The 114,016-nt window shown below is 72.6% G+C and carries 93 protein-coding genes and 2 pseudogenes (1 of these 95 running past the window's edge); 49 read left to right on the top strand and 46 right to left on the bottom strand.

Annotation, left to right across the window (positions count from 1 at the left end; all coding sequences use genetic code 11):
* Positions 1-1,253: 1,253 nt before the first annotated feature.
* Both ACGF4C_RS18070 and ACGF4C_RS18075 read right to left on the bottom strand, forming a co-directional pair.
* Entirely contained in the window at positions 1,254-2,741 is a 1,488-nt protein-coding gene (locus tag ACGF4C_RS18070) for a HEPN domain-containing protein (protein WP_393567517.1), read from the bottom strand.
* A 460-nt stretch (positions 2,742-3,201) separates the two neighbouring features.
* Positions 3,202-3,624 (bottom strand): YjbQ family protein, encoded by a 423-nt coding sequence (locus ACGF4C_RS18075; RefSeq protein WP_393567325.1) that lies wholly within the window; start codon positions 3,622-3,624, stop codon positions 3,202-3,204.
* 167 nt (positions 3,625-3,791) lie between these two features.
* On the opposite strand from ACGF4C_RS18075, the pseudogene ACGF4C_RS18080 reads away from it, so the two are divergent.
* Both ACGF4C_RS18080 and ACGF4C_RS18085 read left to right on the top strand, forming a co-directional pair.
* Positions 3,792-4,433, top strand: a pseudogene (locus ACGF4C_RS18080) (LLM class flavin-dependent oxidoreductase); the annotation flags it as partial.
* 90 nt (positions 4,434-4,523) lie between these two features.
* Positions 4,524-5,684, top strand: a complete 1,161-nt coding sequence (locus ACGF4C_RS18085; RefSeq protein WP_393567327.1) for an NAD(P)-binding domain-containing protein — start codon at positions 4,524-4,526, stop codon at positions 5,682-5,684.
* On the opposite strand, the gene ACGF4C_RS18090 is transcribed toward ACGF4C_RS18085, so the two are convergent.
* Positions 5,639-6,943 (bottom strand): MFS transporter, encoded by a 1,305-nt coding sequence (locus tag ACGF4C_RS18090; protein ID WP_393567329.1) that lies wholly within the window; start codon positions 6,941-6,943, stop codon positions 5,639-5,641. The genes ACGF4C_RS18085 and ACGF4C_RS18090 overlap by 46 nt on opposite strands.
* A gap of 121 nt (positions 6,944-7,064) precedes the next feature.
* Between ACGF4C_RS18090 and ACGF4C_RS18095 the strand changes: the two genes are divergently transcribed.
* The 5 genes from ACGF4C_RS18095 to ACGF4C_RS18115 all read left to right on the top strand — a co-directional run bounded on the left by ACGF4C_RS18095 (position 7,065) and on the right by ACGF4C_RS18115 (position 12,458).
* Positions 7,065-7,856, top strand: a complete 792-nt coding sequence (locus tag ACGF4C_RS18095; RefSeq protein WP_393567331.1) for a (Fe-S)-binding protein — start codon at positions 7,065-7,067, stop codon at positions 7,854-7,856.
* The gene (locus ACGF4C_RS18100) at positions 7,853-9,355 is read left to right on the top strand and encodes a lactate utilization protein B (protein WP_393567332.1); all 1,503 of its coding nucleotides are present in this window, start codon (positions 7,853-7,855) and stop codon (positions 9,353-9,355) included. The genes ACGF4C_RS18095 and ACGF4C_RS18100 overlap by 4 nt, the downstream gene beginning before the upstream one ends.
* Positions 9,352-10,038, top strand: coding sequence for a lactate utilization protein C (locus ACGF4C_RS18105; protein ID WP_393567334.1), 687 nt, complete (start codon positions 9,352-9,354; stop codon positions 10,036-10,038). The genes ACGF4C_RS18100 and ACGF4C_RS18105 overlap by 4 nt, the downstream gene beginning before the upstream one ends.
* A 137-nt stretch (positions 10,039-10,175) precedes the next feature.
* Positions 10,176-11,579 (top strand): hypothetical protein, encoded by a 1,404-nt coding sequence (locus tag ACGF4C_RS18110; protein ID WP_393567336.1) that lies wholly within the window; start codon positions 10,176-10,178, stop codon positions 11,577-11,579.
* 81 nt (positions 11,580-11,660) lie between these two features.
* Positions 11,661-12,458 carry a hypothetical protein gene (locus ACGF4C_RS18115; RefSeq protein ID WP_393567338.1) on the top strand — a complete coding sequence of 266 codons (798 nt, stop codon included), beginning with the start codon at positions 11,661-11,663 and terminating at the stop codon, positions 12,456-12,458.
* Here the strand turns inward: ACGF4C_RS18115 and ACGF4C_RS18120 are convergent.
* Together ACGF4C_RS18120 and ACGF4C_RS18125 are read right to left on the bottom strand one after the other, a co-directional pair.
* Positions 12,352-12,942, bottom strand: coding sequence for an NUDIX hydrolase (locus ACGF4C_RS18120; protein ID WP_362138250.1), 591 nt, complete (start codon positions 12,940-12,942; stop codon positions 12,352-12,354). The two genes, ACGF4C_RS18115 and ACGF4C_RS18120, sit on opposite strands and share 107 nt — an antisense overlap.
* A 212-nt stretch (positions 12,943-13,154) precedes the next feature.
* Positions 13,155-13,424 carry a hypothetical protein gene (locus tag ACGF4C_RS18125; protein WP_393567340.1) on the bottom strand — a complete coding sequence of 90 codons (270 nt, stop codon included), beginning with the start codon at positions 13,422-13,424 and terminating at the stop codon, positions 13,155-13,157.
* A 244-nt stretch (positions 13,425-13,668) separates the two neighbouring features.
* On the opposite strand from ACGF4C_RS18125, the gene ACGF4C_RS18130 reads away from it, so the two are divergent.
* Positions 13,669-14,871, top strand: a complete 1,203-nt coding sequence (locus tag ACGF4C_RS18130) for an SGNH/GDSL hydrolase family protein (RefSeq protein ID WP_393567342.1) — start codon at positions 13,669-13,671, stop codon at positions 14,869-14,871.
* Between the two features lie 75 nt (positions 14,872-14,946).
* Here the strand turns inward: ACGF4C_RS18130 and ACGF4C_RS18135 are convergent, their stop codons facing one another.
* The gene (locus ACGF4C_RS18135) at positions 14,947-16,779 is read right to left on the bottom strand and encodes an ABC transporter ATP-binding protein (protein WP_393567344.1); all 1,833 of its coding nucleotides are present in this window, start codon (positions 16,777-16,779) and stop codon (positions 14,947-14,949) included.
* A 96-nt stretch (positions 16,780-16,875) separates the two neighbouring features.
* On the opposite strand from ACGF4C_RS18135, the gene ACGF4C_RS18140 reads away from it, so the two are divergent.
* Both ACGF4C_RS18140 and ACGF4C_RS18145 read left to right on the top strand, forming a co-directional pair.
* Complete coding sequence (locus ACGF4C_RS18140; RefSeq protein WP_362138258.1) at positions 16,876-17,331, top strand: MarR family transcriptional regulator; 456 nt, start codon at positions 16,876-16,878, stop codon at positions 17,329-17,331.
* 33 nt (positions 17,332-17,364) lie between these two features.
* Entirely contained in the window at positions 17,365-20,295 is a 2,931-nt protein-coding gene (locus ACGF4C_RS18145) for an FAD-binding and (Fe-S)-binding domain-containing protein (RefSeq protein ID WP_393567347.1), read from the top strand.
* Between the two features lie 5 nt (positions 20,296-20,300).
* On the opposite strand, the gene ACGF4C_RS18150 is transcribed toward ACGF4C_RS18145, so the two are convergent.
* The gene (locus tag ACGF4C_RS18150) at positions 20,301-21,671 is read right to left on the bottom strand and encodes an alpha-amylase family protein (protein ID WP_393567349.1); all 1,371 of its coding nucleotides are present in this window, start codon (positions 21,669-21,671) and stop codon (positions 20,301-20,303) included.
* Positions 21,672-21,957: 286 nt separating this feature from the next.
* Here ACGF4C_RS18150 and ACGF4C_RS18155 point away from each other — a divergent pair, with 286 nt between their 5' ends.
* Complete coding sequence (locus tag ACGF4C_RS18155) at positions 21,958-23,409, top strand: Gfo/Idh/MocA family protein (RefSeq protein WP_393567351.1); 1,452 nt, start codon at positions 21,958-21,960, stop codon at positions 23,407-23,409.
* A 53-nt stretch (positions 23,410-23,462) separates the two neighbouring features.
* Here ACGF4C_RS18155 and ACGF4C_RS18160 read toward each other — a convergent pair whose 3' ends face one another.
* Both ACGF4C_RS18160 and ACGF4C_RS18165 read right to left on the bottom strand, forming a co-directional pair.
* The gene (locus ACGF4C_RS18160; RefSeq protein WP_393567352.1) at positions 23,463-24,884 is read right to left on the bottom strand and encodes a cation:dicarboxylate symporter family transporter; all 1,422 of its coding nucleotides are present in this window, start codon (positions 24,882-24,884) and stop codon (positions 23,463-23,465) included.
* Between the two features lie 337 nt (positions 24,885-25,221).
* Positions 25,222-25,965, bottom strand: a complete 744-nt coding sequence (locus ACGF4C_RS18165; RefSeq protein WP_393567353.1) for a hypothetical protein — start codon at positions 25,963-25,965, stop codon at positions 25,222-25,224.
* A gap of 445 nt (positions 25,966-26,410) precedes the next feature.
* Between ACGF4C_RS18165 and ACGF4C_RS18170 the strand changes: the two genes are divergently transcribed.
* Positions 26,411-28,810, top strand: a complete 2,400-nt coding sequence (locus tag ACGF4C_RS18170) for an ABC transporter transmembrane domain-containing protein (protein ID WP_393567355.1) — start codon at positions 26,411-26,413, stop codon at positions 28,808-28,810.
* 29 nt (positions 28,811-28,839) lie between these two features.
* Entirely contained in the window at positions 28,840-30,621 is a 1,782-nt protein-coding gene (locus ACGF4C_RS18175; RefSeq protein ID WP_393567357.1) for an ABC transporter ATP-binding protein, read from the top strand.
* 432 nt (positions 30,622-31,053) lie between these two features.
* Here the strand turns inward: ACGF4C_RS18175 and ACGF4C_RS18180 are convergent, their stop codons facing one another.
* Positions 31,054-31,845, bottom strand: coding sequence for a metal-dependent hydrolase (locus ACGF4C_RS18180; protein ID WP_030810261.1), 792 nt, complete (start codon positions 31,843-31,845; stop codon positions 31,054-31,056).
* Positions 31,846-32,593: 748 nt separating this feature from the next.
* Here ACGF4C_RS18180 and ACGF4C_RS18185 point away from each other — a divergent pair.
* On the top strand, positions 32,594-35,107 hold the full coding sequence (locus tag ACGF4C_RS18185; protein WP_201808643.1) for an RNA helicase: 2,514 nt from the start codon (positions 32,594-32,596) through the stop codon (positions 35,105-35,107).
* A 52-nt stretch (positions 35,108-35,159) separates the two neighbouring features.
* Positions 35,160-36,029: pseudogene (locus tag ACGF4C_RS18190) on the top strand (acyl-CoA thioesterase).
* Here the strand turns inward: ACGF4C_RS18190 and ACGF4C_RS18195 are convergent.
* Together ACGF4C_RS18195 and ACGF4C_RS18200 are read right to left on the bottom strand one after the other, a co-directional pair.
* On the bottom strand, positions 35,960-36,856 hold the full coding sequence (locus ACGF4C_RS18195; protein WP_393567359.1) for a DUF6397 family protein: 897 nt from the start codon (positions 36,854-36,856) through the stop codon (positions 35,960-35,962). The pseudogene ACGF4C_RS18190 and the gene ACGF4C_RS18195 overlap by 70 nt on opposite strands.
* Positions 36,857-36,944: 88 nt before the next feature.
* Complete coding sequence (locus ACGF4C_RS18200) at positions 36,945-37,352, bottom strand: roadblock/LC7 domain-containing protein (RefSeq protein WP_030810273.1); 408 nt, start codon at positions 37,350-37,352, stop codon at positions 36,945-36,947.
* 167 nt (positions 37,353-37,519) lie between these two features.
* Between ACGF4C_RS18200 and ACGF4C_RS18205 the strand changes: the two genes are divergently transcribed.
* Positions 37,520-37,948: a PPOX class F420-dependent oxidoreductase gene (locus ACGF4C_RS18205; RefSeq protein WP_393567360.1), complete on the top strand. Its 429-nt coding sequence runs from the start codon at positions 37,520-37,522 to the stop codon at positions 37,946-37,948.
* Positions 37,949-37,999: 51 nt separating this feature from the next.
* Here ACGF4C_RS18205 and ACGF4C_RS18210 read toward each other — a convergent pair whose 3' ends face one another.
* Positions 38,000-38,614: an ATP/GTP-binding protein gene (locus ACGF4C_RS18210; RefSeq protein ID WP_362138282.1), complete on the bottom strand. Its 615-nt coding sequence runs from the start codon at positions 38,612-38,614 to the stop codon at positions 38,000-38,002.
* 248 nt (positions 38,615-38,862) lie between these two features.
* On the opposite strand from ACGF4C_RS18210, the gene ACGF4C_RS18215 reads away from it, so the two are divergent.
* Both ACGF4C_RS18215 and ACGF4C_RS18220 read left to right on the top strand, forming a co-directional pair.
* Positions 38,863-40,350 (top strand): purine-cytosine permease family protein, encoded by a 1,488-nt coding sequence (locus ACGF4C_RS18215; protein ID WP_393567363.1) that lies wholly within the window; start codon positions 38,863-38,865, stop codon positions 40,348-40,350.
* Complete coding sequence (locus ACGF4C_RS18220; RefSeq protein ID WP_393567365.1) at positions 40,347-40,958, top strand: class I SAM-dependent methyltransferase; 612 nt, start codon at positions 40,347-40,349, stop codon at positions 40,956-40,958. Before ACGF4C_RS18215 ends, ACGF4C_RS18220 begins: the two co-directional genes overlap by 4 nt.
* A gap of 28 nt (positions 40,959-40,986) precedes the next feature.
* Here the strand turns inward: ACGF4C_RS18220 and ACGF4C_RS18225 are convergent, their stop codons facing one another.
* The gene (locus ACGF4C_RS18225) at positions 40,987-41,883 is read right to left on the bottom strand and encodes an oxygenase MpaB family protein (protein ID WP_393567366.1); all 897 of its coding nucleotides are present in this window, start codon (positions 41,881-41,883) and stop codon (positions 40,987-40,989) included.
* 209 nt (positions 41,884-42,092) lie between these two features.
* On the opposite strand from ACGF4C_RS18225, the gene ACGF4C_RS18230 reads away from it, so the two are divergent.
* Positions 42,093-42,875, top strand: coding sequence for a hypothetical protein (locus tag ACGF4C_RS18230; RefSeq protein WP_393567368.1), 783 nt, complete (start codon positions 42,093-42,095; stop codon positions 42,873-42,875).
* A 125-nt stretch (positions 42,876-43,000) separates the two neighbouring features.
* On the opposite strand, the gene ACGF4C_RS18235 is transcribed toward ACGF4C_RS18230, so the two are convergent.
* On the bottom strand, positions 43,001-43,183 hold the full coding sequence (locus ACGF4C_RS18235; RefSeq protein WP_201808635.1) for a hypothetical protein: 183 nt from the start codon (positions 43,181-43,183) through the stop codon (positions 43,001-43,003).
* A 198-nt stretch (positions 43,184-43,381) separates the two neighbouring features.
* On the opposite strand from ACGF4C_RS18235, the gene ACGF4C_RS18240 reads away from it, so the two are divergent.
* The 4 genes from ACGF4C_RS18240 (at position 43,382) to mmuM (ending at position 51,998) form a co-directional block, all read left to right on the top strand.
* The gene (locus ACGF4C_RS18240; protein ID WP_393567370.1) at positions 43,382-46,333 is read left to right on the top strand and encodes an SNF2-related protein; all 2,952 of its coding nucleotides are present in this window, start codon (positions 43,382-43,384) and stop codon (positions 46,331-46,333) included.
* Positions 46,330-47,754 carry an SWF or SNF family helicase gene (locus ACGF4C_RS18245; protein WP_393567371.1) on the top strand — a complete coding sequence of 475 codons (1,425 nt, stop codon included), beginning with the start codon at positions 46,330-46,332 and terminating at the stop codon, positions 47,752-47,754. Before ACGF4C_RS18240 ends, ACGF4C_RS18245 begins: the two co-directional genes overlap by 4 nt.
* 191 nt (positions 47,755-47,945) lie before the next feature.
* Positions 47,946-50,963, top strand: a complete 3,018-nt coding sequence (locus tag ACGF4C_RS18250; RefSeq protein WP_393567373.1) for a glycoside hydrolase family 2 TIM barrel-domain containing protein — start codon at positions 47,946-47,948, stop codon at positions 50,961-50,963.
* Positions 50,964-51,077: 114 nt separating this feature from the next.
* A complete protein-coding gene (gene mmuM, locus ACGF4C_RS18255; protein ID WP_393567374.1) occupies positions 51,078-51,998 on the top strand; it encodes a homocysteine S-methyltransferase in 921 nt (306 codons plus the stop codon).
* Between the two features lie 21 nt (positions 51,999-52,019).
* Here the strand turns inward: mmuM and ACGF4C_RS18260 are convergent, their stop codons facing one another.
* On the bottom strand, positions 52,020-52,829 hold the full coding sequence (locus ACGF4C_RS18260) for a septum formation family protein (protein WP_393567376.1): 810 nt from the start codon (positions 52,827-52,829) through the stop codon (positions 52,020-52,022).
* Positions 52,830-52,964: 135 nt separating this feature from the next.
* On the opposite strand from ACGF4C_RS18260, the gene ACGF4C_RS18265 reads away from it, so the two are divergent.
* Entirely contained in the window at positions 52,965-53,930 is a 966-nt protein-coding gene (locus ACGF4C_RS18265; protein ID WP_393567378.1) for an acetylxylan esterase, read from the top strand.
* Positions 53,931-53,954: 24 nt separating this feature from the next.
* Here the strand turns inward: ACGF4C_RS18265 and xylA are convergent, their stop codons facing one another.
* Positions 53,955-55,118 (bottom strand): xylose isomerase, encoded by a 1,164-nt coding sequence (gene xylA, locus ACGF4C_RS18270; protein ID WP_393567380.1) that lies wholly within the window; start codon positions 55,116-55,118, stop codon positions 53,955-53,957.
* 153 nt (positions 55,119-55,271) lie between these two features.
* On the opposite strand from xylA, the gene xylB reads away from it, so the two are divergent.
* The 6 genes from xylB to ACGF4C_RS18300 all read left to right on the top strand — a co-directional run bounded on the left by xylB (position 55,272) and on the right by ACGF4C_RS18300 (position 63,540).
* Positions 55,272-56,702, top strand: a complete 1,431-nt coding sequence (gene xylB, locus ACGF4C_RS18275; protein ID WP_393567382.1) for a xylulokinase — start codon at positions 55,272-55,274, stop codon at positions 56,700-56,702.
* 188 nt (positions 56,703-56,890) lie between these two features.
* Positions 56,891-58,153, top strand: a complete 1,263-nt coding sequence (locus ACGF4C_RS18280) for an ROK family protein (protein WP_393567384.1) — start codon at positions 56,891-56,893, stop codon at positions 58,151-58,153.
* A 182-nt stretch (positions 58,154-58,335) separates the two neighbouring features.
* Positions 58,336-59,745, top strand: coding sequence for a family 2B encapsulin nanocompartment shell protein (locus ACGF4C_RS18285; RefSeq protein ID WP_393567386.1), 1,410 nt, complete (start codon positions 58,336-58,338; stop codon positions 59,743-59,745).
* A gap of 106 nt (positions 59,746-59,851) precedes the next feature.
* Positions 59,852-61,267: a family 2B encapsulin nanocompartment shell protein gene (locus tag ACGF4C_RS18290; protein WP_393567388.1), complete on the top strand. Its 1,416-nt coding sequence runs from the start codon at positions 59,852-59,854 to the stop codon at positions 61,265-61,267.
* Positions 61,268-61,507: 240 nt separating this feature from the next.
* Complete coding sequence (locus tag ACGF4C_RS18295; protein ID WP_393567390.1) at positions 61,508-62,149, top strand: N-acetylmuramoyl-L-alanine amidase; 642 nt, start codon at positions 61,508-61,510, stop codon at positions 62,147-62,149.
* Positions 62,150-62,298: 149 nt separating this feature from the next.
* A complete protein-coding gene (locus tag ACGF4C_RS18300; RefSeq protein ID WP_393567392.1) occupies positions 62,299-63,540 on the top strand; it encodes a phosphodiester glycosidase family protein in 1,242 nt (413 codons plus the stop codon).
* Between the two features lie 10 nt (positions 63,541-63,550).
* Here the strand turns inward: ACGF4C_RS18300 and ACGF4C_RS18305 are convergent, their stop codons facing one another.
* From ACGF4C_RS18305 to ACGF4C_RS18320, 4 genes are all read right to left on the bottom strand, one after another.
* Complete coding sequence (locus ACGF4C_RS18305) at positions 63,551-63,691, bottom strand: hypothetical protein (RefSeq protein WP_393567394.1); 141 nt, start codon at positions 63,689-63,691, stop codon at positions 63,551-63,553.
* A gap of 118 nt (positions 63,692-63,809) precedes the next feature.
* A complete protein-coding gene (locus ACGF4C_RS18310; protein ID WP_393567396.1) occupies positions 63,810-64,181 on the bottom strand; it encodes a hypothetical protein in 372 nt (123 codons plus the stop codon).
* 189 nt (positions 64,182-64,370) lie between these two features.
* On the bottom strand, positions 64,371-65,552 hold the full coding sequence (locus tag ACGF4C_RS18315) for a nitrate/nitrite transporter (protein ID WP_393567398.1): 1,182 nt from the start codon (positions 65,550-65,552) through the stop codon (positions 64,371-64,373).
* Positions 65,549-65,743: a hypothetical protein gene (locus ACGF4C_RS18320; protein WP_030412106.1), complete on the bottom strand. Its 195-nt coding sequence runs from the start codon at positions 65,741-65,743 to the stop codon at positions 65,549-65,551. The genes ACGF4C_RS18315 and ACGF4C_RS18320 overlap by 4 nt, the downstream gene beginning before the upstream one ends.
* 238 nt (positions 65,744-65,981) lie before the next feature.
* On the opposite strand from ACGF4C_RS18320, the gene ACGF4C_RS18325 reads away from it, so the two are divergent.
* Both ACGF4C_RS18325 and lysX read left to right on the top strand, forming a co-directional pair.
* Positions 65,982-66,671, top strand: coding sequence for an Ig-like domain-containing protein (locus ACGF4C_RS18325; protein WP_393567400.1), 690 nt, complete (start codon positions 65,982-65,984; stop codon positions 66,669-66,671).
* 4 nt (positions 66,672-66,675) lie between these two features.
* Positions 66,676-69,993 (top strand): bifunctional lysylphosphatidylglycerol synthetase/lysine--tRNA ligase LysX, encoded by a 3,318-nt coding sequence (gene lysX / locus ACGF4C_RS18330; protein ID WP_393567402.1) that lies wholly within the window; start codon positions 66,676-66,678, stop codon positions 69,991-69,993.
* A gap of 79 nt (positions 69,994-70,072) precedes the next feature.
* Here the strand turns inward: lysX and ACGF4C_RS18335 are convergent, their stop codons facing one another.
* The 5 genes from ACGF4C_RS18335 to ACGF4C_RS18355 all read right to left on the bottom strand — a co-directional run bounded on the left by ACGF4C_RS18335 (position 70,073) and on the right by ACGF4C_RS18355 (position 76,232).
* Positions 70,073-71,116, bottom strand: a complete 1,044-nt coding sequence (locus ACGF4C_RS18335) for a 2-hydroxyacid dehydrogenase (RefSeq protein ID WP_393567403.1) — start codon at positions 71,114-71,116, stop codon at positions 70,073-70,075.
* A 69-nt stretch (positions 71,117-71,185) separates the two neighbouring features.
* Positions 71,186-71,812: a histidine phosphatase family protein gene (locus tag ACGF4C_RS18340; protein ID WP_393567404.1), complete on the bottom strand. Its 627-nt coding sequence runs from the start codon at positions 71,810-71,812 to the stop codon at positions 71,186-71,188.
* Positions 71,809-73,338, bottom strand: a complete 1,530-nt coding sequence (locus tag ACGF4C_RS18345; protein WP_393567406.1) for an FGGY-family carbohydrate kinase — start codon at positions 73,336-73,338, stop codon at positions 71,809-71,811. Before ACGF4C_RS18345 ends, ACGF4C_RS18340 begins: the two co-directional genes overlap by 4 nt.
* Positions 73,331-74,914 carry an FGGY family carbohydrate kinase gene (locus ACGF4C_RS18350; RefSeq protein ID WP_393567407.1) on the bottom strand — a complete coding sequence of 528 codons (1,584 nt, stop codon included), beginning with the start codon at positions 74,912-74,914 and terminating at the stop codon, positions 73,331-73,333. Before ACGF4C_RS18350 ends, ACGF4C_RS18345 begins: the two co-directional genes overlap by 8 nt.
* 13 nt (positions 74,915-74,927) lie before the next feature.
* On the bottom strand, positions 74,928-76,232 hold the full coding sequence (locus ACGF4C_RS18355) for an MFS transporter (protein WP_393567408.1): 1,305 nt from the start codon (positions 76,230-76,232) through the stop codon (positions 74,928-74,930).
* Positions 76,233-76,499: 267 nt separating this feature from the next.
* Between ACGF4C_RS18355 and ACGF4C_RS18360 the strand changes: the two genes are divergently transcribed.
* The gene (locus ACGF4C_RS18360; RefSeq protein WP_393567410.1) at positions 76,500-77,282 is read left to right on the top strand and encodes a DeoR/GlpR family DNA-binding transcription regulator; all 783 of its coding nucleotides are present in this window, start codon (positions 76,500-76,502) and stop codon (positions 77,280-77,282) included.
* A 41-nt stretch (positions 77,283-77,323) separates the two neighbouring features.
* Here ACGF4C_RS18360 and ACGF4C_RS18365 read toward each other — a convergent pair whose 3' ends face one another.
* From ACGF4C_RS18365 to ACGF4C_RS18400, 8 genes are all read right to left on the bottom strand, one after another.
* The gene (locus tag ACGF4C_RS18365; RefSeq protein WP_393567412.1) at positions 77,324-78,505 is read right to left on the bottom strand and encodes an acyl-CoA dehydrogenase family protein; all 1,182 of its coding nucleotides are present in this window, start codon (positions 78,503-78,505) and stop codon (positions 77,324-77,326) included.
* Positions 78,502-79,470 (bottom strand): 3-hydroxyacyl-CoA dehydrogenase NAD-binding domain-containing protein, encoded by a 969-nt coding sequence (locus ACGF4C_RS18370; protein ID WP_393567414.1) that lies wholly within the window; start codon positions 79,468-79,470, stop codon positions 78,502-78,504. The genes ACGF4C_RS18365 and ACGF4C_RS18370 overlap by 4 nt, the downstream gene beginning before the upstream one ends.
* A 65-nt stretch (positions 79,471-79,535) precedes the next feature.
* Positions 79,536-80,273: an acetoacetate decarboxylase gene (locus ACGF4C_RS18375; protein ID WP_393567416.1), complete on the bottom strand. Its 738-nt coding sequence runs from the start codon at positions 80,271-80,273 to the stop codon at positions 79,536-79,538.
* Between the two features lie 37 nt (positions 80,274-80,310).
* Positions 80,311-81,096 carry a crotonase/enoyl-CoA hydratase family protein gene (locus tag ACGF4C_RS18380; protein WP_393567417.1) on the bottom strand — a complete coding sequence of 262 codons (786 nt, stop codon included), beginning with the start codon at positions 81,094-81,096 and terminating at the stop codon, positions 80,311-80,313.
* Positions 81,097-81,211: 115 nt separating this feature from the next.
* Entirely contained in the window at positions 81,212-82,381 is a 1,170-nt protein-coding gene (locus ACGF4C_RS18385; protein ID WP_393567420.1) for a CaiB/BaiF CoA transferase family protein, read from the bottom strand.
* Between the two features lie 167 nt (positions 82,382-82,548).
* On the bottom strand, positions 82,549-83,454 hold the full coding sequence (locus ACGF4C_RS18390; protein WP_393567519.1) for a LysR family transcriptional regulator: 906 nt from the start codon (positions 83,452-83,454) through the stop codon (positions 82,549-82,551).
* An 80-nt stretch (positions 83,455-83,534) separates the two neighbouring features.
* Complete coding sequence (locus ACGF4C_RS18395; RefSeq protein ID WP_393567520.1) at positions 83,535-84,014, bottom strand: acyl-CoA thioesterase; 480 nt, start codon at positions 84,012-84,014, stop codon at positions 83,535-83,537.
* A 172-nt stretch (positions 84,015-84,186) separates the two neighbouring features.
* Entirely contained in the window at positions 84,187-85,416 is a 1,230-nt protein-coding gene (locus ACGF4C_RS18400; RefSeq protein ID WP_393567421.1) for a S1 family peptidase, read from the bottom strand.
* 102 nt (positions 85,417-85,518) lie between these two features.
* On the opposite strand from ACGF4C_RS18400, the gene ACGF4C_RS18405 reads away from it, so the two are divergent.
* Complete coding sequence (locus ACGF4C_RS18405) at positions 85,519-86,163, top strand: cell wall hydrolase (RefSeq protein WP_393567423.1); 645 nt, start codon at positions 85,519-85,521, stop codon at positions 86,161-86,163.
* Between the two features lie 20 nt (positions 86,164-86,183).
* On the opposite strand, the gene ACGF4C_RS18410 is transcribed toward ACGF4C_RS18405, so the two are convergent.
* Positions 86,184-87,554, bottom strand: coding sequence for a hypothetical protein (locus tag ACGF4C_RS18410; protein ID WP_393567425.1), 1,371 nt, complete (start codon positions 87,552-87,554; stop codon positions 86,184-86,186).
* 308 nt (positions 87,555-87,862) lie between these two features.
* On the opposite strand from ACGF4C_RS18410, the gene ACGF4C_RS18415 reads away from it, so the two are divergent.
* Entirely contained in the window at positions 87,863-88,474 is a 612-nt protein-coding gene (locus ACGF4C_RS18415) for a hypothetical protein (protein ID WP_393567427.1), read from the top strand.
* 151 nt (positions 88,475-88,625) lie between these two features.
* On the opposite strand, the gene ACGF4C_RS18420 is transcribed toward ACGF4C_RS18415, so the two are convergent.
* From ACGF4C_RS18420 to ACGF4C_RS18430, 3 genes are read right to left on the bottom strand one after another with little or no spacing between them, the layout of a single operon-like run.
* Positions 88,626-89,786 (bottom strand): acyl-CoA dehydrogenase family protein, encoded by a 1,161-nt coding sequence (locus ACGF4C_RS18420; protein ID WP_393567429.1) that lies wholly within the window; start codon positions 89,784-89,786, stop codon positions 88,626-88,628.
* A complete protein-coding gene (locus tag ACGF4C_RS18425; RefSeq protein ID WP_393567431.1) occupies positions 89,783-91,000 on the bottom strand; it encodes an acyl-CoA dehydrogenase family protein in 1,218 nt (405 codons plus the stop codon). Before ACGF4C_RS18425 ends, ACGF4C_RS18420 begins: the two co-directional genes overlap by 4 nt.
* Positions 90,997-91,995: an NADPH:quinone oxidoreductase family protein gene (locus tag ACGF4C_RS18430; RefSeq protein ID WP_393567433.1), complete on the bottom strand. Its 999-nt coding sequence runs from the start codon at positions 91,993-91,995 to the stop codon at positions 90,997-90,999. The genes ACGF4C_RS18425 and ACGF4C_RS18430 overlap by 4 nt, the downstream gene beginning before the upstream one ends.
* Before the next feature lie 212 nt (positions 91,996-92,207).
* Here ACGF4C_RS18430 and ACGF4C_RS18435 point away from each other — a divergent pair, with 212 nt between their 5' ends.
* From ACGF4C_RS18435 to ACGF4C_RS18460, 6 genes are all read left to right on the top strand, one after another.
* Positions 92,208-93,089, top strand: a complete 882-nt coding sequence (locus tag ACGF4C_RS18435; RefSeq protein ID WP_393567522.1) for a helix-turn-helix transcriptional regulator — start codon at positions 92,208-92,210, stop codon at positions 93,087-93,089.
* 320 nt (positions 93,090-93,409) lie between these two features.
* A complete protein-coding gene (locus ACGF4C_RS18440) occupies positions 93,410-93,622 on the top strand; it encodes a hypothetical protein (protein WP_393567435.1) in 213 nt (70 codons plus the stop codon).
* A gap of 176 nt (positions 93,623-93,798) precedes the next feature.
* The gene (locus ACGF4C_RS18445) at positions 93,799-94,380 is read left to right on the top strand and encodes a hypothetical protein (RefSeq protein ID WP_393567437.1); all 582 of its coding nucleotides are present in this window, start codon (positions 93,799-93,801) and stop codon (positions 94,378-94,380) included.
* 413 nt (positions 94,381-94,793) lie between these two features.
* Positions 94,794-94,964: a hypothetical protein gene (locus ACGF4C_RS18450; RefSeq protein WP_393567439.1), complete on the top strand. Its 171-nt coding sequence runs from the start codon at positions 94,794-94,796 to the stop codon at positions 94,962-94,964.
* A 21-nt stretch (positions 94,965-94,985) separates the two neighbouring features.
* Positions 94,986-95,159, top strand: coding sequence for a hypothetical protein (locus ACGF4C_RS18455; RefSeq protein ID WP_393567441.1), 174 nt, complete (start codon positions 94,986-94,988; stop codon positions 95,157-95,159).
* An 854-nt stretch (positions 95,160-96,013) separates the two neighbouring features.
* Positions 96,014-96,418 (top strand): hypothetical protein, encoded by a 405-nt coding sequence (locus tag ACGF4C_RS18460; protein ID WP_393567443.1) that lies wholly within the window; start codon positions 96,014-96,016, stop codon positions 96,416-96,418.
* Between the two features lie 1,036 nt (positions 96,419-97,454).
* On the opposite strand, the gene ACGF4C_RS18465 is transcribed toward ACGF4C_RS18460, so the two are convergent.
* From ACGF4C_RS18465 to ACGF4C_RS18485, 5 genes are all read right to left on the bottom strand, one after another.
* Positions 97,455-98,084 (bottom strand): hypothetical protein, encoded by a 630-nt coding sequence (locus ACGF4C_RS18465; RefSeq protein WP_393567445.1) that lies wholly within the window; start codon positions 98,082-98,084, stop codon positions 97,455-97,457.
* Between the two features lie 634 nt (positions 98,085-98,718).
* Positions 98,719-98,934 carry a hypothetical protein gene (locus ACGF4C_RS18470; RefSeq protein ID WP_393567447.1) on the bottom strand — a complete coding sequence of 72 codons (216 nt, stop codon included), beginning with the start codon at positions 98,932-98,934 and terminating at the stop codon, positions 98,719-98,721.
* A complete protein-coding gene (locus tag ACGF4C_RS18475) occupies positions 98,931-99,242 on the bottom strand; it encodes a hypothetical protein (protein ID WP_393567449.1) in 312 nt (103 codons plus the stop codon). Before ACGF4C_RS18475 ends, ACGF4C_RS18470 begins: the two co-directional genes overlap by 4 nt.
* 183 nt (positions 99,243-99,425) lie before the next feature.
* A complete protein-coding gene (locus ACGF4C_RS18480) occupies positions 99,426-99,776 on the bottom strand; it encodes a hypothetical protein (RefSeq protein ID WP_393567523.1) in 351 nt (116 codons plus the stop codon).
* A gap of 90 nt (positions 99,777-99,866) precedes the next feature.
* Positions 99,867-100,547, bottom strand: a complete 681-nt coding sequence (locus ACGF4C_RS18485) for a winged helix-turn-helix transcriptional regulator (protein ID WP_393567451.1) — start codon at positions 100,545-100,547, stop codon at positions 99,867-99,869.
* 118 nt (positions 100,548-100,665) lie between these two features.
* Here ACGF4C_RS18485 and ACGF4C_RS18490 point away from each other — a divergent pair, with 118 nt between their 5' ends.
* The 7 genes from ACGF4C_RS18490 to ACGF4C_RS18520 all read left to right on the top strand — a co-directional run bounded on the left by ACGF4C_RS18490 (position 100,666) and on the right by ACGF4C_RS18520 (position 108,649).
* Positions 100,666-101,877, top strand: coding sequence for a pyridoxal phosphate-dependent aminotransferase (locus ACGF4C_RS18490; protein WP_393567453.1), 1,212 nt, complete (start codon positions 100,666-100,668; stop codon positions 101,875-101,877).
* A 305-nt stretch (positions 101,878-102,182) separates the two neighbouring features.
* Complete coding sequence (gene egtA / locus ACGF4C_RS18495) at positions 102,183-103,463, top strand: ergothioneine biosynthesis glutamate--cysteine ligase EgtA (RefSeq protein ID WP_393567455.1); 1,281 nt, start codon at positions 102,183-102,185, stop codon at positions 103,461-103,463.
* Complete coding sequence (egtB, locus tag ACGF4C_RS18500; protein ID WP_393567457.1) at positions 103,460-104,779, top strand: ergothioneine biosynthesis protein EgtB; 1,320 nt, start codon at positions 103,460-103,462, stop codon at positions 104,777-104,779. The genes egtA and egtB overlap by 4 nt, the downstream gene beginning before the upstream one ends.
* Positions 104,780-104,816: 37 nt before the next feature.
* Positions 104,817-105,572, top strand: a complete 756-nt coding sequence (gene egtC / locus ACGF4C_RS18505; RefSeq protein WP_393567459.1) for an ergothioneine biosynthesis protein EgtC — start codon at positions 104,817-104,819, stop codon at positions 105,570-105,572.
* Complete coding sequence (egtD, locus tag ACGF4C_RS18510) at positions 105,569-106,531, top strand: L-histidine N(alpha)-methyltransferase (protein ID WP_393567460.1); 963 nt, start codon at positions 105,569-105,571, stop codon at positions 106,529-106,531. The genes egtC and egtD overlap by 4 nt, the downstream gene beginning before the upstream one ends.
* Before the next feature lie 141 nt (positions 106,532-106,672).
* Complete coding sequence (locus ACGF4C_RS18515; RefSeq protein ID WP_393567461.1) at positions 106,673-107,614, top strand: phosphatidylinositol-specific phospholipase C; 942 nt, start codon at positions 106,673-106,675, stop codon at positions 107,612-107,614.
* A 36-nt stretch (positions 107,615-107,650) separates the two neighbouring features.
* Positions 107,651-108,649: a trypsin-like serine peptidase gene (locus ACGF4C_RS18520; protein WP_393567463.1), complete on the top strand. Its 999-nt coding sequence runs from the start codon at positions 107,651-107,653 to the stop codon at positions 108,647-108,649.
* Here the strand turns inward: ACGF4C_RS18520 and ACGF4C_RS18525 are convergent.
* A complete protein-coding gene (locus ACGF4C_RS18525) occupies positions 108,621-109,655 on the bottom strand; it encodes a phosphatidylinositol-specific phospholipase C domain-containing protein (protein WP_393567464.1) in 1,035 nt (344 codons plus the stop codon). The genes ACGF4C_RS18520 and ACGF4C_RS18525 overlap by 29 nt on opposite strands.
* Positions 109,656-109,829: 174 nt before the next feature.
* Here ACGF4C_RS18525 and ACGF4C_RS18530 point away from each other — a divergent pair, with 174 nt between their 5' ends.
* Entirely contained in the window at positions 109,830-110,348 is a 519-nt protein-coding gene (locus ACGF4C_RS18530) for a DUF2165 domain-containing protein (protein WP_030412134.1), read from the top strand.
* A gap of 34 nt (positions 110,349-110,382) precedes the next feature.
* Here ACGF4C_RS18530 and ACGF4C_RS18535 read toward each other — a convergent pair whose 3' ends face one another.
* A complete protein-coding gene (locus tag ACGF4C_RS18535; protein ID WP_393567466.1) occupies positions 110,383-111,552 on the bottom strand; it encodes an FAD-dependent monooxygenase in 1,170 nt (389 codons plus the stop codon).
* Positions 111,553-111,701: 149 nt separating this feature from the next.
* Positions 111,702-114,016, bottom strand: the 3' portion of a protein-coding gene (locus ACGF4C_RS18540) for a cytochrome P450 (protein WP_393567467.1). 874 nt of this gene lie beyond the right edge of the window; only the last 2,315 of its 3,189 coding nucleotides appear in the window; its start codon lies off the right edge, out of view — the gene reads right to left on this strand; the stop codon is at positions 111,702-111,704.

Below are 114,016 nucleotides of genomic sequence, written 5' to 3' on the forward strand. Positions count from 1 at the left end.
CGCGACCGTGTGGCGCGTGGTGCGGGCGTCTGGTTCGCCCCCGCGTTCGTGGGTGACGGCTTTGGCTGGGGCGGTTGCTTGGCGGTGGGTCGGGTGGCGACGGGCGGTGCCGTGGTCGCGGATGCGGGAACCGCAGAGTGGGAGACGGCGACGTCCGATGCCGATGCCGACGGCTTCGCGGCGTGCGACGGACGAGCCGGCTCTCCCGCGGTCCGGCTTGGTGCTGGCTCCCCGGTGGCGGACGTGGCGGCGGGCGTGGGCGACGCCTGCGACTCCGTGTGCCTTCCGTGTGTCGGACCAGTGGGCAACAGTTCCCCCGACAGGCCTGTCGCGACGACGCCGACCAGTACGACCCCACCCGCGACGCCGAGGGCCATCTTGGTCTTGCCGCCCTTGCGGCGCCGTGCCCGGCGCGGGCCCCTGCCGCGGCGGCGCGTCGCCGACGACCGGTGGGAGGCGTACGCCTCGTTGCCGTCACCGGGACCGGCAGCCGCAGCCGCAGCCGCATCCGCGTCAAGGCCGGTGGCCGTGCCGGGGGCGAAGTCTCCGTCGGCCAGGCCGGGTCCGTTGGGTTCGCCGCCCCGTTCGGGAAGGGGCCCTGTCTCGTACGACTCCGGGGGCTCGTACGCCTGCGTCTGCTCGTAGGTGTGCGGGGCCTCGAGGCCCCCGTCGTACCGGTACGTTCCCGTGTGCTCGTAGACCGGCGGCTCGGGCATCAGCGGGACGCCGCTCCGGTAGAGGGGGTGCGGCCGTGATGAGGGGTAGCCGGTGGCTACGCCACCGTGGGCATGGCCGCACGCCGGGCACGACTCCGCCTTCCCATCGAGATAGGTCCCGCATCCAACGCAGTAGTCCATGCGGTTGTCCGTTTCCTCCGGTCGCCGCCCCCCAGATGGCGGCACCCTACTGACGCGGCGATGACCGGCCCACCCCGCCCCCTCGCCAGGTCCGAGGTATACCGATGCGCCCCTGGTGCGGCACTACGCCCTGCCGACCTCCGGCTTGCCCGGTTGGTCGACAGGGAACACGCGTCCCTTCGTGGCGGCGGGCCGGTCGATCGAAGAGGGGACGCCGGCCGGTCCCAGGCGCACAGCCCCCTTCGGCATCGCCAGATCAAGCGCAGCGTTCCCGAACAATTCCGGAACAAGAAAACAGCAGTCAGGAGAATCGTCAGAGGCCGGCCGAATGGGCGGAAAGCCAGTCAGCGTGCCGGTCGCGGATCCAGTCCCGATTCCCGTTCTCAACCATCCGACTTAGGAGTCCGCCTCGGACGTACTCAGCCAGTCCCGTGCACTCCCGGCCGTAGCGCGCAACTGCGGGTGGTCACGCACGACCTCTCGTTGGCGTTCGGCCGGCAGCCCAAGTTCGTTCAGCAGATTCAGAATAACCACCGCAGTGGTGACGTCCACAATGGCGATCAGCTCCTCGAGCTTGTGGTGGGGGGTTCGCCCCTCGTGGGCCAGGTCGTTGCGCGCTCGGGTCGTGCGCCTGGCCCACCGGTCCACGTCTGGCACGAGCGCGGACAGCGCCTCCTGGTCGGGGCGGGCCGCGAGTGCGTACAACCGATCCCGAAGTGTCGGGTCATTGCGTAGGAAGCCGCGGATTCGCTCCCTGTGCTCCTCGGGCACCTGAGCCAGCATCGCTTCGCGCATCGGTTTGAAGACCTCCGACGGGATCGGCGGTTCGTCGATGTCAAAGCCACGGTGCAGCACCTCAGCCGCTCCCACCGCCGTCAGGAGATTGTTCTCGACGTACCGTGCCGGCGCGTACCGAAGCCCCAGAACCATGTTTGTCGCGGACTGCAGCCGCTCGTGCATATCGCACCAGCGGGGGATGATCTCCTCGAAGGGCAGAGCCTCGCAGGTGAAGAACACACGATGAGGAGCGGCTGCCTTCGCATCGTGCTTCCCGACCACAGAGGGCGAGTGGAGCACGTCGACATTCCGCTCCGGCCGCAGCCCGCCGGACTCCGACACGGCGTCGTCCGGGGCCAGTTTCAGGCGTACCCAGATCATGCCTGCAGCACGGTGAGTGGCAAGGGCGATCAGGTCTTGTATCAACCGGGCACAGCCCATCGCATCACGCAATGAGGACGCCTCGCGCCGGGTGATCCGTATGTACGCGGTATCCCGCATGCGACCAACGGTTCCGCCCCGACGCCGATCGAAGAACGGCAGCGTGTGGCGGTGCGCGAGCACGAACTCCGTCCCGTCGACTTCGACCGACTGCACCTCCACGGGCTTGACGGAGATGGTGCCACTCCCATCAGGACGCCCGCTGGAGGTACCCAAGAACCCTTCGAACACTGACGATGCCGCCCAATGCCCGAGGTCCTCCACCGACACCTCTGTCGTGGAGAACGCCGCCTCGTCTTCACTGCCGATGTGCGCCCCGATGAGTGCCGTCGTTGCCGCGACGTTCTGTTTGTCGGGGGTCTTCACCCGCGCACCGAAGGTCCGCCGGCCGTCGACAGGAAAGCAGCCGAAGAGGCTGATCTCGCGCTGATCGGCGGCGCCATGGATCACATCCCACGTTCGACGGCCCTCATGGACCATCAGCACACCGGGAGCAGGCGTCGTCGTGACCCGGTCCTCGAACGCGCCGATCAAAGAGAGCGTCAAGCCGCATTCGGGCTCGTAGCGGAGCACGCCTGGCACCCGGTGCCCAGGGTCTTCCGGCAGCCACCACAAGCCCGCCCACTCGCCCGACGCGTCGAGATTCAGCGGCTCACTGCCCATCATGTTCACCTTTCCCGTCGTACGGAGCGTTCGCGGGTTCTCGCACGGCACTCTTCCGAATTATTCCGGCGTTGTGTCGCGGGGAAGAAATCAACCGGGGCCGGCGACAAGGCGCGGCTCCGGGCGCTGAGGGAACCGCTCCGGGGCTGATGGAGGCTTTGATGCGCCCCGGTTCACATGGAGTCAAGTTGCTGGATTCCAGGCGGTCGAGGGGGTTGGTTGTCCACAATTCGAACTCGAGGGGTGTGCGCATGCCGCCCGGACGTCTGCCACACCGTCCGGCTGACCCTGACGGGGGCGGAGCGGCGGCTGTGGTGTGCGGACCGGGCGACGGTACGTGCCGCGGCAGCTTGGCGCGGGCGTCCAGCACCTCGATGCCGATCAGGACGCCGTCCGCGTCGAAATTGACCGGCGCGTGAGAAGAGTCGGCGGCCGCACCCACGGGAAGTCTCGGGCGCCCCGGTCACCCCAGGAAGCTCAGCCGGACCTGGCGGTTGGCATTGTCCTTGTTGGTGTCGACCAGGCAGACGGACTGCCAGGTGCCGAGGGCCATGCGGCCGGCGATGACCGGCAGGGTGGCGTGTGGCGGGACCAGGGCCGGCAGGACGTGGTCCCGGCCGTGGCCGGGGCTGCCGTGGCGGTGGCGCCAGCGGTCGTCGGCGGGGAGCAGGTCGTGCAGGGCGGCGAGGAGGTCCTCGTCGCTGCCGGCTCCGGTCTCGAGTACGGCGATGCCGGCCGTCGCGTGCGGGACGAAGACATTGAGCAGGCCGTCACGGCCGTCCGCGGCGTCCCGGAGGAAGGCGGCACAGTCGGCGGTGAGGTCGGCGACGGTCTCCGTCGAGCCGGTGGTGATGTCCAGGATGCGGCTGGTGAATGCAGAGCTCATGCGTTCATCTTCGTACGGGACGGACGTCCCGGTCGCCCTCGTCGCCCTCGTCGCCCTCGTCGCCCCGGTCGCCCCGGTCGCCCTGGTCCGCAAGGTGGCGGGCGCGGGTGGCAATGTTGTGTCAATGCCGCGGAAACAAAGGTCCACGACCCGAGATGGCGTTTGACTTCTTCGGCGGGTCGTCGGCGGCCGCGGGGCCGGTCGCCGCACGGAACGTCGACGTCCATCTCACCTGGGGCGAGCCGCCCGCGCAGGTGAAGGAGAAGATCGACTGGGTACGGGGGCTCGCGGAAGGGGACGGGCGCACGGTCCGGTTCGGCATCCGGTTGCACACCGCCTCGCGGGACTCCTCCAAGGAGGCGTGGGCGACCGCCGACCGTCTGCTGGACGACCTCGATCCGGCGACCGTCGCGGCCGCCCAACAGGCCCTCCGCAGGAGCGAGTCGGTGGGCCAGCAGCGGATGCTGGCACTGCACGGCGGCTCCCGCGACAAGCTGGAGATCGCGCCCAATCTGGGGGCGGGGGTCGGTCTGGTACGGGGCGGTGCGGGGACCGCGCTGGTCGGCAGCCACGCCGAGGTGGCGGACCGGATCGAGGAGTACCACGCACCGGGCATCGAGCACTTCGTACTCTCCGGCTATCCGCACCTTGAGGAGGCGTACTGGTTCGGCGAGGGCGTCCGTCCGGAACTGGCCGCCCGCGGTCTGCTGCCTGCCGTGCGCTCCCCGCTGGGCGCCGTACCGGCAGCGAACGGCCGGCCGGCCTCGGCACCGGGCGGGGCACCCCTGCTGATCGCGGGCGGACGCTGAGGGCCGGCGCGCCAGGCACGGGGCCGGGATCCGGGCCCCCTGGGACAGCCGGCCGGGAAGAGAACGCCCCCTCCCCCAGTTAGTAGAAACATGAACTACACCGGAGCGGCCACGGCCGGCGCCCTCGACACCACCACCGCCGTCGAGACGGACGTCGTCGTGATCGGCGGTGGCCAGGCCGGCCTGGCCGCCGCCTTCCATCTGCAGCGGGTGGGCTACCGGCCCGAGCACGACTTCGTCGTCCTGGACCACTCCCCCCGCCCCGGGGGTGCCTGGCAGTTCCGGTGGCCGTCGCTGACGTACGGCAAGGTGCACGGGATGCATGCGCTGCCCGGGATGGAGCTGAGCGGCGCCGATCCGGGGCGGCCGTCCTCCGAGGTGATCGGCGCGTACTTCGAGAGCTACGAGCAGAGCTTCGGGCTGCAGGTACACCGCCCGGTGAGCGTCCTGGCGGTCCGCGAGGGCGCGGGCGGGCGGCTGCTGGTCGAGTCGTCGGAGGGGCGGTACGCGGCCCGGGCGCTGATCAATGCGACCGGTACCTGGGACCGGCCGTTCTGGCCGCGCTTCCCCGGGCAGGAGACGTTCGGCGGCCGGCAGCTGCACAGTTCCCGGTACGAGGGGCCGGAACAGTTCCGTGGCGCGCGGGTCGTGGTGGTGGGCGGCGGGACCTCGGCCGTGCAGCAGCTGCTGGAGATCGCGCCGGTCGCGGCCGCCACGACCTGGGTGACGCGGCGGCCGCCGGTCTTCCGCGAGGGCCCGTTCGGCGAGGAGGAGGGCCGGGCGGCGGTGGCACTCGTCGAGGAGCGGGTCCGGCAGGGCCTGCCGCCGCAGAGCGTGGTGAGCGTGACCGGGCTGCCGATGACGGACGCGATCCGGCAGGCCCGGGAGAGCGGCGTACTGGAGCGGCTGCCGCTGTTCGAACGGATCACGCCGACCGGTGTGGTGTGGGCGGACGGCCGCCGGGTGGCGGCGGACGTGATCCTCTACGCGACCGGTTTCCGCGCGGCCATCGACCACCTCGCCCCGCTGAAGCTGCGCGAGCCGGGCGGCGGCATACGGATGGACGGCACCCGCACGCTGCGCGACCCCCGGGTCCACCTCGTCGGCTACGGCCCCTCCGCCAGCACCATCGGCGCCAACCGCGCAGGCCGTGCGGCCGTACGCGACATCCGCCGACTACTGGCCCCGGCGCCCGGCCCCGCGCCCTACCGCTCCAGCCTCCCCCGCGAGGTTTCCGGAAGCGTGAGGTAGACGACGAACGAGACCAGGCAGAGCGCGGACACGTACCAGGGGAAGAGACCCGCGTGACCGGCCTGCTTGAACCAGGTGCCGACGTACGGGGCAGTGCCGCCGAAGAGTGCGACGGTCAGGGAGTACGGGAAGCCGATGCCGGCGGCACGCACCCGCGCGGGGAAGACCTCGGCGTTCACGGCCGCGGCGATCGCGGTGTAGCCGGTGAGCAGCACCATGCCGGCGCACTGCACCAGCAGCAGGGAGACGAACGCGTCGGTGACCAGGTGGAGCAGCGGCACCGCGAGGACCGCGAAGCCCAGGGAGAAACCGAGCAGCAGCGGTTTGCGGCCGATGCGGTCCGAGAGCAGGCCGCCGAGCGGCTGGAGCAGGGCGAAGAAGGCGAGCGACAAGGTGCCGACGATGAGTGAATCGCCCTTGTCGAAGCCCGCGTTGACCTGGGCGTAGGTGGGGAGGTAGGTCGTCCAGGTGTAGTAGGCGATGGTGCCGCCGGCGGTGATGCCGCAGATCAGCAGGGACTGGCGGGGGTGGCGGCGGAGCGCCTCGAAGAGGCCGGGGCGGTCGGCGGCCTGCTGTTCGGCGCTGCGGGTCTCCTCGGCGCCGCGGCGGATCCACAGGCCCAGCAGGCTCAGCAGCGCACCCCCGAGGAAGGCCACCCGCCAGCCCCACTGGCCCATCTGCCGTTCGGTGAGCAGACCGGCGAGGAGTGCCGCCGTACCGGAGGCCAGGAGCTGGCCGAGGGTCGTGGAGACGTACTGGAAGCTGGAGAACAGGCCGCGGCGGCCGGGGCCGGCGGACTCGACGAGGAAGGTCGTGGAGGCCGCGAATTCGCCGCCGACCGACAGGCCCTGGACCAGACGGGCGAGGACCAGCACGACCGGTGCTAGGAGGCCGGTGGCCGCGTAGGTGGGGGTGAGGGCGACGAGCAGGCTGCCGCCGCCCATGAGCAGGATGGTCACGGTCAGTGCGGTGCGCCGGCCGCGGCGGTCGGCGACCACGCCCATCAGCAGGCCGCCCACCGGCCGCATGAAGAAACCGACCGCGAAGACGGCGAAGGTGGAGAGCAGCGGTACCAGGGAGTTGCCGGCGCCCTTGGGGAAGACCTGGTCGGCGAAGTAGACGGCCAGGAAGGAGTACGCGTACCAGTCGTACCACTCGACGGCGTTGCCTATGGAGGCGGCGGCCAGTTGGCGCAGCCGGGACGCCGGGCGGCCGCCTCCCGGCGCCCGGTCCGCGGTCAGGGTTTCGGCGTGCGACATGGTCCTCCGCTCCGGTTCTTCTCCTCGGCCGGCCGCTGGGGCAGGATGAGCCGACAGGTGATCATGTACCGCGGAAGCGGATGGCCGCCAGAGGCCGGAGCGGCCGAAAGGAGATGGCAACGTGCGTGTAGCACTGTTCGTCACCTGTATCAACGATCTGCTGCAGCCGCGGACGGGCCGGGCGGTGGTGACGTTGCTGGAACGGCTGGGGGTGGAGGTCGGCTTCCCCGAGGAGCAGAGCTGCTGCGGACAGCCGCAGTTCAACACCGGCTACCGGCATGCGACCGAGCCGCTCGTACGGCGCTTCCACCGGGCGTTCCGGGAGTACGACTACGTGGTCACGCCGTCCGGTTCGTGTGCGGCGATGGTGCGGGACAACTACCCGCGGATCGGGGCGAAGGCGGCCGCCGAGGGGCGCGGCCGGGAACTCGCGGAGGCCGCGGCGCTGGCGGTGCCGAAGACGTACGAGCTGACGGAGTTCCTGGTGGACGTGTTGAAGGTGGAGGACGTCGGCGCGTACTACCCGCATGTGGTGACGTATCACCCCACCTGTCACGGGCTGCGGATGCTGGGGCTGGGCGATCGTCCGTTGCGGCTGCTGCGGCACGTGAAGGGGCTGGAGCTGCGGGAGCTGCCGGGTGCCGAGGAGTGCTGCGGTTTCGGCGGCACGTTCGCGGTGAAGAACCCGGCGGTTTCGGCGGCGATGGGGGCCGACAAGGTGCGGCATGTGCTCGGCACCGGCGCGGAGGCGGTCTGCACGGTCGACAACTCGTGTCTGCTGCACATCGGCGGCATGCTGACGCGGCAGGGCGCGGCGGTCCGGCCGGTGCACATCGCGGAGATCCTGGCCGGTACGGAGGAGAGCGCCGGTACCGGGGACAGTGGGCGTACGGCGGAAGGCGGCGGGCGATGAGCGGGACGTACCTGGGCATGCCGGCCTTTCCGCGGGCCGCGGCCGTCTCCACGCGGGACGGGCAGTTGCGCGCGAACCTCACGCACGCCACGCACACCATCCGTGACAAGCGGGCCAGGGCCGTGGCGGAGCTGGACGACTGGGCGCAGTTGCGGGCCGCGGGGGCCGCGGTGAAGGACCGGACGCTGCGGCATCTCGACCGCTATCTGGAGCAGTTGGAGGCGGCGGTCGTCGCGGCGGGCGGCCGGGTGCACTGGGCGGCCGATGCGGCGGAGGCCAATCGGATCGTCACGGAGCTGGTGCGGGCGACCGGTGAGCGGGAGGTCGTCAAGGTCAAGTCGATGGCGACGCAGGAGATCGGGCTCAACGAGGCGTTGGAGCAGGCCGGGATCCGGGCGTACGAGACGGATCTGGCGGAGTTGATCGTGCAGCTCGGGGCGGATCTGCCGTCGCACATCCTGGTGCCGGCGATCCATCGCAACCGTGCGGAGATCCGTGACATCTTCCGGCGGGAGATGGGGCGTTGGGGCCGTCCGGCGCCGGAGGGGCTGTCCGATGAGCCCGTGGAGCTGGCGGAGGCGGCGCGGCTGCATCTGCGGGAGAAGTTCCTGACCGCGAAGGTCGGGATCTCCGGGGCGAACTTCATGGTGGCCGAGACCGGCACGCTGGTGGTGGTCGAGTCGGAGGGCAACGGGCGGATGTGTCTGACCCTGCCGGAGACCCTGATCTCGGTCGTGGGCATCGAGAAGGTGGTGCCGACCTGGCAGGACCTGGAGATCTTCCTGCAGTTGCTGCCGCGCTCGTCCACCGCGGAGCGGATGAATCCGTACACCTCGACGTGGACGGGGACGGTGGACGGGGACGGGCCGCGGACGTTCCATCTGGTGCTGCTGGACAACGGGCGGACGGACACGCTGGCCGATCCGGTCGGGCGTCAGGCGCTGCGCTGTATCCGTTGTTCGGCGTGTCTCAATGTGTGCCCGGTGTACGAGCGCGCCGGCGGGCACGCCTACGGGTCGCCGTATCCGGGTCCGATCGGTGCCATCCTCACTCCTCAACTGCGCGGTCTCACCGGCCCCTTGGAGGAGTCGCTGCCGTACGCGTCGTCGCTGTGCGGGGCGTGTTACGAGGTGTGTCCGGTCGCCATCGACATCCCGGAGGTGCTGGTGCACCTGCGCGAGCGGGTGGTGGAGGGCGGTCCGGGCGTCCGGGGCGGGGCCCGGGTGGTACTGAAACCGGCCAAAGGACATGCCGCGGAGCGGGCGGCGATGCGGGCGGCGGCCTGGGCGTTCGATCACCCGGGGGTGCTGCGCCGCGGGATGCGGCTGGCGGCGCGGACGCGGGGGCTGCATCCGCGGCGGTTGCCGGGGCCGGGGCGGGCGTGGTCGCAGGCCCGTGATCTTCCGCCGGTGCCGCCGGAGTCGTTCCGTGACTGGTGGCGGCGTACGCGTGGCGGGTCGTCCGGGCAGCCGTCCGGTGGAGAGGGAGACGCCGAGTGAGCAGCAGGGATGTGGTGTTGGCGCGGGTGCGGCGGGCGCTTGCGGAGGTACCGCGGGAGGGCGCGCCGGGTGGTGCCAGGGCCGGTGAGCCGCCGTTGGTGCGGGACTACCGGCGGGTGCACGGGTCCCGTACGGCGGCGGAGACGGTGGATCTGCTGGCCGAGAACCTGGCGGATTACCGGGCGTTGGTGCACCGCAGCGATCTTGGCGGACTGCCGGCGCTGATCGGCCGGCTGGTGGCGGAGCGGGGGGCGCGGCGGGTGGTGGTGCCCCGGGGGCTGAATCCGGGGTGGCTGGCCGAGGTGGGGGCGGAGGTGGTCGAGGACCGTGCGGAGCAGACGGCGCGGGAACTGGACGCGGTGGACAGTGTGGTGACGGGGTGCGCTTTGGCGATCGCCGAGACCGGCACGCTCGTCCTGGATGCCGGGCCTGACCAGGGAAGACGGCGGATCACGTTGGTGCCCGATCACCATGTCTGCGTGGTCCGGGTGCCCGGGCAGGTGGTCGGGTCGGTGCCCGAGGCGCTGCCGCGGCTGGCCCCGGGGCGTCCGCTGACGTGGATTTCCGGGCCTTCGGCCACCAGTGACATCGAGTTGGACCGGGTGGAGGGCGTGCACGGTCCGCGGACGCTGGAGGTGGTCCTGGTGGAGGCGGCCGGGGACGGTGTCGCGGGCGGGGGCTGAGGGGCGGGTCCGGCGGGTGGCCGGAGGGCGACTGCGACAGGTGTGCGACCCCGTTGTCAGTGGGGATTCCTACACTGATCGGGATGTCTTTCGCACGCTCGGTGCGGGGGCCGGCGCCCGGGGGGAGGGAGCGGACCATGCTGCGTCAGGAGGTCGGCGCACGGCGTTCCGGCGTGGCCGGGGGCGGCGGGCCGGCGCCGGTTCCGGGCCCGCCGCCTTCGTCCGCCGGGCCGCCGTCGGCTCCGTCCCGGTTGCTGACCTGGCTGGCGCGGCTGGGGGTGCCGGCGGCGGCCTTCGCGGTGTTCCAGACCTTGGTGGGGCTCCTGCCGCAGGGTCTGGCCGGTGAGGCGGCGCGGTACTGCCTGGCGGCGACGGCGGGGGTGGGTGTGGGGGCGGTGGTGTGGCTGTCGGCGGCGCTGGTGCGGGCCCGGGCCGCGGCTGCGGCGGGTGGTGGGGTGCCGGCGCCGGGGCCGGTGGCGTCGCCGGCGGGTTCGCTGCCGGAGTTGATGGACGGTGCGTACGAGGCGTTGCGGCGCGGGCTGTCGGTGATCGAGGTGCCCGGGCACGGGCCGTTGACGGGCTGGCCGCATTCCCTGGCGGAGAGCGAACCGCCGGTGCATCCGACGGCGTTCGGCACGGCGTACGGGCTGCATCTGCTGCTGGACATCGCGCCGTACGACGGGCGGATACGCGCGGGTGAGGTGGCCGAGACGTTGTGGCGGCTGCGGCTTCCGGGGGGTGGCTGGGCGGCGCGTTCGCAGGGCAGCGGGGCGCGTCCGGAGGTCACCGCGGTGGTGCTGGGGGCGCTGGCCCGGGCGGGTGCGGATCCCCGGCTGCTGGAGGCCGAGATCCATTCGTGCGAGGCGCTGCTGGATCCGGATCACGATGCCTTCGGTCTGGCGAACACCTACGTGGTGACGAATGTGCTGCGGGGGCTGTTACGGGCGGCGCCGGGTTCGGCATCGCTGGGCGGGCTGCGGGCGGTGCTGGTCAACGGCGCCACGGGCGATCCGGGGCGGGGTCATCACCGGTGCTGGGGTGCGGCGTTGGCGACGGGCCGGGGCAATCCGGCGCCGTCGGCGGTGCACACGGCGCGGGCGGTGGTGACGCTGGACCGGGCCGCGCGGGTGCTGGGTGAGGATGCCCGGCAGCGTGCGGTGCGGGAGGAGGGGCTGCGCTGGTTGCTGGCGGGGGCGGCGCTGCCGGGGGCGGGCGCGGGCGATCTGGCGAACTGCCAGGAGGAGGTGCGGCGGCCGGGGCAGGACGATCCGTTGCATCAGGAGCTGTTGTCCGTGCGGCATTTCGGGGCGGCGTGGGTGGCGCGGGCGCTGATGACGGACGGGGCGCGGCAGATCGCTGCGGAGGGGGTGGGGCTGCCGGTGTGGGAGGCCCAGCTGGCCGCCGCGGTGGCGCGGGTGCGGGCCGTGCAGCGGGGCGGGGTGTGGCGTTGGGACGACGGACCGATGGGCAATCCGGTGTGGATGGCGTATCAGGGGCTGTCGGTGCTGCGGCGGTATGCGCTGATGTCCTACCGGCCATGAGGCCGGTGCCGGGTGGGGCGCGGTGTGGAGTGCGGGATGTGGTGCGCCGGCGGACGGGCCGACGCCGGTGAGGTGCGGGGTGTGTGCCGACGGGTGGTGCCGGTGCGGCGCAGCGGGCTGCCGGGCGGTGCCGGTGGACGGGAGGCGGAGATGCAGGTCGAGGAGGTTCGGCGGCTGCTGATGGACCGGTTGGGCGGTGGGCCGCGGCCGCCGTCGCCCGAGTCGGCGCGTGCGGTGGTGGCCGAGCTGGCGCGGCCGGAGGTTCTGGGTCCGCTGGTGCGCCGATTATCCGCCGGTGCGGTGGACCTTGCGGAGTGCACGCGGCTGTCGTACCGGCATGTGCTGGGCTTCGACAAGCTGGTGTTGTTGTCCGGTGCGCCGCGGTTCATGTTGCGGGTCCATTTCTGGCCCGGCCCGATGGGCGCGGAACCGGAGGACATCCACAATCACCGTTGTGCGATCGCGTCGGCGGTGGTGCGGGGCCGGGTGCGGATGGAGTGTTACGAGCCGGCGGCGGAGGGGGTCCCGGCGGTGGTGTACCGGGAGACGATCGACGGGCCGGGCGGGGCCTGGCGGTTGCGGCGGGTCGGGGAGGCCCGGCTCCGGCTGGTGTGTGCAGAGCGGTACGGGGCGGGTCGGAGTTACGGGCTGGACGCCCGTACGCTGCACCGGGTGGTGAGCGAGGAGCCGACGGTGACGCTGTTCCTGGAGACCGCCCCGCAGCGCTCGGTGACCGATGTGTACGTCAGGGTGCCCGGCCGGGCCGGCGGGGTCAGCGGCGGCCGCGCCGGGCGGGCCGGTCCGCCGCCCAAGACTCCCCTCGCACCGGCCGCGTATCTTGCCGAACTCGACGCGCTGGCACGCTCTTTGGGCTGGTGAAGGGGGTGGGGGCGAGGCCCTGGTAGCCGTAGCGGGCGGTCATGGTGCGCAGTCCGGAGGCGTCCAGCCGGCCGCCGAAGACCTGGCGGATGACGCCGAGGTTGTAGGCGTCGACGCCCGCGTCGGCGAGTTCGGCGGGCCGGGCCCAGCGGTGTTCCTGGTCGGGGCTGGGCAGGACGACGTCGAGGGTCAGCGGCCGGACGAGGAAGTTCTCCTGGTGGTTGCGCACCCGTCGGCCCTGGTAGTCGCTGAGGAAGCTGGCGGATCCGGTGTGGGCGACGATGGCACCGAGGAGCCCGGTTTCTTCCTTGAGCTCCCTCAGAGCGCCGGCTTCGGGGGTCTCCCCCGCTTCCAGCTTGCCGCAGGGGACGCCCCATGCGCCGGGCAGGAAGCGCTCGCGGTAGCTGCGGCGGACGATCAGCACGCGGCCGTTGTGCACCACCACCGCCGCGGCGAGACGGGGGTGGGCTGCTGTCTGGTTCATCGCACTTCTCGCTTTCCGAGAGGACGGGCGGCCCGGACTTCTCGTCAACGAGAGGACGGGCGGCAGGCCCGTGGCGGACGTCCACCGTACCGGCCGGTGCTGCGGGCCGGACCGGGCGCGGCGGCGTGGCGAGCGGTGAACTGGCGTGCGGAGGGCTTGTATTGGCGGCGCACGTGAGGCGGGCCCTGCCGTCGCGAGGCCGGGCCGGACGCTCAGTGCGGCTGCTCGGCCTGCTCGGACCGGGGCAGCAGGCTGCCCCTCCAGCGCTCTTCGCCGTCCCGGGCCGGGGTGCCGCGCAGCCCGAAGGCGTTCTCCGCGAGCGCCAGGACGCTGTGCGGCGGCGCCGGCTGCCCGGGACGGAGACCGAGTGGACGCATGAACTCATCGAACCGCCGGGGGTCCAGGCCGGTCGGGCCGATCGGCTCAAGGGTGTGGAAGTCGACGATGATGTCGCCCTCCACCGCGCACTTGAACCAGTGCATCGGCTTCTCCGTGCGGCCGACCCACCTCTCCCTCGGGTACCCGTGGACCGGCGGCGAAACTCCCGAAACGCCGCACCTCCCGGCCGCCTTGAAGCCGGGGCGCCGGACGCTGCGGCCGCAGGCTGACCCTGGCATGCGTAGGCATGCGGTTCGTACGCAGACCAGAGGGCTGGGTGGGCTGCGCGGCCGCCAGCAGACTCGCTGTCATCGCCACCGGGTGATCGACAGAGAGAGGCGACGGACCATGGAGCAGATCGTGGACGGCAACAGCAACGGCAACGGCAACCCACCGTATTGGCAGGCAGGTTGGGCGGCGTCCGTGCAGCGTCCCAGTGAAGGGTTCCACGAGAACTGGGCGCTGGAGGGGTTCGCGGAGCAGACGGTGCGCCAGGTGGTGCGGGTCACCGGTTCCGGTACGGCGGCGCGGATCGTGCTGTCGAACCGGTACGGGACCGGGCCGCTGGAGGTGGCCGGCGCGTCCCTGGCCCGTACCGGGGAGGGTGCCGGGGTGCAGGAGGGGACGGTGCGGCGGCTCACGTTCGGCGGGGCGGCGGGGGTCCGGATCCCGGCGGGCGGGGAGGTGCGCAGTGATGCCGTCGAGGTGGCGGTGGCGCCCTTCGAGTCGCTCACGGTGTCGCTGTACTTCGCCCGGCCGACGGGTCCCGCGACCTTCCACGCCCAGGCGTACGCCACGGCGTACCGCGCGGCCGGGGACCGGCTGACGGCCACGGACCCGGCGGTGTTCGGGGAGACGACGGTGTCGTGGTACTTCCTCGCGGCGGTGGAGCTGGCGGACGGCGGGCCGGCGCGGCGGGACACCGTGGTGGTCTTCGGGGACTCGATCACCGACGGTTTCGGTTCGACGATCGACGGCAACGGGCGCTATGCGGACGCGCTGGCCGAACGGCTCGCGGGGAAGGGCGCGGTGCGGCCGGTGCTCAATCAGGGCATCGGCGGGAATCTGCTGCTGAGCGATTCGGCGTGGTTCGGGGAGCGGGCGGTGGGGCGCTTCCGGCGGGACGTGCTGGACCGGCCGGGGGTGGCTTCCGTGGTGGTGCTGGTGGGGCTGAACGACATCGGGTTCAGCGAGGTCGACCTGCCGACGTACAAGCCGGCCCCGGACCGGTCCGCGGACGAGCTGATCGCGGGTTACCGCGAGTTGATCGCGGCGGCGCGGGCGGCGGGGGTGCGGATCGTCGGGGGGACGATCATGCCGTTCAAGGGGGCGGAGTACCACACGCCGGGCGCGGAGGCGAAGCGGCGGAAGGTGAACGACTGGATACGGGCCTCGGGCGAGTTCGACACGGTCGCGGACTTCGCGGCGGCGCTGGCGGACCCCGGTGATCCGGAGGCGCTGGCGGCGCACTTCGACAGCGGTGACCACAAGCATCCCGGTGACGAGGGGTACCGGGCGATGGCCGAGGCGGTGGATCTCGCAGCCCTGTGACGGGCGGCCGGGGAAGGGCAGGAGTGGGGGCGGCGGCCGCCCCGACCGGTCAACCGGCCGCCGCCACCCCGGATGTTACCCATGAGTCATTTGCTCGGCCATGATCTGCTCGCCGGGCGGAGTGAGGTGTGCGTCACGCCGGACGAGCGCCGCGTACCGGCCGTCGGCGGCGAGCAGTTCGTCATGGGTGCCGCGTTCGGCGATCCGGCCGGCGTCCAGGACGACGATCTGGTCGGCGTCGCGGACCGTGGAGAGGCGGTGCGCGATGGTGAGGGTGGTGCGGCCCGCGGACAGTTCGTCGATGGCCTGCTGGACGGCGTGTTCGGTGCGGGTGTCCAGGGCACTGGTCGCCTCGTCGAGGACGAGCACCGGCGGGTCGCGCAGGATGGTGCGGGCGATGGCCAGGCGCTGCTTCTCGCCGCCGGAGAAGCGGTAGCCGCGCTCACCGACGAGGGTGTCGTAGCCGTCGGGGAGGGCGGCGATGTGGTCGTGGATCTGGGCGGCCTTGGCGGCGCGGTGGATCTCGTCGTCGGTGGCGTCGGGCTTGGCGAAGCGCAGGTTGTCGGCGACCGAGGCGTGGAAGAGGTAGGTCTCCTGGGAGACCACGCCGACGGCCCGGGCGAGGGTGTCGAAGTCCAGGTCGCGGACGTCGGTGCCGTCGAGGGTGACCCGGCCTTCGGTGACGTCGTAGAGGCGGGGGACGAGGTAGCTGAGGGTGCTCTTGCCGCTGCCGGTGGGGCCGACGACGGCGAGGCTGCCGCCGGCGGGGACGGTCAGGTCGATGCCGTCGAGGGTGGGCGCGGCGTCGGGGTCGTAGCGGAACCGCACGTTCTCGAACCGGATCTCGCCGCGCGGGGCCGGGATGCGGACCGGGGCGGCGGGTTCGGTGATGGCGACCGGCAGGTCGAGGTATTCGAAGATGCGCTGGAAGAGCGCGAGTGAGGTCTGCATCTGGACGCCGGTGGACAGCAGGGAGACGGTCGGGCGCAGCAGGCCCTGCTGGAGGGAGACGAAGGCGACCAGGGTGCCTATGGAGAAGACCGGTCCGCCCAGTTGGAGGACGAGGCCGGCGGCCCAGTAGATGAGGGCGGGCATGGCGGCCATGACGATGCCGATGGTGGCCATCCGCCAGCGGCCGGCCATGTTGGCGCGGACCTCCAGGTCGACCAGGCGCTCGGATTCGCCGGCGAAGTTCTTCGTGAGGGAGTCGGCGCGGCCCATGGTGCGGCCGAGCAGGATGCCGCTGACCGAGAGGGATTCGGTGACCATCGCGGACATCGCGGCCATCTGCTTCTGCCGCTGGGTGGTGATCTTCTTGCGTTCGTTGCCGACCCGGCGGCTGATCCAGACGAAGAGCGGGAGCAGCAGGAGGGAGACGACGGTCAGCCGCCAGTCGAGGGCGAGCATGGCGCAGACGGTGGCGATGACCGAGGTGAGGTTGGAGACCAGGGAGGTGGCGGTGGAGGTGACCGTGGCCTGCATGCCGCCGATGTCGTTGGCGATCCGGGACTGGACCTCGCCGGTGCGGGTGCGGGTGAAGAACGCCAGGGGCATCCGCTGGAGCTTGGCGTAGACGGCGGTGCGCAGGTCATGCATGACGCGCTGGCCGACGGTGGTGGACAGCAGGGTCTGCAGGACGCCGAAGACGCTGGTGGTGACGGCGGTGGCAATCATGCCGAGGGCGAGCAGGGTGAGCAGTCCGGTGCGGCGGCCGGGGATGGCGACGTCGAGGACCGCGCGCAGGAGGAACGGCGAGGCCACGGAGACCAGGGAGGAGGCGCCGACGAGCAGCCCGACCAGGGCGAGCCGGCCGCGGTAGGGGCGGAAGAGGGTGAGGATCCGCCGGAGCTGGACCGGTGTGTCAGGGTCCTTGGGGGGCGGGGTCCATTGGGGTTCGTCGCGGTGCATGGGCTCCTACGAGGGGTACGGGACAGCGGGACTTCACTGAGCCTAGCTCATTGTTACCTATACTCACAATGAACCAGGTCCTGATACTCTCGGGGCATGCCCTCCCCTGAGCCGACGGTCAGCAGCAACCTCGCCGAACAACTGGTGCGGCTGACCCGCCGGATGCACCGCGCGCAGAAGCGCCACCTGGCGCACCTGGACATCGCCTTCACCCCCGCGCAGTCCCGGGTGCTGCGGATCGTGGACCACTACCGCGACACCCCGCCGCGGATGGCGGACCTCGCCCAGCGGCTGGAGGTCGTCCCGCGCGCGGTGACGACCCTGGTGGACGCCCTGGAGGCGAACGGCGCGGTCCGCCGGGTACCGGATCCGGCCAACCGGCGCGTGGTGCGGATCGAGCTGACCGACACCGGCCGGTCCACGCTGCGCGCGTTGCGCAGCGCGCGCCGGGCCGCCGCGGAGGAGATCCTGGCTCCGCTGACCGCCGATCAGCGCGAGGTGCTCGGGGGTCTGCTGTCCACCCTGGTCGACGGGCCGGGTGACCCACACTGACCTGACGCCCCCTCACCCGGAGGAGTGCCCGCCATGCCCTTGCTGGAGCCGAAGCCCGGGGCCCTGCGGCCCACCGCCGGCGGCCGGCCGGCACCCGACCGGGTGGCCGACCACCTGGCGCCCGGCACCCCCGAGCCGCTGCGCGGTGACCTCATCGCGCTGCTCGGCCCGGAGAAGGTCCTGCACACCGTCTCCGACTTGGTGCGCTACGCCTCCGACGCCAGCCCGTACCGCTTCGTCCCGCAGGTCGTGGTGGTGGCCGAGGACATCGACGACATCTCGGCGGTCTTCTCCTACGCCCACGGCAAGGGCCGGAAAGTGGTCTTCCGGGCCGCCGGCACCTCCCTCAACGGCCAGGCGCAGGGCGAGGACATCCTCGTCGACGTGCGGCGGCACTGGACCGGGATCGAGGTGCTCGACGGCGGCGCCCGGGCCCGGATCCGGCCGGGGACGACCGTGCTGCGCGCCAACGCGGCCCTGGCCCGGTACGGCCGGCTGCTCGGCCCCGACCCGGCCAGCGCGATCGCCTGCACCCTGGGCGGGGTGGTCGCCAACAACGCCTCCGGCATGACGGCCGGCACCACCCGTAACTCCTACCGGACGCTGGCGTCGGCCACCGTCGTCCTGCCGTCCGGCACGATCGTGGACACCGCGGAACCGGACGCCGACGCGGAGCTGGCGCGGGCCGAACCGGCACTGTGCGCGGGCCTGTTGGCGCTCAAGGCGGAGATCGAGGCGGATACCGCGCTGGTGGCCCGGATCCGCGCCAAGTACGCGATCAAGAACACCAACGGCTACCGCCTGGACGCCTTCCTCGACGGTGCCACGCCGGTGGCGATCCTGCGCGGGCTGATGGTCGGCTCCGAGGGCACCCTGGGCTTCCTCGCCGAGACGGTCTTCGACACCCTGCCGCTGGACCGGCACACCGCCGGCGCGCTGCTGTTCTTCCGTACGCTCGGCGCCGCGGCCGCGGCCGTACCGCACTTCACCGCGGCCGGGGCGCGGGCGGTGGAGCTGATGGACGGCAACACCCTGCGGGCGTCGGTGCGGGTGGCCGGGGTGCCGGCGGACTGGGCGGCGCTGCCCAAGGAGACCACGGCGCTGCTGGTCGAGTTCCGGGCGCCCGAGGAGGCCGCGCTGCGGGGGTACGAGGAGGCCGCGGCCCGGGTGCTGGCCGGGCTGGAACCGGTCGCGCCGGTCGCCTCGGTCACCAACGCCTTCACCCGGGACCCGCACGTCCTCGGCGGCTACTGGAAGGCCCGCAAGGCGTTCGTCACCGCGGTGGGCGGCTCCCGGCCCGCCGGGACGACGCTGATCACCGAGGACTTCGCGGTGCCGCCGGCCCGGCTGGCCGAGGCGTGTGCGGCGCTGCTGGAGCTCCAGGCCCGGCACGGCTTCGACGCCGCCGTCGCCGGCCACGCCGCCCACGGCAATCTGCACTTCCTGCTCGCCTTCGACGCGGCCGAGCCGGACGACGTGGCGCGCTACGCGGCGTTCATGGCGGACTTCTGCCGGCTGACCGTCGAGCGCTTCGACGGCTCGCTGAAGGCCGAGCACGCCACCGGCCGCAACATCGCCCCGTTCCTGGAGCTCGAATGGGGGCCGCGGGCCACGGAGTTGATGTGGCGGATCAAGGACCTCTGCGATCCGGCCGGCATCCTGGCCCCGCGCGTCCTGCTCGACCGCGACCCGCGGGCACATCTGCGGGGCCTGAAGACCATCCCGCGCATCGAGGCGCTCGCCGACCCGTGCATCGAATGCGGCTTCTGCGAACCGACCTGCCCCAGCAAGGACCTCACCACCACGCCCCGGCAACGGATCGTGCTGCGCCGCGAGATGCTCCGCCAGCCGGCCGGATCGCCGGTCACCGGCGCGCTGCTGGACTCCTACGGCTACGACGCGGTGGACACCTGCGCCGGCGACTCGACCTGCATGCTCGACTGCCCGGTGGGCATCGACACCGGCCGGCTGATGAAGGACTTCCGGCACCGGCGCCACTCCCCGCGCGAGGAGCGGCTCGCCGAGCGGACCGCCCGGCGGTTCGGGGCGGTCGAGCGGGCGGCACGGCTGGCGGTGGCGGCCGCCGACCGGATCGGCGACCGGCCGGCCGCCGCGCTGACCCGGGCCGCCCGCCGGGCCGTCCGCCCCGACCTGGTGCCCGAGTGGCTGCCGCGGATCCCCGGCCCGGCGGCCCGCCGGCTGCCGGCGACCCGGCGGGCCGGCGCGGCCGCGGTCTACTACCCGGCCTGTGTGAACCGGATCTTCGGGGAGCCCGCGGGGCACCGGGGGCCGTCACTGCCCGAGGCGGTGGTGGCGGTGTCCGGGCGGGCCGGCCGGCCGGTGTGGATCCCCCGCGACGTGCCCGGGACGTGCTGCGCCACGATCTGGCACTCCAAGGGCTACGAGCGCGGCACGGCGGTGATGGCCAACCGCATCGTCGAGGCGGCCTGGGGCTGGACCGCCGGCGGGCTGCTGCCCCTGGTGGTGGACGCGTCCTCGTGCACGCTGGGCCTGGTCCGGGAGGTCGTGCCGTATCTGACGCCGGAGAACCGCGCGCTGCACGCCGAGCTCACCGTCGTCGACTCGGTCGTCTGGGCCGCCGAGGAGCTGCTGCCGCGCCTGACGGTCCGGCGGGCGGCCGGTTCCGCGGTGCTCCATCCCACCTGTGCCATGCGGCACTTGGGGGACGAGGCGCAGCTGCGGCGGGTCGCCGAGGCGTGTGCGCGGGAGGTGGTGGTGCCGGACGACGCGGGGTGCTGCGCGTTCGCCGGGGACCGCGGGATGCTGCACCCGGAACTGACCGGCGCGGCCACCGCGAAGGAGGCGGCGGAGGTCACCGCGCGCCCCTTCGACCTGCATCTGTCGGCGAACCGGATGTGCGAGATCGGGATGGAGCTGGCCACGGAGGGCCGAGGCTGGTGCTCGGCCCTCCTGGCGCTGGAGCGGGCGACCCGGCCGGACTGACCGGGTCAGCCGCCGACGTGCAATGCCACCGCGCTCCTGGCGGGCACGGTGACCTGCGCCTTGCCGTCGTCGCCGACGGTGACCGTGTGCCCGTCGCAGGAGGACGGCGCGGCGTGCACCACGTCGCAGTACGTCCCGGCGGGCAGGGAGGTCGCGAACGTCCGGGTCAGGGCGGCGTCCCCGTTGTTGAGGGCGACGAAGCCCTTGCCGCTACGGGCGAAGGCGAGGGCGCTGCCGCCGTTGTCCCACCAGTCGGTCAGCCCGGCCGTGCCCACCGCGTTGCGGAAACCGACCATGCCGGTGATCTCCCGCTTGGCGTGCTCGTCGGTCCAGCCGGTGGCGCCGCTGGGCGGTCCGGCGTCCTTGTCGGTCCACTCGTAGCCGGAGTAGACGTTCGGTGAGCCGTAGGGCGAGGCGAGCATGAAGACGTTGGCGAGGGTGTGGGCGGCGCCGTCCTTGTAGGTGAGCGTGGAGCCGTTGCGTTCGGTGTCCCAGTTGTCGACGAAGGTGCGGGCCTTGTCGCTGCCGAGCTTGCCGTCCGCGACGGACTTCAGCTGGGCGATGTTGCCGCTCTGGAAGGCGCTCTTGAGGTGGGCGCCGTAGCGGAATTCGTCGACGTCGCCGATGCCGGTGTACTCGTCGGGCTGCACCGCCTCGCCGGCGCCGTAGATGACCTCCTGCACCCAGAAGCCGGGGTCCTTCATCTTGGCCTTGACGGCGGCCAGGTCGGTGGCGGAGATGTGTTTGGCGGCGTCGATCCGGAAGCCGTCCACGCCCAGCGACCGCAGGTCGTCGAGGTACTTGGCGATGGTGCTGCGGACGTAGTCGCTGCCGGTGTCGAGGTCGGCGAGGCCGACCAGTTCGCAGGTCTGGACGTCGTCGCGGTTGGTGTAGTCCGAGATGCTCCTGCGGCAGCCGTGGAAGTCCCAGTCCTGGTAGAAGCCGGGGTAGTTGTACTTGCTGTACCGGGTGCCGCCGGTGCCGGTGCCGGATCCGGCGGCCATGTGGTTGACGACCGCGTCGGCGATGACCTTGACACCCGCGGCGTGGCAGGCGCTGACCATCGAGGCGAAGGCGTCGCGGTCGCCCAGCCGGCCGGCGATCTTGTAGCTGACGGGCTGGTATGAGGTCCACCACTGCCCGCCCTGGATGTGCTCCGAGGCCGGGGAGACCTCGACGAAGCCGTAGCCGGCCGGGCCGAGTTGGTCGGTGCAGGCCTTGGCGACGTCCACGTACTTCCGCTCGAAGAGCGTGGCGGTGACGGTCTTCTGCCCGGGCGGGGTGGCCTGGGAGGGCCAGGGCGCGACGGTGGCCAGGCCGACCGCGGCCACTATTCCGGCGAGCGTCCCGCCCAGCACACGGGAACGTTGCTGCATCTTGTGGCTCCTTCGTCATGGGGCACGGCCGTGCCGTACCGCGCCCGCTGGAGCAGCCACGCGCCAGGCCGCCATGGGGGGTTGTCCGATACCGGAGCCTGCCGTTCATGTCATTAACACGTCAAGGCTTTCTGCAAGACTTTTCAACGTGTTGCGAAAGATGCTGGCTGCGGCTTCCGCAACTTTGCGGCGCCACTCGGCCCTCTTGTGCCTCCGGCTGTCGGCCGACAAGGTCCTGACCGAGGTTCACGTATGCCCCGGCGCACCACCGATCCCTGGAGGACCGATGAACGAGGCACGATCGCAGAACCACGACCACGACCACACCCACAGCCATGATGAGGCCGGGCCGAGCCGCCGTTCCGTCCTGTGGACCGCCGGTGCGGCGGGCGCGGGACTGGGGCTGGGCGGGCTGACGGTACCTCAGGCCGCGGCGGCCACGCCCGGGACGGCCGGTGCCGCGTACGACGCCGACACAACGCCAACGGCCAAGGGCAGAACCATGATCGGGGTGCCGTTCGAGCGGCGCTCCACCGTCCGCGTCGGCATCATCGGCCTCGGCAATCGCGGCGGCAGCATGATCGACCTGTTCCTGGCGATGCCCGGCGCACAGGTGGTCGCCCTGTGCGACCCGGTGAAGGAGAAGACCGCCCGGGCCGCCAAGAAGGTCACCACCGCGGGACAGCCCGCACCCGCCGTCTACACCAACGGTGACCATGACTTCGAGCAGCTCTGCAAGCGCGGGGACGTCGACTTCGTCTATGTGGCCACGCCCTGGGACTGGCACTTCGAGATGGCGAAGACGGCGATGCTGAGCGGCAAGCACGTCGGCGTGGAGTGCCCGATCGCGCTCCGCCTGGAACAGTTGTGGGAACTCGTCGACCTCTCCGAACGCACCCGCAGACACTGCATGCAGCTGGAGAACTGCTGCTACGGCAAGAACGAGATGCGGGTGCTGCGGATGGCGCACGCCGGGCTGTTCGGCGAGCTGCTGCACGGCGCGGGGGCGTACATCCACGATCTGCGCGGCCTGATGTTCGACCCCAAGTACTACGAGGGCCCCTGGCGCCGGCTCTGGCACACCCGGTTGCGCGGCGACCTCTACCCCAACCACGGCTTCGGCCCGGTCGCCAACTACATGGACCTCAACCGCGGTGACCGCGCGGTGCGCATCTCCAGCATGGGCTCCCCGGCCCGCGGGCTCGCCGCGTACCGCAAGGAGCACATGCCGGCGGACGACCCCAGCTGGAAGGAGTCGTACATCGAAAGCGACCGGACGGTCAGCCTCGTGCAGACCGCCAAGGGACGGGTGATCCGGCTGGAGCACGACGTTTCCACCCCGCACCCGTACAGCAGGATCAACAGTCTCGGCGGCACCAAGGGCCTCTTCGAGGACTACCCGGAGCGGATCTATCTGGAGCCGGACCAGAACAACGACGAGTGGGGCGACTTCGGCAAGTACGCGCAGTGGGACCACTGGCTCTGGAAGGAGCACGCCAACCCGCCCGGCGGCCACGGCGGTATGGACTACATGCTGGTCTTCCGGCTCATCCAGTGCATGCGGCTGGGTCTGGTGCCGGACTTCGACGTCTACGACGCGGCGACCTGGACGGCGCCGGTGCCGCTGAGCGACCGCTCCATCAAGGCGAACGGCGCGCCGCAGGAGATCCCGGACTTCACCCGCGGACTGTGGAAGAAGGCCCGGCCGGGGATGGACTCGGAAAAGCCGGAGGAGTAGGGCGGGTTGACGTACGGGCCCGGCGGAGCTGGTGTCCGCCGGGCCTGTCAGGCTCAGGTGTCGTGCGTGCCGGGCGCGGTTTCGGCAGGCCGGGGCTGGGTGGCGTCGGCGGACTGGGTGGGCCCGGCCGTATCGGCGGGCTGGGTGGGCCGGGCCGTTCCGGTGGGCTGAGCAGGCCGGGCGGGCTGCTCGCCGTTCAGGACCCGCTTGGCCGTCACGCGGTCCAGTGCGCCCTCCCAGCGGGAGACCGCGAACACCGCGACGCAGTTGCCGAGGAGATTCGTCGCCACCCGCATCGAGTCCATGATCCGGTCGACGCCGAGCAGCAGGGCGACCGCGGCGGCCGGGATGACGCCCAGCGCGGAGGCGGTCGCGGACAGCGCGAGGAACGCCGAACCGGGTACGCCCGCCATGCCCTTGCTGGTCAGCAGGAGCACCAGCACCACGGTGATCTGCTGCCCCAGCGACAGGTCGACGCCGATGGCCTGGGCGATGAAGAGGGTGCCGATGGAGAGGTAGATCGAGGCACCGTCGAGGTTGAACGAGTAGCCGGTCGGCAGCACCAGGCCCACCGCGTCGTCCCGGCAGCCCGCGGCCCGCAGCTTCTGCATCATCCGCGGCATCACGGTCTCACTGGACCCGGTGCCCAGCGCCAGCAGCAGTTCCTCGCGGGTGTAGCGGACGAACTTCCAGAGACTGAGCCCGGTGACGGCCTTCAGCGCCAGGCCCAGGCACACGAGGAAGGCCAGTGCGACGCCGTAGCAGACCGCGATCAGCTTGCCGTAGGTGGACATCGCGCCCAGTCCGTACTCGCCGACGAGGTGGGCGGTGGCGCCCAGGACCGCGAGCGGGGCGAGCCTCATGATGTAGCCGACGATGGTGAACACGACCTCCTGGGCCTGTTCGATCAGCGGCAGCAGCTGCGGCACCTTCTGCCGGCCGAGGTGCAGCAACGCGGCGCCCACCAGGCAGGCCAGCACCAGGACCTGGAGCAGCGAGTTCTCGGCGAACGCGCCGACCGCGCTGTTGGGGAGCGATTCCAGCACGAACTGGGCGGCGGACGGGAGATGTCCGCCGCCCGTCCTGGCGTCCACCGCGCCCTTGTCCAGGGACGCGGGGTCGACGTGCATCCCGGCGCCGGGCGCGAAGACGTTGCCGGCCAGCAGCCCGACGACGAGGGCGATGCTGGTGGCCACCTCGAACCAGATCAGGGCCTTGACGCCGATGCGGCCGAAGGCCCTGAGGTCGCCCGCCTTGGTGATGCCGGCGACGACGACGCAGAAGACCAGCGGCGCGATCACCGCCTTGATCAGCCGGACGAAGCCGTCCCCGAGCGGCTGGAGCGCCGATCCGGCCTGCGGCCACAGCCGCCCGACGACGACACCGAGGACGAGGGCGACGAGTACCTGCACGAACAGGCTGGTGCGCAGCAGACGGCCTGCGCGCCGGACGAAAGGTGCGGTGGCGTGCGGCACGGGCACTCCTCCATGGACGGATTTTGTTATGCGGAAGTGGACTTCCGCGGTCCGTCACTATGGTCGCTTGGTGTTCCCCACGAAAGAGCTCGCTGTAACTTCCGGGCAAATCTTGGAGCTTGATCCAAGGCGGAACGCACGGCCCGTACGCAATTGGTCGGGAGCGATGGCGGCACCCCCTTCCTCCGGAGGTGCCGCACTCATCCCGTTACGGCTCGTCCGCGTTACGGCTCACCCTCGTTACGGCTCGTCCCCGTAACTACTTGGGGTCGTGAGGGCTGGGCCTTAAGAGCTTGGGGCCGATACGGGACGGGGTCTCTTCCCCGACGGGCGGCTCTCAGGCCGCCAGATGCGCCGCGTCCCCCATGACCACCACGGGCTGCCGCGCCGGGTCGAGGGTGCGCAGCAGCGTCTGCATCGCGGACTTCGAGACGCTCACGCAGGCGGAGGTGCCGCTGCCGTGGTCGAGGTGCAGCCAGACTCCGCCGCCCTTGGACTGCCCCTGGGGACGGGTCGGGTCCAGCGGTGAGGCGCCCTTCACCCGGTTGTAGTTGATCGCGATGACGTAATCGAAGTCATGGCGGGTGTTCTTGGACCAGTACGACGGCGGGGTGAAGGCGGTGGAGTGGGTGTAGGGCAGCTTGGCACCCGGGTCCGCGAGCACCCCGCCCGCATCGGTCAGCGTGAACACCCCGACGGGGCTGCGTTTGTCGTCCTCGTGGTGGTCCGTCGTCCAGCCGCGCCGGCCGTTGTGCGCCGGCCAGCTGCCTTTGCGGTTCCAGCCCTTGGGGCCCTTCTCGTACAGGACGACGGTGGCATCGGCGGAGTCCGCCGCCTTGCCGTAGACCGCCACGACCTGACGGGAGCCGGCGGGGATGCGGGACCGGAGGGTGGTGCCGATGCCGGGGATGTTCTTGAGGTGGGTGGTGGCCGACGCGCCACGTGCCGGGCCGCCGGGGCGCTCCCCCTTGCCCGCCCCGTCGTCCTTGCCGTCCTGACCGCCCCCGCCACAGCCGGCCAGAAGGACCAGTCCCGCCGCGGCCACCGCCGCCCTCCGCATCACACCGCCCGCACGTCGCATGCCCCCATGGTCGCACCATGCGACTGACGTCCGTTCAGCGCCCGCCGCATCGGCGAGCCGTGCCGGACGATTGTCCTGAACGCGCGGGCGCAGCGGAAAAATCGATTGAAATCAGCCCACTCCCCGGGCCAGTCTTCCAGGACCTCCGCCGGCAACGGGACGGGCAACGCGACCGGTGCGAGGGGAATTTCGCCTGCCGGAAAGGGGCCGGGCGCGGGACCGGAGACGGCGCGCCACCCCCTCCTCGACACCCCACCACGACTTCCGCGACTTCCACCACACCACTCGACCACCACTTCCCCGACGTCCGCTACTTCTGCTACTTCCACGGCCACTCGGCCACCACTTTCCCGACTTCCGCGGCTTCCAGGGCCAGCGGACCAGTGGGCCACTCAGCCACTCAGCCACTCAGCCACTCAGCCACGACTACTTCGCCTGGGGCATCATGCAGATCCGCGACCTTCCGCATCCCGACCCCGGTGTCCCCGACGTCCGTACGGGCGGCAGCTTCCTCCGCTGGCTCTACAGACAGCAGCTGGGCGGCCAGTTGAAGGCCCTCGCCTGGGGCCTGGTGAACTTCGGCGCCATCGCCTCCTTCCCGCTACCGGTGGGCATGGCCGTACAGGCCGCGGTCGACCGCGACGGCAGCCGGCTGGCACTGTCCGGCGGGCTGATCCTGGTGCTCGGTGCGCTGATCGCGCTGGGCGGCACGATGCTGCACCGCGCCGCGGTCACCAACTGGATCACCGCCGTCGCCCGGATGCAGCAGCTGCTCGCCCGCAAGACCACGGAGCTGGGTTCGGCCATGACCCGGCAGGTGGCGGCCGGTGAGATCGTCGCCGTCAGCACCGGTGACCTGGAGAAGATCGGCTGGTTCGTCGAGACGATCTCCCGGTTCGGCGCGGCCGCGGTCACCGCGGTCGCGGTCGCGGCCGCCCTGGTCGTCCGGGAGCCGCACCTCGGCATCCTGGTGGCGCTCGGCGTCCCCGTCCTGGCGCTGGCCGTACTGCCGTTGCTGCCGCCCGCCGCCCGGCGGGCCGACGCCCAGCGCGAGATGGCCGGCCGGGCCACCGAACTCGCCTCCGACACCGTCGCCGGCCTGCGCGTCCTGCGCGGCATCGGCGGCGAGGAGCTCTTCCTCGGCCGCTACCGCGCCGCCTCCCAGGAGGTCCGCCGGGCCGCCGTCCGCAGCGCCCGGATGTGGTCGCTGATCGCGGCCGTCCAGGTCGTGCTGCCGGGCCTGCTGCTGATCGCGGTGGTCTGGTACGGCACCCGGCTCGCCCTCGACGGCACGGTCGCGGTCGGCGAACTCGTCATGATCTACAGCGCGGTCACGTTCCTGTTGCTGCCGCTCCGGCACTTCGAGGAGATCGCCCAGGCGCTGTCCTTCGCCCGGCCGTCGGCCCGGCGCACCGCCCGCGTCCTGGCCCAGCACCGGCCGGCCGGCGGCCGGGACGGGGACAACAACCAGGCCCTGACCGGCGGTGATCTGCACGACCCGGTCAGCGGCCTGACCGCACCGGCCGGCCGGCTGACCGCAGTGGTCTGCGGCGACCCGGACACGGCCGGCCGACTGGCGGAACGGCTGGGCGGTCATGCCCATGGGGGCCGGGCGGTCTGTACGGCTCCGTCGGTAACTGCGGGCCAGGCGCAGGGTGCCAACCGTCCGAGCCCTGCGGACCACACGGCCCCCGCCGGCCATGCGGCCCCCGCCGGCGATGCGGCCTGGGCGGCCCCTACCGACCACGTGGACCGTGCGGACGCGGCCCCTGCGCAGGGCGACGGGCCCCACGACGTGGATGGTGGAGACGGCGCGCGTGGTGGAGACGGCGTGCGGGGCGTAGAGGGCCCGCGCGGCGTAGAGGGCCCGCGCGGCGTAGAGGGCGTGCGCGGCGGCGGCGTTGGCGGAGGCGGCGGAGAGGGCGCGTCCCGCCGGGCAAGTGGCGGTGTGGGGCAGGGCCTGCCGTCGGTCACCCTGGGCGGCATTCCACTGGACGACCTGCCGCGGGGCGCCGCCCGCAGGGCCGTGCTCGTACAGGACAAGGACCCGATGCTGCTGTCCGGCACCCTCGGTGAGCTGCTCGACGTGCCGTCCTCCGGGCGGCTGGCCGCCGATGAGGCACTCACCGCCGCCCAGTGCGGCGATGTGCTGACCGCCTTGGCACAGGCCTCGCTCGACGACTCCGGGGACCCGATGCGCACTCACATCACCGAGCGCGGCCGGTCACTCTCCGGCGGCCAACGGCAGCGGCTGGCGCTGGCCAGGTCGCTGGTCACCGACCCGGAGGTACTGGTGCTCGACGAGCCGACCAGCGCCGTGGACGCGCACACCGAGGCCCGGATCGCCGACGGCCTGCGGGAAGTACGGACCGGTCGTACGACGGTCGTGCTGACCTCCAGCCCGCTGCTCCTGGACCGCGCCGACCAGGTCGCGTTCCTCCACGAGGGCAAGGTCATCGCCGAGGCTCCCCACCGCGAACTGCTGCACAGCCACCCCGCCTACCGCGCCATCGTCACCCGGGAGGCAGAACCCGAAGCCGCTCGGGAGACGGAAGCCGAGGCCGCTCGGGCGACGGGTCCCAAACTCGTTCGGGAGACGGAAGCCGAGGCAGCTCGGGAACCGGAGTCCGAAGCCGCTCGGGAGACGGGTCCCGAACCCGTTCGGGAGACGGAAGCCGAGGCAGCTCGGGAACCGGAGTCCGAAGCCGCTCGGGAGACGGAAGCCGAGGCCGCTCGGGGCCCGGGAGGTCAAGTAGCGCCGCATACGAACCTGGCCCCAGAAGAAGCCCGGGACGAGAACCCCGAGCGGGTGCTGACGACCGCTCAGGTCGACGAGACCGCATGATCGAGATCGATCGAGATCGAGGAGACCCCATGATCGGCCTGGCGCCGCCGGAGCACGATCCGGACGCCCCGCAGACGCTCACCACCCTGCCCGTGGGCTCCCCGGCGACGGTACGGAGCTATGTCGCCGAGCTGATCCGTCGGCACGGCCGGGAGTTCACCGTGCTGGTCGCCGTCAACGCCGCGGCGGTGATCGCCTCGATGGCCGGTCCGTACCTGCTGGGCGGGGTCGTCGAGAAGCTCTCCGCGGGCGATCGGCAGCTCCAACTCGGCCGTACCATCGCCCTGTTCGCCCTCGCGCTGATCCTGCAGACGGTGTTCGTCCGCATGGTCCGGCTGCGCGGTGCGATGCTCGGCGAGCGGATGCTGGCGGACCTGCGCGAGGACTTCCTCGTACGGTCCGTGGCGCTGCCGCCGGGCGTTCTGGAGCGGGCCGGCACCGGCGATCTGCTGTCCCGGATCACCACGGACATCGACCGGCTCTCCAGCGCGATGCGTGAGGCCGTGCCGCAGCTGTCGATCGGTGTGGTGTGGGTGGCGCTGCTGCTGGGCGGGCTGACCGTGACCGCCCCGCCGCTCGCCCTGTCCGTGCTGATCGCGCTGCCCCTGCTGGTCGTCGGCTGCCGCTGGTACTTCAAGCGGGCGCCGTCCGCCTACCGTTCGGAGGCAGCGGGGTACGCGGCGGTGTCCGCCGTCCTCACCGAGTCCGTGGACGCCGGACGCACCATCGAGGCGCACCGCCTGGGCGCCCGCCGCATCGCCCTCTCCGAGCGCCGGATCCGCGAATGGACCCAGTGGGAGCGCTACACCCTCTTCCTGCGGTCGGTCCTCTTCCCGGTCGTCGACCTGACGCACGTGGTGCTGCTGGGCGCGGTGCTGCTGCTCGGCGGGGCGATGGTGATGCACGGCTGGCTCACGGCGGGCCAGCTGACGACCGGTGCGCTGCTCGCCCAGATGATGATCGATCCCGTGGGCATGATCCTGCGCTGGTACGACGAGTTGCAGGTGGCCCAGGTGTCCATCGCCCGGCTCGTCGGCGTCCGGGAGATCGAACCCGGGACGACGGACGCGGAGCGGCTGCCCGACGGCCGCGACGTGCACGCCGATGACGTGAGCTTCGGCTACCGCACCGGCGTCGACGTCCTGCGCGAGGTCTCCCTGCGCATCCGTCCCGGCAGCCGCCTGGCCCTGGTCGGCCCGTCCGGTGCCGGCAAGTCGACGCTGGGCCGGTTGCTCGCGGGGATCTACGGTCCCCGTACGGGCAGTGTGACGCTGGGCGGTGCGGAACTCTCCGCGATGTCCGCCGAGCGGGTCCGCGAGCAGGTCACACTGGTCAATCAGGAACACCATGTCTTCGTCGGAACGCTGCGCGACAACCTGCTGCTCGCCCGCACCGACGCCGACGACGCCGAACTGTGGGCCGCCCTGGGCGCGGTGGACGCCGATGGCTGGGCCCGGGCCCTGGACAGTGGGCTGGACACCGAGGTCGGCTCGGGCGGCCACACCCTGACCCCCGCCCAGGCCCAACAGATCGCCCTGGCCCGTCTCGTCCTGGCCGACCCGCACACCCTGGTCCTCGACGAGGCCACCTCACTCCTCGACCCGCGGGCCGCCCGCCACCTGGAGCGCTCACTGGGCAAGGTCCTGGACGGCCGCACGGTCGTCGCCATCGCCCACCGCCTGCACACCGCCCACGACGCCGACGTGATCGCCGTAGTCGAGAACGGCCGCATCAGCGAACTCGGCACCCACCACGACTTGGTCACCGCAAACGGCCCCTACGCGGCACTGTGGCGCTCTTGGCACGGATAGCCGACGGCCGGTGAAGCGGGGCGGCCGGACCACTTGGGACCGGCGGGGCGGTGAGATGGGTGGGGCGGTGGGGCAGGGGGGGTCGGGGCTGTGGGATGAGCGGGGCGGTGGGGCGGGCGGCCGCAGTGGGGCGGGCGGGGTGGTGGGGCGGGGTGGGCACTGGGACGGGCGCGGCGCTTGGACGGGCGGCGCAGTTGGGGCAGGTGGGGCACTAAGGGCAGAGGGCGGGGCGAGTGGGGCGCTCGGACGGGCGGGGCACTGGGAGCGGGGTGGGGCGCCGGGGCGGGGTGGACCAGGTGGAGCGGGAAACGGGTGGGCCGCCGGCCCACCCCGCCCGGCGGCAACCCACCGGACCGCTCCCCCGTTTCTCTCCCCCGTCCCGCCCCCGCCCCTCCTCCCCCACCTCCACCCCCACCTCCAACTCCGCCACACTCAGATGAAGCCGAGCGCCCCCAAGCCGCCGAGTCCGCCCAGGAGCATGAACACCGGCATCAGGACCTTCAGTTCCACCCAGCTGCCGGCCTTGAACCGCATGGCCTTGGGCGGGCCGAGCGGGTACCAGCGCTTCCGGCCGATCGGGATCGGCCACAGGATGGGGCAGCCGGAAACCGTCAGGGCATCGCCGATGTCATGGACCAGCGCACCGAGCACGATCGGCAGGCCCAGCCAGAGGTACTGCTGGCCGGGTTCGGTGAACAGCCAGTGCGCGCCGTTGCCCGGCTGGTCGAGGATGCCGGCCAGGATCCAGGCCGAGGCAGCACCGAGCAGCCACACCAGCACATCGCTGGAGACCCGGGCGGCCCGCCACAGCAGCCCCTCGATCGCGAGCACCATGTGGACGAAGAGGATGCCGAGCACCGCCCAGCGCCCGCCCCGCATCGCCAGCAGCGCCATGCCGCCGCCGACCAGCACGGCCCACACCCAGGTGTGGGTCAGCGTGCGGTGCCCGCCGGAGCGGTTGGCGTCGCCGCGCATCTTGGTCGCCTTGTAAACGGCGTGCGAGATGTTGTCGACGACCTCGCACACCATCCGCGAGAGCGGCCCGAAGGCCCGCGAGATGGTCGCGGACTTGTGGTCGAGGTCCGGGGCGAGTGCCGCCCCGGCACAGATCAGGGCCCCGCAGACGAGCACCGGCCAGGGCATCGGATGTCCCGCGGCTGCGGCCGCCGCGCCCACCCCCAGCCAGGCCGCCGCCCCGGACAGCGAGTGCGCCGGTCCCATCATGGTTGTTCCCCACCCCTTGTTGTCGTGTTGTTGTCGTTGTCCGTGCTCGGCTTTTCCGGTGTTCGGCCCACGCCTCACGCCCGGCTCGTGCGTCGTACCGCGCTCGCGCCTCGCACCCGGCACACCTCCCGCGCCCAGCACACCTCCCGTGCCTGGCGCGAACGTCGCACCCGACCCGTACGTCGTGCCCGGCACACCTCCCGCGCCCGGCGCGTACGTCGCACCTGGCAGGTCCGTCATGCCATGCCTGGTACGTCCGTCGTGCCGGCTACTGCATCGCGCCCGTCGGTGTGTCGTGCCCGGTAGGTGTGTCGCGTCCGGCACGCTCACCGTCCGCGCTGCTGACGCCGGGTCGGCGACTCAGCGTAGCGGGAGATGATCTCCGTACGGAGGCGGGGCCCCGCCCGGCGACCTGCTCAACGACCTGCTCGGGAGAACGACCGCCCAGAACGACCGCAGAAGACGACCACAGAGGACGGCCCCAGGGGCCGGACGGCCCCCGAGGGCGGCCGCAGTGGATGGCCGCCGTGGACGGCCCCGGCGGACGAGCGCAGTGAACGGGCTCAGAGGCACGGACCCAGAGCGACGGACTCAGAGAGACGGACTCAGAGAGACGGACGGACTCAGAGGACGGCCACCACTCACGGAAGGTGAGCGAACGGTACCGGAACGTCCATGGGGGGTTCAGTTGATCTCCGTATGGGTTACCGGTTCCCTGATCCGGGGTGAAGACAGGCAGTATGGGGGCGTGACCCTCATCGATCATCTGCCGAACGACGCCGACCCCGATGCCCTCTTCGAAGCCTTTTCGGGCTGGGCCGAGCAGCAGGGGATCTCGCTCTACCCCGCCCAGGAGGAGGCGCTGATCGAGGTGGTCTCGGGGGCGAACGTGATCCTGTCGACCCCCACCGGCTCCGGGAAGAGCATGGTGGCGGCCGGCGCGCACTTCACCGCCCTCGCCCATGATCAGGTCACCTTCTACACCGCCCCTATCAAGGCGCTGGTGTCGGAGAAGTTCTTCGATCTGTGCAAGCTCTTCGGCACTGAGAACGTCGGCATGCTCACCGGCGATGCGTCGGTGAACGCCGACGCCCCGGTCATCTGCTGCACCGCCGAGGTCCTCGCCTCGATAGCGCTGCGGGACGGTAAGGACGCCGACATCGGCCAGGTCGTGATGGACGAGTTCCATTTCTATGCCGAGCCGGACCGCGGCTGGGCCTGGCAGATTCCGCTGCTCGAACTGCCGCAGGCGCAGTTCGTGCTGATGTCGGCGACGCTCGGCGACATGTCGCGGTTCGAGGAGGACCTCAGCCGGCGCACCGGGCGGCCGACGTCGGTGGTGCGCTCGGCAACCCGGCCGGTGCCGCTGTCGTACGAGTACCGCACCACCGCCCTGACGGAGACGCTCACCGAGCTGCTGGAGACCCGCCAGTCCCCCGTCTACATCGTGCACTTCACGCAGGCCGCCGCCGTGGAGCGGGCGCAGGCCCTGATGAGCATCAATATGTGCACCCGCGCGGAGAAGGACCAGATCGCCGAGCTGATCGGCAACTTCCGGTTCACCACGAAGTTCGGCAGGAACCTGTCGCGGTACGTACGCCACGGCATCGGCGTCCACCACGCCGGGATGCTGCCGAAGTACCGCCGGCTGGTGGAGAAGCTCGCCCAGGCGGGCCTGCTGAAGGTCATCTGCGGAACGGACACCCTCGGCGTAGGCGTCAACGTCCCCATCCGGACGGTGCTGTTCACGGCACTGACCAAGTACGACGGGTCGCGGGTGCGGACGCTGCGGGCGCGGGAGTTCCACCAGATCGCGGGCCGGGCCGGGCGGGCCGGCTTCGACACCGCCGGCTTCGTCGTGGCGCAGGCGCCGGAGCACGTCGTGGAGAACGAGAAGGCGCTGGCGAAGGCCGGCGACGATCCGAAGAAGCGGCGCAAGGTGGTCCGCAAGAAGGCGCCGGAGGGTTTCGTCAATTGGGGCGAGAACACCTTCGAGAAGCTGATCGCGTCCGATCCGGAGCCGCTGACCTCGCGTTTCCGGGTGACCCACGCGATGCTGCTGTCGGTGATCGCCCGCCCGGGCAATGCCTTCGAGGGGATGCGCAAGCTGCTCGAGGACAACCACGAGCCGCGCAAGAACCAGCTGCGGCACATCCGGCGGGCCATCGCGATCTACCGGTCGCTGCTGGACGGCGGGATCGTCGAGCGGCTGGACAAGCCGGACGCGGAGGGCCGGATCGTCCGGCTGACCGTGGATCTGCAGCAGGACTTCGCGCTCAACCAGCCGCTGTCGACGTTCGCGCTGGCCGCCTTCGATCTGCTCGATCCGGAGTCGCCGTCCTACGCGCTGGACATGGTGTCGGTCGTGGAGTCCACGCTGGACGATCCGCGGCAGATCCTGGCCGCGCAGCAGAACAAGGCGCGCGGCGAGGCAGTGGCCCAGATGAAGGCCGACGGCGTCGAGTACGAAGAGCGCATGGAACGGCTCATGGACGTCGAGTACCCCAAGCCGCTGGAGGAGCTGCTCTTCCACGCCTACGGGCTGTACCGCAGGAGCCACCCTTGGGTGGGTGACCACCCGCTGTCGCCGAAGTCGGTCATCCGCGACATGTACGAACGCGCCATGACCTTCACGGAGTTCACCTCCTTCTACGAGCTGGCGCGCACCGAGGGCATCGTGCTGCGGTACCTCGCGAGCGCCTTCAAGGCGCTGGACCACACCGTGCCGGACGATCTGAAGTCGGAGGACTTCCAGGACATCATCGCCTGGCTGGGCGAGATGGTGCGGCAGGTGGACTCCAGTCTGCTGGACGAGTGGGAGCAGCTGGCCAACCCGGAGGAGGAGACGGCGGACCAGGCCCAGGAGCGGGCGGATCAGGTCCGGCCGGTCACGGCCAACGCCCGGGCCTTCCGGGTGCTGGTGCGCAATGCGATGTTCCGGCGGGTGGAGCTGGCGGCGCTGGACAAGGTCGAGGAACTCGGCGAGATGGACGCCGAGTCGGGCTGGGACGCGGACGCCTGGGGCGAGGCGATGGACGCGTACTGGGAGGAGTACGAGGACCTGGGCACCGGCCCGGACGCGCGCGGCCCGAAACTCCTGCAGATCGAGGAGGACGCCGAGCACGGGCTGTGGAAGGTGCGGCAGACTTTCGCCGACCCGAAGGGTGATCACGACTGGGGCATCTCCGCCGAGGTGGATCTGGCCGCCTCGGACGAGGAGGGGCGCGCGGTCGTGCGGGTCACGGACGTGGGTCAGTTGTGAGGCGACGGCTTCGCCCGAGGCCGCCGGGGCATGCGAGGGAGGGCCATCGGTCATGACCAATCCTGCGGAGAGGCTCGTCGACCTGCTGGATCTCGAACGGATCGAGGTGAACATCTTCCGCGGCCGCAGTCCGCAGGAGAGCCTCCAGCGGGTCTTCGGCGGACAGGTCGCGGGCCAGGCGCTGGTCGCCGCCGGGCGGACCACCGACGGTGACCGCCCGGTGCACTCGCTCCATGCGTATTTCCTGCGCCCGGGCCGGCCCGGGGTGCCGATCGTGTACCAGGTCGAGCGGGTGCGGGACGGGCGTTCCTTCACCACGCGCCGGGTGGTCGCGGTCCAAGAGGGACGCACGATCTTCAATCTGACCGCCTCCTTCCACAAGCCGGAGCCCGGCTTCGAACATCAGTTGCCTATGCGTCGCGCGGTGCCCGACCCGGAGAACCTCCCGACGGTCGTGGAGGAGGTCCGCGAGCATCTGGGCGGGCTGCCCGAGGCGTTGGAGCGGATGGCCCGCCGTTAGCCGTTCGACATCCGGTATGTCGACCGGCTGCGCTGGACGCCGGACGAGATCGAGGGTGCGGAGCCGCGCAGCGCGGTGTGGATGCGGGCGGTCGGGCCGCTGGGCGACGATCCGCTCGTGCACACCTGCGCGCTGACCTACGCCAGCGACATGACGCTGCTGGACGCGGTCCGCATCCCGATCGAGCCGCTCTGGGGCCCGCGCGGCTTCGACATGGCCTCGCTCGACCATGCGATGTGGTTCCACCGCCCGTTCCGCGCGGACGAGTGGTTCCTCTACGACCAGGAGTCCCCGATCGCCACCGGCGGCCGGGGCCTGGCCCGCGGGCGGATCTACGACCGCGAGGGCAGGCTGCTGGTCTCGGTCGTCCAGGAGGGGCTGTTCCGGAAACTGGGTGGCTGACCCGGCCGGACGGCCAGCTCCACGGGGAGCATCCGGCGGACCCGTCCGGGATCCTCTCTGCGGGCCTCTTCGAGGGCTCGGGCGAGATGGACGCGGTACCACAGGACCTCGTCGAACTCGTCGGCCGCCAGCACCCGTTCGCAGGCTTCCCGGGCCGCCGGAGTGGCGGTGATCATCGTCGCGAGGGTGGGCCGGAGCCGGCGCAGCACGGACCGCTCCAGGGGGTTGCCGACCACCGAGGCCAGCTCCTCCGGGGGCAGTACGGCGGCGATCACCGCGGCCGACTCCCAGGGGTCGTCGGTCTGCCCCATGAGCTGCGCGACCCGGCGGCTGCGCCACTGGCGGGCCCGCCAGTCCTGGCCGCCGTCGAGCATCACGCGCATCGCCGCGGGGGTGTTGCCCCGGAGCAGGTCCGGTTCACGCTCGGCGAAGTCGGCGACCTCCGCGGCGAGATAGAGCCAGACCACCGCGCCGTAGCGGTTCACGTAGAACCGGACGGGCGCGAGGCAGCCGGCGCGGGTCAGGCGGAGCACCCGGCCCGGTCCGACGCCCATCTGCCGGGCGGCCTCGGTCGTGCCGACCGTGCGGATGCGCTCGCGGAGCGCCTCCGGGAAGCCGGGCTCCGCCTGGAGCCGGGCGATCTCCTCGGCCGGGACCCGGCGCCCGCCGAGGACTCCGGCGCCCGGTGGGTCGTCGGCGCTGCCGGGCGGCACCGTACGGACTTCTCCGAGCTGGACGGCGAGCTCGAACTCGCCGCTGCGCAGCTCCAGTTCATGGGCCGCTCGGCCCTTCGGGAGCGTCTGCTGCCCGTCACACATCACTGTCATGTCATTCCCCCGCAACTCGGTCGGTCAGCGTCGATCACTGACAGTCACGACCATAGCCGCAGGCGGTGACAGTGCGTCAACCCCCGCCTCAGACCTGTGGATAACTCTCCGGCCGGCGCACCGCGACGCCCAGGTGCTCGCCGACGCGATGGACCAGCAGCGTCATCTCGTAGGCGATCTGCCCCAGGTCGGCGTCCGCGCCGGCCAGCACGCACAGGCAGCTGCCGTCCCCCGCCGCCGTCACGAACAGCACCCCGTCGTCGAACTCGATCATGGTCTGCCGGACCTGCCCGCCGCGGAAGTGCAACGCCGATCCCTTGGCGAGGCTGTGCAGTCCCGAGGCGACCGCCGCGAGATGCTCGGCGTCCTCCCGCCCCAGGCCCTCGCTCGCGCCGGTCACCAGCCCGTCGCTGGAGAGCACCAACGCGTGCCGTACCTTCTCCACCCGCTTGGTCAGGTCGTCCAGCAGCCAGTCGAGTCCGCTGCTCAATGCCATGTGACGCTTCCTCCCCGTGTCCCCGGCCGCGGTCCTGGCCGGACGGCAGCCCATGGCCCCTCCGCGGACTGCCGTGCCAGCCTGTCCCACCTCCGCCGTCTCGGCAAGCGGCCCGCGGCCCGGCGTGCCAGGCGGCGCCCGCGCCGACGCGCGGAGAGGATGTCGGCATGGCACACAAGATGACGAACGACGAGTGGCGCAGGTTCCTCTCCGAGGGCACCCGGACCGGAAAGCTGGCGACCGTGCGGGCGGACGGCAGCCCGCACCTGGCCCCGATCTGGTTCCTCCTGGACGGCGACGAGTTGGTGTTCAACACGGGTGCGGACACGGTCAAGGGACGCAATCTGGCCCGCGACGGCAGGCTGGCCCTGTGCGTCGACGACGACCGGCCGCCGTTCTCCTTCGTGACCGTGCAGGGCTCGGCGGAGATCAGCGACGACCTGGCCGACGTACGGCACTGGGCGACCCGGATCGCGGCCCGTTACATGGGCGAGGACCGTGCGGAGGAATACGGCGCGCGCAACGGTGTGCCGGGCGAGGTGGTGGTGCGGGTCACGATCGACAAGGTCGTCGGGCTCGCGGCGATCGCGGGCTGACCCGGTGCGCGGCGCGGGCCCTTCGGGGTCCGCGCCCCGCCCGTCCGCAGGTCATCCCACCGGGGCAGGTGTCCGGGGGGAGTGCCGCCGGCCGGCGTGCTCGACGAGCCGGACCAGCACCTCCTTGCCGGAGTCGCGGTCCCGCGCGTCACAGAGGACGACCGGGGTGCCGCGGTCCAGATCCAGCGCGCGGGCCACCTCGTCCGCCCCGTAGGACCGCGTGTCGGCGAAGCAGTTGACGGCGACCAGGAACGGGATCGCGCGGCGCTCGAAGTAGTCGACCGCCGGGAAGCAGTCCTGCAACCGGCGGGTGTCGGCGAGGACCACGGCGCCCAGCGCGCCCTCGGAGAGGTCGTCCCACAGGAACCAGAAGCGGTCCTGCCCCGGGGTGCCGAAGAGATAGAGGGAGAGCCCCTCCCGGATGGTGATGCGGCCGAAGTCCATCGCCACGGTGGTGGTGGCCTTGGTGTCCACTCCCCCGGTGTCGTCCACCCCCTCCCCGGCCTCGCTGAGTCCTTCCTCGGTCCGCAGCGGGCGGATCTCGCTGACCGAGCCCACCAGGGTGGTCTTGCCCACCCCGAAACCGCCCGCGACTAAGATCTTCAGGGCCAGTTCGGGGCCGGGGCCCGGGGCTGCGCCCTCCGGGGTCCCTGGTGCGGCGTTCATCGGCCGTCTCCTTAAGGATGCGGGTCCTGCGCGTCACGGGGAATGCGGATGCACGGCTCGGCGAGGGGAGCCTTCGGCGGCAGAGCGCCGTCCGAAATCCATGGCGAGGACCGTACCGCCCACTGATCGCAATGTCCCCGAAATTGCCAAAGCCGCTCAGTCTTGCGATCAGGAAGCCCGACCGCCCCCGTATTCGTGATAGACGGACCGGGCCGCCACTTTGGGAGCGGGTGCGGGATCATGTCCGCATGACGCAGCAACAGTCGGAGGAGCGGACCGTACCGTCCGCCGCGGCGGAGGTCTTGGCCGGTGCCGTCGAACGCCATGGCATCGATCCGGTGCCCGACACCGAGCGGCACGGCAGCCCCCGGTCGCTGTTCTGGCCCTGGGCCGCGTCCGGGCTCTCCCTGTTGTCCATCGCCTACGGCGTCTACCTCATGGGCCTCGGCCTCAGCCCCTGGCAGGCGATCGCCTCCGGGGCGCTCGGCTATGTGCTCTCGTTCCTCCTGGTCGGGCTGATCTCGATAGCCGGGACGCGCACCGGTGCGCCCACCATGGCCATCGGCCGATCCTCCTTCGGGCGGCAGGGCAACAAGCTGCCCACGCTGTTCAGCTACGTCTCCAACGTCGGCTGGGAGACCGTCCTGGTCGCGCTGTCCTCTTTGGGGGGTGCGGCGGTCCTGGCGCGCGTCGCGCCCGGCGTCTTCGCCCGGGCCGACGCGCGGACGCCGACAACTACGGCGCAGGCGCTGTGTTTTGCGGTGACGGCGGTGGTGGTCGTGGTGGTCGGCATCTACGGGCATGCGCTGATCATGCGGGTGCAGAAGTACCTGACCGCCGCGATCACTGCACTGACCGTGGTGTACCTGGTGCTGATGGCCGACCGCATCGACCTGTCCGCGCTGGGGCACGGCCGGGCGGGCGGCCTCGGCACGTTCGTCGGCGGCATCGTGTTCGCGATGACGCTGCTGGGCCTGGGCTGGGTCAACTGCGGCGCCGATTACAGCCGTTATCTGCCGCGGACGACCAGCGGGCGGGCGATCACGGGGTGGACCACGCTCGGCGGGGTGCTGCCGCCGCTGGCGCTGCTGGTGTTCGGGGTGGTGCTGAACGCCGGGGATCCGAAACTGGCCGGGGCGGCGGCCGCCGACCCGGTGGGGGCGCTCGCGGCCGAGCTGCCCACCTGGTTCCTGGTGCCGTATCTGCTCACCGCCATCGGGGGGTTCGCCTCCGGGGCGATCATGGACATCTACAGCTCGGGCATGTCGATGCTGGCCCTGGGCATTCCGCTCCGGCGGCATCTGGCCGTTCTGGTGGACGGCGTGCTGATGGCCGTCGGCGGCTGGTACGTGCTGTTCGTTTCGCCCAGTTTCTTCGCGACCTTCCAGGCGTTCCTGGCCGTCATCGGGGTGGCGATGTCGGCCTGGTCGGCGGTGTTCCTGGTGGAGCAGTGGCGCCGCCGCCACACCGGCTTCGACCTGGTGCGGGTGGCGGCCCTGGGCGGGCCGGCGGTGTTCTCGCTCGTCGTGGGCACCGTCGTAGGGCTGGGCCTGATCACCTCCGCCGACCCCCACATCGCCACGGTGGTGGGCTTCCTGCTCACCGACGGCGCCGCGCGGGGCCCGCTGGGCGCCATGAACCTCGGCGTCGTGGTGGCCCTGCCCGTCGCCGGCGTGCTGTACGCCTGCACCGCGTCGCTCGGTGCCCGTCGTCACACCTCGGGAGGAGACCGATGACCGACCACCACGGTGAGCGGCCGCACGAGGTGCGGGCGTTCTTCGGGCCGCGTGCCGCCGGCTGGGACGACAAGTTCCCCGACGACGGACCCGCCTACGCCGCCGGCGTCGCCGAGCTGGGGCTGCGGCGGGGCGAGAAGGTGCTGGACGCCGGCTGCGGCACGGGGCGGGCGCTGCCGGCGCTGCGGGAGGCCGTGGGGCCGCAGGGGACGGTGCTGGGCGCCGATCTGACGCCCGAGATGCTGGCGGCCGCCGTACGGGCCGGGCGGGACCGCTGCGCGCCGCTGCTGCTCGCGGACGCGACGCGGCTGCCGCTGCCGGACGCCGCGCTGGACGCGGTCTTCGCCGCCGGGCTCATCTCCCATCTGCCGTACCCCGAGGCGGGCTTCGCCGAACTGGCCAGGGTCGTCCGCCCCGGTGGCCGGCTCGCGCTCTTCCACCCCATCGGGCGGGCCGCCCTCGCCGCGCGCAAGGGGCGGGCGGTCACACCCGACGACCTCCGGGCGGAGCCGAATCTGCGGCCCCTGCTCGACCGCTGCGGCTGGGAGCTGATCCGCTACGAGGACCGGGACGCGCGCTATCTGGCGTTGGCGGTCCGCCGGGGTTGAGGCGCGGCCCGGTCCGTGGCCTTTGGGGTCAGGAGGCCACCGGGTCCTCCCCGTGCGGGACCGGGCAGCCGCCGAGGCGCCGGGAGGCCGGGAAGGTGCCGAGTTCGGCCACCCGGTAGCCGTTCGGGTAGCCCTTGATCTCGGGGTTCTGCCGGGCGTAGTGCGGGGTGCGGCGGGGCGGCAGCAGCCGGACGGCCTTCGCGCGCAGCTTCAGGGCGCCGCGCACCGTCTTCTGCAGCGCCGGGGCCGGCCGGTCGTAGCGGAAGGCCGCCAGCAGCGAGTCGTCCAGGAGGGCCATGCTCGCGCGGCGCACCATCGGGGCGAGCGGGCCGTACCAGCCGGCCATCAGGTCCAAGGTGGCGTCGGAGACCCGTCGTGCGCCCTCGTCCCAGCCGAAGTGCGCCGCCTCGTAGGCGTCGAGGTACTGCTCGAAGTCCTCGTAGGTCCGCGGGAGTTCGGGGATGCCCATGTGGCGGCCGAGGGTGCGGTAGTAGGCGGCGACGGCACGCTGTTCGTGCGGGGTGAGCCGACGCCAGCCGTAGGCGTCGAGCCAGCGCTTGGGCATCACCACGAAGGTGCACAGGACATAGCGCATGTCCTCGTCGGAGATGTCATAGCTGCGGTGCATCTGGTTGATGCGCCGGATGGCCGTCCGGCCGTCCTCGCCGTCGAAGCCGTGCTCCACTACGGCGTCCAGGAGGAGGGCGGTGTCGTCGTAGCGCTTCTGCGTACGGTCCGTCAGTTCGGCGGTCTCGGCGAGCAGCCGGCCGATGCTCGGCACGGCGTAGGTGCGGTAGAGGGCCAGTTCCAGGGCGCGGGTCACGTCCCAGGGGAACTCATGGGTGGCGATGATGCGGTAGATCGCCAAGAAGTCGCGCTCGGGATCGAGCCTGCGGATCTCCTTCAGCCAGTCGTAGCGCCGCACGTGACAACCGTCCTTCCCTCGCCGGAGCGCCCAGTCTAGGAGCGGCCCGGGCGGCCCGGGCGGCCCGGGAGGCCCGGCAGACCGGGCACACCACGTGCTCCGGACACTGTAGGAAGGCATAAGCGCAGCGTAGGAGTGGTGACAAGCTCCCGACGGGGCAATTAAGGTGCGCCGACGTACTCCGCAAAGGATGGGAAGGGGAGGTCCGCGTGCCCACGACCGAGAGCGCCGACAACGACCAGTTGTTCGTGCTGACGGCGGTGCTGCTGACGCCCGGGCAGTTCCCGAGCGTGCTCGGCGACGACTACCCCGAGGTGTGCGCGGGCCTCGGGCTCGAACCGTACGCCGAGGGCTACGGGCTGGTCCTCGGGCAGGACGGCGGCGGCGCCCGCTGGACGGTGGTGACCGAGGACGTGTCGCTGGTGGCCTGTGCCATCGCGGCGTGGGACTGCGGGATGGAGTACGACCTCTCGCCCGGGGAGGGCAGCATCGTCGCGGCGCTTCCGGGCTGGCCGCTGGCGCTCGCCGTGTCGGCGCCCAGGGTGCCGGCACCGCATGATCCGGAGCGGCAGGAGGGCGAGCCGGCGCCGCTCTGCCCGCCGGACGCGGAGGAATGGGGGCCGGCCCAACGGCGGCTCGGCGCGGACGAGATCGCGCTGCAGTGGGCGATGTGGCGCGAGCAGGTGGACGGTGAGGTGTCGTTCGCGGAACCGGGGGACGAGGCGCACGAGGGGGTGCGCCGGGTCCTGAAGGAAGCCCGCGGCTATCTGGCGGAGCCGCCGCCGCCCGGGCGCGTGCGGTCGTCGTTCGCGGCGGGTGAGGCGCGCACGCTGCGGGTCGACGGGCCGGGCTGGAGCATGGTGGCGCGCACGGACGACATCGCGTTCGTGCTGCTGGACGAGGAGCCCGGCGAGGTACATCCGGTGGGCCGGGGGCCCGAACTGCCCGGGCTGCTCTCCTCGCTGGACGAGCTGGCGGCCCGGCCGGTCTGAGCCGGCGCCCCGGCGCACCGCCGGCTGCCCGGGCCACCGGGCCGAGCCGTCGGCCGGTGAGCCGCCGGCCGGTCCGGGCCCCGGGCATGCCGGCCCACGGGACCCGCCCGCCCCCGCTGCCGGCGTCAGCGTCCCAGCTGTTTGTGGCCGACCCGGCGCAGGCGGCGGCGCTGGGAGGAGTCGAGGGCCAGATATGCGACGGCCGGGACTCCGACCATGACCAAGAGGGCCGCCCAGAGGGGCAGCAGCCACAGCAGGACCACTCCCACCGCGACGCCGCCGATCGCGACCTTCGCCTGTGTGGACATCCTTCACGTCCCTTCCGCGGCCGGGGCCGCGCTCTGTCGTACTCCATTGAACGCCGATTCCGCGCCGCGGGTTCCCTCTCGTGCCGCACGGGTTGCCGGGTGCGGCCCAGGGTGTGCGCGTTCTTCGTTCGGGCCCGGCATCCGGTACCCTCGGGCGCTCCAGGCGCCAGTAGTCAAACTTGAGGAGTTCAGGAACCTGTGACATCCACGCGTGCGGCCACCCCCGCTCAGCTCTCCGGGCTCGCCCGCTGCCCGGCGGTCTTCCTGCCGTCGGATCCACCGCGGGCCGGCCGGATCGCCTTCTGGCGTCCCGATGGTGAGCCGGTGGCGGCGGCCCTCACCGAGGAGGGCGCGCCGGACGGGAGCGGGCCCGTGGTGGAGGGGCTGGGCGTCGTACTGCCGGAGGAGGACGGCGGCGTCCAGGCCGGCGAGGTGCCGGCGCTCGTGCTGCCGGTGGCCGACGCGCTGCCCGTCCTCACCCGGTTGCGGGCCGGCCGGACCACCCATCCGGCGGCCGCCTTCTGGGGCGCCGCGGCGGTCCTCGCCCTCCAGCTGGCCGCCCGTGGACGGCTGCTGCCCGGTGTGAGCCCGAAGGGGTACGACGCCTGGCGGCTGGGCCCGCTCGACGCGGCCGACGTCGAACGGCTCCGGGAGCTCGCCGCCGCGATGCCGCCGTACGCACACGCCGTCCCGCTGCCCGGGACGGACCCGGTGGAGCTGCCCGAGCCGGAACGGCACCTACGGGCGTTCCTCGACGCGGTGGCGGACGGTCTGCCGCGCTCCCCCGCCGCCGCGCTCGCCACCGGGTCGCCCGCCTTCGCCGCGGCCGCGCCGCAGCACATCCCCGAACAGCGGGACTGGGCCGCGGACGTCGCCGCCGGCCATGACGCCGGTGTACGGATCTCCTTGCGGGTGGAGGCGCACGGCCTGGAGACGGACGCGGCGGTGGGCGGTCCGGTGGACGGTGCCGCGCCGGCCCCGGCCGGCGAGGTCACCTTCCGCGCGGTCCTCCAGGTGCACAGCCTCACCGATCCGGCCCTGATGGCGGATGCCGCCGAGGTGTGGGCGGGGGCGTCGACGGCGGGGCAGGCGTTCGGCCCGCGGGCGCGGATGGACACCCTGCGCACGCTGCACCGGGCGGCCGAGGTCTGGGCGCCGCTCGGCCCGTTGCTGTCGGCCGCGGTGCCCGACGCGCTGGATCTCGCCGACGAGGAGGTCGCCGAACTGCTCGGCCCGGCCTCCCGGGCGCTGGCCGCGGCCGGGGTGCAGGTCCACTGGCCCAAGGAGCTGGCGCGCACGCTGACCAGCCGTGCCGTGGTGGGGCCGCCCGATGCCCAAGACCCGGTGCACGGCCGGGAATCGGGGCCGCCCTCCTTGCTGTCCGCGGATGCCCTGCTCTCCTTCAGCTGGCGGTTCGCGGTGGGCGGCCAGGAGGTGGACCGGGCCGAGCTGGACCGGCTGGCCGAGGCCGGGCGGCCGCTGGTGCGGCTGCGCGACCGGTGGGTGCTGATCGACCCGGAGGCCGTACGGGCCGCCCGGGACCGGCAGGACCGCAAGGTCACCCCGCTCGACGCGCTCGGCGCCGCGCTCACCGGGAGCGCCGAGGACGGCGCCGGCGACCGGGTGGCGGTGCAGGCGACCGGGTGGCTGGCCGGGCTGCGCGACCGGCTCGCGGACCCGGAGGGCGCCGACACCGGGCCCGTCACCCAGCCGCCCGCGCTGGGCGCGACACTGCGCGACTATCAGCTGCGCGGCCTGGGCTGGCTGCACCGGATGACGTCGCTGGGACTGGGCGCCTGTCTCGCCGACGACATGGGACTGGGCAAGACGATCACCCTCATCGCGCTGCATCTGCACCGGCAGGCCGACCCCGCGTCGGCCGGCCCGACGCTGGTGGTGTGCCCGACGTCGCTGATGGGCAACTGGCAGCGGGAGATCGAGAAGTTCGCGCCGGGCACCCCGGTGCGCCGCTTCCACGCCGGGCGCCGCACTCTGGCGGACCTGGCGGACGGCGAGTTCGTCCTCACCACCTACGGGACGATGCGGCTGGACGCCGGGAAGCTGGCGGAGGTGCCCTGGGGGCTGGTCGTCGCGGACGAGGCGCAGCACGTCAAGAACCCGTTCTCGGCGACCGCCAAGGCGCTGCGGACGGTTCCGGGCAAGGCCCGGGTGGCGCTGTCCGGCACCCCGGTGGAGAACAACCTGACCGAGCTGTGGGCGATCCTGGACTGGACGACGCCCGGGCTGCTGGGGTCGCTGGGACGGTTCCGGACGCGGTATGCGCGGGTCGTCGAGGGCGGTCCGGTGGCGTCCCCCGAGGCGGCCGCGGCGGCCGACCGGCTCGCCCGGCTGGTGCGCCCGTTCCTGCTGCGCCGGCGCAAGTCCGATCCGGGCATCGCGCCGGAGCTGCCGCCCAAGACGGAGACCGACCGTGCGGTGGCGCTGACCACGGAGCAGGCCGGGCTCTACGAGGCGGTGGTGCGCGAGGGGCTCGACGAGATCGCCGGGACGGACGGGTTCGCCCGCCGCGGGCTGGTGGTCAAGCTGCTCACCTCGCTCAAGCAGATCTGCAACCACCCCGCGCAGTTCCTCAAGGAGGAGCAGCCGCGGATCGACGGCCGCTCGGGGAAGGTCGAGCTGCTCGACGAGCTGCTGGACACGATCCTCGCCGAGGGGGCGGGCGTGCTGGTGTTCACCCAGTACGTACGGATGGCGCGGCTGCTGGAAGGGCATCTGGCGGCGCGCGGCGTGACCTCGCAACTTCTGCACGGCGGTACGACGGTGGCGCGCCGGGAGGAGATGGTGCGCCGCTTCCAGGACGGTGACGTTCCGGTGTTCCTGCTGTCGTTGAAGGCGGCCGGCACCGGGCTCAACCTCACCCGGGCGGGCCATGTCGTGCACTTCGACCGCTGGTGGAACCCGGCCGTCGAGGCGCAGGCCACCGACCGCGCGTACCGCATCGGGCAGACCCAGCCGGTGCAGGTCCACCGCATGATCACGGAGGGCACGATCGAGGACCGGATCGCCGGCCTGCTCCTGCGCAAACAGCAGCTGGCCGACGCGGTACTCGGCTCCGGCGAGGCCGCACTGACCGAACTCACCGACGCCGAGCTGGCGGACCTGGTCGCACTGCGAGGGAGCGAGCGATGACCGGACGAGGAGCGATGACCGGGCGATTCGAGGACGGTGCCGCCAGTGACGACAGTGCCGCCAATGACGACAGTGACGGCGCCTACGGGGGCGACACCTACGAGGAAGGCATATCCGGGGAGGGCCCTCACGAGGACGCCCCGGACGCCGAGCGGACCTTCGCCGCGCTGCCGCCCGCCCAGGGCCGGGGCTTCGCCCGTACGTGGTGGGGGCAGGCGTGGCTCAAGGCGCTGGAGGACACCGCCCTGGACGGGCAGCAGCTGAAGCTGGGCCGGCGGCACGCCCGGGCCGGTGCGGTCGGTGCCGTGTCCGTGCGCCCGGGACGGCTGACCGCGGTCGTCCAGGACCGGGACCACACCCGGCACCGGTCCGACGTGCTCCTGCAGCGGCTGGACGACGACGCATGGGACCGCTTCCTCGATCTCGTCGCGGACCGGGCCGGGCACATCGCGGCACTGCTCGACCGGGACATGCCGCCGGCGCTGGTGGAGGACGCGGCCGCGGCGGGCATCGAACTGCTGCCGGTCATCGGTGACCTGGAGGCGGAGTGCAGTTGCGGGGCGTGGGACCACTGCGCGCATACGGCGGCGCTGTGCTATCAGGTGGCGCGGTTGCTGGACCAGGACCCGTTCGTGCTGCTGCTGGTGCGCGGCCGCGGGGAGCGGGAACTGCTCGGGGAGTTGCAGGCGCGCAGCGCGGCCCGGGCGGCCACTCCCGCGGCGGCCGGGGGCCCGGCGCAGCCCGGGCCCGGCACGGGCGTACCGGCCGCCGAGGCGTACGCGGCGCGGGACATCCTGCCGCCGCTGCCCGCCCCACCTCCGCCGGTTGACGGGCCGGGCGCCGCTCCGCTGCTCGGCGGCGGCACCCCGCCCGCCCCGGGGGTGGAGGTGGCGGCGCTGGAGTTCCTGATCGGCGACGCGGCGGCGCGCGCCCAGCGGTTGCTGGCGGACGCGCTCTCCCCCTGGCACGCGGACGCCCCGCCGCCGCCCGCACTGACGCCCGGTCAGGACGCGGTGCGGCTGGCGGCGGCCGGTCCGGACCAGGTCATATCCCGGCGGCTGGCGGCCGGTTCGGGGCGGGACGCCCGCGGTCTGGCGCGGGCCGTACGGGCCTGGGAGCTGGGCGGTACCGCGGGGCTGGCGGCGCTGGAGGAGGAGTGGGCCCCGGATCCGGCGGCGCTGGCCCGGGCGGCCGGCCGGCTCGCGGCCGCCTGGGACGACGACGGGACCCGGCCCCGGCTGCGGGCCACCGGCAACCGCTGGACGGTGATCGGCGGCGCCGTCCAACTGCGGTACGGGCGGGACGGCCGCTGGTGGCCGTACCGCAAGGAGCGCGGGCAGTGGGTGCCGGCCGGCCCGGCCTCGGACGATCCGGCGGCGGCGCTGACGGAGGCGTCGGCGGAGGCGTCGGCGGAGGGCTGAGGCGGGCCAAGCGGGGGGCGGGGCAGGTCAGGTCCCGCCCCCCGAGGGGTCGTTCGCTCCCCGGGTGGCCGGGCCCGCGCAGATCTCCCGGCCACCCGAATCCGGTCATCCGGCTGCGCCGTGCCCCCGCGCGTGATTCGCTGAGGGCGATCCCCCCGACGCCAGGCACGTCGCCCGCAGCAGGAGGACCAGTGACCGGGACTTCTCCGCACCCGCCGCAGCATGCGCCGCACGACCAGCCCCCGCCGACATCCGGCCGCCGGGCGGAGCCCGCGCCGGGCCGCCCGGGTCCGGCGGACGACCGGCTCCCGTACTACGAGGACCGTTCGCCGGGCCGGGGGACGCTGCCGCCGCGCGCCTGGTACCCGTCCTCGGACGCGCCGCGGATCTCGCTGCACGGCACCTGGCGGTTCCGTCTCTCGCCGCGCGCCGACGCCGAGGACGAGGCGTTCGCCCGGCCGGACTTCGACGACAAGGAGTGGCACGAGCTGCGGGTGCCCGGCACCTGGGTGCTCAAGGGATTCGGCGCCCCCGTGTACACCAACACCGCCTATCCCTTTCCGGTGGACCCGCCGCGGGTGCCGGACGAGAACCCGACCGGCGACCACCGGCAGGTGTTCGACCTGCCGGAGGGCTGGGGCGAGGGGCCGGCGGTGCTGCACTTCGGCGGGGTGGAGTCCTGCGCCCGGGTCTGGCTCAACGGGCAGGAACTGGGGCACTTCAAGGGCAGCCGGCTGCCGCACGAGTTCGAGGTGGGGCAGTTGCTGCGGCCGCACGGCAATGTGCTGGCGGTGCGGGTCCACCAGTGGTCGGCCGGCAGCTATCTGGAGGACCAGGACCAGTGGTGGCTGCCCGGGATCTTCCGGAACGTCTCGGTCCACCGGCGTCCGGAAGGGGCGGTCGCCGACCACTTCGTCCATGCCGGATTCGATCACCGTACGGGCCGTGGCACGCTGCGGGTGGAGTGCACCCCGGCCGGGCGGGTGACCGTACCGGAGCTCGGGCTGGACCTGGCGACCGGGGAGAGCGCGACGGTGCCGGTGCAGCCCTGGACGGCCGAGGAACCCCGGCTGTACACCGGCGAGTTGGTCACCTCCGGGGAGACCGTCCCGCTGCGGATCGGGTTCCGCACGGTGTGCGTCGAGGACGGGCTGCTGAAGGTCAACGGCCGGCGGATCCTGCTGCGCGGCGTCAACCGGCACGAATTCCATCCGCGGTACGGGCGCACCGTGGGGCCCGAGGTGATGCGCCAGGACCTGCTGATGATGAAGCAGCACAACATCAACGCGGTGCGCACCAGCCACTATCCGCCGCACCCGGCGTTCCTGGACCTCTGCGACGAGCTGGGGCTGTGGGTCGTCGACGAGTGCGATCTGGAGACGCACGGGTTCGGGCAGCAGGGCTGGCGGGACAATCCGGTCGACGACCCGCGCTGGGAGCCGGCGCTGCTGGACCGGGCCCGCCGGATGGTCGAACGGGACAAGAACCACCCCAGCATCGTGCTGTGGTCGATGGGCAACGAATGCGGGACGGGCCGCGGGCTGTCCGCGATGGCCGGGTGGATGCGCGAGCGCGATCCGTCCCGTCCGCTGCACTACGAGGGCGATCGCAGCTGCGCCGACACCGACGTCTACTCCCGGATGTACGCCGATCACGCCGAGGTGACGCGGATCGGCCGGCGCACCGAGGGGCCGCTGGACGACCCCGCGCTGGACGCCCGGCGCCGCCGACTCCCGTTCATCCTCTGCGAGTACGCGCACGCGATGGGCAACGGTCCGGGCGGCCTCGGTGAGTACCAGCGGCTGTTCGAGACGTACGAGCGCTGTCAGGGCGGCTTCGTGTGGGAGTGGATCGACCACGGGCTGCGGCAGCGGATGCCGGACGGCGAGGTGTACCACGCCTACGGCGGCGACTTCGGTGAGGAACTGCACGACGGGAACTTCGTCTGTGACGGTCTGGTGCTGCCGGACCGGACGCCGTCGCCGGGGCTGGCCGAGTTGAAGAAGGTCGTCGAGCCGGTGCGGATCGAGGCCGGGCCGGACCGTGACGACGGCAGACAGACGGTCCGGATCACCAATCTCTACGACTTCTCCGGGCTCGGGCACCTCTCGTTCCTGTGGCGCTACGAGGTGGAGGGCGACCCGTGCGGCAGCGGGTGGCTGGAGCTGCCCACGCCGCCACCGGGCGAGTCGGTCGTGACGGCGCTGCCGGACATGACGGAGGAGCGGGACGAGGACCGGGAGGCCCTCTGGACGGTGCGGGCCGTACTGGCCGGGGACACCGCCTGGGCACCGGCCGGGCACGAGGTGGCGTGGGGGCAGTTCCCGGCCGTACCTCGACCGGCGTACGTGCCTTTGGTGCCCACCGCCACCCCGCGCCGCGGCGAGGGCAATGTGCTCGTCCTCGGGCCGGGCACCTTCGACGCCACGACCGGGACGCTGGACTATCTGGACGGGGTGCGGATCGGCGGCCCCCGGCTGCACGTCTGGCGGGCGCCGACCGACAACGACGAGGCCGCGCCCTGGCAGCCCGGGCCGCGGCCGGCCACCGAATGGCGCCGGCTCGGTCTGCACCGGATGCGGCACCGCGTGGACGCCGTCGAACCGGACGGGCCCGCCCTGGTGGTGCGGACCCGGGTGGCCGCGGCCGGTTCCCCGCTCGCGTTGCGCGCGGTCTACCGGTGGACGGCCCGACGCGAACTGCTGCGGCTGGAGTTGGCGGTCGATCCGGAGGGCGACTGGCCGGTTCCGCTGCCCCGGCTCGGGGTGCGGATGGCGGTGTGCGGGAGCCTGGGGCGGGCGCAGTGGTACGGCGGCGGGCCCGGTGAGGGCTATCCGGACACCCGGGCGGCGGCCCGCACCGGCCGCTGGTCGCGGTCGGTGGAGGAGCTGCAGACGCCGTACGTCCGGCCGCAGGAGAACGGTTCCCGGCCCGGTGTGCGCCGGCTGGAACTGACCCGGTCGGACGGTTCGGGCCTCCGGGTCGAGGGGGACCCGGACTTCGCCTTCGCCGCCCGCCGCTGGTCCGACGAGGAGCTGACCGCGGCCCGGCACACCCCGGACCTGCGGCCGGGCGACGTCCTGTGGCTGCATCTCGACCATGCGCAGCACGGCATCGGCAGTCAGTCGTGCGGGCCGGGGGTGTTGCCGCAGTACCGGCTGACGGCGGCTCCGGCGCGGTTCTCGTTCGTGTTCGCCTCGCTGCCCTGAGCGGCCTCGGGCCTTGCCGTCGGCGCAGGTCACGGGCGTTGTCAGTGGGCGGGGCTACGATCCGAAGGAGCTGGGAAAAGGTCCGCCCGGCAAGCACACGAGGAGGTTCGCACCATGGTCAGCACGGTCCCGGCGCTCGCCGACGCCCTCGCCGCGGGGCCGGTGGTCCTCGACGGCGGGCTGTCCAACCAACTGGAGGCCGCCGGGCACGACCTGAGCGACGAGCTGTGGTCGGCGCGGCTGCTGGCCGAAGAGCCGGAGGCGGTGCTGCGGGCGCATCTGGCGTACTACGAAGCGGGGGCGCGGGTCGCGATCACGTCCAGCTACCAGGCGACGTTCGAGGGGTTCGCGCGGCGCGGCATCGGGGCCGAGGAGGCCGCGGAGCTGTTCGGGCGGAGCGTCGCGCTGGCCCGCGAGGCGGCCGGCCGGGCGCGGGCGGGCGGCGCCCCCGGGCCGCTGTACGTGGCCGCTTCGGCGGGTCCGTACGGCGCGATGCTGGCGGACGGTTCCGAGTACCGCGGCCGGTACGGCCTGTCGGTGGCGGAGCTGGAGCGCTTCCACCGGCCGCGGCTGGAGGTGCTGGCGGCGGCCGGGCCCGATGTGCTGGCGCTGGAGACGGTGCCGGACGCCGACGAGGCCCGGGCGCTGCTGCGGGCGGTGCGCGGGCTGGGCGTGCCGGCGTATCTGTCGTACAGCGTCGCCGGCGGCACCACCCGGGCCGGGCAGCCGCTGGCCGAGGCGTTCGCCCTCGCGGCGGAGGTGGACGAGGTGATCGCCGTGGGGGTGAACTGCTGCGCGCCGGACGACGCGGACCGGGCGGTGCCGCTGGCCGCGCAGGTCACCGGCAAGCCGGTGGTGGTGTATCCGAACAGCGGCGAGCGCTGGGACGCCGAGGCGCGGACGTGGTGCGGCATACCGCAGTTCACCGCCGGCCGGGTCGCCGGCTGGGTCGCGGACGGCGCCCGGCTGATCGGCGGCTGCTGCCGGGTCGGGCCGGACGCCATCGCGCAGCTGGCGTCCGGCCTCGGCCGCTGACACGGGTCGGTCGGGTGGTACTCAGGACAGCGGCTTGGTGAGCTTCCGGGTGTTGCTGCGGTTGCCCATCAGGCTGCAACTGACGTTCTTGTAGCCGAGCTTGTAGCCCTTGAGGTTGGGGTACTGCACGTAGGTGCCCTCGGCGGTGCCGGCGGGCTGCCGGGACGCCTTGCGCTCCAGCTCGTCCCGGCAGAGCGACGACGCCTTGTCCTGGATGTCGGACACGCTGGTCAGGCCCGCGCCGAGGCGGTGGGTGGCGACGACCTCGGCGTCGTGCGGGCTGTTGCAGGAGACCTCGGTGTTGTTGCCGCCGCCGCTCGGGTCCAGGTCGTAGCAGTCGCCGACCTTCTGCAGGTAGAAGGGGATCGTGCCGGCGGAAGGGCTGGGCGTGCTCTCGGGATCGCCGCTGGGCGAGGCGTAGGGGTCGTCGGAGGGGGTGGCGGAGGCGCTCTCGGACGGGGTGGCGGAGGTGCTCGAACTGGACGACGGCTGGGCGCGGTTGCTGCCGCCGTCGTCGCTGTTGGCGATCACGATGACGGCGATGACGGCGGCCAGCACGACCGCGCCACCGCCGATGATGGCGGCGATGAGCTTGCCGTTGCCGCCGCCGTTGGGCGGGCCGGGGGGCTGCTGCCAGCCGCCGGGGCCGCCCGGGCCACCCGGGCCCGGAGGGCCGTAGCCGCCCGCGGGCGGACCGAAGCCACCGGGGGCCTGGTTGCCGCCGGGCGGCGGGCCGTATCCGCCGGCCGGCGGTCCGAACCCGCCCGGGTTCCCGGGGGGCGGCTGGTTCGGCGGGTGCGGCTGGCCGGGCGGCGGAGGCGGAAAGCTCATAACGGAAATGATCGCTTCTTTACTGGGGTTCACGGGACGCGGTGACCAAGCTGGAACACTTCCGGTCTGAAATGTCCGTCTGCTGGGCACCGTTGGCGACAGGCAGCAAGCCACCCTACGGCCCGGAGGTTCTGCGTGTTCACCGACCTACCGCTGGACGAACTGCGCACCTATCGCCCCCCGTTGCCCGAGCCGCCCGGATTTGACGCGTTCTGGGAGCGCACCCTCACCGAGGCGCGCGCCCATGACCTGGCCGCGCGGTTCACCGCGCTCGACGCCGGGCTGGCCCTGTTGCGCACCTACGACGTGGTGTTCTCGGGCTTCGGCGGGCACCGGATCCGTGGCTGGTTCCTGATCCCGCGGGCGGCCGCCGGGCCGCTGCCGTGCATCGTGCAGTACCTCGGTTACGGCGGCGGCCGGCGGCGGCCGCACGACTGGCTGCTGTGGCCCGCGGCGGGCTACGCCACCCTGGTCATGGACGTCCGCGGCCAGAGCGGCCCGGACCGCCCCGGTGACACCCCCGACCCGGCCGGCTACCGCAACCCGGGCGTGCCCGGCCGGCTGACCCAGGGCCTGCTCGATCCCGACGACCACTACTACCGGCGGCTGTTCACCGATGCGGTACGGGCCGTGGAGGCCGCGCGCGGCCACGCGGAGGTGGACGAGGAGCGGATGGTGGTCGCCGGCCACAGCCAGGGCGGGGCGCTCGCCCTGGCGATGACCGGCCTGGTCCCGGGCCTGGCCGGAGCGCTGATCGACGCGCCCTTCCTGACCCACATCCGCCGTGCCGTCGAGGTCACCGACGCCGGCCCGTACGGCGAGCTCGGCCGCTATTTCGCCGGCGCCCGGGACCACGTCGACCGGGCCCTGGAGACCCTGGACCACTTCGACGGGCTGAACTTCGCGGTCCGGGCCACCGCACCGGCGCTCTTCGCGACCGCGCTGCGCGACGACGTGGTGCCGCCGTCCACCGGCTTCGCCGCGTACCACCACTACGCGGGCGAGAAGGAACTGGAGGTGTGGCGGTTCAACGCCCACGAGACCGGCGGCACCGACCAGCGCGCCGCCGAACTCGCCTTCGTCCGCACGCTCTTCAGCTGATCAGCGGCCTGACGGGCGGCCGGTTCAGGACGCCCCGAGCAGATGGTCCAGGGCCAGCTGGTCCAGCTGCTCGAAGGCCATCCCGCGGGCCGCGGCCGCCTCCGGCCGGAAGGTCTCGTAGGCGGTGGGATCGGCGAGCAGCCCGGCCAGACCGTCCTCGGCGGTGGGCCGGGCCAGCTCGGGCAGCCGGGCGGCGCGCAGCGCGTCCTGGACCGCCGGGTCGGCCCGGAAGGCCGCGGCGCGCTCCTTGAGGATCAGGTAGTTGCGCATGCAGCCGGCGGCGGAGGCCCAGACGCCGTCGAGGTCCTCGGTGCGCGGCGGTTTGAAGTCGAAGTGCCGGGGCCCGTCGTAGCCGGCCGTCTCCAGCAGGTCGACGAGCCAGAACGCGGCGCGCAGGTCGCCGGCGCCGAAGCGCAGGTCCTGGTCGTACTTGACGCCGCTCTGGCCGTTGAGGTCGAGGTGGAAGAGCTTGCCCTGCCAGAGGGCCTGGGCGATGCCGTGCGGGACGTTGAGGCCGGCCATCTGCTCGTGGCCGACCTCCGGGTTGACGCCGAAGAGGTCGGGGCGTTCGAGGCGCCCGATGAAGGCGAGGGCGTGGCCGACGGTGGGCAGCAGGATGTCGCCGCGCGGCTCGTTGGGTTTGGGCTCGATGGCGAACCGCAGGTCGTAGCCCTGCTCGACGACGTACTGGGCGAGCAGGTCGAAGGCTTCCTTGAGCCGGTCGAGGGCGGCCGCCACATCCTTGGCGGCGCCGGACTCGGCGCCCTCCCGGCCGCCCCAGGCCACATAGGTGCGGGCGCCCAGTTCGGCGGCGAGGTCGAGGTTGCGGAGCGTCTTGCGCAGCGCGAAGCGGCGGACGTCGCGGTCGTTGGCGGTGAAGGCGCCGTCCTTGAACACCGGGTGGGTGAAGAGGTTGGTGGTCGCCATCGGGACGATCAGGCCGGTGCCGTCCAGCGCCTGGCGGAAGCGTTTGACGGCCGTCTCGCGCTGGATGTCGTCGGCGCCGAACGGGATCAGGTCGTCGTCGTGGAAGGTGACGCCGTACGCGCCGAGCTCCGCGAGGCGGTGCACGGTCTCGACCGGGTCCAGGGCGCGGCGGGTGGCGTCCCCGAAGGGGTCGCGGCCCTGCCAGCCGACGGTCCACAGACCGAAGCTGAACTTGTCCCCGGGCACCGGCTCACAGCGCATCGCATCTCCCTCGGCCATTTCGTCAAGGCACTTTACAAATTCCGCGGCGGCCAAACTAATATGCGGCGGCACACCGGGGAACCCCCTGGAAGCAGACCGTGCGAGCAGGCTCCGCAGTTTTCGTGGCAGCGGGCCGCCAAGGGAGAGAGCACGATGGGCGCACAGGCAGCGGGACCGCTCGTCCTCGGGGTGGACAGCTCGACGCAGTCCACGAAGACGCTGGTCGTGGACGCGGAGACCGGTGTGGTCGTGGCGCGCGGGCAGGCGCCGCACACGGTCGGCGGCGGTCCCGGCAAGGAGAGCGACCCCCGGCAGTGGTGGCGGGCGCTGGGCGAGGCGCTGGCGCAGTGCGGGGACGCCGCCCGGCAGGTCTCCGCGGTGTCGGTCGCCGGGCAGCAGCACGGGCTGGTCACGCTGGACGCGGCCGGCGAGCCGGTGCGCCCGGCCCTGTTGTGGAACGACGTCCGCGCCGCCGGCCACAGCGAGCGGCTGATCGCCGAGCGGGGCGGCGCCCGGGCCTGGGCGGACCGGGTGGGGAGCGTGCCGGGCCCGGCGTTCACGGTGGCCAAGTGGGCCTGGCTGCGGGAGACCGAGCCGGCCGCGGCCGCCGCCACCGCCGCGGTGCGGCTGCCGCACGACTACCTCACCGGGCGGCTGACCGGCGAGGCGGTCACCGACCGCGGGGACGCCTCCGGCACGGGCTGGTGGGCCTCGGCCACCGGGGCGTACGACCCGGAGATCCTGGCGCACGTCGGGCTGCCCCCGGAGGCGCTGCCCCGGGTGGCCGGGCCGGGCGAGGCCGCCGGAACGGTGCACGCCGGTGAGCTGCCGCTGCCCCGGGGCGCCCTGGTGGCCGCGGGCACCGGCGACAACATGGCGGCCGCGCTCGGCCTCGGCCTGCGCCCCGGACAGCCGGTGCTGAGCCTGGGCACCTCGGGGACGGTCTACGCGGTCTCCACCCACCGCCCGGCCGATCCGACCGGCACCGTCGCCGGTTTCGCCGACGCCCGGGGCGACTGGCTGCCGCTGGCCTGCACCCTGAACTGCACGCTCGCGGTGGACCGGGTGGCGGCGCTGCTGGGCCGCGACCGGGAGGCCGTGGAGGCGGGCGGCGAGGTGGTGATGCTGCCGTTCCTCGACGGGGAGCGCACGCCGAACCTGCCCGGGGCGTCGGGCCTGGTGCACGGGCTGCGGCACGGCACCACGGCCGGGCAGCTGCTCCAGGCCGCCTACGACGGCGCGGTGTTCGCGCTGCTGCGGGCGCTGGAGCAGGTGCTGGACGCGGACGCCGCGGCCGGGACGCCGTTGCTGCTGATCGGCGGCGGCGCGAAGGGCCGGGCCTGGCGGGAGACGGTCCGCCGGCTCTCCGGCCGCCCGGTGGTGGTGCCCCAGGCCCAGGAGCTGGTCGCGCTCGGCGCGGCGGCCCAGGCGGCCGGGCTGCTGCTGGGCGAGGACCCGGCGGCGGTGGCCCGCCGGTGGGGCACCGCGCGCGGCACGGAGTACGAGGCCCAGCCGCGGGACGACGCCGCCCTGGACCGGCTGGCCGCCACCCTCACCGACGCGGACGCCCTGCTGCGGCGCTAATCCCGTCGCGGAGCCCTCGGCCGTACGGGCCCGCCGGTACGGATCCGCCCGTACGGATCCGCCGGTACCGATCCGCCCGTACGCACCCGGCCTGCCGCCGCCCTCGTGGCCCGGCGCCCCCTGCCGTGACACCGACACCTCCCTCAGCCCGGGGAGGCTCGGCCCGACACCTGCCTCCAAGGAGACCCGTGACCCCGCCCGGCAACGACACCCAGGCCGGCATCCGGCGGCGCAACCTCGCCCGGGTGCTGCAGGCCGTGGCGGCGCACGGGCCGCTGTCGCGGCCGGCGGTGGCGGCGCGGATCGGGCTGACCCGGGCGGGCGTGGCGCCGCTGGTGGACGAGCTGCTGCGGGCCGGGCTGCTGGCCGAGTCGGGGCCGGCGGCGCCCCGCGGCCGGGGCCGGCCGGGGAGCGAACTGGTGGTCAGCGACCGCGGTCCGGCCGGGCTCGGGGCGGAGATAGGCGTGGATCACCTCGCGGTGTGCGCGATCGATCTGCGCGGCCGGATACGCGCCCGGGCGGCGGTCGGCGCGGCGAACCGGAACAGCGCGCCCGGGCCCGTACTGGAGCGGCTCGTGGCGCTGCTCGCGGAGGTGACCGGGCGGATCGCCGCACAGGGGCTGCGGCCCGCCGGGCTCGCGGTGGCGGTGCCCGGGCTGGTGGCCCGCGGCGGGACGACCGTGGTGCACGCGCCCAACCTCGGCTGGCGGGCGGCGGATCTGGCGCCGGGCCTGGTCCCGGTGACGGCCCCGGCGAGCTCCCCGGCCGTGCCGCTGACCGTGGAGAACGAGGCGAATCTGGGGGCGCTGGCCGAACTGCGGCCGGCCGGTGCGGACGGCGGGCGCCCGGGACCGCCGCCGGACTTCGTCCATGTCTCGGCCGAGGCCGGGATCGGCGCGGCGGTCGTGGTGGACGGCCAACTGCTGCGTGGCGCACGGGGGTTCGCCGGTGAGCTGGGCCATGTGCCGGTGTATCCGGACGGCCGCCGGTGCGACTGCGGCGGCCGCGGGTGCCTGGAGCAGTACGCGGGGGAAGAGGCCGTGCTGCGGGCGAGCGGGGCGACGGCCGGGCAGGCGGCGGCCGGGGCGGCGGGGCCGGGGGCCCGGATCGCGCTGCTCGCCCGCCGCGCGGCCGACGGCGACCCGGCCACCGTACGGGCCCTGGCGGAGGCGGGGACGGCGCTCGGCATCGCGCTCGCCGGAGCGGTGAACCTGCTCGACCCGCGGGCGGTCGTCCTGGGTGGTGCGCTGGCCGGGCTCGCGCCCTGGGTCCTGCCGTCGCTGGAACGGGAACTGACGCTGCGGACGGCCGTGGCGGCAGATCCGGCGCGGGCCGGCGGGCCGGCCGTGACGGTGTCGCGACTGGGGGCGGACGGGCCGCTGCTGGGGGCGGCGCACGCGGCGTTGCGGGCGGTCCTGGACGACCCCCTTTTGTTCCTGCGCCCCGGCTGACTCTCCCCCGGTCAGAACCCGCTAAACCTTTCCATGGAAAGAGATTTCCATGCCACCCCATCGAGCGATTGTGCCGATAAAAAGCGCACGACTACCGTCGGATCGGCGGGCTGCCGAGAAACCGCTGCGCATCGCCTCCTGGGCAGTCCCGCATCGCAACCTCCCATGAGACAGGTGGCCTTGTGACGATTGCCGACGAATCGCATCCCAGCAGTGCGGAAGAATCCCAGAATTCCAGTCTGAGTACCACCGCCGCACGGAATTTGGCGACCACCACCAAAACCGCTCCGCAGATGCAGGGAATCACTTCCCGCTGGCTGCTGCGGTTGTTGCCCTGGGTGCAGGTGTCGGGCGGCACTTACCGGGTGAACCGCCGGCTGACCTACACCGTCGGCGACGGGCGCATCGACTTCGACATCAACGGCGGCGACGTCTCGGTCATCCCGGAGGAACTGCGCGAACTGCCCGCCCTGCGGGACTTCACCGACCAGGAGGTGCTGGCGGCGCTCGGCGAGCGGTTCACGCAGACCGAGTACGCGCCCGGCGAGCTGATCGCCGAGGCCGGCACGCCGGACGACCGGCTGGTCCTGATCGCGCACGGCCGGGTGGACCGCATCGGCACCGGCAAATACGGCGACGCGACGGTGCTGGAAGCGCTGGCGGGGGGTGACCACTTCGGCACCGGTCCGCTCGAAGCCGAGGAAGGGACCTGGGAGTTCAGCTACCGGGCCGTGACCCGGGTGACGGTCATGGCACTGCCGCGCCAGGCGGGCCAGGAGGTGATCGACCGCTCCCCCGGGCTGCGCGAGCACCTGGCGACGGCCGACCGGTCCGCCTCCCGGCCGGCGAACGACAGCGGCGAATCGGCGGTCGCCGTGGCGTCCGGGCACCAGGGCGAGCCGGCCCTGCCCGGCACCTTCGTCGACTACGACGCGGCGCCGCGGGAGTACGAACTCAGCGTGGCCCAGACGGTGCTGCGCACGCACAGCCGGGTCGGCGACCTCTACAGCGACCCGATGAACCAGGTCGAGGAGCAGCTGAAGCTCACGATCCAGGCGCTGCGCGAGCGCCAGGAACACGAGATGATCAACAACCGTGAGTTCGGGCTGCTGCACAACGCCGACCTCAAGCAGCGCATCCACACCCGCACCGGACCGCCCACCCCCGACGACCTCGACGAGCTGCTCGCGACGGTCTGGAAGGACCCGGGCTTCCTGCTCGCCCATCCGCAGGCCATCGCCGCCTTCGGCCGCGAGTGCAGTGCCCGCGGGCTGTATCCGACCGCGGTGGATTTCATGGGGCATTCGCTGCCGTCCTGGCGCGGGGTGCCGATCTTCCCGTGCAACAAGATTCCGGTCACCAAGGAACGCACCAGCTCGATTCTGCTGCTGCGCACCGGTGAGGAAAAGCAGGGCGTGGTCGGTCTGCAGCAGACCGGAATTCCGGATGAATACGAGCCGGGGCTGTCGGTGCGTTATATGGGCATCGACGACCGGGCGGTCCTCAAGTATCTGGTCAGCGCCTACTATTCCGCGGCCATTCTCGTGCCCGATGCGCTGGGCGTGCTGGACGACGTGCAGATCGGCCACTGACCGGCCGCCGCAGGAAAAGCACGACCGCACGCGCATCCGCAGGTATCCGCACGCACCCGGTAGCACCGGCACAGCGCAGCACCGACAGAACAGGTGAGCTTCTTCCATGACCACATCGGTGGACCCGACGTCCGGCCCGCAGCCCTTTGAGGTCGAGCAGAATCCGTCCAGCCTGGGCACCGCCGCAGCCCGCAATCTGGCGACCACGACCAAGACCGTGCCGCAGATGCAGGGGATCTCCTCCCGCTGGCTGCTGCGCATCCTGCCGTGGACCGAGGTCTCCGGCGGTACCTACCGCGTCAACCGCCGGCTGACGCACACCCTCGGCGACGGGCGGATCGAGTTCGTCTCGACCGGCACCGACGTCCGGGTGATCCCGGCCGAGCTGCGCGAACTGGCGCCGCTGCGCGGCTATGACCACGCCCCGACCCTGGAGACGCTGGCCGGCCGCTTCGTACAGCGGGAGTTCGCCCCCGGCGATGTGCTGGCCCGCAGGGGTGGCCCGACCGACCGGGTCATCCTGATCGCGCACGGCAAGCTGGACCGGCTCGGCGCCGGCAAGTACGGCGACGAGACGTCCCTGGGCACGCTGGCCGACGGCGATGCCATCGGCGCGGCGGCGCTGCTGTCCGCGGACGCGGAGTGGGAGCACTCCGTGCGTGCGGTGACCCGGGTGACCGCACTGACCCTCTACCGCAGCGACTTCGAGGCGGTGCTGGGCGATTCCGATTCCCTGCGGGCGCACATCGAGGCGTTCCGTACCGCACTGGCGCCCGCGCAGAACAAGCACGGTGAGGCGGCCATCGAGCTGGCCGCCGGCCATGTCGGCGAGCCGGTGCTGCCGGGCACCTTCGCGGACTACGAACTGACGCCGCGGGAGTACGAACTCGGCGTGGCGCAAACGGTGTTGAAGGTGCACTCGCGGGTCGCCGACCTCTACAACGGGCCGATGAACCAGCTGGACCAGCAGCTGCGGCTGACCGTGGAGGCGCTGCGCGAGCGCCAGGAACACGAGATGATCAACAACCCCGAGTTCGGGCTGCTGCACAACGCCGACCTCAAGCAGCGCATCCACACCCGCAGCGGAGCGCCCACCCCCGACGACCTCGACGAGCTGATCTCGCGGCGCCGCAAGACGCAGTTCCTGCTGGCCCATCCGCGCACCATCGCCGCCATCGGGCGGGAGTGGAACGCCCGGGGGATCTACCCCTGCACCGTCCCGTTCGAGGGCGGGGAGGTGCGGGCCTGGCGGGGCATTCCGCTGCTGCCCTGCAACAAGATCCCGATCACCCCGGACCAGACCAGCTCGATCCTGGCCCTGCGGGTCGGCGAGGAGAACCAGGGGGTGATCGGGCTGCACCAGACCGGCATCCCGGACGAGTACCGGCCCGGCCTGTCCGTCCGCTTCATGGGCATCAACGACCAGGCCGTCATCAACTACCTGGTCAGCGCGTACTTCTCGGCGGCCGTGCTGGTGCCGGACGCGCTGGGGGTGCTGGAGGACGTCGAGATCGGTCACTGAACCGGCGGCGCACCGCCGTCCGTGCCGCGTCCGGGTCCGCCCCTTCAGGGGCCCGGGCGCGGCACCCGGGTGACGGCCGATCAGGTGCGTCCCGGCTCGTGACCTGCGCCGTTGCCGCCTTTGGTCGAGCCATTGGCGGCCCGGCCATGCCCTTGGCAGGACCTGCCCGGTTGCGCATGATGAACGCATCGCATGTGCGTGACATGTACGCGACCACCCTCGGTCTTGTCAGGAGTTCACATGGAGCCCCGCCACCCCCGCCCCGCCCGCCGGCATCTGCTCTCCGGCGCGGCCGCACTCGCCGCGGCCGCCGCACTCGCCCCGGTCACCACGTCCGCCGCCCTGGCCGGCCCCCGCCCCCGTACACCGCACGGCGGCAACGGCTATCCCCCGGTCGAATGGATCCCGGCCAGCCCGTCCAACTTCACCACCGCGCGCCGCCCGGACCAGTACCCGATCGAGATGGTCGTGATCCACGTGACGCAGGAGACCTACGAGGACACCCTCCGGCTGTTCCAGAACCCCGCGCACAAGGCCGCCGCCCACTACGTCGTCCGCTCCTTCGACGGCCACCTCGCCCAGTGCGTCAGCGAGCGCAACGTCGCCTGGCACGCCGGCAATTGGGACTACAACACCCGCAGCATCGGCATCGAGCACGAGGGCTGGATCGACGACCCGACGTGGTTCACCGACACCGTCTACGAACACTCCGCCCGGCTCACCGCCGCCGTCTGCGACCGCTACGGGATCCCCAAGGACCGCGAGCACATCATCGGCCACGTCGAGGTTCCCGGCTCCGACCACACCGACCCGGGCGAGTACTGGGACTGGGCGCGCTATCTGCAACTGGTCACCGAGGCCTCCTGGCGGCACAGAAGATGACCCGGCGACACGACGGCCGTTCCGCGGGTGTACCGATTCATGACATTTCCAGGTCATAGTGAGCGGTCCATAGTGGGGCGTGCCGTGCGCACGTGGCGCGGTGAACGTCTCCGGTACCCGGTACAGTTGACGTGACGTCAGGGGCAATCGTGAAGCAGCGATTCGGTCGGGTTCGCGCGGTACTGACGGTGCTGGTGGTGTCGGGCCTGCTGGCCGGCGGTGGGATGGCGGGCGGGGCCCCGGCCACCGCGGCGGGCACCACCCTGAGCCGCTCCGATGCCCTGCCGGTGGCGCCCGGTGTGGCGTACGGCGAGTTCCGGATGACGCTGCCGCGCGGGGTGGTGCACGGGCATCTGCTGACGGTCGATCTGGGCGATCCGCGGGTTTCGGTGGACCTGCTGTACCCGGGCGTGGTCGGGGCCCGGGCGCCGGTGTCCCGGCTGGCCGCGGCGCGGGGCGCGGTGGCGGCCGTCAACGGGGACTTCTTCCACATCACCGAGACCCAGCACCCGGGCGTGGCGGCCACCGGCGCCCCGGACGGCCCGGCCGTGGTCTCCGGCCGCCAGCTGAAGGCGGCGGTCCCCGACGGGCAGCGCTTCGGTCCCGTACTGCCGCCGGGCGCCAGTACCGAGGACGTCCTCGGCGTGGGCTACGACCGCCGGGCGCGGCTGGACCGGCTCACCCTGCACGGCGTGGCACTGACCCCCGAGGGCGGGCTGCCGCTGCGCGGGCTCAACCAGTACGCGCTGCCGGTGGACGGCATCGGCGCGTACACCCCGCAGTGGGGGCCGGCGTCCCGGGAGCGGGCCGTCTGCGGGACGGACACCGAACGGGCGGCGCCGTGCAGCACGGACACCGCGGAGGTGACGGTCCGGTACGGCCGGGTGACGGCGATCGAGGACACGCCGGGCGCCGGCGGGGTGGCCGCGGGGAGCGTGGTGCTGGTCGGCCGGGAGGAGGGCGCGCGGCAGTTGCGCAAGCTGCACCTCGGGGAGCCGCTGCGGGTGGGCTACCGGCTGGCCGGCGAGGGGCCGGTGCCGCTGCGGTTCGCGGTGGGCGGTTTCCCGATCGTCCGGGACGGCCGGCCGGTGGCCGGGCTGGACACCGGCGCGGTGGCGGTGCGGACCGCCGCGGGGATCGCACCCGGCGGGCGGGTGCTGTATCTGCTGGCGCTGGACGGCGCACGCGGTCAGACCGGCCTGACGGTGAGTGAACTTGGCTTCCTCATGGCCGAGTTGGGGTCCGAGGAGGCGATGAACCTGGATGGCGGTGGGTCCTCGACGCTGGTGACCGACGACGGCACCGGCGACGGGGTCGTGGTGCGCAACCATCCGTCGGGCGGGGCGGAGCGCCCGGTGGCGAACGGCGTGGGGATCTTCTCCTTCGGGTGAGTGCCGCCCCTCATCGGCGCGGGACCGTCCCGCCTGCGGAGCGCAGCGTGGTCTCGGTGAGCGCGGTCAGCCGGGCCGAGATCGGCGCCTGGTCCCCGCGGTGATTGTTGATCAGCCGGTACTGGGCGGAAGCTTTGGTCCAGGCCTGCACGCTGGTGGGATTTCCCAGCAGGGTGGGGTGGCGAGGAAGTGGTCGGCCACGGCGGTCGCGAGCTCGTCGATCCTCGGGTCGTCCGGTTCCCAGGTCCCGGCCTCCCGGCCGCGCTGGGTCAGCTCGATGCACCCGGGGTCGTCGAGCCCGTGTTCAAGCTGGTCAGGAAGCCGTCGAAGCCCTCCGGCACCAGTGCCCGGGCCAGCACCAGGGCCTCGCGTTGCGCGGCCACGTAGTCGGGACCGAGGCCGAGGCCGGCCATCCGGTCCAGAATCGCGCAGGCGCGGTCGGGCAGCAGGGCCCGGTCGCCGTCGGCGAGCCGGTGCAGCGTGTCACGGCGCGCGGCCAGGTCCGCGATCCGCTCGGTCAGCCGCCGCCCGACGTCGGCAAGGGCGGCGGTGAACTGCCCGGCGTCGGTCAGCGGCTCGGCGCTCCGGCCCGGCTCGCGCGCCCCGGCGCTGCCGGCCCACTCGCCGTGCTCGTCGTTCACCCGCAGCTCCATCACCCTTTCCGGCCAGGGGCAGGATCGCCCATGTTGCTCCTTCAAATCCGCGGTGTCCGGGTCGGCGTCGTGCCGCTGCGCCGAGCTTCCGCCCTGGCCCAAGGGCAACCTCAACCGTGCTCCGGCCCACAGGTACGGATCGGAGCGGGCCGGAAACTGCTCAGCCCCGGCCGGCGGTCACGTCGTCCCGGCGCGCCCGGCTCCCGCGGTGCGCATGCGGCCGACGGCGTACACGCAGCCGGCCAGCGCCAGGTCGGAGAGCAGCAGGAAACCGATCGAGTAGCTGCCCTTGGCGCTGTAGACGGCGCCCATGACCAGCGGCGGGACGAAGCCGCCGAGACCGCCGGCGGCACTGACGATGCCGGTGACGGCGCCGACCCTGGGCTGTGGTGTCACCCGGGAGACCAGGGCGAAGACCGAGCCGCCGGCCGCGCCGAGGCCGGCCGCCATGACGAGGAAGCCGACGGTGCCGACCGGGTCCAGCGGCGGGTCGAAGGCCTGGACGACGGCGAGCACGGCGACCGTGCCGAGCGCCCAGGCGGTGACGACGGCCGGGTGCACCCGGTCCGCGCACCAGCCGCCGACCGGCCGGAAGGCCACCGTGACCAGTGCGAAGCCGGCCGCCTTGGCGCCCGCGTCGGCGGCGTCGAGGTGGTACCAGGTCTGCAGGTACGTCGGGAGGTAGACGCCGAACGCGACGATGCCGCCGAAGCCGATCGCGTACAGCGCGGCCAGCTCCCAGGTGGTGCGCAGCCGGCCGGCCCGGCCCAGCCGGGTGGCGAGCGAGGCCTCGGGCACCGGCCGGCCCGGGTGGTCGTTGATCATCAGGGCGCCGACGACGGCGAAGAGGGCGAGCCCCACGGCGACGACGAGGTAGGGCAGGTTCTCGTCGCAGCGGTGGATGCGGGGGGTCAGATAGCCGGAAAGGGCGATGCCGCCCATGCCCATCCCGAAGATCCCCAGGGCCAGCCCCCGTTTGCGGGGCGGGAACCAGGCGTTGACGAGCGGGATGCCGATGGCGACGGTGGTGCCGCCCAGGCCGAGCAGGAAGCCGGTGCCGAGCAGGGCGGCGTAGGAGTGCTTGGCGGGGATCAGCAGCAGCACGGGCACGATGGTCAGCGTCGAGACCAGCGGGAACATCACCCGGGCGCCATAGCGGTCGGTGAGCGCGCCGACCGGGACCCCGCCCAGGGAGCCGACCAGCACCGGCATCGCCACCAGGGCCGACACCTGGACGTGGGTCAGGTCGAGGCTGCTCCTGAAGGTGTTGCCGAGCGGGGCGATGAGGTTCCAGGCCCAGAAGGTGATCGTGAAGCCGAGGGTGGCGACCGCGAGGTTCCGGTAGGCCGCCAGGGTCACGGGCGCACGCTGCTCACCACGTCGGCGGCGCCGGCCAGCCCCTGGTGGATGTCCGGGGCCAGGCTGCTGTTCGCGAGGTAGAAGCCGAGCAGGGCGCACACGAGGGCGTGCGAGAACTTGAGCTTTCCGCTGCGCAGGAAGATCACGGTCAGGGTCAGCAGCAGCAGCACGACCGAGATGGAAATCGCCATGGACGCACACCTCCTCAACCGCCGCCCGAACGGACGGCAAGGGGTGGCCAGTTTGGCGTATTTCGGGGTATGTCCGGTTCGCGGCCCGATGCTCCATCCGGGTGTTCACTACGGGTCACCGGGCAGGGGGAGGCCCGGCCGCCGTGACGTGGATCACCTCACTCCCCGCAACGGAGTCGCGGCGTTGCCCGTCTTAGCGGCCGACATCTCCGCCCTCCCTCACCCCAGACGGACCCCCATGCCCCTTCGCCCCTCCCCCCGCCGCAGGCCCCGGCGCACCGCGCTCGCCCTGGCCGGGGTGGTCGGCGCGGGCACGCTCACCGCATGCGGCGGCCCGGCGCCGGGCGCCCAGGGCGCTGCGGTGCGGGTGACGCTGGGCGCGGCGAACGGGACCCGCACCGTCCAGGCCGGCGACCGGCTACGGGTGACCGCACAGGGCGGGGTGCTGACCGAGGTGACGGTCTCCGATCCCCGGGGGCGGCGGCTGCCCGGCGGTCTCGGCGGCGGCGGAACCGTATGGACCGCCCGCGCGCCGGCCGCGCCGGACACCCGGTACTCCGTCCTCGCCCGGACGAAGGACGGCCGGGGCGGCCTCGGCGCGGCCAAGGAGTCACTGACGACCGCGACGGCGCCCCGGCTCGACGCACCGGCGGTCGCGCCGGACGGGGCGGGCCCCGGCGGCGGCCGTCACGTCGCGCAGGACCCTCACCTGAACTTCACGATCGGCCGGACATGCACCGACTCGGCTACGGAGCGGGATTGTGGCAAGGTCCGGGTGGGTGAACCCAGTACAGTCACCGCATCCTCCGTACGAGGGAAAGACGATACGACCATCGGGATCGGAGACTGGAATGCCGAGCCCGTGGCCGGTGGGCGGGGAACCGCACCCTCGCGTCGAGCAGCTGACCCCTTTCAGAGCCTAGTGTGACGGAATGAGCACCGTGCAGGACCAGGATCAACTCACGGGGTGGCGGCGCTTCCGGCGCCGCGTCCCGAACGGCTTCGCCATCATCTTCAGCGTGCTGGGGCTCTTCTGCGCCCTGACGGCGCTGATCAGGCCCCTCCGGCGCGGACTCCATCCGGTGATCTACTGGCTCGACACGCTCACCATCCCGGTGCAGCCCAACTTCGCCTACGCGGTGTTCCTCTTCCTGCTGGCCGCGGCGATGACCGCGCGCAAACGCGTGGCACTGTGGTTCGTCGTCGCCTACATGGTGCTGGTCACCCTGGCCGACGCCCTGTTCCTGGCCGCCGGCTACTGGGAGTTCGCCTTCTCGCTGGTGCTGTGCGCCGGTGCGCTGGTGCTGCTGCTGGTCTCGCACCGCGAGTTCTACGCGATCACCCGGCGCGGTGCGTTCCTGCGCGCCATCGGGGTGCTGATCGGCGGGCTCGTGGTGGCGGTGCTGATCGGCTGGGGTCTGGTGACGCTGGCGCCCGGCACCCTGGAGGCCGGCGGCGGCAACCGCCTGCTGTGGGCGGCGAATCGGGTCTGCGGCGGGCTGGTCGGCGGCCGGCTGGTCGAGGGCCATCCGCCGCACTGGACCAGCACCGTCCTCGGCCTGCTGGGTGCGCTGGCGCTGCTGAACGCGGCCCTGACGCTGTTCCGTTCGCAGCGCATGGAGGCCGCGCTGCACGGTGACGAGGAGGCCCGGATCCGGGCGCTGCTGGACCGTTACGGCAGCCAGGACTCGCTCGGCTACTTCGCCACCCGACGCGACAAGGCCGTGGTCTTCTCCCCCAGCGGCAAGGCCGCCGTCACCTACCGCGTCGAGGCCGGCGTCTGCCTGGCCAGCGGTGACCCGGTCGGCGACCGGGAGGCGTGGACGCAGGCGATCGAGGCGTGGCTGGAGGTCGCCGGACGGTACGGCTGGCAGCCGGCCGTGATGGGTGCGAGCGAGAGCGGCGCCAAGGCGTTCGCCCGCAGCGGGCTGGGCGCGCTCCAGCTCGGCGACGAGGCGATCCTGCACGTGAAGGACTTCGACCTGGACGGCCGGGAGATGCGGGTGACCCGCCAGGCCGTCAACCGCGTCGAGCGGACCGGCGCGAGCTTCCGGGTGCGCCGGCACTCCGCGCTGACCGACGAGGAGATGCAGGAGGTCATCCACCGGGCGGACGCCTGGCGGGACACCGAGACCGAGCGCGGCTTCTCGATGGCGCTGGACCGGCTCGGCGACCCGGAGGACGGGGACTGCCTGCTGGCCGAGGCGTTCGACGGCGACGGCAACATGATCGCGCTGCTGTCCTTCGTCCCCTGGGGCCCGGACGGCATCTCGCTGGACGTGATGCGCCGCGACCGCACCGCGCCCAACGGCGTCATGGAATTCATGGTGGCCCGGCTGTGCGCCCAGGCCGGGTCGTTCGGGGTGCGCCGGATCTCGCTGAACTTCGCGGTGTTCCGCTCCGCCTTCGAGGAGGGCGCGCGGATCGGCGCCGGCCCGGTGCTGAAGTTCTGGCGCCGGCTGCTGCTGTTCTTCTCCAAGTGGTGGCAGCTGGAGGCGCTGTACCGCTCCAACGCCAAGTACAACCCCGAGTGGTACCCGCGGTTCCTGTGCTATGCGGACGCCGGCGCGCTGGCCCGGATCGGCCTGGCCTCCGGTATCGCCGAGGGCTTCGTGGCCGTACCGAGCCTGGGCAAGCTGTGGGGCAAGGGCCACAAGAAGCGGATGCTGGCCCCGGCGAGCACGGCCGGTCTGCCGTCGCTGGACGAGCTCGGGCTGGTGCAGGCGCCGCCGGCCACCGAGGAGGAGCTGCACGAGCGGGAGCTGGCCGCGCTGCCCGAGCAGGTGCGGGTCCGGCACCGCAAGCTGGAGCGGCTGCGGGCGGACGGCACCGACCCGTACCCGGTGGGCGTGGTGCGCACGCACACCCTGGGCGAGGTCCGCGCCGAGCACCCGGAACTCGCGGCCGGGGCCCGGACCGGCAAGTCCGTCAGCATCGCCGGCCGGGTGCTGCGCACCCGCGACCACGGCGGTGTGCTCTTCGCCGAGCTGCGTGACTGGTCCGGCGACCTGCAGATCGCGCTGACCCGGGACGGCACCGGCAAGGAGCTGTTGGACCGGTTCGGGTCGGACATCGACCTGGGCGACCACGTCGAGGCCGAGGGCGAGATCGGCGCCAGCGACCGCGGTGAGCTGACGGTGTTCCTCACGCAGTGGCGGCTGACCGCCAAGTGCCTGCGGCCACTGCCGGACAAGCGGCGCGGACTGTCCGACCCGGAGGCCAAGGTCCGCCAGCGCTATGTGGACCTGGTCGTCTCGCCGGACGCCCGGGAGACCGTACGGGCCCGCAGCACGGCCGTGCAGGCGCTGCGCCAGGGGCTGATCGACCGGGGTTACCTGGAGGTCGAGACGCCGATGCTCCAGCAGATCCACGGCGGCGCCAACGCCCGCCCGTTCCACACCCACATCAACGCCTACGACCTCGACCTGTATCTGCGCATCGCCCCGGAGCTGTACCTGAAGCGGCTGTGTGTGGGCGGTATGGAGAAGGTCTTCGAGATGGGGCGGACGTTCCGCAACGAGGGCATCTCGTACAAGCACAACCCCGAGTTCACGATGCTGGAGGCGTACCAGGCGTTCGCCGACTACGACGTGATGCTCGACCTGACCCGGGAGCTGATCCAGGGCGCCGCGATCGCCGCGTTCGGCAGCGCCACCGCCCGCAAGGCGGACGCCAACGGCAAGCTCGTCGAGCACGACATCTCGGGGATCTGGCCGGTCAAGACCGTTTACGGCGCGATCTCCGAGGCGCTCGGCGAGGAGGTCGACGCGGACACCGAGGTGGACCGGCTGCGCCGGCTGTGCGGTGCCGCGGCGGTGCCGGTGAAGCCGGAGATGGGCCGCGGCGACATCGTGCTGGAGATGTACGAGCGCCTGGTGGAGGAGAAGACCCAGCTCCCCACGTTCTACAAGGACTTCCCCACCGACGTCTCGCCGCTGACCCGGCAGCACCGCAAGGACCCGCGGCTCGCCGAGCGCTGGGACCTGGTCGCGTTCGGCACCGAACTGGGCACCGCCTACTCGGAGCTGACCGACCCGGTCGAGCAGCGGCGGCGGCTGACCGCGCAGTCGCTGCTGGCGGCCGGCGGTGACCCGGAGGCGATGGAGCTGGACGAGGACTTCCTGCAGGCCCTGGAGTACGCGATGCCGCCGACCGGTGGTCTGGGCATCGGCGTGGACCGGCTGGTGATGTTCCTGACCGGTCTGTCGATCCGCGAGACGCTGCCGTTCCCGCTGGTCCGGCGGCGCTGAGCCGGACCCGGCGCGGGAAGGATCGCGAGAAGGCCACCACCCTTGAGGCGGTGGCCTTCTCGCATGCCGTGGGGCTTCCTCAACTGCCCTGGAAAACCTCGGGGTTGGCGCAGTGCACCAGCGCCTCGCCGCGCAGGTGGCGGCCGACCTCCTCGGCGACGATCCGGGCCGCCTTGTGCGCGACCTCCTGGCTGCCGCCCGCGATGTGCGGGGTGAGCACCACGCCGGGGGCGGTCAGCAGCCGGGAGCCGGCCGGCAGCGGCTCCTCGGGGAAGACGTCGAAGGCCGCGCCGGCCAACTGCCCGGCGTCCAGGGCGTCGCACACCGCGTCGTAGTCGAGCAGCGCACCGCGGGCGCAGTTGACCAGGATCGCACCGCGGCGCATCGCGGCGATCTGCTGGCGGCCGATCATGCCGCGGGTCTCGTCGGTGACCCGGGCGTGCAGGGAGACGATGCGGGAGCGGCCGAGCAGTTCGTCGAGGGTGACCTGCTCGGCGATGCCGGCCAGTGCCTCGGGGCGGACGTAGGGGTCGTGGACGAGGACGTGGGCGCCCATCGCGGTGAGGACCTTGGCGACCCGGCTGCCGATGGCGCCGTAGCCGATCAGGCCGACGGTGGCGCCGTCGATCTCGATGCCGCAGCGGTCGTAGTCGTAGTAGTCGCCCCGCCAGACGCCGCGGCGCAGGTCGGTGTGGGTGTCGCCGACGCCGCGGGCGGCGGCCAGCATCAGGGTGAGGGTGTGCTCGGCGGTGGCGGTGGCGTTGCGGCCGGGGGCGTGGCAGACCGGGACGCCGTGCCGGGTGGCGGCCGCGAGGTTGACGTTGACCGGGCCGCCGCGGCTGGTGCAGAACAGCTTGAGGTCGGGGCAGTGGGCGAGGATCCGTTCGGTGAGCGGGCCGTGCTCGGTGACGCAGATCTCGACGCCGCGCAGTGCCTCGATCATCTCGTCCTCGGTGCCGGAGGCCTCGATGACCTCTCCGACCGGGCCGAAGGGGGTGTGCGGCCAGTCGTAGCGCAGCTCGCGGATGTCCAGCGGGGTGTCCCCGGCGGCCGCGCGCACGGCCTCGGCGAACAGGCCCGGGCGGATGAAGTGGTTGCCGGCGGCGAGGACGGTGGTGCTCATGGGGTCTTCTTCTCCTGAGGCGGGTGCGTACGGGCGGGTGCGTACGGGCGGTGGGCGTACGTCAGGTGGTCAGTGGAGGGCGGGGGCCTGGGCGAGAGCCGGGGTGTTGAGGCTCAGCAGCGCGGTGCGGCCGTGCCCGTGGCGGATCTCGGTGAGGGCGCCGTTGTGGAGCCGGGGGAAGACCCGGCGGTAGTCGGCGAGCGGGATGCCCAGCAGGTGGCACAGGAGGATCCGCAGCAGGGTGGAGTGCGCGACGACCAGGATGCGGCCGTCGGGGTGGGCCCCGGCGAGGTCGGCCAGGCAGCCGGCGGCGCGTTCGGCGGCGTGCCGCGGGTGTTCGCCGTCGGGCAGGTGGTGCGCGACCGGGTCGGCGAGGAAGGCGGCGACCCGGTCGGGGAAGCGGGTGCGCATCTCGTCCCGGGTCAGGCCCTCGCCCTGGCCGAAGTCGAGCTCGTAGAGCCGTTCGTCGACGTGCGGGGTGAGTCCGCAGGCCGCGGCGGCGGGCGCGGCGGTCAGCCGGGCGCGGGAGAGCGGGGAGCTCCAGATGCCGGTCAGGTGGGCGGTGGTGGCCCAGGTGGCGAGGGTTGCGGCCTGTTCGCGGCCGAGGTCGGTGAGCGGCACGTCGGTGCGGCCGGCGTAGCGGTTCTCCGCGTGCCAGACGGTTTCGCCGTGGCGTACGAGGATGAAGTCGGTCACGGTGCGGCCCTCCTGCGGGCGTGGTCGGCCACGGTCCGGCCGAGCCAGCCACGGCGGGTGAGTTCGTCGACGAAGCGGTGGTAGACGGTCAGGTGGCGGGCGGTGCGGAGCGGGTCCGGGCGGAGCTCGCGGTCGATCCGGACCATCGCGGCGGCCGCGTCCGCCAGGCGGGTGCCGTCGGCGGTGGCGGCCAGGACGGCCATGCCGACGGCGGCCTCGGCCTGTTCCGGCAGCCGTACCGGACGGCCGAGGACATCGGCGCGCAGTTGGCACCAGTAGGCGTTGCGGGCGCCGCCGCCGGTGAGGGTGAGCGGCCCGTCGACCGGTGCGCCGAGGTGGTCGAGGTAGTCGAAGCAGAGCCGTTCGAGGCAGGCGACGCCGAGCAGGTGGGCGTGGAACTCCTCGGCGCGGGTGGCGGCGTGGCCGAGGAGGAAGGGTTCGGCGTCCGGTGCGCGGAAGGGGAAGCGTTCGCCGCCGGTGGAGACCAGGGGGTAGGCGACCGCTGCCGCGGCGTCCGGGTCCAGGGCGGCAGCACGGGTGGTGAGGGCGTCGAGGTCCTCGCCGGGGAAGTGCCGGGTGAGGGCCCCGGCGCCGCTGCTGGAGGCGCCGCCCGGCAGCCAGGTGTCGTCCGGGCCGCGGTGGCAGTAGACGACGCCGGCCGGGTCGCGGACGAGGTGCGCACTGGTGCCCTTGAGGACGAGGGTGGTGCCCAGCACCGCGTTCCAGGCGCCCGGTGCCAGCGCCCCGGCGCCGATCTGTGCGGCGCAGCCGTCGGTCATACCGGCGACGAGCGGGGTGCCTTCGGGGATGCCGGTGGCCGCGGCGGCCGGGGCGCAGACCGTGCCGAGCACCGTGCCGGGGCGGACGACCTCCGGCAACAGCCCGAGGGGGACGCCGAGTTGCCGCATGACCTCGTCCGGCCAGCGTTCCTCGACGAGGTGGTAGCCGGTCTTGAGGGCGTGGCTGGCGTCGCTCGCGACCTGGTGGCCGGCCAGCCGCCAGGTGATCAGGTCGACCTGGTGCAGCAGCCGGGCGCCGGGCGGTGGTTCGGGACCGTCCGCCAGCAGGGCGACGAGTTCGGGCAGGGCCCAGGAGGGCTGCATGCTGCGGTAGCCGAGTTCCTGCCAGACCGCGGCGCCGGCGGTGTTGACGGCGGTGGCCCGGTCGGCGGCGCGGCCGTCGTCGTACATCAGCCCCGGGGTGAGCGGGGTGCCGTGGGCGTCGGCGAGCAGGATGGTGCCCGAGGTGCCGTCGATCGCCAGGCCGCGGATCCGGCGGGGGTCGAGGGCGGTCAGTGCCTCCCAGCAGGCCGCGGCGAGCGCCTGCCACCACTCCTCGGGGTCCTGTTCGTGCCGGTTGCCGTCGCGCCTGCTGGTCAGCGGGCGGGCGGCGGTGGCGAGGACCCGTCCGGTGCCGTCGACGGCGGCGCAGCGGGCGCTCTGGGTGCCGAGGTCGAGGCCGAGCCAGACGCCGTCGGGGTCGGGAGCGGCGGCCGGGGCGTGGCCGGGGTGGTGCGGGTCAGACAAGGGTGCCTCCAGGGGCGGCGTCGGGCGTGCCGGCGGGTCGGGCGGGGGCCTCGGTGGGGCGGCCGGGGGCCTCGGCGCGGCGGGTGGTGCTGCCGTGCCAGGCCGCGGTGCCACGCCAGCCGGCCCCGCGGGCCAGGTCGCGCCAGGCGAGGAAGTCCTCGTACAGTGCGGCGTAGAATTCCGCGCGCTCCGGTTCGGGCTCCCAACTCCGTTGCATCCGGACGTACTTGGCGGCGGCGCTGTGCATGCTGGTCTCGGCGCCGGTGCGGACCAGACCGGTGAGGAAGGCGCCCTTGGCGCCGAGTTCGGTGTCGCCGGAGCGGGCGGTGGGCACCCCGGTGGCGTCGGCGATCAGGGCGCACCAGGCGTCGCTGTTGGCGCCGCCGCCGCACAGCCGGAGCTCTCGGACGTCGGTGCGGGCGGCGGCGAGCGAGTCCCGCAGGACCAGCGAGAGCCCGTCGAAGACCGCGCGGGCCAGGTCGGCGGGGGTGTGTTCCAGGGACAGGCCCCAGAATGAGCCGCGGGCACCCGGGTCGAGGAACGGGGCGCGCTCGCCCGCCGGGGACAGGTAGGGCAGGAACATCAGCCCGCGCGCCCCCGGCTGCGACTCGAAGGCGAGCTGGGCCAGTTCCGGCGGGCCGGGGAGGTGGAGCAGCCGGGCCGCCCAGCCGAGGACCTCGGCACCGTTGAGGGTGGGGAAGGCGCGCAGCACCCGCTCCCGGCCGCGGTAGGCGATGTGGATGCCGGACGGTTCGCCGGTGGTGTCGATCCCGGTGGTGACGATCTCGGTGCACAGGGTCGTGCCGAGGATGCTGCAGGCCTGGCCGGGGTTGACCACGCCGACCCCGCGGGCGGTGGCGGCGATGTCGTACGGCGCCATCACGACCGGGAGGCCGGCCGGCAGTCCGAGTTCGTCCGCGGCCGTGGTGGTGAGTTCGGCGATCCGCCGGTCCTCGGCCAGCACGGTGGGCAGCAGCCGCTCGTACGCGCCGAGGCCGAACAGGTCGATGATCTGCGGGTCGTAGGTGCCGGTGGCGTGGTCGAGGAAGGGGGCGGAGGCGTCGGACTCATCGCTGGCGCGGACGCCGGTGAAGCGGAGGAAGAGCCAGCCGGCGGCGGTGAGCGAGGTGGCCGAGCGGGCGAGGCGGTCCGGGTCGTGGGCGGCGAGCCAGCTGAAGATCGCGTTGGGCATGCCCGCGCAGGTCAGCGAGCCGTTGCGGCGGAACGCGGCTGCCAGGACGCCGTCCTGCTGCCAGGTGGTGAGTTGGTCCCCGGCGCGGCCGTCGGACCACAGGATCGCGGGTCCGGTGGGGCGGCCGCGGTCGTCGACGAGCCAGGCGCCGTCGCCCTGCGCGGTGAAGGACACCAGCCACACCGGGTCGGCCAGGCCGTCCAGCACGGTGCGGACGGTGTCGACGACCGCGCTCCAGACACCGTCCATGTCCTGCTCGGCCCAGCCCGGGTGCGGGCGGAGGACCTCGGTGGCGCGGCGGGCGACGGCGATCTCGGTGCCCTGGTCGTCGAAGACCACGGACTTGATCACCGTGGTCCCGACGTCGATGGTCAGTACGGACATCAGTGCGTCCCTCTCATGCCGGGGCCGAGGCGGCGGCGGGCTCGGGGCCGCGCCGCGCGGCGTCGGCGGTGCCCGGCTCGTCCGGCAGGTTCAGGAAGTGGGCCAGCGCCCAGCTCACCGCGTACATCCCCGCGAAGATCCAGACCACCCCTTCGACGCCGAGCGGGCCGACGAAGAGCGCGACGACCGCGGGGCCGACGAAGGTGCTGGCGCCCGCGCCGAGGTTCAGGGCGGCCAGTGCCTGGCCCTGGTGCCGCGGCTCCAGAGTGGGTACAAGCGCCGAAAGCGGTACATAACCCGCCAGCGTAGCGCCGTAGAACGCGGCGACCAGGAGGGCCAGCGAGAAGTTCGCGCCGGCGGCGTGCGGGACGTAGAAGAGCAGCAGGGTGCTGAGCGTGCAGCCGGCGCCGCCGAACCAGGCGATGGTGCGGCGCCAGCCGAAGCGGTCCCCGACCACGCCGAACAGCAGGTTGGCGAAGATGTTGGTGGCGAACATCGCGCTGAGCAGGTGCAGCCACTGGGTGAGGGTGAAGCCGACGGTCCGGGTGAAGTGGATCGGCAGGATCACGAAGAAGCCGAACTGGGACGCGGTGTTGATGACCCGGACGACCGAGCCGACCCCGACCCGGGGGTTGCGCCACAGGATCGTGACGCTGCCGACGAGGGTGGCCACCGGCCCCTGACCGGCGCCGTCCCCGCGCGGCCGTCTGCCGCCGTGGTCGTCCCGGACCAGCAGCAGGGCGATCAGTCCGCCCGCGGCGACCAGCACGAGCGCGGCCCACAGGGTGGCGTAGGCGCCGATGTGCGGGATGAGGCCGCTGGCGACGAGCGAGCCGAGGGTGGGCAGTCCGCCGGTGAAGGCGAACCAGAACCAGCCCATGGCGGTGCCGAGCCGGGCCCGCGGCGCCACCCCGGCGATCCAGACCAGGAAGCCGTACGCGAACAGCGGATAGCCCAGCCCGCGCAGGCCGTAGGCGAACATCATCAGCGGATAGCTGCCCAGCGGGATCGCGGCGGTGAGGAAGAGGAGCTGGAAGACGCCCCAGATGCCCAGGCCGGCCCACATCACACGGCGCGGACCCCACAGGTCGGAGAGCACCCCGGAGAGCCACGCGGCGATGCCGGCCGCGATCCCGTAGACGGTGAACAGCAGGGCCACCCGGGACTCGGAGAGGTGCTGGTCCAGGAGGTACGGCGAGAGGTACCCGGACTCGACCCCGTCTCCGATCATGAAGAGCAGCAGCCCGAGATAGCCCCAGGCGAGGGTCGGCGGAATGCCCAGTCGGGTGATCGGTGAACGCGGCGGAGAGTTCGTCATCGGAAACTCCCTTTCTGCGGCGGCTGCGGCGGCTCAGCAGGGCGAAGGGGGGTGGACGCAGCGATGGAACCGCCGTGCGGAAAGTGCCGTCAATGGCCGCCGGAATCTTCGCATCACCGCCCCGACCAGCCGTGTTGCGTCCTTGCGGAACCGCATGTGGACACCGTGCCGGGCGGGCGCGCAGTGTGAAATCCGTGCGAACATAACGCGGCGAATTCACCCGGCGGAGGCCCGCGGGGACGCCGCCGGCACGGAGGGAGCGGAGCCATGGACCGGGTCGAGGCCCAGGAGGAGCGGCGCCGCCGGATGCGCGAGACCGTCATCGCCCGCGGTTTCGTGCGCACCGCGGACCTGGCCGAGGAGTACGGCATCAGCCTGATGACCGCGCACCGGGATCTGGACGCGCTGCAGGCGCAGGGCTGGCTGCGCAAGGTCCGCGGCGGGGCGACCGGGCTGCCGTCCGCGCAGTTCCACGGCAGCGTCGCCGAGCGGATGGCGACCATGGCGCACACCAAGCAGCAGCTGGCGCGGGCCGCCGCGACGCTGCTGGTGCCCGGGCAGACGGTGCTGCTCGACGACAGCACGACCTGTCTGCTGCTGGCCCACCAGGTCGCCGAGCACACCCCGCTGACCGTGATCACCAACTCCCTGCCGGCCGTCACCACCCTGGCCAAGGAACCCGGAATCTCGCTGATCACCCTGGGCGGCGCCTACTTCCCCGCCTACGACGCGTTCATGGGCCCGTACACCGCCGACGCGGTACGGGCCTTCCGCGCCGATCTGCTCTTCCTGTCGACCACGGCGGTCACCAACGGCCGCTGCTACCACACCTCACCGGAGACCGTGCAGGTCAAGCGCGCCATGATGGAGAGCGCCGGCCGCCGCATCCTGGTCGCCGACCACACCAAGTTCGCCAAGGGCGGCCTGTACGCGCTGGCCCCGCTGACCGACTTCGACCTCCTGATCGTCGACGACGGCCTCCCGGCGCACGAGATCCAACGGGTCCGCGCGGCGGGCACGGAGGTGATGGTGGTGGAGGGCCGGGGGTAGCCGACCGTTCCCGCACGGGGTGCGGGAACGGGCGGTGAGGGTCACACGAAGGCGCTCTGGCCGGTGATCGCCTTGCCCACGATGAGGGTGTTCATCTCGCGGGTGCCCTCGAACGAGTAGATGGCCTCGGCGTCGGCGAAGAAGCGGGCGACGTCGTAGTCGAGCACGATGCCGTTGCCGCCGAAGATCTCCCGGCTCCAGGCCACCACCTCCCGCATCCGGCTGGTGACGAACGCCTTGGCCAGCGCGGAGTGTTCGTCCCGGAAGATGCCCGCTTCCTGGAGGCGGGCGAGCTGGACGAGCATCCCCCAGGAGGCGGTGATGTTCCCGAGGCTCTTCACGAGCAGGTCCTGCACCATCTGGAAGCGGGCGATCGGCCGGCCGAACTGCTTGCGCTCCTTGGCGTAGGCGAGCGCGAGTTCGTACGCGCCGGTCATCACGCCCAGCGCCTGCCAGGCGACCCCGCTGCGGGTGGCCCGCAGGATCTCCGCGACGTCGCGGAAACCGTCGATCCGCTGGAGCCGGTCGGCCTCCGGCACGCGTACGTCGGTGAGGGTGATGTCGGCGTTCTCGACGATGCGGAACGCGGTCTTGTTCTGGATCTTGGTGGCGGTGAAGCCGGGCGTGCCCTTCTCCACCACGAAGCCCTTGACGTGGTCGTCGGCCTCGTCGCGCGCCCAGACGACGACCAGGTCGGCGAAGGTGCCGTTGCCGATCCACCGCTTGGCGCCGTTGAGGATCCAGTGGTCGCCGTCCCGCCGGGCGGTGGTGCGCATCCCGCCGGCCACGTCGGAGCCGCCGAGCGGCTCGGTCATGGCGAACGCGCCGATCGTGTCCAGGGCCGCCATCGAGGGGAGCCAGCGGTCCCGCTGCTCCTGGTCGCCGCCGCGGAAGATGCTGTACATGGCCAGTCCGTTGTGGACGCCGTAGAAGGTCGCGGACGAGGCGTCGGTGCGGGTGTACTCCATCGCGAGCATGCCGACCAGCAGATGACTGGCCGCGGGCAGCGGGTCGCCGTAGCCCTCGTACGCGATCCCGGCGAGGCCCAGCTCGCGGAACTTTCCGATCAGTTCGCGGGGGAACTCGCCCTTCGCCCAGGCGTCGTTGACCAGCGGCTTCACCTCCCGGCCGAGGAAGTCGCGGGCGTGCAGCAGCAGCTTGCGCTCCTCTTCGGGCAGCAGGTCCTCGTAGCCGTAGAAGTCTGCGGTGAGTTGGTCGGTCATGACCGGGTCTCCTGGTTCGGTGCGGTGGTGGTGTCGGCGTTCAGGGCGGCGAGGACGGCGAGTTGTCTGCGGTCGCGTTCCCGGGTGAGTTCGCCGTACGGGCGGGAGCCGTAGGCGCCTTCGACGGCGGCGATGAGCCGTTCGGTCTGCTCGGGGCTCTGTCCGGGACTGCCCAGGGAGTCCCACATCCGCCGCATCGAGGGGCCGATGTGCTCGGCCATGTGCCGGTAGCCGCCGGGGCCGCCGCCGAGATGGGCACCGAGGAACGGCCCCACCGTCGACCAGCGCAGGCCGAGCGAGTTGACCACGATCGTGTCCAGCTCGGCGGGGCCGACCACGCCCTGTTCGACGAGGTGGATCGCCTCGCGGCTGAGCGCGTTCTGGAGGCGGTTGCCGACGAACCCGGCGATCTCCTTGCGTTCGACCACCGGCACCCGGCCCACCGACCGGTAGAACGCGACCGCACGGCTCACCGCGTCCTTTGACGTACGCGCGCCGGGCACCACCTCGACCAGCGGTACGAGGTGCGGCGGGTTGAAGGGATGGCCGATCAGTACGCGCCCGGCGCCGGCGTCGTCGAGGTCCCCGGTGAACGCGCTGGACGGGATGGCGGACGACGAGCTCAGCAGGAGCGCGTACGGCGGTGCCGCGCGCACCAGGGTGGTGAAGAGTTCCTGCTTGAAGGCGGTGTTCTCGGGGCCGTTCTCCTGCACGACGTCGGCGTCGCGCACGGCCGCGGCGAGGTCGCCGACCGGCTCGACCCGTTCGGCGAGGTTCCCGATGTCCAGGCCCTGCCGGGCCAGTTGCGGGGCGGCCTCGGTCAGTGCGCCGTCCAGGGCGGCCGCGAGGTCGGGGCGCGGGTCGCTGACGCGTACCCGCATGCCGTGGCCGGCGAACAGGGCGGCCCAGGAGAGCCCGATGGTTCCGGCTCCGATCACCGCCACGGTGGGGTGGGTTGTGGTCATGACTGCTGGTGTCCGTTTCTCTCCGTGAGCTGTCTGTGGGCTGTCGGCCGGCGCCCGGCCGGGGGTCAGTGCGCCAGGTAGTCGTGCACCGGTGTGGCCGGTGACAGCGTGAGGTCGGTGACGAGGTGGCTCGCGGAGACGACCTCACGGACCGGCAGGTCGGCCAGGGGCGCGAGGACGTGGGCGAAGAGCTGGAGCCGGGCGGGGCCGGTCCAGGCGCCCTTGACCACCACGTCGCTGATTTCGGTGCGCACCAGTTGGGCGGTCCGCGGTGTGCCGTCGTATCCGGGGACGAGCTTGAGCATGAAGGTCGGCACGGTGATCTGTGCGGCCGCCTCGTCGGGGTCGAGCTCGTGGTGCTTGTAGCCCATCGTCGCGGTGGCCACCCGCAGGGTGCCGTGGTCGAGGATGCCGACCAGCGCGCCGTGGTCCACGTACAGTGCGGGAGCCCCGATGGTCTTGGGGTAGGCACCGGCTTCCCTGCCGGACGCGGTGGCCGGGAAGTTGTCCAGGTACATCGCGTGCAGGTATTCGCCCCGCTCCCCCTGGTGGCGGACCGGGATGGCCTGGCCGGCTTCGGTGTACGGCCCGTACCCGGTGACGTCGCCCATCCGCATCACCTCGAAGCGGACCAGGGGTTCGTCGATCTCCAGTGGTTCGGGGACGACGGCGCGCAGCGCGTCGCGGTCGGTCCGGTAGACGATGTTGAGGTACTCGCGGTCGGTGAAGCGCGGGACGACGGGCGGGTAGGCGGGGTTCATCAGCGGGGTGGCGAGGCGCCGGCCGATGTCGTGCTGTTCCATGGCGTTTGGTGGTTTCCTTTCTGCCGCTGTGGTGCCGCTACTTGCCCTGCCAGACGGGGGCGCGGCGCTCGGCGAAGGCCGTCATGCCCTCGCGGACGTCGGCGGAGGCGGCCAGTGCGGTCATCTCCGCGCGCTGGGCGGCGAAGGCGGCCGGTTCGGGGGTGCCGTCGGCGGCGCGGACGACCTTCTTCACGGCGGCGAGGGCGAGCGGGGCGTTCGCCGCGAGTCGTTCGGCGAGTTCCAGTGCCACGGGGGTGGCCCGGCCGGCCGGTACGACCCGGTTGGCGATCCCGAGCGCACCGGCGCGGGCTCCGGTCACCGGCTCACCGGTCAGCAGGAGTTCCATGGCCAGGTGGTACGGGATCCGCTTGGGCAGTCGTACGGCGCCGCCGCCGGCCGCGATGAGCCCGCGCGTGACCTCCGGCAGGCCGAAGTGCGCGTCCTCGGCGGCCACGATGAGGTCGCAGGCGAGGGCGAGTTCGAAGCCGCCGCCCATGGCCCAGCCCTCGACGGCGGCGATCAGCGGTTTGGTGCTGGCGGCTTCGGTGAGCCCGCCGAATCCACGGCCGGGGATCTCGGGCGATTCGCCGGCGAGGGCGGCCTTGAGGTCCATCCCGGCGCTGAAGGTGCCCCGGGCGCCGGTGAGGACGCCGGACCGTAGGTCCCCGTCGCCTTCCAACTCGTCGATCGCGGCGGCGAGTCGGTCGGCCACGGCGGCGTTGACGGCGTTCCGGGCCGCGGGCCGGTCGAGGGTGATGAGCAGAGTGCGGCCGATGCGTTCGGTGCGTACGACGGGCGCGGTGTCAGGTGTGGTGGGGGTCATGACGGGGTCCTTCGGGTGCTGAGGGAGGAGGAGAACGGGAGGGAGCGGGGAAGGCGTTCACCGGGAGGGCGGGCGGCGCGGTGGCCGGTCGCCGCACCGTCCGGCGGCGGGGTCGTCACCGTCCGTCGGCGGCGAGTTCGTCGAAGACCTCGGTGGTGTGCTGGCCGGGCAGCGGGGCGAGCCGGCAGACCGCGCCGGGGGTGGCGGAGAAGCGCACGGGCAGGCCGATGGAGCGGATCGTGCCCTCGCTCGGGTGCTCGACCACGTCGAGGAGGTGGCCGTCCCGGACGTACGGGTCGTCGGCGGCCCGGTCCAGTTCGAGCACCGGTGCCATGGGGATGCTGTGCTTGGCGCAGATTTCTTCCCATTCCTGGGTGGTCAGGCCGGGTGCGCAGTCGGCGACGAGGTCCATCAGCGGGTCGACGTCCGCGTCGTCGATGACCGTGCCGGCCACCCGCGGGTCCTCGGCGAGGTCGGGACGGCCGGCCGCGGCGAAGAAGTCCCGGAAGTTCGCGGCGTTGTACGGCACGATGCAGGCGAGTCCGTCGGCCGTGGGGACGGCGCGGTGGCCGCGCTTCATGGAGAGCGGGAATCCGGTGGCGCCGGTGGGCGGCTCGTAGACGTGGCCGGAGAGGTGCTCGACGAGGTTGAAGGCCAGGAGGGTGTCGGTCATCGGGATCTCGATGTGCTGGCCCTGTCCGGTGCGGTCGCGGTGCAGCAGGGCGGCGAGGACCGAGTGGACGATGGTCAGCCCGGCGACCTTGTCGCCGATGATGGTCGGCAGGTAGACCGGCCGCCCGAGGGCGCGGTGGGCGATGTCGACCAGGCCGGAGGAAGCCTGCACGGTTTCGTCGTACGCGGCGTGGCCGGCCCGGTCGGAGTCGCTGCGGAAGCCCTGGGCGTGCGCGTAGACCAGGCCGGGGTGGTGGGCGGCGAGGTCGGCGTAGGTGAGGCCGAGGCGGGCCAGCGGGCCCGGGCGCATGTTGGTGATGAGGACGTCGGCGGTGCCGATGAGGGCGAGGGCCCGTGCGTGGTCGGCGTCGTCCTTGAGGTTGAGCGAGACGCTGCGCTTGTTGCGGTTGACGTTCAGGTGGAGCGGGGTCATTCCGGGGGTGGTGCGGTAGTGGCCCGCCCGGATGGTGTCCGAGGGTGACTCGATCTTGATGACATCGGCGCCGAGGTCGCCCATGATCTGGGCGGCGTAGGGGCCCATCACCACCGTGGACAGGTCGATCACCCGCACGCCGGCGAGCGGTCCTTGGGCGGTCTCGGTCGTGGCGTCCATCGTCGCTCCCGCGGAAAGTAGATGTACTGCGAATGTTTCCGCTGTCGACGGTAGGCGAGACGCCGCGAAATGAGAACGATCAAGAAGCGAAGAGGGGTATGACCATAGCGGTCATACCCCGGACAGGACTGTTTATCGATGAGCCGGCCGGCACGCCGGATCGGCGCTCAGACGGAAAGCTCCTCAGCGAAGACACGGCGGGCCTCGGCCACCAGGCACGCCAGGTCGCCGCCGGATTCCGCCCGGTCCTTGCGGAACAGCAGCCCGGTGGCCAGCTCGGCCGGGAAATCCGCCACGGGCAGCACGATCACGTTCTCCAGCCGGTAATTGTGCATCGGGCTTTCGGTGGAGAGCATCGTCAGGGAGAAGGCGAGACCACCGGAAACGAGTTCCGACGCCCCCGCATAATCGGAACTGTTGATGCGGATTCTTTTCCGCACGCCCGCGGAATTCAGCCGGGCGTCGATTTCGTCGAAATAGGCGGGGAGGGCTTCGGGGGCGGTGGCCACATACGGGAGGTCCCGCAGGTCGTCGAGGGTGAGCGACTCCCGGCCGGCGAACCGGTCGGCGGGCACCGCCGCGCCGAGCCGTTCCCGCATCACCTCGATGATCCCGAGCGCCGGATCGGCGACCGGCAGCCGGACCAGCGCCAGCGCCAGCCGGCCGTCCCTGACCGCCTCGGCCAGCCCGGTCGACCTGCCGGGCCAGCGTTTGAGTTCGTACGCCTCCCGGCCGGCGTCCGCGAGCTCCCGGACCCGGTCGCGCAGCGCGGGGTGCACCCCGGACGGCATCCCGATCAGCAGGGTGGTGCGCTGCGGCCGGACGGCCTCGCGCAGCCGCCAGGGAATGGAGTTGACGCGGTCGAGCACGTCCCGGGCCATCGGCAGCAGGGCCGCACCGGCCGGGGTCAGCGCGACGCGGTGGGTGGTCCGCTCGAACAGCGGCTGGCCCAGCTCCCGTTCGAGGTCCTTGATGCGCTGGCTCAAGGGAGAGGCCGCCATGTGCAACCTGCGTGCCGCCTGGGAGAAGTTCAGCTCTTCGGCCACGGCTACGAAGTAGCGCAGGTGCAGCATGTCCACATGGTCACCCTACCCGCGCGGCAGGGCGCCCCCGGCCGACCGGATCACCGCCCGGCCGGTGGACGGCCCACGGCTCACTGCCCGGTCAGGCCCAGCGGCGCCGGGTCCCCGGCCAGCTCGCGCAGGGCCGCCCGCGGGTCCGGCAGCAGGGTGCGCTCGGCGAGGTCCAGCACTCCGCAGACCGCGCTCACTTCGGCGGCCACCGTGCCGTCGGCCTTGCGGACGGTCTGCTCGATGCGGAAGGTCCGGCCCTCGCCCCATACGAACGCGCAGCTCACCTCGACCTCGTCACCGGCCCGGAGCTCGCGCCGGTAGCGGATGGTCGTCTCCAGGGTCACCGGGCCGATGCGCCGGTCCACCATGGCGCTCTGCCGGATGCCGCTCGCCTGGAGCAGCGACCAGCGGGCGTGCTCGGCGTACTGGAGGTAGACGCTCTGGTTGAGATGGCCCTGGGTGTCCGTCTCGTACCCCCGTACGGTGACCCGCACGGCGAACGGCTCCGCCGTCTCCACCCCGTCCACCGGCTCCCCCGCTCCCGCCACCGTGACTCCCACTGCCACTCCCCGCGATCCCTTGGCCATGCCCCTGGCCCCCGGTGTCCCATCGTAGGCGCGGGTGATCGGCGCGGGGGGCTTTTCTCTCCGGCACCAGCGGCACCAGTGGCACCGACCGCACCGGCGGCACCGGCGGACGCCGGGAGGCGCCTCCCGCGCCCACGGCGATCCGTCAGGGGCTCCCCGTCTTCAGGCGCAGGTTCCACTTGGTGAGGGGCTTGGTGATGGGCTGGAAGATGGTGACGGTGTCGCCGCCGAAGTTGCCGCAGGTCGCGGCGCCGCCGCCGGAGTGGACGCCGACCGCCATCGGGGCGTTGGGCTGGGTGACGTACGAGCCGCCCGAATCCCCGGCCGCGGAGCAGGCGTTGGTGTAGCCGAGTCCGTCGATGATCGTGGTGCCGTAGTCCACGGTCTGGTCGATCCGGGTGATCTCCCCGCAGTGCCAGCCGCTGGACTGCCCCGAGCGGCAGATCGACATGCCGGCCAGTCCCTCCTGCGAGCCGGTGACGGCGACGGGGGTGCCGCCCTGCCCGGCCACCGCCGAGCCGACGGTCCACCCCGGCTGATCGACCCGGACCAGCCCGAAGTCGCCCTCGTGGCCGTTGACGCTGTAGTTGCCGCCCGGATTGGAGGTTCCCATCCGGGTGCCGTCCTTGCCGAACGCGGCTTGATCGGGCGTCAGGGTGCAGTGGCCGGCCGTCAGGAAGCCCTGGAACCCCTGCGGGCCGGTCACCGAGAAGCCGATCGAGCAGATGCCCTCGTTGCCGGGCATCCAGCGCTCACCGCCGACGACCGTGCCGCCCTGCTGACGCGGCGTCTGGTTGCTGCGTTCGACGGTGATCCGCACCTTCGCGCGGGTGCCGAGGTCGCGGAGGCCCTTCTCGAAGGCGGCGGTCCGGGCGGTGTGCTTGGTGCGGTCGACGCGGATCACGAGGCCGTTGGCCCGCTCGTCCACGCCCCAGCCGGTGACCCCGGGGACGCCCTTGCCGACCCGGCCGGCGACCTTGTGCACCAGCGCGGTCAGCACGGCGCGGCTGTGCCGTACGGTCTTGGGGATCGCGCCGGCCGCCTTCACCCGCTGGGCGTCGGCGGGGCCGGTCACCGCGACGACGAGCTTGCCGCTCGTCCTGTCGAACCACATCCCGGCGGGCGGCGTGGCGAGCGCCCGGCGGACCGCGGCCGCGGCACGGTGCGCGTCGGCCTCCTGCGCGAGCCGGGTGCGCACCTGTTCCGCGGTCAGCCCGAGGTCCCGGCGCATCGCGTCGAGCAGACCGCGCGGGGAGGGCTGGGGCGTGGGCCTGGGGAGCGGTACGGAGTGCGCCGGGCCGAGCGGGCCGACGGTCGCCATGACGGCGGCGACGGCCGCGCACCGTAGTACTGCCTTGCGGAAGCGGGGTTCCATCGGGGGTCTCCTCGCGGTGTCGGGTGCACGTCGGATCCGATGGGCCGAGCGTGCGGGACACCGGCGCGGGCGGCACGAGGAGATCCCCCGCATCATGGGGAGATGACCGTCGACCGGAGCCGCCAAGTCCCCGCTGTTCACGGCCCGGTGGCCTTCGACGACCTGCCGCCGGTGCTGCGCAACGTGACCTACTCGGGCGCCCGCCATCCGGGAGCGACGGCACCTGAATGCCCGTCAGGCGGGGGGCGGGGCGGGGGCGGAGGGAGCGGTCCGGGCGGCTTCGGCGGCCCTGGCGGCCCGGGCAGCCTTGGCGGTCCGGGCGGGTTCGGCGACCCCGGTGGTTCCGGCGACCCCGGTGGCTCCGGCGACCCCGGTGGCCCCGGCGGTTTCGCCGAGCTGGCCGGGGGCGCCAACTGCCAGCGCTACGCGTACGCCGTACTGCGCCACTTCGGGCTGGAGGTGCCGCCGTTGCGCTCGGCGGAGTTGTGGGCGGACACCGTGGCGACCCGGCGGGCCGGACGGCCGCGGCCGCTGGACCTGGTGCTCTTCGACGCCGGGCCGAACGGGGACCGGCCCGAGGGGTACGGCGCCCATGTGGGCGTGCATCTGGGACCCGACGCGGTGCTGCATCTCTGCCGCGAGGTGGGCCGGCCCGCGGTCTGGTGCTATGCGGACTTCGCGGCGCGGACGCGGTACGCGCGGTTCCTCGGGGTCAAGCGGGTGCGGGGCACCACGCCGGACCGGTGAACCTCCCGGGTCCGGGCGCTTCAGAACCCGCCGTCGCCCCCGCCGCCGAAGCCGCCCCCGTCGAACCCGCCGCCGTCCCCGAAGCCACCGCCGTCACCGAAACCGCCGCTGAAGTCGTCGGGGTTGAAGTCGGCGCCCGAGTAGTCGCCGCCGTCGACGCCCGCGGGCCCGCCGAAGTCGGCGCCGTAGGCGGGGGACGACATCATGACGTTGCCGAGCAGGGTGCCGACGAGCAGGCCGGGCAGCAGGCCGCCGCCGAAGTAGCCGCCGGCCCAGGGGGCGTAGGCCGGGCCCGCGTCCCAGTACGGGCGGTCGCCGCTCTCGGTGCGGACCGTGCGGGCCAGCGGCTCGCGGCCGTCGTCCAGCCGGCTCTTGTCCGCGGCGCAGACCGGGACGATGCGCTCGGCGCCACCGGGCGGGGCCCAGGCGACGTCGACGACGGACGGGCCGTGCCGCGGGTCGAAGAAGCAGGGCAGCCGGCGCTCGGGCAGCGGCCGGCCCTCGCGGCGCGCGGCGAGCGTGGCCAGCGAGAACCGGCCGTCCTCCAGCGCCTGGGTCACCGCCTGCACGTCGCCGGGGTGCTGGGCCGCCGCCATCGCCGACTTCGCGTTCTCGTACGCGTCCAGGGCATGGCTGTAGTCCGCACGCATCGCGTCGTCGGCGCCGGGCTCGTCGGGCCGGAAGTCGAGCCGGTCGAGTTCCTCGCCGAAGGCGGTGATGTCCTCGTCGACGACGGTGCGCAGCTGCTCCAGCGCGGCCCGCTCCTCCTCCAGCCGCCGCCGGCGGTTGCGGCGGGTGATGGCGTACGCGCCTCCGCCGCCGACGACCAGCAGCACGCCGAGGCCGATCGCGGTCCCCGAGTCGAAGCCGGCGCCGCCGGTGCCGCCCCAGGAGTCGGGGGCGTGGCCGCGGGCGGACCGGTTGGCGGTGTCGACGAAGCTGTTCAGCCGCTCACCGACGGTCGGGTAGGTGGTGCGCTTCACCGAGCCGACGAGGTTCTGCACCGCGTTGCGGGGCATCACCTGCGGGTCGGCGCCGGCGTTGAAGCCGTTGCCGAGTTCGACGGCGTAGACCCCGGCGATGCCGACCTTGGTCCGCAGATCGCGGAGCAGGGTGCTGGGCGGGTAGTCCGCGGTGCGCGGCAGCACGGCCACGAAGACCGGCTTGTCGGCGTCCTTGATCTTCTTGGCCAGCGCGTCCGCGTCGGCCGCGGAGAACTGCCCCGCGGCGCGCGGATCGACGTAGACCGGGCCCTTTTTCAGGGCGGCCGCGGCATCGTCCAGACCGCCCGCGGCGTGCGCGCCGGGCGCCAGCACGGCGGCCACCGCCAGCAGCGCGGCCACCAGCAGCAGAACGGGTCCGATCAGCGCACGACGAGTTGCGGTGTTCATGGGTTCGACGCTACCCGAACCGCACTTTCAGGACATCACCGGTGGGGTTCCGGACATCAGCGGTCGAGTTCGGGATCTTGCAGGCCGGGTGCGGAACCCCGCATGGCGGGTGCGGGACCTCGCATGGCGGGGGGGGCGTCGCCGGTCGGGGTGCCGTGAGCGGGTCCGGTCGGGGGGATTTTCCTGCGTCGTCCGGGGTCTGTCGCGCCGGAAATGGCCATCGGGGTGGTCGCTCCGCGCGTCGTTTTTGGCGGTCGGAGTGCCGGGGATGCTCCGGCTCGTCCCTCCCCCGAGGAAACGAGGAGACGATGTCCAGGGCGATCTCGATAGCCACGAACCTCGCCGTCGCCGTTGCCGCCACCGCCGTCGGTTGCATGACGGTGGTCACCCTGGCGCCGGGGAATCCGGACGACGGAACGAGCCGGTTCCGGTCCGTGAGCGCTCCGGCCGCGGCGGCCGGGCCGGACGGTTCTGCGGCGCGGGCCGCCACCTCCGCCCTGGGCGTGCGCGCCGGCCGCCCGGGCGCCTCCGGACCGGCCGGCCCGGACGCGATGGCCGAACCGGACGCGATGCCCGGGCCCGACGCGGTGGCCGAGCCGGATGCGGTGGCCGTGGGCGGGCGGATCGAGGTGACCGCGCCGCCGGCCGGTCTCAGCTACCGTCCGCACGGCAGCCTCCCGGTCGCCTGGAAGAACAGCACCGGGCGGCAGGTGGACGTCTGGCTCAACGCCGGGATGGGCCACGGCCGGCCGCCGCAGCGGCTGGCCGTGGTGGCGCCCAAGGCGGGCGACGGGCCGACGGGCGAGGCGCTGGTGACCCTGCCCCAAGTGCCGCCGGGACCGCACTACTTCCTGGAGGTGGCCACCGCCGGTGACGCCGCGGTCCACGCGCTCAGCAAACCCTTCGCCATCACCGGCTGACCGGGGAATACCCCCCACACGGGAATACCCCCCACCCGGCCGACGTTGGGGCCCCGAAGGGGGGCATCCATCCCCTACGGGATCTGTTCGACCACCCCCTACGGGCCCCCACGCCGCCCGCCCCCTCCTCGAGCCCCTCGCCACGCGCCCCCTACGGCGCCCCCAGGTCAACCAGCGCCGCCAGTGCCTCCCGGTGGCGGCCCGGGGTCCCCAGGGTGAGTTCGTCGCTCTTGGCGCGCTTGAGGTAGAGGTGGGCCGGGTGTTCCCAGGTCATGCCGATCCCGCCGTGGAGTTGGATGCATTCCTCGGCGGCGCGGACCGCGACCGGGGCGCAGTACGCCTGGGCGACGGCCACCGCCACCGGGGCGTCCGGGCTGCCGGTGGCCAGTGCGTCCGCGGCGTTGCGGGCCGCGGCGCGGGCCGAGGCGACGTCCAGCCAGAGGGCGGCCATCCGGTGCTTGAGTGCCTGGAACGAGCCCACCGGGCGGCCGAACTGGGTGCGCTCGGCCGTGTGGCGCACGGTTTCGGCCAGGCACCACTCGGCGATGCCGAGTTGTTCGGAGGCGAGCAGTCCGGCCCCGGTGAGCAGGGCCGTTGCGACGGCTTCCCGGGCCCGGTCGCCGGTGGCCAGCAGGCGGCCGCGGGCGCCGTCGAGGCCGACGTGGGCCAGCGGGCGGGTGAGGTCGAGCGGGGTGACGCGCTCGGTGCGTACGCCGTCCGCAGCGGTCTCGACCGCGAACAGGGCGGGGCCCTCGGGGCCCTGGGCGGGGACCAGCAGCAGGGCGGCGGCCGCGGCGTCGGCGACCGAGGTCACCCGGCCGGTCAGCGTGCCGTCCGCGGCGGCCCGTACGGTCGGCGCGGGCGGGCCGCCCGGCGCGGTGGTCAGGCGGACCGCGAGCGCGCCGACGGTGGTGCCGGCGGCGAGCGCGGTCAGTGCCCCGGCCACCTCGGCGTCCTCGTGGTCGCAGCCGAGCAGGGCGGTCACCGCGAGGACCGCGCTGGTCAGATAGGGGACGGGCGCGACGGCGCGGCCCAGTTCCTCCAGGACGACGGCGGCCTCCCGGGTGCCGGCGCCCGCGCCGCCGAACTTCTCGGGGACCAGCAGGCCGGCGGTGCCGATCTCCGTGGCGAGCGACCGCCACAACGCGGCGTCGTAGGGCACGTCCGACTCGACGGCGGCGAGCACGGTGGCCGGATCGCTGCGGTCGGTGAGCAGGGCCCGTACGGCGTCGCGCAGGGCGTCCTCGTCGTCGGAGTAGAGGAGGTCGGGGTCGGGTGCCGGGGCGTCGGCGGGGCGGGTCTCGGTGGTCATCGGGGGAGGTCCTTCCACGCGACGTCCTTGTCGGTGCGCGGCTCGGGCGGCAGGCCCAGTACGCGTTCGGCGACGATGTTGAGCAGCACTTCGGAGGTGCCTCCTTCGATGGAGTTCCCCTTGGCGCGCAGATAGCGGTAGCCGGCCTCGCGTCCGGTGAAGTCGACGCCCTCGGGGCGGCGCATCGTCCAGTCGTCGTAGGTCAGTCCGTCCTCGCCGAGGAACTCCACCTCCCAGCCGCTGATCTCCTGGGCGAGCCGGGCGAAGGCCAGTTTCATGCCGCTGCCCTCGGGTCCGGGCTGGCCCTTGGTGAGCTGCTGGCGCAGCCGTTCGCCGGTGAGCCGGGCGACCTCGGCGTCCACCCAGAGGGTCAGCAGCCGCTGGTGCAGGTCGTGGGTGCGCAGTTCGGGGCGGGCGCGCCAGTCGGCGGCGGCGACGCCGATCATGCCGCCTTCGCGGGGGATGCGGTTGCCGCCGATGGCGACCCGTTCGTTCATCAGCGTGGTCTGGGCGACCTTCCAGCCCTCGCCCACCTCGCCGAGGCGGTGGGCGTCGGGGATGCGGACGCCGGTGAGGAAGACCTCGTTGAACTCGGCCTCGCCGGTGATCTGGCGCAGCGGCCGCACCTCGACGCCGGGGTCGGTCATATCGCAGACGAAGTAGCTGATGCCGCGGTGTTTGGGCAGGTCGGGGTCGGTGCGGGCGATGAGGATGGCCCAGCGGGCCAGGTGGGCGCTGGAGGTCCACACCTTCTGGCCGTCGACCACCCAGTGTCCCCCACTCTCGGCTCCGCTCGACCGGGAGGTGCCCCCATCGTCGCGGACCGCGCGGGTGGCGAGGGCCGCGAGGTCGGAGCCGGCGCCGGGTTCGCTGAAGAGCTGGCACCAGACTTCCTCGCCGGTCCACAGGGGGCGCAGGAAGCGTTGTTTCTGTTCGTCGGTGCCGAACCGGAGGATGGTGGGGGCGGCCATGCCCAGGCCGATGCCGATCCGGCCGGGGTCGTTGCCGGGTGCGCCGGCGGCGGCCAGTTCGGCGTCCACGACGGCCTGCAGCGAGCGGGGCGCGTCCAGGCCGCCGAGGCCCGCGGGGAAGTGCACCCAGGCCAGTCCGGCGTCGAAGCGGGCGCGCAGGAACTCCAGCCGGTCGGTGGTGGCGGGCGGGTGCGCGGCGAGGAGGGCTGTGGTGCGGCGGCGGAGGTCTGCGGCGTCGGTCATCGTGCCTCCTCGGTGGTGGGGATGACGACGAGGCGGCCGACGGAGGTGCCGTCGGCGACGCGCTGGACGGCGTCGGCGGCGTCGGCCAGCGGGACCCGGTCGCCGATCAGTGGCTTGATGGCGCCCTGGGTGGCGAGTTCGGTGAGTTCCTTGTGGCAGGCGTCGACGGCGGCCGGGTCCTTGGTGTTGTAGAGGCCCCAGTGCAGGCCGAGGATGGCGTAGTTCTTGACCAGGGCGTGGTTGAGGGCCGGGGAGGGGATGGTGCCGCCGGCGAAGCCGACGACGAGGATGCGGCCCTCGAAGGCGATGCACTTGGTGGATTTGGTGTAGGCGTCGCCGCCCACGGGGTCGTAGACGACGTCGGCGCCGCGGCCGCCGGTGGCGTCCTTCACGGCGGCGACGAGGTCGTCCGTGTGCCGGTCGATGACCAGGTCGCAGCCGAGTTCCCGGGCGGTGCGGGCCTTGTCGGCGCCGCCGACCACGCCGATGACCCGGGCGCCGGCGGCCTTGCCGAGCTGTACGGCGGCGCTGCCGACGCCGCCGGCCGCGGCGTGCACCAGCAGGGTCTCGCCGGCCTGGAGGCGGGCGCGGCGGTGCAGGCCGAACCAGCCGGTCTGGTAGCCGATGTGGAGCGCGGCGGCCTCGGCGTCGTCCAGCGCCTCGGGGGCCGGGCGTACGGTCGCGGCGTCGGCCACCGCGAGTTCGGCGAAGCCGCCGGCCGGCAGCGGCGGCTGGGCCAGGACCCGGGTGCCGGGTTCCGCGTCGGTGCCCTCGCCGGCGGCGAGCACCTCGCCGCAGATCTCCACGCCGGGGGTGAACGGCAGCGGCGGCCGCACCTGGTAGTGGCCGCGGCAGAGCAGTGCGTCGGGGAAGTTGACGTTGGCGGCCCGTACCCGCAGCAGCAGCTGCCCCGGTCCCGGCTGGGGGTCCGGTACCTCCTCCAGCCGCATCACTTCACGCGGCTCGCCGTTCGCGTGTACGCGCCATGCCTTCACCTGGTGCCTCCGAAAGATGTGGGTACGCGGGTGGGGCGGGGGACGCGCCGGCCCCTCGCCATGGGCATACTAAGCGGTCGGTATCTCTGGGGGAACAGGAAATCGGCCCGGTGAGGGAACGGTCTCAGCCTGGTACTCACAGGGTCAGGCTGCGGTCCGCGCGATGGCGGAGACTGGCGGGCATGGACGTACCCGTGAGCGACGCACCCGCGATGGACCGGCCCGCCGAGTTGGGGGGTTTCCTGCGCAGCCGCCGGGCCCGGCTCCGCCCGGAGGACGTCGGCCTGGTCTCCTACGGCGGGCGGCGCCGGGTGCCGGGGCTGCGCCGTGAGGAGCTGGCGCAGCTGGCCGGGGTCAGCGTCGCGTACTACACGCGGCTGGAGCAGGGGCAGAGCCACCAGGCCTCGGAGGGGGTGCTGGACGCGCTGGCCCGTGCGCTGCGGCTGTGCCCCGACGAGCAGGCGTATCTGCGGGAGCTGGCCCGGCCGGCCCGGGGGCGCCGGCGGCCGGCGGTCCGCCACGACAAGGTCCGTCCGGGGGTGCGGCGGCTGCTCGCGGCCATGGCGGACGTACCGGCGGTGGCGCTCGGGCCGCGCTTCGAGATCCTGGCCTGGAACCGCCTCGGGCACGCGCTGATCGCCGGGCATCTGGACTTCGGCAGCCCCGGCCGCCCGCTGGACCGCCCCAATGCGCAGCGGCTGCTCTTCCTCGACCCGCACACCCGTGAGCTGTACCCGGAGCGGGAGGAGGAGCTGCGGCGCGCGGTCTCGGCACTGCGGGTGGCCGCCGGGCAGCGGCCGGACGACCCGGAACTGACCGCGCTGATCGGTGAGTTGTCGATGAAGAGCACGGAGTTCAGCGCGCTGTGGTCCCGGCACGCGGTGCGCAACTGCACCTTCGGCTCCAAGCGGTTCCACCATCCGCTGGTGGGGGAGCTGGTGCTGGACTTCGAGATGATGCGGACGCCGGACGGTTCCGGGCAGGGCGTGCTGATGTACACGGCCGAGGAGGGGTCGCCGTCCGAGGCGGCGCTGCGGCTACTCGCCGCGGAGTGCGGCCCGGACGTCCGGGTCCTCGAACCCGAGCGCCCATAGGCCGGTGCCGGGTCCTCGAACCCGAGCGCCCATAGGCCGGTGCCCCGCACCCCGTACGCGCGCAAGCGCGGCAGACGGGCCCGGACGCCGCGGGCGTCCTGGTACCAGACCTGGTGCTCACGCGCCGCTGGTGCAGGCGTGTTGCGAGACGTGGTGGCTCACCGTCGGCCGGGCGCACGGCGATTCGTGCCGGCTCACCGCAGCCTTTCGGCCTCGACAGCGACGGGCAGCCGTCACCGCGACCGAGGTCGACAGCCGCGACCAACGGTCGGGGTGACCGCCGCCAGAAGGCCGGGTACTGGCGACACGGAATCGCCGACATGCTGCACGTGATCTTGCAGCTTGACGCCGTCCAGTTCGGCAACCGGTTCACCCCCGCGCGCCTCCGTGTCGAGTTCGGTGACGGGGTTGCGGAGTCCGAGCTGGCCACCGCAACCCCGCTCGCCCTGCTCAACCGCGCCGGAGCCGTGTCGACCGCGACGAAGGGCAAGATCCTTCATCCCGACTGGGACGACACCGCGCTTCAGGCGTAGGCAGCAGCAATCCTCGCCGAGACCGGAGCATCCGCGCCCGACCCGGTCAGCAACTTCCCCCTTAGCGTGCGCTCGTAGCGAAACTCGCCGCTCGGGGGCGTTCGTTCGGACAGGGTGCGTTCATGACAGCCCGATCCAATGGGAAGCGGCGAGTGCGCGGGTACTCCCATCCCCGAGTGCAGCTGAGGCGTAAATCCGGTTCTGATACCCAACCCATTCCGGCGGAGAGCAAGGAAAGCAAGCTCACAACGTGGCTCAACACATCGTCAACGCTCTTGACAGCAGTCATCGCCATACCTGCACTCGTCATTTCCTTGATTACGTACTTCGATGCCAAGTCCGACACGGAGGAAAATGACGAAAAGGAGGCCGCCCGGATCAGCTGGTATTTCCAGTCGACCCCTGACCTCAAAAAGCCCGACAAGATCGTAGTGGAAAACCGCAGCCTAAGACCCGTTTATGACTTCATCCTCCAGAGGGATCACGGACACCAGAGCGCCATCCTCTACGTGGATGGCACGGTTTCCCCGTGTAGCAGGATTATCTACAGCGTGAGGGGTCACGAACAAGAGGTCGCCGGCACAGATAGTGGATATGCCCTATTCCGCGATTCCCTCAACTCATGGTGGTGGTCGGGGTACGAAAAAGGGCTTGGGAAATTCGAGGGAACCGTAGACACGAGCGCCTACAGCGACTACGTCATCGCCTCGAAATGGGGCATCCGGCCGAAATATGAGGAATTGGACGGCTGCGGGTAGCAAACGGGAAGCGAGGCAGAATGTCGGTCAACAAAGCGTGATCGGCACCGCGGCGCGAGCCGAGGTAACAGCGATCCTCGCCGAGACCGGAGCAGCCGCGCCCGATCCTGTCGGTGCCTCACCCCAGTAGGACCCCGACGCATTGTCCGAAGAGCCCCGCTGGCAGCCTCCCACGAAGATCAGCAAGAGGAACGCGAAGAACAGCAGGGCCGCGCAACCCTTGATCGCGTTAACGACCCGATCCGCCTTCGGGTCGGGCGGCAGACCAGCCCAGAGAACCAATCCACAGCGGGGGCAGGACTTGTTGCCTAACGGCCCCCAGAACGTAACTACGTTGCGGCAACGCCCGCACCGCCGTGTGCGGGCGCGTGTGGTCTTCCTTCCCCGTCATGTAGAGAAGGTAAGGGAGCCCGATGGCGATTCACCGAGGAATGGTCGAACCGCTGGCCGCCCGCACCTGCGATCTGTACGCGGACGCCGACGAGCGGCCACTGGGCATCATCGCCCGCCAGCTCTCCGACGGCCTCGACGCGCCAGGTTGGGCCGAGCGCAAGCTCGCCGCCCGCATGCTCCTCGCGGCCTGACTCACACCCGGGAGACCGCCCGTGACCATCCAGACCCGCCCCGCTGACACCACCCGCCGCACCCTCATCCGCGACACGCTCGGCCTCCGCCATCTCCCCGCGCCCCGCCCCTGGCTCGACGAAACCGACACCCGCATCGTCGTCTGGTCCATCCGCGAACTCGACGCCATACACCTCACGCGGGCGGCATGGTGATCACCCGTCAGGCCGGACCCACCACCATCGAGGTCACCCTCACCGTGGACGTGCCGGGCGTCGGTCCGGTCCAGGTCGTCACCGGCTGGCAGTCGGCCGAGGAGTCCTACGCCGTCGCCCTGCCCGTCCGTCGCATGGCCGGTGCGGCACGTCACCTCAAGAACGCCAGGAAAGGGTACGAACTCGCGATCTACCGTGAGGCGGCTCTGAGCAGCCGATTCCAACTTCATCCAAGGTTCGGGCAAGGCCGGGCGAGCAAGGTGGTGGCGTCGAACAGATGCGGAGGGCCGGACCTTCTGGGCACGGCCTTCGCTGGAGGAAGGAGTACTGATGCGCTTCGGCAAGATCGTCGCTGGACTTACACTCGGAACCACCGTCGGACTGGGCCTCATGTCCGCACCTGCCCAGGCAGCTCCCACGGCCTCAGCTGGCACTGAGAGCGTCGTGGACAGCCAGAATGCCCAGGCGAGCCGCCACTTCTACAGCAGCCACTGGACCCGTGCGGACTGCCAGGCCCGAGGGAACTACTGGATGAGCCTGCACCCCACTTGGACCGCGGAGTGTGCCCCCGGGCTGGGTACTGACGGGAAGTTTAAGTACCACCTGTACATGTGGTACTAAGCCAAGCGGGGCCCGGTCCCCACTCCGGCCGCCGCCGAGCCCACCGTCCAGGACATTGCCCGCGAGGACCGCGAGTACCGGAACGACCGCTACGACGACTGACCACGCCACGCCAGCCAGGCCCCGCCGCACACCACGGCGGGGCCTCGCCGTGTCACCGTTCCATCACAACCCCCACACCCCTCCACCGACCGCCGCATTATCGCCCCCTCAACAACCCGTGGGGGGACCACATGCACATCCGCACCGCCGCCACCGCCGGAGCCATCACCGCCGCCCTGCTACTCGCCGCCGCCTGTGGCGGTAGCCCCGGCAAGTCCAAGGCCAAGCCGACCACGCCCCCGTCGGACAAGTTCCTCGGTGCGATCGTCGACCACCCCATCCATAGTTGGGACGACCACGGGCCCACTCAGGCAGAGCTGCTCGCCTACCCGCCGAAGTGGTGCGCCGCCCTCAAGCAGGGGCACAGCGTCGACTACCTATTCGGCGCTGCGCAAGGCCGCCTGTACCCCATCGGCATGGACTGGGGCACCGAGAAAGCCGATGCCTACCGGGCGTTGGTGATGGCTGTGGAGGCGTACTGCCCGACGTACCGCGGGCGGGTTGTGCAAGAGCTACGAGCCAGTGGCGACTACTGAGCCGGTGAACGCCGGCGCGGCGGCCGCCGGCGCGTTCCAGTAAGCCTGAGTCCGCTTGCCGCATTACCGGCGCGTCACGGCAGGTCGTCGTCATCCTCCAACGCAGCGTCCAAGAGACGTCGAGCCCTGGCCCGAGCCTTCCGTTCCTTCACGGTTTCGGCCAGAGAGAGCTTCAGGGCAGTTCGCAAGCGCCGGCAGGCCGGGCGTTGGCACTCTCCCTCATCTTCCGGTTGGGGGGCCCGGGGCGTCCTCATGGCGTGTTTCGCCCTGAGGCGTTCCACGTCGCGCAGCCAGTATCGGCCCGACTTCCTGGCCCCGTGATGGTCCGCGGGGTGGATCTCGCCCCTATCCACGTACCCCCGGAACACTGGACGCGTCACACCCATGTACCGATACGCCTGAGTCTGCGTCAGGATCTCGTCGGCCGGCTCAAGGATTGGCACTTGATCAACGTTCATGTTCAAGCAACGGGCAATCGCATCCCCCCGTTGCGGGGTGAATGGGTGAATCGCAAGGCGATTTAAGCAACTCACCTTCCAACCTATTGCCAACGCAACAGGCTTATGCCATACTGCGCCACCGCAATCACAGCCACACATCCGGCCCACCCCGCGCCACTCGATCAGCGCCCAGTTGTCAAGTTGCACCTCCTCCGGGTCCAGGCCGGCCCGGCGGAGGAACTCCAGCAGATCCGGGACACCGTGCGCCAGGCCCGCGATCTGCCCGCGGACCGTCACCCGTCGGCCGCCGGTCGGCGACGGCGGATGCACCACCACAGGAGGACGCTCAGCCATACCTCCACCGTGCAGGCAGGGTCGCGCTGACGCACGATGGGAAGCGGCCGCAGGTTGTGCACCTCCGTCGCCGGGGATCAAAGCCACCGGCGCATTCGCCTGTATCTGTCATTCCAGTAAGTTCGATAGCGCTTAAGGGTTGCCGCTGGCGCCCGCTCCACCCTTCCTTTGTGGTGGCTCTGTGCCTGGTTCGAGTGACACGGCCAAAAGGGTCTCTTGAGCATGCATATCGACGAAACGCGTCACGAGATGTTGCGCAGCTCCGAAGATGACTGCCCACGCCAGCACCTACCCCTTGGTGTCGAGGTTACTAGGCCTGGGATGAAAGCACCGCGGATCAGCAGGATCCCGGTAAACGCCGTCAGAGCTCCTGTTGGAAATTTCAGCATCGCTGCTGCTAGAGGAAGTCCATAGGGTCTACTAGTTGCCGGTATGTGGCGCAGGGAAGCAATAACTGTGAGGGCTGCACCACAAAGACCACCCACCTCAACAGCTAGAACATCTGCCGATTTGGCGTAGCTACTGGCATACGGTTTTCCAGCTTGCAGTTGAACCATCTGGGTGGGGCACACGACGGGAGGTTTGATGGTGTTACGTGGAATGAAGCATAGACTGAAGGTTTCGGGGGACAACCAGCCATAGACCGCCAATACCCCGACCCCTACCATCACAAGAAGACTTGCCACGATGAGCATAGTCCGCAGGCTACGAACTCTCGATAGCTCTGCGTCCAGGGCGACGTAGGCGGCATCCAATGTGTGGATCAAAACACTTCGGTCGAGTGGGCCGACATATCCTGATTGGATTTTTTTAATCCTGCTTACCAGCTCTACGCGCTGCGGATGATCTTCCCAAAGGTGCACTTTTGCCATGACGAGCACTTCATTGCCCCGGGTGGCCAAATCCTCCTCTGAGACGAGCTCAAGCCTCGATACATCGGCCGCTCGCAGGTGCGACCATATACGCTCCAGTGACCGCCCTTGGATGAATGGGAACAAATTTCCTCGTCGGCTCCATCAGGGCTCTTTTTGCATCATCAAGATGTTGATCAATGCCCTTTGTGAGCGCCTCCCGCTTACAGCCCTCCACCCCCGGGCAGACTTTGCATTTCTCGATATCATTTTGCGACCGCAGGTACTCGATTCGGGCAAGAGCGCGCGCTCCCCAGGGTGACCTAGTGATGCTTTCACGAGTTTTGAAGGGGGTAGAGGGCGACGCGACCGCACCACCGTAGAAAGTTCCAGCACCACGAGAAGAATTGAACAACTGGCGACTTCGTCATCCTCAACCTCCGCCGCAAGTGCGCAAATCCAAGATGCCGCTTGAGGGTCGGGGCTCCCGTTGGGTGCCGGTAGCTGGACGAGTGCCCCCGAGAGGAGTGTGCCCTCGTACTTCCACCGTGCGCCCGTTCCAGTTCCTCCGCACGCCAAAGGTGCTGCAGGGGAAGTAGAAGCCCCGGCACGGCGGAGGCCCCGCTCGAATCTCGGGGCCTCCTTGTGCGCCGCGCTACTCGGTCGGGCGCTCCAAATCGGTGCGGCGCCCTTGACGGATTCGCGACTTCCGCGCCGCCCAGTACTCATCGAACCAAGCCACCGGATACTCCGGCCGCGTGCTGGCTGCCCGGAACGTGGGCGCCGGCCAACCCTCCTCCAGATTGGTGGCAAGGCGGTGAACGAGAGTCCGGGACACGCCGGCCCGCTCGGCCAACTTCGGGATGGTCATCGTCTCCACCTCCGTGGGTTCGTCGGGAGCGTGCCGTCCTTGCGGTAGGTGAAGTGCGGGGTGCCGGAGGCGGCGTCGAAGAGGTGGTCGGCGCCCTCGCGTGCGCGCAGCGCCTCGGCCTCCTTCCAGGTCAGGTGGGCGGCGTGGCCGGTGGTGCCGGTGACCCGGTCCCAGCCGTAGCCGGGGAAGGCGACCTCGATCTTGTGGGGCGGGATGGTGTCGGTGGCGTAGCGCAGGAACGCGTCGTACCAGTCGGTGGAGGACAGCGGTCCGGGTTCGCCGCCCGACCGGTGCAGGTCGTAGCCCATGAGGCGGATGCGGTCGGCGGACCGACATGTCCATGTCCCGAGCGTCACCCGGCAGGGACTGCTGACGCACCGTCAGTGCGGGCGAACGGGAGCCGGTGGAGGGCCGGCCGGGTGGCGAACGGGGGCGGGGCGGCGCCGGGTTGGGGCTGCCCCGCTCCCGTGGGCCTCGGCCGCGACGGCCGGTCAGGTGCGGCCCGCGCGCCGTTGGGCGTCCCGGAGGGTGCTGGACGGGGTGGCCCACCGGGCACGGACGACCGTGCAGCCGGCCGCTTCGAAGGCGTCGCAGACCTGCTCGTCGTCGTCGACGACATGGCGGATCTCGCGGTGCCGGGCGATCCGGTGGAGCGTTTCCAGCTTGGCGTGCCGGGCCAGCCAGTCCAGGGTGTCGCGGCGGCAGCGCTCGGGGCGGCCGGTGAGGTAGCCGACCTCGCCGTCCTCGGCGCTGCTCAGCGCCAGCGCCACGCCCTCGCCGAGCGGCGGGTCGCCGGTGGCCGCGGCGAAGCAGGCCGGCCGGTCGCGCGGGGTGCGCCGCAGCCGGTGCTGCCGGTGGCCGGTGTCGGCATCGGGCCCCCCGGCGTCAGCCGGGCAGGTTGTCGAGGCCGAAGAGGGCGAGGGGGCGCTGCGTCATGCCGTCGTCGCCTTCCGCCGGTGGGCTTCGCCGGGCCCGTCGGCTTCGTCGTTCCCGTCGGCCGCGCCGGTGTCGGGACGGGTGACCGCGATCCGGCCGGCGGCGATGGCCTGGGCGACGGAGAGGTGGTCGTGGGCGAGGTCGGCGCAGGTCGCGGTGTCCATGTGGAGCCGGACGTCGGGGTGCTCGGCGGGGCCGTCGGCGTAGCCGGGGCCGGTGTCGCCGGAGAGCAGGACGTGGAACCGGCCCTCGTCGAGGGTGATGTCGACGACGTCGGTGCCGTCGGTGAAGTGCCCGGCGAGCCGGGTGAGGAGGGGGACCGCGAACCAGTGGGCGCGCACCGCGTCGGTCGGCCGCTTCACATCGAGGGCGGGGGCGCCCCAGTCGGCGAGGGCGGTGAGCGCGGGCAGCAGGGCCCGGCCGCGGTCGGTGAGGGCGTAGACGGAGGCGGCGCCGGGCGGGGCGAGCCGGCGGCGGGTGACCAGGCCGTCGCGTTCCATGTCCTTCAGCCGGGAGGCGAGCATGTCCGTGCTGACGCCGGGGAGATCGGCGTGCAGGTCGGTGTAGCGCCGGGAGCCGCCGAGGAGTTCCCGGACGATCAGGAGCGTCCAGCGGTCGCCCACGGCGTCCAGGGCCCGGGCGACGGCACAGTACTGGTCATAGCTTCGGCGCGGCATGGCTCCAGCATAGACAGAGGTTGGACTTTCCAAGTCGCGACTTGGTAAAACCAAGTACGGTGTGATGACGACGAGTGCTGCCGCGCCGCGCGGCGGGCGAGGACCGGGAGGCCGCCGCATGCAGTTCAAGCAGTCCAGCAAGATGGCCGACGTCTGCTACGAGATCCGCGGACCGGTGATCGAGCACGCGGACGCGCTGGAGGAGGCCGGGCACAGCGTGCTGCGGCTGAACACCGGCAATCCCGCGCTGTTCGGCTTCGAGTGCCCCGAGGAGATCCTGCAGGACGTGATGCGCAACCTCTCCCGCGCACACGGCTACACCGAGTCCCGGGGCATCCTCTCGGCCCGCCGCGCGGTGGCCCAGCACTACCAGGAGAACGGCCTGCCGGACGTCGGCGTCGACGACGTCTACCTCGGCAACGGCGTCTCCGAACTCGTCTCGATGGCGGTCCAGGCGCTGCTCGACGACGGCGACGAGGTCCTCATCCCGGCCCCCGACTTCCCGCTCTGGACGGCCGTCACCACCCTCGCCGGCGGCAAGGCCGTGCACTACCTCTGCGACGAGTCCGCGGACTGGCTGCCGGACCTCGACGACCTCGCCTCGAAGATCACCGACCGGACCCGGGCGATGGTCATTATCAACCCCAACAACCCGACCGGCGCGGTCTATCCGCGCGAGCTGCTGGAGGGCATGCTCGACCTCGCCCGGCGCCACCAGCTGATGGTCTTCGCCGACGAGATCTACGACCGGATCCTCTACGACGACGAGGTCCACCACCACGCCGCGGTGCTCGCCCCCGACCTGGTCTGCCTGACCTTCAGCGGCCTGTCCAAGTCCTACCGGGTGGCCGGCTTCCGCTCCGGCTGGCTGGTGGTCTCCGGCCCCAAGCAGCACGCCGCCGACTACCTGGAGGGCCTGGGCACCCTCGCCTCGATGCGGTTGTGCCCGAACGCGCCCGCGCAGTACGCCATCCAGGCGGCCCTGGGCGGCCGGCAGTCCATCAAGGACCTGGTGCTGCCGGGCGGACGGCTGCGCGAGCAGCGCGACGTGGCCTGGGAGCGGCTCAACGAGATCCCGGGCGTCTCCTGCGTGAAGCCCAGGGGCGCGCTCTACGCCTTCCCGCGCCTCGACCCGGCCGTCCACAAGATCCATGACGACGAGAAGTTCGTGCTGGACCTCCTGCTGCGGGAGAAGATCCAGGTCGTCCAGGGCACCGGCTTCAACTGGCCGCGCCCGGACCACTTCCGCATCCTCACGCTGCCGCACGCCGACGACCTCGACGCCGCCATCCGCCGCATCGGCCGTTTCCTGGCCGGATACCGCCAGTGACGGCCGGGGGCCGGCAGCGGCCCCCGGTTCACCCGAACGGCGGCACCCCTCCCCCGCCGCCGTCCGCCGCCCGCCGGTCCGGCCCACGGCCGTGGCCAGCGGCGGGAAGGGCCTCCCGGCGCCGTCCGGGCGGCCCGGCACCGTCCGGCGGCCCCTCGGTCCGGACGGCCCGACCGCCCGGCGACGGGCCGTCCTGCCCCGCGGGACAACCGCACGGAATCGAACGCGCCCTTGAGCCCGTCGGCCGCAGCCGATTAGGTGGAGGGCGGCACATCACGCCGCCACCCGACAAGGGAGGGGATTCCATGCCCGTTCGGCCCGCACTATCGGAAGCGGAGCTTGAAGCGCATCTGCACGGCATTTGCTTCAAGACGGGTCCGCCACGCCGTATCGGCGTCGAGCTGGAGTGGCTGGTCCACGACGCGTACCACCCCCGATGTCCGGTCGAACCCGACCGGCTGCGGCACGCGGCCACCGTCCTGCGACAGCTCCCCCTCTCCTCGCTCCTGACCTTCGAACCCGGCGGCCAGCTGGAGCTCAGCTCGCTGCCCGCCACCTCCCTGCGCGCCTGCATCGAGGCCGTGTCGGCCGATCTCGCGCTGGTCCGCCCGGCCGTGCGGGCCCTGGGCCTGGGGCTGGCCGGCCACGGCCACAACCCCTGGCACCCCCCGCGCCGGGTCCTGACCGACCCCCGCTACAACGCCATGGAGGCGTACTTCGACCGCTGGGGCCCGGCCGGCCGCTCCATGATGTGCGGCACCGCCTCCGTACAGGTGTGCGTGGACGCCGGCCACGAGGAGCCGGGCCCGCTCGGGCTCGGCCGGCGCTGGCTGCTGGCCCATCTGCTGGGCGCCGTGCTGACCGCGGCGTTCGCCAACTCACCGACCAGCGAAGGATGTCCCACGGGCTACCGCACCACCCGCCAGGTCGTGTGGTCCCAGCTCGACCCGGCACGCACCCTCGCCCCGCCGCCGGGCCCCGACCCGCGCACCGCATGGGCGGCGTACGTCCTGGACGCGCCGGTGATGTGCATCCGCGCCGAGCACGGGCCCTGGGACGCGCCGGAGGGGCTCACCTTCCGCGAATGGGTCCGCACCGGCGTCCCCAGACCCCCGACACACGAGGACCTCGACTACCACGTCACCACCCTCTTCCCGCCCGTCCGGCCGCGCGGCCACCTGGAGCTGCGCATGATCGACGCCCAGCCCGGCGAGACCGGGTGGACCGTCCCGCTGGCCGTCACGGCCGCGCTGTTCGACGACCCGGAGGCCACCGAGCGTGCCTACCGCACCGTCAAACCACTGGCGGAGACCGCCGGTCCGCGCCCCGCGCCGCGCAATCCGCTGTGGCGGCGGGCCGCCCGCGCGGGACTGACCGACCCGGAGCTGCACGCCGCGGCACTGGCCTGTTTCGCCGCCGCGCAGGAGGCGCTGCCGCGGATCGGTGCGCCGCCCGAGGTGTGTGCCGCGGTCGCGGCGTTCACCGAGCGGTACGTGGCCCGCGGGCGCTGCCCCGCGGACGACCATCTCGACGCCCTGTACGCCGCGGAGGGCGAACTCCTCCTGGGGAAGGAAGGCCGGCAGTGACCACCGATCCCGAGCTCCTTCGTGAACGGGCGGCCTCGGCGCTGCTCGCCGCCCGCGACCGCACCCGTCTGCTCACCACCTGCGTCGAACACCCCGACCTCGTCGCCCAGCACTCCCCGCTGATGTCCCCGCTGGTGTGGGACCTGGCCCACATCGGCAATCAGGAGGAGCAGTGGCTGCTGCGCACCGTCGGCGGCCGGGAGGCGCTGCGGCCGGACATCGACTCCGTCTACGACGCCTTCGAGCATCCGCGGGCCGAACGCCCCTCGCTGCCGCTGCTGCCGCCCGACGAGGCGCACGGCTATGTCGCCGAGGTCCGCGGCCGGGTGCTGGACGTCCTGGAACGCACCCCGCTGCACGGCGGTCCGCTGCTGGACGCGGGTTTCGCGTTCGGCATGATCGCCCAGCACGAGCAGCAGCACGACGAGACCATGCTCATCACGCACCAGCTGCGCCACGGCCCCGCCGTGCTCACCGCGCCCGAACCGCCGCCCGCCCCCGACGACCTGCTGCCGTCCGAAGTCCTCGTCCCCGGCGGGCCGTTCACCATGGGCACCTCCGCCGAGCCCTGGGCGCTGGACAACGAGCGGCCCGCGCACCACCGCCTCGTGCCGGCGTTCCTGATCGACACCACACCGGTCAGCAACGGTGCCTACCAGCGGTTCATCGAGGACGGCGGCTATCAGGAGCCGCGCTGGTGGGCGGCCGAGGGCTGGGCGCAGGTCCAGCAGCACAAGCTGCGCGCCCCGCTGTTCTGGAAGCGGGACGGCGGCCAGTGGCTGCGCCGCAGGTTCGGGGTGACCGAGCCCGTCCCGCCGGACGAGCCGGTGCTGCACGTCAGCTGGTACGAGGCGGACGCCTACGCCCGCTGGGCCGGCCGGCGGCTGCCGAGCGAGGCGGAGTGGGAGAAGGCCGCCCGGTTCGACCCGGCCACCGGCCGCTCGACGCGCTACCCGTGGGGTGACGAGGACCCCACGCCGGAGCGCGCCAACCTCGGCCAGCGGCATCTGCGCCCCGCCTCCGTGGGCAGCTATCCGGAGGGTGCGTCACCGCTCGGTGTCCGGCAGCTGATCGGCGATGTGTGGGAGTGGACGGCGAGTGACTTCCTGCCGTACCCGGGCTTCGCCGCCTTCCCCTACCGGGAGTACTCGGAGGTGTTCTTCGGCGACGGGCACAAGGTGCTGCGCGGCGGTTCCTTCGCCGTCGACCCGGTCGCCTGCCGGGGCACGTTCCGCAACTGGGACCTGCCGGTCCGGCGGCAGATCTTCTCCGGTTTCCGCACCGCCCGGGACGCCGGCCCGGAGGGGGACGCATGAGGCCGGCGACAGCGGTGCCCGGGGAGGCGGTCGGCTGATGTGCCGTCATATCGCTTACGTGGGGCCGCCGGTGCCCTTCGGGCAGATCGTGCTGGAGCCGCCGCACGGCCTGTACCGGCAGTCGTGGGCGCCGCGCCACCAGAAGCACGGCACGGTCAACGCGGACGGGTTCGGCGTCGGCTGGTACGCACCGGGCGACCCGGTCCCGGCGCGCTACCGCCGGGCCGGGCCGATCTGGGCCGACGACCAACTGCCCGACCTGGCCCGGGTGGTGCGCACCGGCGCGCTGCTGGCCGCCGTGCGGGACGCCACCGTGGCCGGGCCGGACGCCGAGGCGGCGGCCGCGCCGTTCGCCGGGGAGGGCCACCTGTTCAGCCACAACGGTGCGGTGGCCGGCTGGCCGGACTCCCTCGCACCGCTGGCCGCCGGGCTGCCGCCGGCGGAGCTGCTGCGCCTCCAGGCACGCTGCGACGCGGCGTTCGTCTGGGCGCTGGTGCGGCACCGGCTGACCCGCGGCGACGAACTGGGGGACGCGCTGGCCGACACCGTCGCGGCCGTCGCCGGGGCCGCGCCCGGCTCCCGGCTCAACCTGCTGCTGACCGACGGCACCACCATCGCCGCCACCTCCTGGGGCGACACCCTCTACCACCTGGCCATTCCGGGCGGCGGCCGGGTGGTCGCCGCCGAACCCTACGACGATTCCCCCCACTGGACCGAGGTCCCCGACCGCACCCTGCTGCGCGCCACCCGGACCGACGTCCACCTCACCCCGCTCAAGGAGCCCGCCACGTGAGCCCCCTCAGCATCACCCGCAGCCTCCCTGTCGATGCCACCGCGGCCGCGCTGCGCGCCGATGTCGCCCAGGGCCTGTCCGCCACGCCCAAACAGCTGCCGCCCAAGTGGTTCTACGACGCCCGCGGCAGCGACCTGTTCGAAGAGATCACCACCCTGCCCGACTACTACCCGACCCGCGCCGAACGGGAGATCCTGCTCACCCGCGCCGACCACATCGCCGCGGCCACCAACGCCCGCACCCTGATCGAGCTGGGCTCCGGATCGTCCGACAAGACCCGCCACCTCATCGGCGCGCTGACCGGACTGCACACCTACGTGCCGGTCGACGTCAGCGAGTCCGCGCTGACCGCGGCGGGCGAGGCGCTGCTCGCCGGGCATCCCGGCCTGACCGTGCACGCCCTGGTCGCCGACTTCCAGCAGGGCATGGCGCTGCCCGAGACGCCCGGCCCGCGGCTGCTGGCGTTCCTCGGCGGCACCATCGGCAACCTCCTCCCCGAGGAGCGGGCCGCGTTCCTCACGTCCGTGCACGACCTGCTGTCCCCGGGCGACGCGCTGCTGCTCGGCACCGACCTGGTCAAGGACGAGGCGACGCTGGTCGCCGCGTACGACGATCCGCAGGGCGTCACGGCCGCCTTCAACAAGAACGTCCTCCAGGTCATCAACCGCGAGCTCGACGGCGACTTCGATCCGGCGGACTTCGACCACGTCGCGGTGTGGAACGCCGCGGAGGAGTGGATCGAGATGCGGCTGCGGGCGCGCCGGGACATGACCGTGAAGATCCCCGGCGTGGACCTGGCCGTGCCGTTCGCGGCCGGTGAGGACATCCGTACGGAGATCTCGGCCAAGTTCCGCCAGGAGGGCGTGCGGGCCGAACTCGCCGCAGCCAGGCTGGAGTTGACCAACTGGTGGACGGACAGCGCGGACCGCTTCGCGCTGTCGCTCGCGTTCCGTGCCTGATACCGCCCGGTAGGGACGGATACGTACGAGGACGGTTCCGGCCGGTGTGCCCTCGGGTGCGCCGGCCGGGTGCCGTCCGCGCGGGCGGTGTGGTTCCATGCCGCGGACGCACGTTCGCATTCGACGGGCAGGGGTGGCGGCATGGGGCTGGGGCTCGATCGGCGGGGGTTTCTCAGGGGCGCGGCCGGACTGTCGGCCGCCGGGGTGCTGGCGGGTGCCGGCAGCGGGTGGTTCACGGCCGGTGCGGCCGGGCGCAGGACGGCCGGGCACCGCGCGCTGTCCGTGCAGGACTGGATGGCCGCGCTCCCGGACACCACTCCCCTGACGCGCCTGACGATCCCCGGTACGCACGACTCCGGGGCCCGGTACGGCGGGCCCTGGGTGGCCTGCCAGAACACCGCCGTGGACGCCCAGCTGGCGGCCGGCATCCGCTTCCTGGACGTCCGCTGCCGGGCCATCGACAACGTCTTCGCCATCCACCACGGCGCGTTCTACCAGCAGCTGATGTTCGGTGACGTGCTCAATGCCTGCCGGGCGTTCCTCGCGGCCCACCCGTCCGAGACGGTGCTGATGCGGGTCAAGCAGGAGTACTCGGAGGTCTCCGCCGAGGAGTTCCGCCGGATCTTCGTCAGCTACCTGGACGACAAGGGCTACCGCTCGCTGTTCCGGCTGGACGCCGGGCTGCCCGCGCTGGGCGAGGCGCGCGGCAGGGTCGTCCTGCTGGCGGACTCCGACGGCCTCGGCGGCGTCCGCTACGGCGACCCCCAGGTCTTCGACATCCAGGACGACTACATGGCCGAGCCGTTCGGGAAGTGGCCGAAGGTCGAGGCGCAGTTCCGCAAGGCCGTCGCGCAGCCCGGCAAGCTCTTCGTCAACTACGTCAGCACCGCCGCGCTGCTCCCCCCGCGTTCCAACGCCGACCGGCTCAACCCGCAGGTCAAGACGCTGCTGGCGGGTGCGGAGGGCAGCGGCTGGACGGGTCTGGGCATCGTCCCGATGGACTTCCCGAACGAGTTCGACCTGGCCGGGGCGCTGATCCGGCACAACCCGGGCCTGCGGTTCACCCGACCGGCCCCCCGGTAGGCGTCCGGACGGCCGTCCTGCCGCAGACTGAGGGACATGTCCCGTTCCGGACGGCCCGGTGTCCCGCAGCGGCTGCCGGTGGCTCTCGGGCTGCTCACCGTGGTGGTGGGCAGTACGGCGCTGACGCTGGGCCTGCCCGCCCGCGATCCGTACCTGGCCGCGGGGGACAGTACGACCGGCTCGTACCTGGCCACCCGCGCGGACGGCGACCAGGCCGCCGCCGCGCTGCTCGCCGGGCCGTACCGGGAGCGGCCGGGCCCGCCGGTGGCCACCTTGCGCGGCGGCCGGGCCGGCGGCGGGGCGACGGCCGCGCTGCCGGCGTCCCGGCCGCAGGTGGCCGTCCCGGCGGCCCCGTCCCCGGCGATCGGCGCGCTGTTCTCGCCCGGCGACGACGGCGATCCGGCGCACCACTGCACGGCGAGCGTGGTGCACTCCCCCGACGCCGACCTGATCGCCACCGCCGCGCACTGCGTGCACGACGGCGGGTTCCGCACCCGGCTGGTGTTCGTGCCCGGCCTGCACGACGCGATCGCGCCGTACGGGCTGTGGGTGCCCACCCGCATCCACGTCGACCCCCGCTGGATCAGCGACCGGGACCCGGACCACGACGTGGCGTTCCTGCGGGTGCGCCGGGCCGGGCAGGGCGGCGGCCGGATAGAGGACCTCACCGGCGCCGAACGGATCCGCATCGGCGCGCCGGCCGGGCGCCCGGCGCTGCTGACCGGCTACCCCGCCGACCGGGACGCCCCGGTCAGCTGCCGGCGCACCGCAAAGGCCCAGGGCCCGGCCCAACTGCGCTTCGACTGCCCCGGGTTCCCGAACGGCACCAGCGGCGGCCCTTGGCTCACCGACCTCGATCCGGCCACCGGCACCGGGGCGCTGATCGGGGTGATCGGCGGCCTCGACGAGGGCGGCGACGACTTCGTGTCGTACAGCAGCCGGTTCGGTGCGGACGTGGCCGGGCTCTACCGGCGGGCCATCGCGGAGCCGGGCCCGACGCCGGGCGTCAGGCCCCGCGCGACACCACGGTCTTGAGGACGGACGGCAGCGGGTACCAGTCGGCGGTGGCGAAACTGGCGTGGGCGGCGGCGAGTTGGCCGACCCGGGCGAGCGCCTGTGCCTCGGTGGGGTGGGTGGCGTCGATGGCCGGCGGCACGTTGTGCGCGTCGGTCATGATGAGGAGGTAGTGCCGGCGGTCGTACCAGGCGGTGTCGATGGTGCCGTTCAGATAGGTCGCGGCGTCGCCGTCGAAGACCACGAACCAGGGGCGCAGCGCCGGGTCCTGGTAGCGCTCGCGCGGGTCGCCGGCGGCCGCGCCGTGCACCGCGGGGAAGGCCACCGACTGCGCGAGTTTGCCCTGTGCGGCGAGGTCCTTGAGGTGGGTGGCGTACTCGACGTCGGTCCAGAGCCTGTCGAGCGGGTTGTTCTCCTCGACGGTGCCCGGTATCAGCTCGAACAGGAACTTTCCGGCCAGGGCGTCGCGCCCGGGCCAGCCGCCGGCCCGGACCGCCTCGTCGGGCGTGCCGTGGCCCGCGGTGAGGTCACCGGGGCCGTAGACGGCGTCGCCGAGCTTCTGCCGCACCAGTGCGTCGAACTCGGCCGGGCCGCGCCCGCCCTTGGCGTTGAAGCCGTCCTTGAGCTCGACCTTGAGGAGGATGGGGCGGTGGCCGGGGTGGGCGTCGTGCCAGGCCTTCATGTCGGCGAGGCAGCCGGCGAAGTCCTTGTTGACGTCCTTGGTACGCAGTTCGGAGGAGTTCGCCGCGCCCTCGCAGTTGCTGTTGTTTCCGATCGGGTTGCCGTGGCTGACCCGCCAGGACCGGCCGAACCCGTTGGTCCACAGGTCGAGTTCGAGCAGCGCGGCGCCGGAGTCCAGCGCGTCCGCGAAGTAGGGGTACTTCTCCTTGTCGTAGGCGTTGTGGACGCCCACGGACGTGCTGGTGCCGTACGTCAGGCCGGCCGGCTCGGCGCCCGCCGGCGCGGACACCGCCACCACCGCGGCCGCCGCCGCGGCGACCGTCCCCACACACCGCTTCCCGTTCATGTTCCCCGCTTTCCGTGGTCCCTCGGCGCCCGTCCGGTCAGCCCGGACGCCGTTCGGCCGGCCGGGCGGCCGGTCGATCGGGGAGCAGCGTACGGGGAGTTGGGACGGGTGGGGACCACGGGGTCGGTGACGATAAGGGAAACTCCCCTTACTTGACCGACTTGGGGAGGCCCCATGGCCGACAATCACGCAACCGGCCGGCTGCCGCGTACCGGACAGCCACTCGTCGCGACGGTGCTCACGGGCACGGTCGCGCTCTATCTGGCGCTCGTCGCCTTCGGCAACATCACCGACTTCGGCACCAATCAGCAGTTCGTCCAGCACGTCCTGGCGATGGACACCACGTTCAAGGACCCGGACCTGATGTGGCGGGCCGTCACCTCGAAGGGCCTGCAGAACGCCGCGTACGTGGCGATCATCGCCTGGGAGAGCGTCACCGCGCTGGTGCTGATAGTGGCCACCGTGCTCTGGCCGCTGGGTCTGCGGCGCGGCGACGTGGCCCGGGCCCGGATGCTGAGCACCGTCGGTCTGCTGATGATGCTGCTGCTGTTCGGGGCGGGCTTCCTGGCGATCGGCGGGGAGTGGTTCTCGATGTGGCAGTCCAAGACCTGGAACGGCCTGGAGGCGGCGACCCGCAACGTCACCCTCGCCGGGGTCGCGCTGCTCGCCGTCCGGCTGCCGTCGGCGCCCTGAACCGTCCGGTGCGCGGCGGGCGGGCGCCGGTGGGTCACCACTCGATCCGGTAGTCCGTGAGCCAGTTGCCGCCGTCCGCGCCGCCGCCTCCGGGGCCGGTGGCGGGGCGGCCGGGGCCTCCGGGGCCGGTGCGGGCGGCCAGGCCGGCGCTGGTCGCGACGACCTTCTCCACCCGTTCGCGGCGCAGCTCTTCGTACGCCGCGAAGGCGGTGCGCGCTTCGGTGTGGTCGCGCAGGCAGCGGGCCAGCACGATGCCGTCCTCGATGGCCATCGAGGCGCCCTGGGCGGCGTTGGGGGCGGCCGCGTGGGCGGCGTCGCCGAGGACGACCTTGGTGTCGTCGTACCAGGTGGGTGTGGTGGCGATGTCGTAGGCGCTGGAGGCGATGAGCCGGTCGCCGGTGGCCCGGACGAGGGCGGCGGCCGGGGTGGCGTCGCCGGGGAACCGCGCAGCGACCCGGTCACGCCACTCGTCGGGGCCGACGGCCTGCAGGGCGGTGCGGTCGCTTTCGGCGCCGGGGATGTTGGCGAACCACCAGATCTCCCCGTCGGGGGCGCGGGTGCAGCCGAAGAAGGCCCGGTCGCCGAGGATCATGGTGTAGGTCTCCGCGGCCACCTCGGCGCCGGGGCCGCCGGCGTCGCGGAGGTAACCGCAGACCGTGTGCTGGCCGGTGTGGCGCGGCCGGGGTGCGGCCGGGTCGATGAGGGTGCGGGTGACGGAGTGCAGTCCGTCCGCGCCGATCAGCAGATCCCCCTCGGCGCGGCTGCCGTCGGCGAAGGCGGCGACCACCCGCCGCCCGCCGGCCGAGGCCACCGTCTCGGCGCCGACCAGCCGTTTCCCGTGGTGCACGGGGATGCCCCGGCGGGCCGCCTCGGCGTGCAGCACCTGGTAGAGGGTGGCCCGCCGCAGGGTGCGCGGGCCGGGTCCGGTGTCGCTGCCGGCGATGGGCCGCTCGCCGGCCTTGCTGCCGTCGGGGCCGAACACCGCGATCCGCCGGGCCGGGAAGGAGTGTGCGGCGACCGGGTCGTGGGCGTCGATCACCCGGAGCGCTTCCAGACCGTTGGCGAAGACGACGAGGAAGGCCCCGACGTCGTCCGCGCCGGTCGGGTACGCCTCAAAGACCTCCGCCTCGATGCCCGCCTTGTGCAGTGCCATGGCGGTCACCGCGCCCGCGATGCCGCCGCCGATGATCAGGGCCTTGCTCATGCCGTGGTCCCCCCAGGTGTGCCCCCGCTCGGTCCGCCGGCCGGGTCGTGGCCGGCGGTGCGGCCACCTTGCCGCACCGCCCACCTTGCCTCCGGCGGGCCGGAAGATCCAGCCCACCACAGGACGGACGGCCGGGCCACCGGGCGGGCTCAGCCCGCCGCGTACACGTCCTCGATGTACCGCCCGGAGGCGGTGAGTTCGCGCAGCCAGGCCTCGGACTCCTGGGCCGAGGCCCCGGTGTGCGCGGCGTGCACCTCCCGGAAGGCGGCCCGTACGCCCGGCGCCATCCGGCTGCCGTCGCCGCAGACGTACACCCGGGCCCCGGCCTGGAGGAGTTCCCAGACCTCGGCGGCCTCGGCCGCAATGCGGTGCTGGACGAAGCGGTGGCCGTTCTCGGGGCGCTCGCTGAAGACCGGGTGGACCGAGAGCACCCCGGCCTCTTCGGCGGCGGCGAACTCCGCGGCGTGCAGGAAGTCGGCCGTGGGGTCGTCACAGCCGAAGTACAGCCGGGCGGGCGCCTGCTGGCCGGCCGCGACCCGGTCGGCCACGGCGCCCCGGAACGGGGCGAGGCCGGTGCCGGCGGCGACCAGGATGACCGGGGTGTCGTCGGCCGGGTCGAGGCGGAAGGCCTCGCGGCAGGGCTGGACCCGGGCCAGGACCGTGTCGCCGGGCCGCAGTTGGTGCAGATGGGTGGAGCCGGTACCGCCGGGCAGCAGCGAGACCATCAGTTCGGCGTGCCGGGCGTCGGTGGCCGGCGACGACGAGATCGAGTAGTGCCGGGTGCGCAGCGGCGGCAGCAGGTCGAGGACCACCGGCCAGGGCAGCGCTCCGCGCAGCGCCGGGTGGGTCTCGATCAGCTCGATCAGGGTGCGCAAGTCGTCCCCGGCGAGGTGTTCCAGGGCCTGCCGCTCGGGCGGGCACGGGTTGTGCGCGGCCAGCACCGCGATCTGCTCCGCGGTCGGCCGTGCCCCCAACTCCAGGTGATGGGTGAGGAGTTGGCGTACGGTCAGAGGCCGGTCGACGGGCAGGGTGTCGCGGGCCGGGCGGCGGCCGGAGTGCACGGCCAGCACGGTGTCGAGGTCGGCGCCGAGGGCTCGGGCGGCCCGCTCGACGGCGGCCGGGGCGTTGGCCGGCAGCACGGCGAGGTGGTCGGCGGTGCGGTAGGTGACGCCGTCCGGCAGGGCGAGCCGCAGGAACCGCTTGGGGCGCGGCCAGCCCTCCGCGGTGAGGTCATGGGCCTCGGTGACGGTCAGTTCGGTCAGCTCGTGCCGGGCGGCCAGGGCGTCGAGCGGTCCGCCGGTGAGCTCGGTGACGGTCCAGCCGGTGTCCTCGGCGGCCGGGGCGCCGGTGCCGGCCGGGTCGCCGTAGCGGGACAGCAGTTCGGTGCGCAGCGCGGCGGTGAACTCCTTGACGGTGCCGCTGAGATCGCCGGAGGCGTCGGCCTCGGCGCGCGGCAGCATCCGGTCGCCGCCGAGCGCGGCCAGCCGGTCGTCGATGAGGGTGGGGACGTGCTGGTAGGTGGCGGCCCAGTTGCGGTCGCCGACGCCGAGGACCGCGAACGGACGGTCCGCGGCCGCGCCGTCCCCGGCGGTGCGCAGCCAGCGGACGAAGGCGGCCGCGTCGTCGGTGGGCTGTCCGTTGTAGGAGGCGGCGACGATGACGACCGGCCGGTCCGCGGGCAGCCCGTCGGCGCAGGCGTCCAGCGGGGCGACCTCGGTCGTGCAGCCCAGGCCGGTGGCCTCGTCGGCGAGCCGCTCGGCGAACTCACGGCAGGTGCCGTAGTTGCTGCCGTGCAACAGCAGCAGCCCGGTGCCCTGGATGACGCGGGTGGGCAGGGCGTTGTCGGTGGTGGCGTCGGCCGCGGAGCCGGATCCCGCGGCGCCGCCGGGCAGCACGCCCAGGGCGGCGCGCACCGCGGCCCGGTCGGCGGGCGTGCGGGCGGCCAACTTGAGGGTGAACCCGTCGGGCTTGAGGGTGAGCGTCTCCTTGATGCGGAGCCGGTAGTCGGCGTGGTCGATCAGCCGGTAGCGGTGGGCGAGCAGGGCCAGCAGCATGGTCGCCTCGTGCAGCGCGAACTGCCGCCCGATGCAGGCACGTTCACCGGTCCCGAAGGGCTTGTAGGCGTGCGGTGAGCGGGCCGCCTCGGCCTCGGGGCTGAAGCGGGACGGGTCGAACAGCTCGGGGTTGTCGCCCCAGCACGGGTCGCGGTGCAGCATCGGGGTGAGCACGGTGACCAGTTGGCCGGCCCTGACCGGGTGGCGGCCGCCGAGCACGGTGTCCTGGCGGGCCTGGCGGGTGAAGGCGGCGGCGGTGGGCCACAGCCGCAGCGCCTCGTTGAGGACCTGCCGGGTGAACGGCAGATGGCCGATGTCCTCGAAGGTCGGGTCCGGGTCGGCCTGGTCGCCCCACAGCTCGTCCGCCTCGCGCTGGACCATGCGCAGCGCCAGCGGGTCCTTGACCAGGT

Origin of the sequence: Streptomyces sp. NPDC048197 (genome assembly GCF_043202395.1) — a bacterium.
In the GTDB taxonomy this organism is placed as follows: Bacteria; Actinomycetota; Actinomycetes; order Streptomycetales; family Streptomycetaceae; genus Streptomyces; species Streptomyces siderophoricus.

Coding starts and splice junctions, on each gene's coding strand:
- ACGF4C_RS18425 (WP_393567431.1), bottom strand. CDS start 91,000: ATGACCGACGCCGCAGACCTCCGCCGCCGCACCACAGCCCTCCTCGCC.
- ACGF4C_RS18090 (WP_393567329.1), bottom strand. CDS start 6,943: ATGTCGCACGCCGAAACCCTGACCGCGGACCGGGCGCCGGGAGGCGGC.
- ACGF4C_RS18200 (WP_030810273.1), bottom strand. CDS start 37,352: ATGGCATTGAGCAGCGGACTCGACTGGCTGCTGGACGACCTGACCAAG.
- ACGF4C_RS18215 (WP_393567363.1), top strand. CDS start 38,863: ATGACGCAGCAACAGTCGGAGGAGCGGACCGTACCGTCCGCCGCGGCG.
- ACGF4C_RS18365 (WP_393567412.1), bottom strand. CDS start 78,505: ATGACCGACCAACTCACCGCAGACTTCTACGGCTACGAGGACCTGCTG.
- ACGF4C_RS18110 (WP_393567336.1), top strand. CDS start 10,176: ATGCTGCGTCAGGAGGTCGGCGCACGGCGTTCCGGCGTGGCCGGGGGC.
- ACGF4C_RS18400 (WP_393567421.1), bottom strand. CDS start 85,416: ATGGAACCCCGCTTCCGCAAGGCAGTACTACGGTGCGCGGCCGTCGCC.
- ACGF4C_RS18205 (WP_393567360.1), top strand. CDS start 37,520: ATGGCACACAAGATGACGAACGACGAGTGGCGCAGGTTCCTCTCCGAG.
- ACGF4C_RS18130 (WP_393567342.1), top strand. CDS start 13,669: ATGGAGCAGATCGTGGACGGCAACAGCAACGGCAACGGCAACCCACCG.
- ACGF4C_RS18470 (WP_393567447.1), bottom strand. CDS start 98,934: ATGACCATCCCGAAGTTGGCCGAGCGGGCCGGCGTGTCCCGGACTCTC.
- ACGF4C_RS18405 (WP_393567423.1), top strand. CDS start 85,519: ATGACCGTCGACCGGAGCCGCCAAGTCCCCGCTGTTCACGGCCCGGTG.
- lysX (WP_393567402.1), top strand. CDS start 66,676: ATGAGCACCGTGCAGGACCAGGATCAACTCACGGGGTGGCGGCGCTTC.
- egtC (WP_393567459.1), top strand. CDS start 104,817: ATGTGCCGTCATATCGCTTACGTGGGGCCGCCGGTGCCCTTCGGGCAG.
- ACGF4C_RS18210 (WP_362138282.1), bottom strand. CDS start 38,614: ATGAACGCCGCACCAGGGACCCCGGAGGGCGCAGCCCCGGGCCCCGGC.
- ACGF4C_RS18320 (WP_030412106.1), bottom strand. CDS start 65,743: ATGGCGATTTCCATCTCGGTCGTGCTGCTGCTGCTGACCCTGACCGTG.
- ACGF4C_RS18525 (WP_393567464.1), bottom strand. CDS start 109,655: ATGAACGGGAAGCGGTGTGTGGGGACGGTCGCCGCGGCGGCGGCCGCG.
- ACGF4C_RS18070 (WP_393567517.1), bottom strand. CDS start 2,741: ATGATGGGCAGTGAGCCGCTGAATCTCGACGCGTCGGGCGAGTGGGCG.
- ACGF4C_RS18520 (WP_393567463.1), top strand. CDS start 107,651: ATGTCCCGTTCCGGACGGCCCGGTGTCCCGCAGCGGCTGCCGGTGGCT.
- ACGF4C_RS18440 (WP_393567435.1), top strand. CDS start 93,410: ATGCTGCACGTGATCTTGCAGCTTGACGCCGTCCAGTTCGGCAACCGG.
- ACGF4C_RS18120 (WP_362138250.1), bottom strand. CDS start 12,942: ATGAACCAGACAGCAGCCCACCCCCGTCTCGCCGCGGCGGTGGTGGTG.
- ACGF4C_RS18390 (WP_393567519.1), bottom strand. CDS start 83,454: ATGCTGCACCTGCGCTACTTCGTAGCCGTGGCCGAAGAGCTGAACTTC.
- ACGF4C_RS18325 (WP_393567400.1), top strand. CDS start 65,982: ATGCCCCTTCGCCCCTCCCCCCGCCGCAGGCCCCGGCGCACCGCGCTC.
- ACGF4C_RS18350 (WP_393567407.1), bottom strand. CDS start 74,914: ATGTCCGTACTGACCATCGACGTCGGGACCACGGTGATCAAGTCCGTG.
- ACGF4C_RS18530 (WP_030412134.1), top strand. CDS start 109,830: ATGGCCGACAATCACGCAACCGGCCGGCTGCCGCGTACCGGACAGCCA.
- xylB (WP_393567382.1), top strand. CDS start 55,272: ATGGGCGCACAGGCAGCGGGACCGCTCGTCCTCGGGGTGGACAGCTCG.
- ACGF4C_RS18140 (WP_362138258.1), top strand. CDS start 16,876: ATGCCCTCCCCTGAGCCGACGGTCAGCAGCAACCTCGCCGAACAACTG.
- ACGF4C_RS18135 (WP_393567344.1), bottom strand. CDS start 16,779: ATGCACCGCGACGAACCCCAATGGACCCCGCCCCCCAAGGACCCTGAC.
- ACGF4C_RS18420 (WP_393567429.1), bottom strand. CDS start 89,786: ATGACCACCGAGACCCGCCCCGCCGACGCCCCGGCACCCGACCCCGAC.
- mmuM (WP_393567374.1), top strand. CDS start 51,078: ATGGTCAGCACGGTCCCGGCGCTCGCCGACGCCCTCGCCGCGGGGCCG.
- ACGF4C_RS18465 (WP_393567445.1), bottom strand. CDS start 98,084: ATGGCAAAAGTGCACCTTTGGGAAGATCATCCGCAGCGCGTAGAGCTG.
- ACGF4C_RS18245 (WP_393567371.1), top strand. CDS start 46,330: ATGACCGGACGAGGAGCGATGACCGGGCGATTCGAGGACGGTGCCGCC.
- ACGF4C_RS18220 (WP_393567365.1), top strand. CDS start 40,347: ATGACCGACCACCACGGTGAGCGGCCGCACGAGGTGCGGGCGTTCTTC.
- xylA (WP_393567380.1), bottom strand. CDS start 55,118: ATGCGCTGTGAGCCGGTGCCCGGGGACAAGTTCAGCTTCGGTCTGTGG.
- ACGF4C_RS18150 (WP_393567349.1), bottom strand. CDS start 21,671: ATGCAGCAACGTTCCCGTGTGCTGGGCGGGACGCTCGCCGGAATAGTG.
- ACGF4C_RS18335 (WP_393567403.1), bottom strand. CDS start 71,116: ATGAGCACCACCGTCCTCGCCGCCGGCAACCACTTCATCCGCCCGGGC.
- ACGF4C_RS18360 (WP_393567410.1), top strand. CDS start 76,500: ATGGACCGGGTCGAGGCCCAGGAGGAGCGGCGCCGCCGGATGCGCGAG.
- ACGF4C_RS18380 (WP_393567417.1), bottom strand. CDS start 81,096: ATGACCCCCACCACACCTGACACCGCGCCCGTCGTACGCACCGAACGC.
- ACGF4C_RS18100 (WP_393567332.1), top strand. CDS start 7,853: ATGAGCGGGACGTACCTGGGCATGCCGGCCTTTCCGCGGGCCGCGGCC.
- ACGF4C_RS18170 (WP_393567355.1), top strand. CDS start 26,411: ATGCAGATCCGCGACCTTCCGCATCCCGACCCCGGTGTCCCCGACGTC.
- ACGF4C_RS18515 (WP_393567461.1), top strand. CDS start 106,673: ATGGGGCTGGGGCTCGATCGGCGGGGGTTTCTCAGGGGCGCGGCCGGA.
- ACGF4C_RS18175 (WP_393567357.1), top strand. CDS start 28,840: ATGATCGGCCTGGCGCCGCCGGAGCACGATCCGGACGCCCCGCAGACG.
- ACGF4C_RS18450 (WP_393567439.1), top strand. CDS start 94,794: ATGGCGATTCACCGAGGAATGGTCGAACCGCTGGCCGCCCGCACCTGC.
- ACGF4C_RS18260 (WP_393567376.1), bottom strand. CDS start 52,829: ATGAGCTTTCCGCCTCCGCCGCCCGGCCAGCCGCACCCGCCGAACCAG.
- ACGF4C_RS18415 (WP_393567427.1), top strand. CDS start 87,863: ATGTCCAGGGCGATCTCGATAGCCACGAACCTCGCCGTCGCCGTTGCC.
- ACGF4C_RS18490 (WP_393567453.1), top strand. CDS start 100,666: ATGCAGTTCAAGCAGTCCAGCAAGATGGCCGACGTCTGCTACGAGATC.
- ACGF4C_RS18145 (WP_393567347.1), top strand. CDS start 17,365: ATGCCCTTGCTGGAGCCGAAGCCCGGGGCCCTGCGGCCCACCGCCGGC.
- ACGF4C_RS18370 (WP_393567414.1), bottom strand. CDS start 79,470: ATGACCACAACCCACCCCACCGTGGCGGTGATCGGAGCCGGAACCATC.
- ACGF4C_RS18165 (WP_393567353.1), bottom strand. CDS start 25,965: ATGCGACGTGCGGGCGGTGTGATGCGGAGGGCGGCGGTGGCCGCGGCG.
- ACGF4C_RS18295 (WP_393567390.1), top strand. CDS start 61,508: ATGGAGCCCCGCCACCCCCGCCCCGCCCGCCGGCATCTGCTCTCCGGC.
- ACGF4C_RS18290 (WP_393567388.1), top strand. CDS start 59,852: ATGACCACATCGGTGGACCCGACGTCCGGCCCGCAGCCCTTTGAGGTC.
- ACGF4C_RS18375 (WP_393567416.1), bottom strand. CDS start 80,273: ATGGAACAGCACGACATCGGCCGGCGCCTCGCCACCCCGCTGATGAAC.
- ACGF4C_RS18435 (WP_393567522.1), top strand. CDS start 92,208: ATGGACCGGCCCGCCGAGTTGGGGGGTTTCCTGCGCAGCCGCCGGGCC.
- ACGF4C_RS18535 (WP_393567466.1), bottom strand. CDS start 111,552: ATGAGCAAGGCCCTGATCATCGGCGGCGGCATCGCGGGCGCGGTGACC.
- ACGF4C_RS18410 (WP_393567425.1), bottom strand. CDS start 87,554: ATGAACACCGCAACTCGTCGTGCGCTGATCGGACCCGTTCTGCTGCTG.
- ACGF4C_RS18460 (WP_393567443.1), top strand. CDS start 96,014: ATGCACATCCGCACCGCCGCCACCGCCGGAGCCATCACCGCCGCCCTG.
- ACGF4C_RS18085 (WP_393567327.1), top strand. CDS start 4,524: ATGAACTACACCGGAGCGGCCACGGCCGGCGCCCTCGACACCACCACC.
- ACGF4C_RS18355 (WP_393567408.1), bottom strand. CDS start 76,232: ATGACGAACTCTCCGCCGCGTTCACCGATCACCCGACTGGGCATTCCG.
- ACGF4C_RS18180 (WP_030810261.1), bottom strand. CDS start 31,845: ATGATGGGACCGGCGCACTCGCTGTCCGGGGCGGCGGCCTGGCTGGGG.
- ACGF4C_RS18235 (WP_201808635.1), bottom strand. CDS start 43,183: ATGTCCACACAGGCGAAGGTCGCGATCGGCGGCGTCGCGGTGGGAGTG.
- ACGF4C_RS18485 (WP_393567451.1), bottom strand. CDS start 100,547: ATGCCGCGCCGAAGCTATGACCAGTACTGTGCCGTCGCCCGGGCCCTG.
- ACGF4C_RS18195 (WP_393567359.1), bottom strand. CDS start 36,856: ATGACAGTGATGTGTGACGGGCAGCAGACGCTCCCGAAGGGCCGAGCG.
- ACGF4C_RS18125 (WP_393567340.1), bottom strand. CDS start 13,424: ATGCACTGGTTCAAGTGCGCGGTGGAGGGCGACATCATCGTCGACTTC.
- egtA (WP_393567455.1), top strand. CDS start 102,183: ATGCCCGTTCGGCCCGCACTATCGGAAGCGGAGCTTGAAGCGCATCTG.
- ACGF4C_RS18075 (WP_393567325.1), bottom strand. CDS start 3,624: ATGAGCTCTGCATTCACCAGCCGCATCCTGGACATCACCACCGGCTCG.
- ACGF4C_RS18155 (WP_393567351.1), top strand. CDS start 21,958: ATGAACGAGGCACGATCGCAGAACCACGACCACGACCACACCCACAGC.
- ACGF4C_RS18475 (WP_393567449.1), bottom strand. CDS start 99,242: ATGGGCTACGACCTGCACCGGTCGGGCGGCGAACCCGGACCGCTGTCC.
- ACGF4C_RS18385 (WP_393567420.1), bottom strand. CDS start 82,381: ATGGACGCCACGACCGAGACCGCCCAAGGACCGCTCGCCGGCGTGCGG.